Consider the following 115,343-nt stretch of genomic DNA (forward strand, 5'->3'; position numbering starts at 1 on the left):
AAGCGATCGATCAATTCACAGGTGATTTTTACTGATTCCGCAGTGGAAAATTGATTATGTAGCGGCGTATTGTCACCGCGTTCTTCCACGACAATGCCGGACGAAACGATATATTGATAAATAAAGCCCACTTCATCCGCTGGCAGCGCGCAGCACATCCGTTGCTCAATCTGCGTCACCATGTGCTGCGCAATAGTGAGAATGCGCTGATCGAGATCGTGCGCGCTGGTTAGCGTTTCCAGCGCCAGTGCATTACCCTGCGCCATTCGATGCATCATGATCAGAATATGAGTGCACAGGTTGAGATACCACGCATCGCCCAGCGGATAACTCAGCTGCTGCTCCATGTGCTTAAGGAGCCGCTGCACAAACGCCACATCTTCATCACCAAAATAGTGCACCAGCGCCTGCTGACTACCGGGATCGAGCCGCGGCAGCAGCGGTGTACCAGCGACATTTTGCTGCATCACATCATTAATCAGCGACACCATCGCCTGGCGTAGCATCTGCTCATTGCCTTCAATATGGGTGCCGCTGGGGCCGCGCTGTAAAGTTAACCCCAGCGGTTGCAGCCACTCTTCAATCACCTTCAGATCGTTCACGATAGACGCATGGCTAATAAAGTAGCGTTCCGAAAGCTTGCTGATTGAGGTGGCGCGCGGCGCATCACTCAATAACTGCGAGGCAATCTTCACTCTTCGGCTATTGTGGCTGAGCGCTTCGGCGCTGCTCTCATCGCCGGTAAGCTGCTGCTCAAGCTGCAAGCGCAGTTGGATATCATCCACCCGCAGGCGTACGCCGCGTCCCGGCATTTTTTCCAGCTGCAGCGACCAGTTGCTGAGCCAGCTCTCAAGCCACTGTAAATCGCGCTGAATGGTTTTCTCAGACACGCCAAGCTGTAACGCTAACGCTTTACTGGGCTGCGGAGCGGCATGATGCAGCAGCAATTTTACTAATCGGTGTTGTCGTGAAGTCAGTATTTGCATGCGTTCACCCTTATTTTGGCAATACGTTAATGGCGACGTGATGTTTATATTTATTCCATGCCAGAAATCAGAAGCGCAAAAGTGTGGGTCTTGTGGAGTATGAATTTAGGAGAGTCAGGCGTAAGCAACAATACTAAATGTTGTCCGCGTGACAGGACATAATTAATATGCAAAACGAAAAAGGAAATTAATTGCGAGCTTGCTCACATAACATTGGCGATATTAAGTGTGATGTCGCTCGCATCCCCTTTTATTTTTCTAAGCGATATCACGTTATTTAGCGCCGCAGGAATCTTTTCGCTGCACCGGCTTCTTTGTGACTAAATCGCACGAATAAGGTAATATCCTCGCCAAATGAGCGCCGGATGACCCGTCGTTGCGGGCCACGAAGTGAGGATGCGATCTTAATGAGCGAATTGACGCAGGATGGTGCAGAGCGTCTAGCCCTGCACAAGTTTACGGAAAACGCGTACCTGAACTACTCCATGTACGTGATCATGGACCGTGCGTTGCCGTATATCGGCGACGGTCTCAAGCCAGTGCAGCGCCGCATTGTGTATGCCATGTCTGAATTGGGCCTGAATGCCAGTGCCAAATTCAAAAAATCGGCGCGTACCGTGGGTGACGTGCTGGGTAAATACCATCCGCATGGCGATAGCGCCTGCTATGAAGCGATGGTGTTAATGGCGCAGCCGTTCTCCTATCGCTATCCGCTGGTAGATGGCCAGGGAAACTGGGGCGCACCCGACGATCCGAAATCTTTCGCCGCGATGCGTTACACCGAATCGCGCCTGTCAAAATACGCTGAAATCCTGCTGGGTGAACTCGGTCAGGGCACGTCTGATTACATCCCCAACTTTGACGGTACCTTGCAGGAACCGAAAATGTTGCCGGCACGCCTGCCCAACATTCTGCTGAACGGCACCACCGGCATTGCCGTGGGTATGGCAACCGACATTCCGCCGCACAACCTGCGCGAAGTGGCTGAAGCCGCGGTTAAACTGATCGATAGCCCGAATACCACGCTGAATGAGCTGCTGGAGATTGTGCAAGGCCCGGATTATCCGACCGAGGCCGAAATCATCACGCCACGCAGCGAAATCCGTAAGATCTATGAAAGCGGTCGCGGTTCCATTCGCCAGCGTGCGGTGTGGAAAAAGGAAGATGGCGACGTGGTGATCACCGCGCTGCCGCATCAGGTTTCTGGCGCGCGCGTGCTGGAGCAAATCGCTAACCAGATGCGCAACAAGAAGTTGCCGATGGTGGAAGATCTGCGCGATGAATCTAACCACGAGAACCCGACGCGGCTGGTGATTGTGCCGCGCTCCAATCGTGTTGATTTGGAGCAGGTGATGAATCATCTGTTTGCCACCACCGATCTGGAAAAAAGCTATCGCGTTAACCTGAATATGATTGGGCTGGATAACCGTCCGGCAGTGAAAAACCTGCTGGAAATTCTGTCGGAATGGTTGGTGTACCGTCGCGCGACCGTGACGCGCCGCCTCAACTATCGCCTGGATCGCGTGTTGCGCCGCCTGCATATCCTTGAAGGTATGTTGGTGGCTTTCCTCAACATTGATGAAGTGATCCACATCATTCGTAATGAGGATGAGCCGAAGCCGGTGCTGATGTCGCGCTTTGAGATCAGCGAAACCCAGGCCGAAGCCATTCTTGAGTTAAAACTGCGTCATCTCGCCAAACTGGAAGAGATGAAGATTCGCGGTGAGCAAGCGGAACTGGAAAAAGAGCGTGACCAGCTGCAGGCAATTCTGGCGTCCGAGCGCAAGATGAGCAACCTGATGAAGAAAGAGCTGCTGGCCGATAGCCAAACCTACGGCGACGATCGCCGTTCACCGCTGCACGAACGTGAAGAGGCGAAAGCGCTAAGTGAAACCGAGCTGGTGAGCGCCGAGCCAGTCACTATCGTGCTGTCGCAGATGGGCTGGGTGCGCAGCGCCAAAGGCCACGATATCGATCCCGCGGGCTTGAGCTACAAAGCGGGTGACAGCTATCTGGCTGCCGCGCGCGGTAAGAGTAATCAGCCGGTGGCCTTTATCGACTCCACCGGACGCAGCTATACGCTGGATCCCACCTCCTTGCCGTCAGCACGCGGACAAGGCGAGCCGCTTACCGGCAAACTGACGCCACCGCCGGGCGCGGTGATTGAGCAGGTGCTGATGGAACCCGACGATCAGAAACTGCTGATGGCATCAGATGCGGGCTACGGCTTTATCTGTACCTTTGCCGACCTGGTTTCGCGCAATCGCGCCGGTAAAGCGCTGCTGACGCTGCCGGAAAACGCTAAAGTGATGACGCCAATGGCGGTGCATTCCGGCGATGACATGCTGCTGGCGATTACCCAGGCTGGAAGGATGTTGATGTTCCCGGTCGGCGATCTGCCGCAAATGTCGAAAGGCAAGGGCAACAAAATCATCTCGATTCCGTCAGCGGATATCGCTGCCGGCACCGACAAACTCCAGTGGCTGCTGATTCTGCCACCGGGCGCTTCCATCACCGTCTATGTCGGCAAACGTAAGCTGATTATGCGTGATGAAGATCTGCAGAAAGTACGTGCCGATCGCGGTCGTCGCGGCAGCATCGCGCGCGGGCTGCAACGCATCGATAGCGTAGAAGTGAATGCACCAGCGCGTCCAAAAGCCGACGCGAGCGAAGAGTAACGCTTTAGTTCAGGGGATGGAATGCCCAATTTGAGGAATCTATGTTACTAATTTTACGCGCAATTATTGTTATTGTTTATTCGATTGTGGTGAGTATTATCGGCATTATCTGGTGTCTGTTTTCACCGCGTAATCCGCGTCACGTGGCGACGTTCGGCCATATGCTGGGTCGTCTGTCGACGGTGTTTGGCGTCAAAGTGGAATTGCGTAAGCCGCCAGAAGCCGCGCATTACGGAAACGCGATCTACATCGCCAACCATCAGAACAACTACGACATGATCACCGCAGCCAAAATTGTGCAGCCAACAACGGTCACCGTCGGCAAGAAAAGCCTGCTGTGGATTCCGTTTTTTGGCCAGCTGTATTGGCTAACCGGTAACTTGCTGATTGATCGGGATAATCGCTCTAAAGCGCACGGCACCATCAGTGAGTTGGTCAATCAGTTCAACAAAAAGCGCATCTCGTTCTGGATGTTCCCGGAAGGGACGCGCAGCCGTGGTCGTGGTCTGCTGCCGTTCAAAACCGGCGCGTTTCATGCGGCGGTGGCGGCTGGCGTACCGATCATTCCGATCGTGGTCTCCAACACTCATGACAAGATCAAACTGAACCGCTGGAATAACGGCCTGGTGATTGTTGAGATGCTGCCGCCGGTCGATACGTCGCAGTTTGCCACCACCTCGGTGCGCAAGCTCGCCACGCACTGCCGTGAATTAATGTCGGCTAAACTGGAAGAATTGAACGCTGAAGTCGCCGAGCGCGAAAAAAACGGTAAACTCTGACCAGCAAAAATGGGGCAGATGATCATCTGCCCCGTTCTTAAGCAGCACAGCAACTAATAATTAATTAGAACAACATGGACACGGCGTCTTCACGCCACGCTCAAAAGGTCTGAAGTTTTATGTCTTGCAGCAGACGTCAGTTTATTCAGCTATCTGCCGGTATCGCACTGGCTTCCGGTGCTATGCCTTACGCCGCCCGCGCTGCCGCGCCCATCGGCGACACGCCGCTTCCGATTCCTCCGCTGATTGAATCACGTCGCGGACAGCCGCTGTTTTTAACCTTGCAGCGCAGCCACTGGTCATTTAGCGGCAACAGTAACAAAGTTCCGGTGTGGGGCATTAACGGTATGTACCTCGGCCCAACGGTGCGCGTTTACAGCGGCGATGATGTGAAGCTGATTTACAGCAACCGCCTCAACGAGCCGGTATCCATGACCGTTAGCGGTTTGCAGGTGCCTGGCGCCTTGATGGGCGGCGCACCGCGCCTGATGTCCGCCGGCGCGGATTGGGCGCCAGTGCTGCCGATTCGCCAGGGTGCAGGCACGCTGTGGTATCACGCCAACACGCCAAACCGCATGGCGCCGCACGTCTACAATGGCCTGGCAGGCATGTGGCTGGTTGAAGATGATGTCAGCAAGTCGTTGCCTTTGCCGAAGCATTACGGTGTCGATGATTTCCCGCTGATCATTCAGGACAAGCGCCTCGATAATTTCGCCACGCCGGTTTACAACCCACCGTCCAACGGCGGTTTTATTGGCGACGTGCTGCTGGTGAATGGGGTACAAAATCCCTATGTGGAAGTGTCTCGCGGCTGGGTGCGCCTGCGCCTGCTAAATGGCTCGAACGCGCGCCGTTTCGATCTTAGCTTCTCCGATAATCGTCCCTTTACGGTAATCGCCAGCGATCAAGGGTTCTTGCCTGCACCGGTTGCGGTACAGCTGCTGTCACTGGCGCCGGGCGAACGTCGTGAAGTGTTGGTAGACATGTCGCAGGGGGATGAAGTCTCGATTACGGCCGGCACGGCGGCGGGCATTATGGATCGCCTGCGCGGCCTGTTTGAGCCGTCATCGATTCTGACCAACACGCTGGTGCTAAGCTTGCGCCCAACCGGTTTGTTGCCACTGGTGACGGATAATCTGCCAATGCGTTTGCTGGCGGATCAGATTCTCGACGGCGTAGCGGTACGCACGCGTGAATTCCGCATTGGTGACAGCGAGCCGGGTATTAACGGCGTGCTGTGGGATATGAATCGAATTGACACCACCGTGCAGCAAGGTACGTTTGAGCGCTGGATTATTCACGCCGATCGTCCGCAATCACTGCATATTCAGGGCGTGATGTTCCTGATTAAGAATGTGAATGGTGCGCAGCCGATGGGTGAAGATCGCGGCTGGAAAGATACCGTGTGGGTGGATGGCAGCGTTGAGCTGCTGGTGAGCTTCCCGCAGAGTTCGTCGGATCACTTCCCGTTTGTCTATTACAGCCAGGCGCTAGAGATGGCGGATCGCGGTACGGCGGGGCAGTTATTGGTGAATCCTACGTCTTAATTAAAACGGTGCGCATGTATGCGCACCGTAGGGTCGCCATTCATGGCGACCTTTTCAAAACGCTAGCCGTTAAACGCATCCGGATCCGGTCCCAGACGATTCCCGCTATCCAGCTTACTGATCTCACTCACCTCAGTCTTATCTAACCTGAAATCAAACACCTGGAAATTCTCGCGGATACGTTCCGGGGTGATCGACTTAGGAATCACCACTAAACCGCTATCCAGATGCCAGCGGATAACGATCTGTGCGGGCGTCTTACCGTACTTCTTCGCCAGCTCGCGGATGATCTCCTGATCAAACACGCCTTTGCCGCCCTGCGCCAGCGGACTCCAGGATTCGGTTTGAATCTGGTGCAGCGCATTCCACGCATGCAGCGTGCGCTGTTGCAGCATTGGATGCAGCTCCACCTGGTTCACCACCGGTGTTACGCCGGTTTCGTCGATCAAACGCTTGAGATGCGTCTCGTGGAAATTACACACGCCGATGCTTTTGGTTAAGCCCTGCTGCTGCAGCTCAATCATCCCTTTCCAGGCGTCGACGTAGTTATCTTTCTCCGGGCACGGCCAGTGCATCAGATACAAATCGACCTGCTCCAGCTGTAACTTTTGCAGGCTGGTTTCTATCGCCTGCTGCCAGTTGGTTTGGTCGTCATTCCACAGCTTGGTGGTGATAAAAATGTCTTCGCGCGCCACGTCAGTATCCTGCAGCGCCTGTCCTACCGCTTCCTCATTTTTATAGATGGCCGCGGTATCGATGGAGCGATAGCCGACTTTCAACGCTTCCAGTATCGCGTTGCGCGCATCTTCAATGCTTGCTTGCCAAACGCCAAGGCCAAGCTGCGGCATCATGTTGCCGTCGCGCAATTTAATGATGGGTTGCTCTGCCATAATTGCTCCTTATCAGTTGCAGTGACTTACCGTAGAAAAGATGTGCTTAAGTCTAGTCAACAAACCTTGCCTGCGGATCATTGTGGCAAGCGAGCAGCACTTTTGCCTGGGCGATTTCTGCAAAAATCTTGCCTGATTCTCCGGCATGATGGAGTTTTGAGCAGCGTTACGGCACACTGCGTTTTTGGCTGCCAGTGAGAGAACCATGTCCAACGACGTCCTTTGTCGCCAGCTGGCGCAGCGCGTGGTTGCTTTGATGAGCGACCTGAATAAGCCGCTGTGCGCAGTAGAAAACGTGCGGTTAATCTATGCCTGCGAAACCTTGCCGCGCACGCCAATGATGTATCAGCCCGGCATTGTGATTCTTTTTCAGGGGCGCAAAACCGGTTATCTCGGCAGCACCGTCTTTCACTACGACGCCACCAAATATTTGATGCTCACCGTGCCGCTGCCGGTGGAGTGTGAAACCGAAGCCACGCTGGAAGAGCCGCTGGCGGGCATGTGTTTGAGCGTCGATATCGCCAGTCTGCAGGATTTGCTGATGGATATTGGTGATGACGAGCAGTTCCAGCCGCAGGCGCAAACGTCAGGTATTCACTCGGCGTTCATGAGTGATGAGATGCTCTGCGCCGCTGAGCGCTTGCTGGATGTCATGAACAATCCGCGTGATGCCCGCGTGCTCGGCCCGCAGCTGGTCCGCGAAATCATCTATTACGTATTAATCGGTCCCATTGGCGGCGCGCTGCTGTCGCTGGTGAATCGTCAGACGCAGTTCAGCCAAATTGCTCGCGCGTTACGTCGCATCGAAAACAACTTTGCCGAAAGCCTCAGCGTAGACATGCTGGCGGCCGAGGTGAACATGAGCATTTCGGCATTTCATCACAACTTCAAAGCGGTAACGCAAACTTCGCCGCTACAGTATCTCAAACGCTATCGCCTGCATCAGGCGCGTCTGATGATGCTGCAGGATGGCATGAAAGCCAGCGCGGCAGCGGTGCGCGTGGGCTATGAAAGCCCGTCGCAATTTTCGCGGGAATTTAAGCGCTATTTCGGCGTGACGCCGGGAGAGGAGGCGAGCCGCGTGCGTCAAACCGTACCGGTATTACCGTTTGACGCCGCGTCGTAATCACGAGACTTTCTGGCGGCGTTTTTTCCAAATCACCACAATGCTGCCGGCAAGGCCGATAAACAGCAGCGCGATGGGCAGGATCATCAGGATAGCCATCACCTGATCTTCGTGGCGCTTGATAAAAGGCACGTGGCTGATGCCGTAGCCCAACGTCACCACAATCCCCACCCACAGTAGGCCGCTGAGCCAGTTAAACAGCTGAAAGCGGCCGTTTTTCAAACCGGAAATGCCCGCCATGGTCGGCAGCAGCGTGCGCACAAAGGCGAGGAAGCGGCCCACCAGCAGCGCCATCAGGCCATGACGATCAAACATATTCCACGCGCGCTGGTGATATTGCGCCGGTAAATGTAATAACCAGCTTTTCACCAGTTTGGTGTTGCCCAACCAGCGGCCTTGCAGATAGCTCAGCCAGCAGCCAAGGCTGGCCGCGGTGGTTAGAATCACAATGGTCGGCACGAAATCCATCACACCTTTCGCCACCATCGCACCCGCCAGTAACAGCAAGCTGTCACCCGGCAGAAACGAGGCGGGCAATAAACCGTTTTCCAGAAACAGCGTCAAAAACATCACGCCGTAGACAATCCACACGACATCCGGATTACCCAGCGCGGCAAAATCCTGATGCCAAAGCGCCTGGACAATCTCATGTAAAACACCCATCAGCTATTCCATCGAGTCACAAGGATTCTATTTTAACCTTCTGTGGCATGGCATTCGTTGATCTCTCATCGTCACCACAGCGTGGTTTATGTTCTGTTTAATTTTTTAAGCGAGCAAAGCCGGCTTTTAAGTCATTCAGCAGGTCATCCACATGCTCAAGGCCGATGTGCAAACGGACTAAGGTGCCGTCAAAATCGACGCCACCCGCCGGACGAATCGCCGCCAGTTCCTCAGGCTGATTGGCCAGAATCAGTGATTCATAGCCGCCCCATGAATAAGCCATGCTGAAATGGTGGAAGTGATCGAGGTAGTTTGCCAGCTGCTCACGACTTAATTTTTCATGCAGGATGAAAGAGAACAGACCGCTGCTGCCGCTGAAGTCGCGCTGCCAGAATGCGTGGCCTTTACACTGGGCCAGCGCCGGGTGATTAACGCGCGCCACTTCCGGCTGCGCGGCCAGCCACTCGGCTACCTGCAATCCGCTCTCTTCGTGCTGACGCAGGCGCGTCCCTAGCGTACGCAGGCCTCGGCTCGCCATATAGGCGGTATCGGCATCGACCATCTGGCCCATCAGATACGAATTCTCGCGCAGCTGCGCCCAGCAGCGCTCATTCGCCACGGCGGTGCCAATCATCGCATCGCTGTGCCCAATAATGTATTTGGTGCCGGCCTGGATCGAAATATCAATGCCATGCTCCAGCGCGTTAAACAATACGCCCGCCGCCCAGGTATTATCGATCATGATGATCGCGTCTGGCGCTTTCGCGCGCACCGCAGCCACAATCGCCGGGATATCCTGCACTTCCATGGTGATGGAAGCCGGCGATTCGAGGAAGACCACGCGCGTATTAGGCTGAACCAGCTCACCGATTTCGCTGCCGATGCAGTGATCGAAATAGGTGGTAGCGACATTCAGCTTGCTAAGAATTTTTGAGCAGAAATCCTGCGTCGGTTCGTAGACCGCACCGCTTACCAGAATATGGTCACCGGCTTCCACGAAGGACAAGATGGCATTCGATACCGCTGCGGCACCACATGGATAGAGCACACAACCCGCGCCGCCTTCCAGCTCGGTCATGGCATCCTGCAGCGAGAAATGGGTGAGGGTGCCGCGGCGGCCATAAAACAGTTCGCCTTTAGCGCGACCGGCGGTGGCGCGTTTTTTGTCGGCGACCGTATCAAAAACCAGTGAGGAAGCGCGTTGAATCACGCTGTTAACTGAGCCCTGAGTGTAACGTTTGCTGCGTCCCGCGCTGACAAGCGTGGTGTCTATTTTTTTCGTTGCCATCACTGCCTTACCTGACATTTCCCACAAAACATCCACGTTACCACGAATCAGCGTAGTGGGTTGAGCCTGAATGCGGATTATCAGAGTGAGGCCAGTATTGTGCATAACGTCAGCTAAATGGTGGAAATAAATGACATCTTTGCTTTGTAAATAGTAATGAGAACCACTATCACTTCGGGCGCTTTTTTTGCTATGATCCGCGCTTCAATCGTGAACTGTGCAACAGAAGTTGGAGATGCAGCGTGGTAGCCAGTGATTTGATGCAAACGGATCTCTCCGTTTGGGGCATGTATCAGCATGCCGATATCGTGGTAAAGATTGTGATGATTGGCCTGTTAATGGCGTCTGTCGTCACCTGGGCGATTTTCTTCGGTAAGTTTGCTGAGCTGAGCGGGGCGAAACGTCGCCTGAAGCGCGAACAGCAGGCGCTGGGCGAAGCCCGATCGTTAAACGATGCGTACCGTGCTGCTGAAAACTTCAAAGGCAACAGCCACAGCGCTGTGTTGCTCAATGATGCGCAGAATGAGCTGGAGCTGTCAGCCGGCACTGAAGATCTCGACGGCATTAAAGAGCGCACCAGCTTCCGTCTGGACCGTCGCGTTGCGGCCTTCAGCCGTCATGCCGGTCGCGGCAATGGCTTCCTCGCCACCATCGGTTCGGTCGCACCGTTTATCGGCCTGTTCGGTACCGTATGGGGCATCATGAACAGCTTCATCGGTATCGCTAAAACGCAAACCACCAACCTTGCTGTGGTTGCGCCGGGTATCGCGGAAGCGCTGCTGGCAACCGCCATTGGTCTGGTTGCGGCGATTCCTGCGGTGGTTATCTATAACGTCTTCGCACGTATGATTGCCAGCTACAAAGCCTCGCTGGGCGATGTGGCCGCTCAGGTCATGCTGCTGCAGAGCCGCGACCTTGACCTCGGCAACGTTGATACCGCAAAAGAAGCCAACCGTCCGGCAGCGGCACAGAAACTGCGCGTAGGATAAGTATTATGGCGATGCGTTTAAACGATGATTCGGTAGGCGATGGCGAAATGCATGAAATCAACGTGACGCCGTTTATCGACGTCATGTTGGTTTTGCTGATCATCTTTATGGTTGCCGCGCCATTGGCGACGGTGGATGTACGCGTGAATCTGCCCGCTTCCACCAGCGCGCCTCAGCCGCGTCCGGAAAAACCGGTTTATCTCTCCATCAAGGAAGACAAGCAGATTTATATCGGTAACGATGCGGTGACGAAAGAGACGCTGGTAAATGCGCTGACGGCTCAAACAGAAGGCAACAAAGACACCACCATTTTCTTCCAGGCGGATAAATCCGTGGATTACGCCACGCTGATGAGCGTAATGGATCAGCTGCGCGAAGCCGGTTACCTGAAAATTGGGTTGATGGGCATGGAAACGGTGAAGAAGTAAGCTAATCTCACCCAACCTTCTCGTAGGGTCGCCATTCATGGCGGCCTTTTTTTATGTCCCGCACTCAACTTGTTAATTCCTTGTTACTTTTGGTCTCATTTTTGTAAACTGCAATGGTGAAGAAGATCACATCTATTCCTGGCTTAGCACGTTAAAACGGAAGAAAAACCAGGAAGGACAATATGAGCTCAAGTCACTCTTTACAAAAGTCGTCGCAGGGCGGTGCCAAAACCATCTTTAGCGTTACCAGCGGTAACTTCCTTGAGATGTACGATTTCATGGTATTTGGCTATTACGCCACGGCGATCGCCAAAACCTTTTTCCCCGGTGATGATCCCTTTGCCTCTTTGATGCTTACGCTGATGACCTTCGGTGCCGGCTTCCTGATGCGCCCGTTGGGAGCAATCATTCTCGGTGCCTACATCGATCATCACGGGCGTCGCAAAGGCCTGCTATTGACGCTGGGTTTGATGGCGATCGGGACGTTAACCATCGCGCTGGTGCCTGGCTATGCCACGCTGGGTGCCGCCGCGCCGATTTTAATTTTGCTGGGACGCTTGTTGCAGGGCTTCTCCGCCGGCGTTGAGTTGGGCGGCGTATCGGTTTACCTGGCCGAAGTGGCGCCGAAAGGGCGCAAAGGCTTTTATGTTAGCTGGCAATCGGGCAGCCAGCAGGTGGCGGTGATCTTCGCCGCGCTGCTTGGCCTGGGATTAAACCACCTGCTGGCGAAAGACGCCGTCACCGAATGGGGCTGGCGTATTCCGTTCGTAGTGGGCTGTATGATTGTGCCATTCCTGTTCTATATCCGCCGCATGCTGGAAGAGACGGAAGCGTTTAGTCAGCGTAAGCATCATCCCTCAATGAGCCAGATCGTGCGTTCAGTAGGTCAAAACTGGGCGCTGGTGCTGGCGGGCATGTTAATGGTGGTGACCACCACCGTGATGTTCTACATGATCACCGCCTTCACGCCCACTTTTGGCAAAACCGTGCTGATGATGAGCGACAAACAGAGCTTCCTCGTCACGCTGTTTGTCGGCATATCCAACCTGTTTTGGTTACCGGTGATGGGGGCGCTATCGGATCGCGTCGGTCGTCGCCCGCTGCTGATTATTTTCACGATACTGATGATTGTTACCACCTGGCCGGTACTGCACTGGCTCGTTGGATCGCCGACCTTCGCCCATCTGGTTGAAGCAGAGCTGTGGCTATCGTTCCTGTATGCCAGCTATAACGGTGCCATGGTGGTCTATCTGGCTGAGATCATGCCAGCCGAGGTGCGCGCCACCGGTTTTTCAATGGCTTATAGTCTGGCCACTGCGCTGTTTGGCGGTTTTACCCCAGCGGTATCGAGTTATCTGATTCATGCCACGGGCGATAAAGCAATGCCGGGCGTGTGGCTGTCGTTTGCTGCGGTGTGCGGATTGATTGGTACGCTGCTGATTGGCCGCATGGTGAAGCAGTATCAGGCGCGTCACGGCGCAGTCTCTCTAAGCGCGTCGTAAACCTGGTCGCCATGAATGGCGACCCTACGAAAACCGATGCATACATTGTAGGGTCGCCATTCATGGCGACCTGATCCCCATCTCCATACTAAAACGACACATCCACCACCACGCTATCGGTGTAATTCCCCGCCGCCGGCGTATTCTGCGTGGTCAAAATCTGCGCCGTATAAGTAAAGTTGCGCGTCACGGTATCGGCATTCAACGAGGTCGAGGTGCTACTGCTCCAGCGATCGGTGCCGGTTGGCCCCCAGCGAGACGTGGTGGTGGTGCCTTTGTAGATATCGTAAGCCAGCCGATTGGTGCCGCTCGCCATCTGGCGCGTGGTACCGCTGTAGTAGCTGCCGTTGCTCAAACCCACGGTATAAGTGCTGCCTTTCGAACACACCACGTTAATGGTTTGCTGCACCGTAGAAAAACTCCCCACCAGCGGTGCACTGCCAAAGCTGACATTTGGTGCGGTAATGGTGGTGCAGTCGTTGGTAATCACCAGATTAACCGTAATCGGCATTGCCGTGCCGGTGCTGGTCTGCACGGTTCCCACGCACAATCCCGCCACGTTTACTCCCGCGCACACCGTATAACTTACCGTCAACGTTATGGTGGTGGTATAGGTGCCTGCCGCCACCACCTGTCCGGGCACGGTGCGGAAAAAGAGCGGAATATTGAAGTTGAGGCTGTTTCCCAGTGCGAGCAAGGACGCTGAGCTCCAGCGATAGCTGCCACCCTGCTGTAATTCGGTGGCGCAGGCGCTATCAATGCACATCTGAATCGGGATGCTGTCGGTGCCGCTGGCCGCGGTTTTCAGCGCTGCACGGTTTCCGCTCAGATTGGAGGCGGTGGTAAACGCGTAGGTAATGTTATCGCTACCCAACAACGAAAGCGTGCCCGAACCACAGTTAACATTGGTGGTACTTGAGGTGGTATTGGCGGTTGAACCCACGGAGAAAGTGGTGACCGAACCGAATGTGGCGGTCGGCGCCGATAAGGTGCAGAGCGCAAAGCTGGTCATTGGCAGTAAAAACAGCACCAGCAGGAGCAGAAGCCTTTTCATGGTGAAATCCCTGACTGTGAATTATCCGCGGTACTCACCGCAGAACCTTGCGCTGGCGGCGGCAGCGGGCAGGTAAGCGGCCCGTAAGTTTGCAGCGCTTTTGGCTGGCCGTCAGCGATATCCAACTGCGTATTGCAGCTGCGTCCATCCGGCGTAACCACATGTATCGGATTACTGGTGCCGAGATCTTCCATCCACACAATGCCATCCCAGCCGACGTATTCGGTGGCCTGATTAGGACGTAATACCTGGCTGGAAATCGGCAGCGGCTGCCCGCTGCTGTCATGCAGCACGACGCTGGCAGCGCGCAGACGCTCCACCGGGAAATTGAGCAAATAGCCACTTTTGCGCTTCACAGCGAAGCGCTGTTCGACCTTTGGCGCAGTGCGATCGGCTGGCAGATCGAGCGTATCGATGTCGTATTTCGCGCCGTAGTAGCTGCTGATGGATGGAACCAGCAAATAACCCTGTTTATCTGTGCGTCCCATCGATTGGTTTTCGTAACGTACCGTAACGTCCGGATAGTCGGTTTTCACCACGACGAACGCATCGTTGATGTCGTTGGCGGCAAAGACGCGGTTATCCATTAACACCAGCGAACCGGTGAAATCGGCCCATTGCGTGGTGTTATCGTTATCGCCGTAAAAACCGGCGGAGGTATCAATTTTATTATTACGATAGCGTAAGCTGGCCTGGCGATAATCGCCGCTGTCGCTGCCCTGATTGGCCCACGCCGCATCATAGGCAAAGCCGCCATCGGTTGGCATCGCGCGTGAAACATACAGGCGCTGATTATTGTTGCCTTGCTGATCGCGCTCCATGCTCACTGATGCGCTGCTCTGCTCACCAAATGGGATCACAAGGGAAATCGCGCCGCTCCAGTCACCCTGTTGCTGGTCGCGGCTGGCGGAGATATACAAACTGCTGTTGCCCCACAGATTTTTACTCCATGAGAGATTCATCAAGCGCGTGCGATCGCCGCTGCCGCCAGCGATATCAATATATGCCAGCCCCAGGCTGCCATAATCATTCAGCGACACGCTGGCGGTATATTGCGCGCTGCGCCGCGACAGCGAGTAGCTGGTGTTCGCGTTGTCGCCGCGGCTGCCCACCAGTGCGAGGTTGCCGAAATCGGCGGTGCGCAGAATGTGCTGAGTGCCAAGGCTGAACCAGCTATTGTTGTACTGATAACCCCAGCTGTACTGGGTGCCGGGATCACCAGCCATCTGGCTCTGCGCCAGCGCGCCATTAATCACGCCCCAGCTGCCGAGCTTCAGTAGTCCGCCTGCGCCGCCCATGGCAACGCTGCTGCTGCCCTCCGCATGGCTTTCCAGCGTCAACCAATCCGCTAAGCCATAGCGATAGGAGCCGCTCGCCGCTGCAGCGCCATAATCAAAATTTTGCACGCCGTAATTTTCGCGTATCGCACCGGCGGAGAACGAATAATCGGATAACCCTTGTTTCAGCAAGCTGCTGGATACGTAAAACGGCAGCGTGGTGGTGATTTGTCGGCCTACCGCATCGGTGGTGGTGATCACCGCATCACCCGCGCCGTTGACGAAAGGCACGTTAGTGAGCGACCACGGGCCGGGCTGCACGTCGGCCTGCGCGCTGCGGTAGCCGTTAATGAAGAGGTCGACCGAGGAGGGGACTGCCGCCTGGCCGGAAAACGCCGGCAAAGGATAGGTCACCAGATCGGGTCGTACGCTGAAATCACGCCCAATCTGCACGCCGCCGAGGCGCACGCTGTTGCTCCAGCTCAGGGCATCGGTAACCACATCCCCGGCGCGCCAGCTGATAGCCGCGTTCTCGTTTTCATTGCTAAACCAGGTATCGTAACGAATATAGCCTTCCTGCTGACCGGAAACGCCGCCTTCCAGCTGCTGCACGTACACGCCGTTAGTGGAAAACTGGCCAATCGGTCCGAAGAAACGCAGCTCGTTCCAGCTGGAAAGACGCGAACCGGCGTTATCCGTCCGCGTGGCGTAGAAGTCGTAGTTGAGCAGGGCGCCGTTACTGGCGCGCCCAGGAAAGCGCGGTGCGTTCTGTTGCTGACCAATGGTCTGTCCCGGCAGCCACGCGGCGGGTACCGTGAGCAATAGGCGTTGGCGCTGTTCGTCATACTCCACTTTGGCTAATTGATTCACATCGATCTGCTGACCTTGCAGCTTCTCGGCAGGAATACCGGCACGCTCTAGATCCCCGCGTCGTAGCCAGAAATCACCGTTTTTGCGTTCAACCGGTACGATATCGCCACGTTCACCCTGATTCACCACCAGTTCCAGCATATATTGCTGACCGCTGGCGTTATTCTCCAGCGCAGGCGGTGGCGGCAGCTCAGAGAAGGTCTCGGCACTGCTGATCATCGGGCTGATGCAAAGCACGCTGGCAACCGCCAGCGCGCAGGGATGCGGCGTAAACTTCATCAACGCGCGGCAGCGCTGCTCCAGTGGCCTTTATTCATCTCGGCCGAGAGTTCACCGCTCACGCTGCTGGTTAACGGCCAGCGATGACTACTGTTGGCCAACACGTAACCGAATAAACCGTTACCCATGCGGCGTCCGCCGATGGTGACATTACTTAATCGCGCGTGACCGTTGCCGCGATTGGTCAGCTCCAGCCAGCGCTTGCCGCCGCTGTTTACCTCTTGCCAGCTCAACTGCGGTTGTGCCGTATCGCGCGTGACGCCGTTGCCATAGACGAATAACGGTACCGAATAGCGCATCTGGAAGGTAAGACCCGCCTGGTTTTCCCCCGGCGTGCGCGGCGTGGGGATTTCATCCAGTACCACGCGATACGACATTTCACGTCCGGCGGCGGGTGGCGTTTGCTTGATTAAACGCACCAGCTGTTTCTGCCCCGGTTCAAGACGCACCATCGGCGGGCTCGCCACCACTTGCTGTTGCGTTTGATACTGTTCCTGGCCGTTGATTTGCTGCCAGCTGAAGATGCGTACCTGCATCATGGTGGTGGCATTGCCGCGATTCTCCAGCCACAGTTCGCTGGCTTTTTCTTCGGGATCAATGGCCGGATCGATGGGCCAAACCATCAGTGAATTGGCTGCCTTCACCGCAGGTGTTAGTGCCACACATAACAAGAGTATCAGGGCGCGCAGGTTCATCATTTTGTCATCCTTCATGGTACTAACGTCACCAACTCAGGGTGACGGTTAAGGTATCGGTATACGTCCCGGCGCGCGTCGGGCCGGGTAGCGTTAGCAGGCCGTAAATAGGCAGCGTAATGTTATTGGCATTGCTGTAGCTCAGCGCAACGGCGCTGTTCACCGGAATCGCCGTGGTATGAGCGGCATTGCTGTACAAGCTATACGCCACGGTATTGGTGTTGCTGGTGTGTTTGAGATTGCGGGTCGCGGTGTAGTTGTTGCCGCCGTTGATGCTCATGCTGACAGCGGTGCCTGGCGTGCAGGCGAGCGTGATGGTGGTGCTTTGCACATAGCTGGCGCTGACGCTGCTGGAGGACACGCCCGGTTGTGTGCCGAAATTAAGCGTGCCGAATACCCCGGTATTGGTACCGGATACGACACAACCTGCCACTACTGATGCTGAGACCTGAAAGGTTGCCGTCGGCAACCCCCAGGCGGAGACACTCCCTATCAGCAGGGCAAGGCCACCTGCACAGTGCAGCCCACGCTGCACCACGGCCACCCTGAGAACCCTTACGCTTCTCTCAGTAATTCACCGCCACGTTAATCGTGTCCGTATAGGTGCCAGCTGGGATCAGCGGGTTGAAGCCACCTCCCACCACGCGACCATAAATGGCGTAGTTGGTACCCAACGTCGGGTCGGTAGTGCCGCTGGGGGCGATATTGGTGTTATTGGCGATCGCGGTGGTAAATGCGGCATCGCTATACAGCGTATAGGCAATGCCCTGCGTATTGTTGGAGCCGAGGATCAGGTAGCGTGGCTGGCCACTCACCGTGCCGTAAATGGTCGCCGGTGCGGCGTTACTGCTGGTGACCTGTACGTTGAAGGTTTGCCCGGTGGTACAGCGAACAAATATGCCGTTGCCAGATGCGCCTACCAACGTCGCGTTCAACGTATCGAAGGTGGCCGCGCTGCTACCGAAGTTCAGGGTACCGAAGTTAACCCCTGTCGTTGCAGACTGACCGTTCACTAAACAACCGGTGGTAAGCGTCAATGTGGCATTGATGGTTCCCGTTGTGGTGGCGGCAAAAACAGCGGTGGGAGCAAGGGCGGCGCTTAGGCTAGAAGCCACAAGAAAAAGCTTGAGTTTCATAATCATTCCTTACTGATTATCCAAGGTCAGTGCTTTTTCACCTGGTCATTCATTTATGAAAATACATCCGAAATCAAACAAGAGCCGCATTTGGCCCGACAGCGTAAGCGCCTACCACCTAAGAAAATTCCTGGATGGTGCATTAATGATTTATATCAGTTTTCTTTACTATAGATCAGCAAATCTAGCCTTGTGCACCCAGGGTTCATTTTTTCCCTAATCAATTGACGTTTTTCGCCGATAACTCAGTAATAACAAGGGGTGGCGGCCAGTTAAAAAAACTAAACAGCCGACGATTTCCCCCTCTATCACGCGCGTCGGTTCAATGCTATGTTCGTGCATTAATCAGATATTATTAATTTTCCACCCGATGACTGATGATGAAAATAAAAATAAATAGCATGAGAGTTCCAGTTTTTACTGGACCTGGCATTCTCACTGTTTCGCCGCTAATGGTCATTATTCGCCCGTAATCGGCGCTTTATCTTCCTTGTTTTTATTTGATGACACCAAACCTGCTCCGTAGCAGGTTGAGTTTAGGAGCGCACATGCTGTTGGTTACCTGGGATAGCGTTCTGGTTTCCGTTTCACTGATTGTGGCCTTCATCGCCGCCTTTACCGCATTAGATACGGCAGGCCGCGTCGCCGTATCCCGCGGTTGCATGGCAAAACTGTGGTTAGTGGGCGGCGGCACCGCAATGGGCATTGGCATCTGGGCGATGCACTTTATTGGCATGCTGGCGATGATGATGCCGGTGACCATGCGCTATGACATCCCGCTCACGGCACTCTCCTTACTGGTCGCTATTGCGACGTCTATCTTCGCGTTTGCCCAAAGCGTGCAGGGCAGTCACCTCACGCGCCGGTGCTTAATGCGCGGCACGTTAATACTCGGTAGCGGCGTGATTGCCATGCACTACATCGGCATGAACGCTCTAATGATTGAGACGGCGATTAGGTGGAATATGCCGCTGGTGACGTTATCCGTGGTGATTGCCTACGCGGCGTCCGGTGCCGCGCTGTGGCTGGCCTTTCATCTACGCCAGGGGGAAAGCCTGCTGATATTGCGTGTCTGTGCGGCGCTGGTGATGAGTATTGCCATTGCCGGCATGCATTACACCGGTATGGCCGCGGCGGACTACAGCCAGCCGATGATGATGCAGCATCACGGCGTCAGTGAAGAGGGGCTGGCGGTGTGGGTCACCATTATCACGCTGAGTATTCTTGGATTGACGCTGCTGATTTCAATGCTGGACGCTCAGCTGCGCGCGGCGCGTCTTGCAGCCAAATTGAAGCGTGCCAACAGCGAACTGCGCCAGCTTGCGCTGCATGACAACCTCACTGCGCTGCCGAACCGCGTGATGCTAGAGCAGCAGCTCACCACACAGATCAAGCAGGCTACGCTGCAGGATGAAACCTTCGCACTGATGTTTATGGACCTCGACGGGTTTAAAGCGGTCAACGATACCTGGGGCCATCATGTGGGGGATCGCTTGCTGATTGCGGTGGCCGATCGCTTGCAGGCGGAAGTCAGTGAAGATATTTTGCTGGCGCGTTTAGGCGGCGATGAATTTGTGCTGCTGTGCCCGCAGTACGCTGTTCATCAGGCGACAAATCTGGCGCAGCAGCTGGTGCAAGCCATTGATGTCCCCTTTGAGTTAGATCGTTATTCGCTGCGTGTTTCGCTCAGCATCGGCATTGTCATCTTCCCGCTGCACGGGCGCAGCCAGCAGGAGATGATGTTCAACGCCGATTCCGCCATGTATCACACCAAGCACAGCGGGCGTAACGGCTGGTGCCTGTTTGAACCGGCCATGAGTGCTGTTGCTCAGCACCAGCTGGCGCTCGCCAACGATCTGTGGAATGCCCTGGAATATCAGGAAATGCGTCTGTTCTATCAACCTAAATTTCGCGCCGGAGGCACGGTGCTGATGGGGTTTGAGGCGTTGCTGCGCTGGCAGCATCCGCGTCGTGGGCTGCTGATGCCGGACATGTTTCTGGCGCGAGCTGAGAAAACCGGCCAGATTGTGGCGCTGGGTAATTGGGTGATCAACGAAGCCTGCCGCCAGCTAAAACAGTGGCGCGATGAAGGCAACGGCGACTGGAGCGTATCGGTCAATCTCTCGGCGCTGCAATTCCAACAGCGCGATCTGATTGAAAGCCTGCACCAGGCGCTGCAGCGTCATCAGATCCCCGACGGGGCGCTGATGCTGGAAATTACTGAAAATATCGCCATGCGCGATCCGCAGTTTAGCCAGCAGCGCATTGCCGAGTTGCATCGGCTAGGGGTGAAAGTGGCTATCGATAATTTTGGCATCGGCTATGCCAATCTGCTGCATCTGAAACATCTGGAAGCGAGCGAGCTGAAAATCGATCGCGCCTTTATTAATAGTTTGCGCGCGGATAGCGAAGACGCCACGGTGGTGAGTGCGATGCTCACGCTGGCTCGCTCGCTGAACCTGCGCATGGTGGCAGAAGGCGTTGAAACGGAAGAGCAGCAGCGCTTATTAACCGGTTTAGGCTTCGATACCTTACAGGGCTATCTGCTGGGTAAACCGACCCCGGCGGAGCGCATCGGGGAGTTTACCGCTGCGCTGGCATTTACGGATAACGTCGTGTCTTCTGGCGCGTAATAATCATTTTTTGTGTTCTTCCGCATTGGAAGGTTTCATCGTTCATCGGCTCAGATCGGCAGGATAACTGCCGATAATTCCTACAATAAAACCAATAGATTTCACTCTTTTTAACCACACCACAGCTGACTTAAAACGGCTTCAACTTAGGAAATCACTATGTTAGTGACTTCGTATGACTCATTTACCGTCATCGTTTCGATTTTAGTAGCGATGCTGGCCTCGTTTACTGCGCTTGATATGGCAGGACGCGTGGCTTCCTCAACTGGCAAGGTGGCGCTGGTTTGGTTGCTTGGCGGTGGATTCGCCATGGGCGTCGGCGTCTGGGCAATGCACTTCATCGGCATGTTGTCGATGAGCCTCGATATGGTGATGAGCTACGATCCCCTGCTCACCGTCGCCTCAATGGTGGTGGCGGTGCTGGCCTCGATTTTTGCCCTGTGGCTGGCTTGTGCGACGAAGGAACTTCCCTGGACACGATTAATTGGCGGGGCACTGGTGCTGGGTTCCGGAGTCGTTGCCATGCACTACACCGGCATGGCGGCGCTGATGTTTGCACCGGGTATTAGCTGGAACTGGGGCTGGGTAGCCGCGTCGGTGGCCATCGCCATGGTCGCCTCCTGTGCGGCGCTGTGGCTGGCGTTTCACCTGCGCGAAGGACATGGCCGCGTGACGCTGCTGCGGCTCGGGGCATCGGTGGTGATGGGCTGTGCCATTGCAGGTATGCACTATACCGGCATGGCCGCCGCCAACTTCCCGATGCACAGCCACGCCACGCACATGGGCGTAAACAGTAACTGGTTGGCAATTGTGGTCACGGTGGTGACGCTGGCGATCCTTGGCATTACCTTGCTGGTATCGATGCTGGATGCCCGCATGCAGGCGCGCACCTCAATTCTGGCGCAATCACTGGCCGAAGCTAACCGCGAGCTGGCCCAGCTGGCCTTGCACGACAACCTGACGCGCTTGCCCAACCGTATTCTTTTGGAAGATCGCCTTGAACAAGCCATCAATAAAGCGAACCGCGAGAAATCACAGTTTGCGCTGATGTTTATGGATCTGGATGGCTTCAAGGCAGTCAATGACGCCTTTGGCCATCACGTTGGTGATAATCTGCTGATTGGCGTCACCGAGCGTATGACCGACCAGATGAAAGGGCACTACACGCTGGCACGGATGGGCGGCGACGAATTTGTGCTGCTGCTGGAAATTGATGATCCGAACGATGCGGCGGCGGTAGCGGATACGCTGGTGAAGGCCATCGATCGCCCGTTTGACATCTCGCGTTATGAGCTGGTGGTGTCACTGAGTATTGGCATTGCCGTTTATCCGGGGGATGGCAAAGACGACCGCGAGCTGATGTTTAATGCCGATGCCGCCATGTATCACACTAAAAATAATGGCCGCAACGGTTACACCTTCTTCCAGCAGTCGATGAACACCCTGGCGCAGTCGCAGCTGCAGCTGAACAACGATCTGTGGCAAGCGCTGGATAATCAGGAACTGCGGCTGTTTTACCAACCTAAATACTGCGCACCGAGCGGACCGATCCTCGGCTTTGAAGCGCTGCTGCGCTGGCAACATCCTACGCGTGGCCTGCTGGCCCCGGATACCTTCCTGCCAATGGCGGAAAAGACCGGCATGATTGTGAACATTGGCAACTGGGTCATTAACGAAGCCTGTCGCCAGCTGCGCACATGGCATCTGCAGGGGCATCCGCATTGGTCCGTGGCGGTGAACCTGTCGGCGCTCCAGTTTGAGCAGAGCAATCTGGTGGAAACCGTGACCGAAGCGCTGGATAAGCACCAAATCCCGGCGGAGCTTTTAACGCTTGAGGTGACTGAAACCACGGCGATGCGCGATCCTGAAGTGAGCGTACGCATTCTGACCGAGCTCACCAATATGGGCGTCAAAGCCTCGATTGACGATTTCGGTACCGGCTACTCGAGCTTGTTGTATCTCAAGCGTTTACCGGCGAGTGAACTGAAGATCGACCGCGCTTTCGTCAATGAACTTCAGGCGCAGTCTGAAGATGCCACTATTGTTTCCGCCATCGTTGCCTTAGCGCAGTCGCTGCATCTAAAGGTGGTGGCCGAAGGGGTAGAAACCCAGGATCAGCAGGCGTTTCTTACCGGCTTGGGTTGCGATACCTTGCAGGGCTATTTGTTGGGCAAACCGGTCCCGCCAGAGCGCATTGGCGAACTGCCGAATTTTTATGCAGAAGCGTTAGAGCTGGAGCGCGTCACTTAGCCAGCACGTTGTCTCTCCGATTCCTCCCTCTCCCGCTTGCGGGAGAGGCATAGGGTGAGGGAAACTAGCCGCCAAATCCTCTACATGGGAGTTCGGGTGGCGAAATATCAGCAGTTGGTGGAACAGCTTCGCACGCAAATCGAGGCACGTATCTGGCCGCCGGGTGAAAAACTGCCGTCGCTACGCCAGCAGGCTGAGCAGAGCGGGCTGAGCCTGATGACGGTGATGCACGCGTATGAGGTGCTGGAAAGCCAGGGCTGGATTGTGTCGAAGCCGCAATCGGGCTATTACGTGGCGCCGCGCGCCGCAGAAAGTCGTCCCCGTCTGCCCACCCGTGAAGTGGCGAAAACCGACCAGGCGGATACCAACAGCTTTGTGTTTGACGTGCTGCAGGCCACGCGTAATCCCGCCATCATACCGTTTGGCTCTGCTTTTCCCGATCCTGAACTGTTCCCCCAGCGCCAGTTGATGCGCTCGTTGGTGAAAGTCTCCCATAATCTGAAGCCCACGGATGCGCTGAATAACTTGCCGCCGGGCAATGAAGCGCTGCGTAAAATTCTGGCTCAGCGCTATGCACAACAGGGCATTACGCTATCGCCGGATGATATCGTCATCACCAACGGCGCGATGGAAGCGCTCAATCTGAGCCTGCAAGCCGTTACCGAACCCGGTGATTGGGTCATCCTCGAGAATCCCTCCTTTTATGGCGCTTTGCAGGCCATTGAACGCCTCAAGCTGAACGCCATTGCCATCGCCAGTGATGTTGAACACGGCATGGATCTGGCTGAGCTGGAGCAGGCGCTGCAGCGCTGGCCGGTGAAAGCCTGCTGGTTAATGACCAACCGGCAAAACCCACTCGGTTTCACCCTGAGCGCAGAGCGTAAACAGCAGCTGGTGGCTCTGCTGGCGCGCTATAACGTGGCAATGATCGAAGACGATGTGTATAGCGATTTGTATGAGGGACAAGATAAGCCGCTGCCGGCCAAAGCCTTTGATCGTGAGGGCAACGTGCTGCACTGCGGCAGCTTCTCGAAAAATCTGGTGGCGGGATTTCGCGTCGGTTGGGTAGCCGCTGGTCGGCATGCGCAGCGCGTGCAGCGTATTCAGCTGATGAGCACGTTATCGACCAGTGCGCCAATGCAGCTGGCGTTAGCCGATTTTCTCAGCACGCGTAGCTACGATGCGCATTTGAAGAAGCTGCGTCAGACGCTGGCAAAACGTAAACAGCTGGCGCAACAGGCACTACGACGGGTATTGCCGGAAGCGGCAAGGATTAGCGATACGCCGGGCGGCTATTTTCTCTGGGTAACGCTGCCCGCGCAGATTAACACCACGCAGCTGTATCATCTGGCGCTACAGGAGGGGATCAGTATTGCTCCCGGCCAGCTGTTTTCCAGCAGCGAGGGCTTTAGCCACTGTTTTCGCTTTAACACCGCCTGGCCGTGGGATGCACGTGCCGAGGCGGCGGTAGAAACACTGGGCAAATTGATAGCTGGATTACATCGTTAAACCAGGGCTGCCTGCTGGTGGCCCCAGGTTAGATAATAAACGTCGTAGAAATCCACTTCGCCCTTCTGCTTCATCAATCGATCGATGCCGCTTCGCACGCGATCCGGCGTCTGCGGATTCTCAAGAATTTTGTCCAGCGCCTGCTGGGAAACCGGCTGCACGTAATACCATTCGCCGTTATAGCAAACGCGCAAATCCAGCGTATCGATATCTTCGAAACGATATTTTGGATTGATATCCATCAGCATCAATACACTCATCACCAGCACAAACACAGTGGCAAACCAAAAGGCGGGCCAGCCGAGCATGTCGGTTGAGAAGATCAGCGCCACGCACAGCGCGTAGCACAGGTACATAATGGCCCAGAGTCCCGGATGGGTTTTCAGGAAGGAAAAGCTAAAGCGCGGCAAATTATCGCGCCGTCCCTCACGGTTCAGCGTGGCGATTTCGTCGAGCAGGATTTGTTTGATCGCGTCCATTGTTCACCTCTAATTATTACTACCTGCCAGTAAAGCACATAACAGTGAAGCGAATTAGTGACAGATTTACGGTGTTTTTTTATAACAGTTGCTGAAGGGGCGGCTGGTTCTGCACGTTGACCTTATAGCGCAATAGGTGACGACGCGCAGTGATAAAGGTTGATTACAGAGGATATGTTCAGAGCAACGCTGTTTTATCGATGCTTGGTAAATAATGGATCTCCATCACATCAGCGTGCATCACCTCAATTAACCACGCTACCTGCCCGATCCGGCTATTACCTGCTGAGCAGTATGCGCTATTAAGGTGGGGGGTTTAGGTTTCCGATTGCTTCATTCATGAAAATAGAAACAATTCTCAATATTACAAAAAAGGTGAAAATTAATGATTTATTGTTTTTTTAACGGTGTTAATTATTAATTAATTTATTCAACTTATTGATTTTAATTGATTAATATTTTAATTCATTAAACCTTATAGCTAAGAATATTCTGATGCGTATACTCATCGCCATTAAAGGTAACGGTGGCTATTAGTTATCAATAGCGGCTGATGCGTAGTCCGTATTAATAGCGTTAAGTATGGCTGTTATCTTTTTAACTCGCATGCATTGGCATACGTAATAAGACAACGCTTTTATTAATAAAGGCGCGATTTTTAATCGGCGTTCAGGACGTTTTTTATTATGAGTATCGGTGGGGCAATACAGAAAAATAATGATGGGCGCTTTATTTCTCAGGCGGATTTCCCTATGAATCTGCCTGAGAAATATATCCATCAGCATGTATTGATTATATCGACTCCGGATACCGTGAAATCTCCGTCAAATCGCTATCAGTCGTTCAAGTCCGTCGCCAGACGGGTTTTGTCGTGAGGAGATTTCATGAGCGTATTCAATGAAGTCACCGAACTGACGCCTGTTGAAGAGACGCGCTACCTGCAACAGTGGCAGCCGCTGGTGAAGCGCGTAGTACGGCAGCTCTCCGCCCAAACGGATGCGGTGATGGATCGTGGCGATCTGGAACAAATTGCCTTTATGGGGCTGCTTGAATCGCTACGTCGTTATGGCCGTCCTGACGATCATTTTGCCGGTTACGCTTTACAGCGCGTGCGGGGAGCGGTGTTGGATCAGCTGCGTCTGCACGACTGGCGTCCGCGACGTCTGCGGCAGAAAACGCACAAAATCAATGATGCGGTGCGCGCACTCACGCGCCGTCTCGGCCACGAGCCGAACGAAGAAGAGTTGCGTCGACACCTCAAGCTCAGTCCGGAAGAGGTGCAGGAGTATTTGCTGCTGGAATCCGCTAGCGCGATGGAGAGTTTTGACGATCTGCTGGCAGGCGAAGCGCTGAGCAGTGTGTTAAGCGGACGTGCGCTGGAAGAGGAAATTAGCATTCAGCGCACGCTAAAGACCGCGCTGGCTTCGCTGAGCGAGCGCGAACAGTTGATTCTCAGCCTCTATTACCAGCACGAAATGAGCCTGAAAGAGATTGCGCTGGTGCTCGAGCTCACCGAAGCGCGCGTCTGCCAGATTAATAAGAAGATTGGCGTGAAGATTAAACAATTCTTTGAGTAGAGCATCCTGCAATTAACGTTCTGACATCAGAACGCTAAATGCCTGCGATAACCTGTCAGTGCCTTTGAATCCATTTGTGGGTTCGACCGGTGGCGAAATCCACCGGCTTTTTTTTGCCTGTAATTTGGCTGGTGCGCATTAATGCGCACCCTACAACAGCCCCGGGCCCCTCGTAGGGTCGCCATTGATGGCGACCAGGTGCGCATTAATGCGCACCCTACAACAGCGCCGGAACCCTCGTAGGGTCGCCATTGATGGCGACCAGGTGCGCATTAATGCGCACCCTACAACAGCGCCGGAACTCTTGTAGGGTCGCCATTGATGGCGACCAGGTGCGCATAAATGCGCACCCTACAACAGCGCCGGAACCCTCGCAGGGCTGCCATTGATGGCGACCAGGTGCGCATAAATGCGCACCCTACAACAGCGCCGGAACCCTCGTAGGGTCGCCATTGATGGCGGCCAGGTGCGCATTAATGCGCACCCTACAACAGCGCCGGAACTCTCGTAGGGTCGCCATTGATGGCGACCAGGTGCGCATAAATGCGCACCCGACAACAGCGCCGGATATCTTTTAGGATTGTCATTTAGGGTAACCGCAGAATGGCGGCACGAAATGTTAAATATGTTGCAAACTAATTTGGCTTTAGTTAGCTAAATCATTCTTTTGTGTGAATTTTGTCGGCGGGCGCACATTGCAATGGCTGTGAGGTAAGCCACAATTAAGCCATGTGGTTAACCGGAGAAAGAGTATGACTGCCAACAACTCCAGCCTGCTGTTACTGATGTCTTTCGCCGCCGGCACCTTTTCCGCTGGATCGTCCAGCAATCCGCAACATTTGATGCTATCGCTGCCGTCCGGTGGCGTGCCTAACAATCCGCTGCCGCTGATTATCTGGCCCGGTATCGTGCCGGATGAAGATGAAGCGGCAGACAGCGCGGCCTGGTTTGAAAAAACCTTTACCCGCAACGGCTGGCCCGCTGCCTGGCGCTCGCCGATCTTCCCCTATACGCATTATCACCCCAACACGCATGAAGTCTTAGGCGTCGGCGCCGGCTGGGCGGAAGTGCTGTTTGGCGGGGACAGCGGTCGCATGGTGACGCTACGCGAAGGCGATGCGGTGCTGATCCCCGCCGGAGTGGGCCATAAGCAGGTATTTGCCTCTGAGGATTTTTTCACCGTGGGCGCCTATCCTGAAGGGATGTCCCCGGAAACCGTGCGTGATGAGCCGTCGCGTTTACGTGCGTCGAAGGAGAAGATCCAGCATGTTCCCTTGCCGCATCGCGATCCCTTCACCGGTGGCGATGGCGCGATGACGGAGATTTGGCTGCCAATCGCGCAGCAGCTGATGCACCAGTAAGGTGCAAATCAGCCGTAATCGTCCGCACGGCGCGTGTGCCATGCCGGGGCAAGCCTCTGGCACAGTTTGTGCAGGAGAGAGTGAGGTCCTCTGACAAGCGCCGGGTAAATCATGAAAGAAAGCTACCAGATAGCATCGCACTTCTATGATGAGATGTTGCTAAGCGATGGCCAACACCGCGCTCATTATCAGCAATACTGGGAATGGTTACAGCAGGCGGACGTCGATGCAGTGGCGCGCAAGCGTGAAGAGGCGGAACTGCTGTTTCATCGTGTGGGCATTACGTTCAACGTATACGGTGACGATGGTGGAGCGGAGCGTTTAATCCCCTTCGACAGCGTGCCGCGCATCATACCTGCGCGAGAATGGGCAATGCTCGACCGCGGCATCCGCCAGCGCGTCCAGGCCCTTAACGCCTTCCTGCATGATATCTACCATCAGCAACACATCCTTAAAGCCGGAATTGTCCCCGCCGAACAGGTGCTGGTTAACGATCAGTATCAGCCCTGTATGCAGGGAGTCGATCTGCATCGCAACATATATGCGCACATTGTCGGCGTGGATATGGTGCGTAATAACGATGGCGACTATTACGTACTGGAGGACAATCTGCGCACGCCGTCCGGCGTCTCGTACATGCTGGAAAACCGCAAAATGATGATGCGGCTCTATCCGGAGCTGTTCGCCGAACAGCATATCGCGCCGGTAGAGCGTTACCCCTCGCACCTGCTGCAAACCCTGCGCGAAAGCTCGCCGGTTAACGATCCGGTGGTGGTGGTGCTGACGCCAGGCCGCTTCAACAGCGCCTACTTTGAACACAGCTTCCTCGCGCAGCAGATGGGCGTGGAGCTGGTGGAAAGCGCCGACCTGTTCGTGAAGGACGGCGCGGTGATGATGCGCACCACCGCCGGGCCGTGCAAGGTGGATGTGATCTACCGTCGCGTGGATGATGCCTTCCTCGATCCGCTGGCGTTTCGTCCTGATTCAATGCTCGGGGTGCCCGGTCTGCTGTCGGTGTATCGCTCCGGCAACGTGGTGCTGGCTAACGCCATCGGCACCGGCGTTGCCGATGATAAATCGATCTATCCTTATGTGCCGGAGATGATCCGCTTCTATCTCGATGAAGATCCGATCCTCAATAACGTGCCCACCTGGCAGTGTCGTAAACCGCAGGATCTCACCTATGTGCTTGCTAACCTCAGCAAAATGGTGGTGAAAGAGGTACATGGCGCCGGCGGTTACGGCATGTTGATTGGTCCGGTGGCAAGCCAGCAAGAGCTGAGTGATTTCCGCGATCGCCTCAAAGCGCGACCGGAAAACTACATCGCGCAGGACACGCTTTCGCTCTCCACTTGCCCAACCTTTATTGATAACGGCCTGGCGCCGCGCCATATCGATCTGCGACCGTTTGCCTTGTGCGGTGCCGACATTCGGCTGGTGCCCGGGGGGTTAACTCGCGTAGCGTTAAATGAAGGATCGCTGGTGGTGAACTCGTCGCAGGGCGGTGGCACTAAAGATACCTGGGTTTTGGAGGATGACGCATCATGCTAAGCCGCACCGCCAGTGGTCTTTATTGGATGGCGCGCTATCTGGAGCGCGCGGAACAACTCGCTCGTGTGTTAGACGTCACCAATCGCTTATCGTTGATGCCGGTGCGCGGTAGCCAGGGGGATGAGCTGCTGCTGCCGCTCAATCTTACCGGCACACGCGAGCTGTTTGAAACCCTCAACGGCCGTTTCACCATGGCGCAGCTGTTCAACTTCTTTGCCCTCGACGATCGCAATCCGAGCAGTATTTTCAGCTGCTGGCAGGAGGCGTGGAACAACGCGCATGCGGTGCGCGGCAGTTTGTCATCGGAAGTGTGGGAGAGCATTAATTCCACCTGGATTGAAATGCGCAATACGCGACGACGCGGTATTACCAGCGCCAATGCCGATACCTTTTTTGATTGGGTTAAAGAGCGCTCGCACCTGTTTCGCGGCGCGATGTTCGGCACTTTGCTGCGCGGCGATGCCATGTGTTTTATTCGTATCGGCACGCTGATGGAGCGCAGCGATGGCACCGCGCGTTTGCTGAGTGTGAATCAGCAGCTGCTGGAGCAGCAGTCGGATTCGGTACGCGAATATTATTGTCTCGATACCCTGCTGCGTGCGGTCTCAGCGCGCGAAGCCTATAACGCTATCTTTAAGCAGCAGCTGTTTCCCGATCTGGTGAACGAGATGCTGATCCTGCGCAGCGAAAGTCCGCGATCGCTGCACTCCTGCATTGATGAGATCGCGACCCAGCTGGAGCAGATCGGCAGCAGCGGCGAAGATCGTCCACGTTATCTGATCACCGTGCTACTGGCGGAGATGCGTTTCAGCACCTGGGAAAGCCTGACGCACGAAGGGTTGGATGGCTGGCTCAATCACTTCCTCACGCGTCTTAACGCGCTGGCCGAGAGTATTAATCACACCTATCTGGAGGCGAAATGAGACTGAACATTGAGCATAAAACCAGCTACGCCTACGAGCAGCAGGTAAAACTCAGCACCCAGTATCTGCGCCTGACGCCGCAAAACTCGGTGCATCAGCAGATTATCTCGTGGGATTTGGAGCTGCCGTGTGCCGCCACGCGTACAGAAGATGCCTACGGCAATGTGATGCATGTGCTGACGCTGGATACGCCGCATCAGCAATTGGCTATCGCAGCGCGCGGGGTGGTGGAGATCCTCGATGACGGCGAGTGGGCACCCGATCGGGAATGCGCGCTATCGCCGCTGGTGTTTCTGCGCTCAACGCCGTTAACCCAGCCCAACGGCGAGATTCGCGATTTTGCTCAGCGCTACTGGCGGCCAGAGAAGCCGCTGGCCAGCCTGGAAAAGCTCATGGACGAACTGCTGCTGAAAATGCCGTATCGTCCTGGCAGCACTCAGGTAACAGATGCCGCAGCGAAAGTATTTGCTGCCGGCAGCGGTGTTTGCCAGGATCACAGCCACGTTTTTCTCGCCTGCTGTCGCAGCCTTGGCATTCCGGCGCGCTATGTCAGCGGCTATCTCTATACTGAAAACGTTGAGCACGTCGCCACTCATGCCTGGGTTGAAGCCTGGCTGGATGGCAGTTGGCACAGCTTTGATATCACCAATAATACCCGCAGTACGCGTCAGCATTTGCGGCTGGCGGTTGGCGTGGATTATCTCGATGCATGTCCGGTGCGCGGTATGCGGCTGGGCGGCGGCGGTGAAGATATGCTGGCGGTGGCTGCGGTGCTGCAGGTGCATGCGCAGTAGCAATCTGAATAGGCACGACTATGACTTATTGTGTGGCAATGCGTTTATCGTCAGGGATGATTTTTGTCTCCGATTCGCGCACCAATGCGGGCGTTGATCATATCTCCTCGTTCCGTAAACTGCATGTTTTTCAGGTGGATGATGAACGCACGCTGGTGCTGCAAAGCGCAGGCAATCTGGCCACCACGCAGAGCGTACTCAGCCTGCTGCGACGTAACAACGGCGATAGCGAACAGCCCAATTTGCTCAATGGGCGATCGCTGTATGACATTGCGCTGATGGTGGGGGAAACGCTGCGGGAGGTGATCAAACGCGATGGCGAAGAGTTTGGCGGCACGCTGCTGTTGGGCGGCCAGATTCGTGGCGAGGAGCCGCGTCTGTTCCAGATCTATCCGCAGGGTAATTTCATTGAGGCCAGCGTCGACACGCCTTATTTCCAGATTGGCGAGAGCAAATATGGCAAACCGATTATCGATCGCGTGCTGCGTTATGAAACGCCGCTTAGCCAGGCCATGCAGTGTGCGCTGATCTCAATGGATTCGACGCTCGCCAGTAATATTTCCGTGGGCCTGCCGCTGGATGTGATGGTGTATCACACCGACAGTTTCAGCGATAACCAGCAGTATCACATCACCGAGCAGCACCCCTATTTTTCACAGATTCGTCAGCTGTGGAGCAAAGGCTTATTGAGCGTGTTTTCGCAGTTGCCCCCCCTGCAGTTGTAGCCTGAGTGGCAGACGCCTCGCCGCGTTTGCCCCTTCTGACTTTTTCCTCGGTTAGTGCATCCCGGTCATAAATCTGAAAACAAGCCGTTTTAACGTCGAAGCGATTAATCGCTGCGCATAAAAAGGTGAATAATGTTTTCAGTTGATCAGCTTCTCGATACGTACTGGCCCGGTCACCAACCCGCGAACTGGCAAAAAAACGCGCTGAAATGGGCGGTTCGCGAACATGAATTCCAGGCATTTGCTGCCCGCTATCGCCACCTCAAAGGCGTGGATATGGTGGAGCAAGTGCTGGAGCACCTGGATGTGCGTTGTGAACTGAGCGAGCGCGATCTGGAACAAATCCCCACGCGTGGCCCGGTGGTGATTGTCGCTAATCATCCGCTGGGCGCCCTGGATGGATTAGCCCTGCTGGCGGCCGTTTCGCAGGTGCGGCGCGATGTGAAGATCGTGGCCAACCGCATGTTGATGATGCTGGAACCGATCAACAACATGATGCTGCCGGTGGATAACATGGGCAACCGCACCAGCCGCGAACAGTTCACGCGCATGCAGCAGCATCTTGATAATCAGGGTGTACTGATCATCTTCCCGGCGGGTGAAGTCTCGCGGCTTACCAGTCGAGGCGTGCGCGATCGTCACTGGCATCACAGCTTTCTGCGTCTCGCCGCGCGCGCCCGCGCGCCTATTGTACCGGTGCATGTGGTGGGGCGTAACAGCCTGGCATTTTACGCGGCAGCGAAAATTGCCGCACCTCTGGCGTTGCTGATGCTGGTACGTGAGATGTTTCGTCAGCGCGGCGCGCGCATCAAGCTGCATATCGGCGAGCAGATCCCCTTTGCGCATTGGCATGATGGCCATACGCCCGGCAAAGAGCTGGCGAAGCGGCTGCGTAAGCATCTGTATCGCATCGGGCAGGGGCGACGCGGCCTGTTCCAGACCGCAGCGGCGATTGCCCGCCCGGAAGATCGTGCCGAGCTGAAAAAAGCGCTGCTGGAGAGCGAACGACTCGGCACGCTGCCGGATGGCAAACAGATCTACCTGTGGCGACGTAATGGCGCGAGTTGGGTACCGTTGCTGCGCGAGCTGGGCCGTTTACGTGAAGTGGCGTTCCGCGCGGTCGGCGAGGGCAGCGGGCGCCGTCGCGATCTCGACAAATACGATGATGATTATTATCACCTGATTTTGTGGGATGACGATGAACTGGAAATTGTCGGTGCCTATCGCTTTATTCCGGGCGCCGAGCAGCTGGCGCGTCGCGGACTGGAGGGCATTTACAGCGACAGCCTGTTCCACTACGACGAGCGTATGCTGCCGATTATCCATCAAGGTCTCGAGCTGGGCCGCAGTTTTATTCAACCCGCTTACTGGGGGAAACGCGGCCTTGATTATCTGTGGATGGGGATTGGCGCCTATATCGCCAAATATCCCGAAACCCGCTATCTGTTCGGTCCGGTATCGATCTCCGGCGGGATGCCGCTGGCGGCGCGCGATTTGCTGGTGGCGTTCTATCGTCTCTATTTCCCTACCGAACTGCCGCTGGCAACCTCGCGTCGCCCCTATCCAGCATCGCTGCCGGAAGTGCTGGCGCAGTTCACCGGCGATAATTACAGCGAAGATTTGCGACGCCTTAAACACCTGCTGGCCAACCTCGGCACCGCTATTCCCACGCTGTACAAACAGTATTCTGAGGTATGCGAACCGGGCGGCGTGCAGTTTATCGATTTCGGCAGCGACCCCGATTTTAACCACTGTATTGATGGGTTAGTGCTGGTGGATCTCACCCGGGTGAAGCCCGCGCGCTATGAGCGTTATATCGGGATGCATCTGTGATGCGGTCGCCATGAATGGCGCCCCTACGGCGAGGTGGCGGGGATCGTATGTTTATGTAGGGTCGCCATTCATGGCGACCAGGCTCAATGTCATGGAATCGTCATCACAGTGTCGTAGGGTCTTAGCCGGACTGATTAAGAAAGGCCCGAAACATGGCATCAATCATACTGCGCGGGCTGTGCAAATCCTTTGCGGCGCAGCCGGTGTTGCAAGATATCTCGCTGCAGATTGCGCAGGGAGAATTCATCGCCGTATTAGGCCCGTCGGGCTGCGGCAAAACCACGTTACTGCGCCTGCTGGCCGGATTTGAAACCGCCGATGCCGGGGAAATCCACGTTGGCAATCGCTGCTTTGCGGCTCCGGGCGTGCACGTGCCGCCGGAAGATCGTCAGCTTGGCGTGGTGTTCCAAAGCTACGCGCTGTGGCCGCATATGACGGTTGCGGAAAATGTCGCCTACAGCCTGAAGGTCAATGGCGTGGCGCGCGCAGAACGCGAACGCCGCACCGAGCAGGCGCTGGAACTGGTGGGATTGCAGGATTTTGCCACGCGTCGTCCCGCCGATCTCTCCGGTGGCCAGCGTCAGCGTGTGGCGCTGGCGCGTTGTCTGGTCGCGCAGCCAACGCTGGTATTGCTCGACGAACCGCTGGCGAATCTTGATGTGCACCTGCGCGCCACAATGGAAGAGGAGTTCCGCCGCTTCCACCATCACAGCCACGCGACTTTGCTTTATATCACTCACGATCAGCATGAAGCCATGGCGCTGGCCGACCGCATCGTGGTGATGGATGGCGGACGCGTGATGCAGTTTGCCACGCCGCACACGCTGTGGCGTGAACCGGCGAATGAGATGGTTGCCCGCTTTATTGATGACGGCAAAGTGCTGCCCATCCACGACATCGAACCGTTCGGCGCAGGCCGCGCGCAGGCCACGCTGTGCGGTTTGCGCGTGTCATTACGCTGCGCGCCTGAGCAGCGCCCGCAGCCACACGGGCAAGCCAGTTTTCATGCGGTGGATTTCCGCCTGGCGCAGCCTGGCGAACCGCAGTTTGCCGCCCTGGTGCAGCGGGTGATTTATCGCGGCGGCCATTATCAGCTGATTGTCACGCCGCTGGCGGCACCTGAAACCCGCATCACGTTGCTGCTGGATGGGCCACCTTTACCCGTTGTCGACGCTACGCTGGGTGTGGCGCTGCGCGACGGTTGGATTCTGCCTTCTTAATCGTTATCAACTCAGGGAAATGCTATGCGTACGTCATTTAACGTTTTGATGTTAGCCGGATTACTCGTTTCAGCCGTCAGCCATGCCGACGACGCGCCAGCGGGAAAGCTGGTGGTTTACACCTCGCAGGCACCGGAAATTGCTCAGCAGACCATGGATGCATTCAAAGCAGCCTATCCGAATGTGCAGGTGGAGTGGACGCGTAACGGCACCACGCAATTGATGAACGTGCTGCGCACCGAGATGATGAGCGGCCAGGCGAAGCCCGATGTACTGCTGATTGCCGATGCCATTAACCTCGGCGCGCTCAAGAATGAAAACCAGCTCTACCGCTACAGCGACGCGCCACTCAGCCATATCAATCCGGCGTTTTACGATAAAGATAAAACCTTTTTTGGCACCAAAATCATCGCCACGGTGATTGCCTATAACACGCAGCACGCGCAGCCGATTGATAGCTGGAACGCGTTGGCGGTTGAAGCCAACAAGGGGCAGATTGCGGTGCCTAGCCCGCTCTATTCCGGCGCGGCGCTCTACAAGCTGCACACCGACATCAACACGCCGTCCATTGGCTGGAACTTCTATAAGCAGCTTGCTGCGATTGGCGTGGCGCCGCAGGGCGGTAACGGCCCGGCGCTGAAAGCCGTCGCCAGCGGGCTGGATAAATACGGCATCATCACCGATGCCGACGTGATTCTGGCGAAGAAAAAAGGCTCCCCGGTTGACCTGGTCTATCCGAAAGAAGGCGTTTCCTATGTGACCGAGCCGGTAGCCATCATGAAGTCGGTGCATAATCTGCCTGCCGCCAAGGCGTTTGTGAACTTTATGCTGTCGGAGCCGGGCCAGAAACTCGTGGTCGAACAGGGCAACCGTCCGGTGGACGATCGCGTTGCGGCGCCAGCAGGCTTCACGCCGATCGACCAGATCAAGCTGCTGTCGCCTGACGTCGCGAAAGCGATTAAAGAAGACGCCGCGGTGCGCGATCAATTCACCGCCCTGTTCGGCGGCTAAGCATGAGCGTGGTCAGCAACGAATGGCGCAGCGCGGCGCGCGGCGGTAAACGCGTTAACAGCGAACGCCTGGTTCTGGCGCTGATGGTAGTGCTGATTGGTTTACTGTCGGTCGCGCCACTGCTGCGGCTGGTATGGACCGCTATCGCGCCTGCCGGCGTGCCGGACATGGCGCGGTTAGCGCGTCTGCTGACCAGCGATCGCGTGCTTATCGCCAGCGGCAACACGTTGCTTATCGCACTCAGCTCCACCTTGATTTCCGTGGTGCTGGGCACCGCCGCCGCCTGGCTGGTGGCGCTCAGCAACCTGCGCGGCAAAACCGCGTGGGTATTTGCCTTTATTCTGCCGCTGATGATTCCGCCGCAGGTCACGGCGCTGGCCTGGCTACAGGCGCTGGCACCGGGCAGTCCGCTGGCGCTGCTGTGTGCCACGATGGGGCTGCCGTGGTTTGCGCCGGGTGAACAACCGCTCTATTCCCTTACCGGCATTGTGCTACTGCTGGGGACGCACAATGCGCCGCTGGTGTTTCTCACCGTGCGCGCCGGTTTGCGCCGTTTACCGGCAGACTTAGTCGAAGCGGCGCAGGCGAGCGGGGCGACGCGCCTGCGTGTGTTATTCACCGTTATTTTGCCGCTGGCACGGCCGGCGATTTTTGCCGGTGCCGCCCTCACTTTTGTTGCCGCAGCAGGCAATTTTGGTATTCAGGCCCTGCTCGGCATTCCGGCGCGCCTGCCAACGCTTATCACGCTGGTGTATCAGCAGCTCAATGGTATTGGCCCGAGTGCGCTGCCGAATACGGCGGTATACGCCTTGCTGATCGCGGCGATTACGCTGGCGGGCATGGCGGCCAGCGCGTGGCTGGGCGGGCGGCATGATGTGCGCGTTAACGGCGCACCGCGCCTGTGGCAGCAATCGCTGGGGCGCGCCCGTGTGGCTATTGAAGCGCTGGCGTGGTGGTGGATGGCATTGACGCTACTTTTACCGCTCAGTGCCTTGCTTATCACGGCGTTAACCCGCGGCTTTGGCCAGGCGCTGACCTGGCAAACGCTGACGCTGGAAAACTTCCGCGCCGCCTTGTGGGGCTATCCGGCTGTGCGTCAGGCTTTCCTCACCAGTCTGGGATTGACCACGCTAGCGGCGCTGATTCTGACGGTTTGCGCGTTATTCCTCGCTTACTTCCTTAGCTGGCGTCGTACAAAACTGGTGCGCGGCCTGTGGCTGGCGAGTGAACTCACCTACGCGCTGCCGGGAATTGTGACCGGCGTGGCGGCGATGCTGTTCTTCCTGCGTCCGCTGCCGATCGTCAACGTTTCGCTGTACGGCACGGTGTGGATCATCCTCGCCGCCTATCTGGCAAACTTCCTCGCGCTGGTGCTGCGTCCGACGCTGGCCGGATTCGCACAGCTGGAGCCGGCGCTGGATGAAGCGGCACGTTTGTGCGGTGCCGGCTTGATGCGGCGCATGCGCGATATTCTGCTGCCTTTGGCTGCGCCCGCCGCGCTGGCGGGCAGCGTGCTGGTCTTTCTCACCGCCCTGAATGAAATTCAGGTCTCGATATTGCTGGTCACTTCGCAAACCCAAACCATTGGACCTACCATTGTGTTTCTCGACGAAGGCGGATCGGCTTCGCTGGCTGCGGCAGTGGGCTGCCTGATGATTGTTGTGGTTTGCTTATTGATGACGCTCGCCACCTATCTGGCGCGACGCCTACCGCAAGGCGTTCTTCCCTGGCAAGCGTAACGGGCGTTTCCGTCAACGCATGATGAGTGGTTAAGTATCCCGCTGAACATTTTCTCGCCACTGCCGATAATCTACCTACCAACATTTGTCTGTGGGCGAATAGCGCTTGTCAGCGCTGCGTATTTGCGCTTAAGTCTGCATGATAATTAAGAATTTTCTTAAAAATTCTGTATAACACCAGGCCAGCAATAGGCGAATAACAATGAATAATAACTCTGACGTCATGTACCGACTCCTGGTGCAGAGCGTAGTGGATTACGCCATTTACATGCTCAAACCCGATGGCACCGTGGCGAACTGGAACACCGGGGCCGAACGCGCCAAGGGCTACACGCCCGACGAGATTGTTGGGAAGAATTTTGCGCTGTTCTACAGCGAAGACGATCGTAAGAACGGCGCACCGCAGCGTGGGCTTTCCATCGCTACAGCGACGGGACGTTTCGAAACCGAAGGCTGGCGCTATCGTAAAGACGGCAGCGCGTTTTGGGCACACGTGGTGATTGACGCCATTCGTGATGAGTACGGTGAGCTATTGGGCTTCGCCAAAATCACCCGCGACTGCACCGAACAACAGGCATTACAGCGGAAACAGCGGGAACAGGAGCAGCGTTTTCGTATGCTGGTGGAGGGCGTTAGCGATTACGCCATCTACATGCTCGATTTGGACGGCAACGTTGAAAATTGGAACGTAGGCGCACAGCGCGCAAAAGGCTACGTGGCGGAAGAGATCGTTGGGCAGCACTTCTCGCGCTTCTACAGTGCGCAGGATCGCCTCAATCACATCCCCGAGAAGAACCTCAGCACCGCGTTTAAAACCGGTCGATTTGAGGATGAAGGTTACCGTTATCGCAAAGACGGCAGCGCCTTTTGGGCGCACGTCATCATTGACGCAATTCGTGATGATGCCGGCAAGCTGATCGGCTACGCTAAAATCACTCGCGACTGTACCGAGCAGCAGGCGCTACTGCGCAAACAGCACGAGCAAGAGAAAAACTTCCGCCTATTGGTTGAGGGCGTGCGCGATTACGCCATTTATATGCTGGATGTGCAGGGCCGAGTGGTGAACTGGAATAGCGGTGCACAGCGTGCCAAAGGCTATGTTGCCGATGAGATTATTGGCCAACACTTCTCGGTGTTTTACAGTTCAGCCGAGCGCAATGCCAATGCGCCTGAAGCGAATCTCGGGATTGCGTTGAAAACCGGGCGTTTTGAAGATGAAGGCTGGCGCTACCGTAAAGACGGTTCCGCCTTCTGGGCGCACGTGGTTATCGAAGCGATTAGCGATGAAACCGGCAAACTGATTGGCTTCGCCAAAATTACCCGCGACGTGACCGAGCGTCGTGAGAATGAGCAAAAGCTGCTGCGCGCGCGGGATTTGGCGCAGACGCAGAGCGCGAAAATGTCGGAGTTATCCGGCTTTCTCGACACCATCATCAGTAATATTCCCTCTTGTGTGATTGTTGAAGACGCCATCAGCCGTGAAATTTTGATGGTAAATGACAAAGCCGAGCAGCTGTTTGGCATCAACAAAGCGCTGATCATGCATAAACGCCCGCACGAATGTATGTCGCCGGAGCTGGGGGATTACTTCAACAGCCTGGCGGATGTGGCGTTGCGCAGCGAAGGTATTCATTCACGGGAACAGCTGCTGCTAACCGCCGGCGGCGAGCGCATTCTGCATACCCGCGCTACCACCATCAGCGGCAAGGATATGCGTCAAAACTACGTGATGCTGATTGTGGAAGACGTAACGGATCAGCGCGAAGCGGATGCGCGTATCCGCCATATGGCGCACCACGATAACCTCACCAGCCTGCCAAACCGCGTGCTGTTCCGCCAGAAGCTGAGCGAAGCGCTGCGGGTTGATAGCCAGAACAAGCACATCAGCGCGACGCTCTGTCTCGATCTCGACAACTTCAAGAATGTGAATGATGCGCTGGGCCACCAGATTGGTGACGATCTGTTGCGCGTGGTGGCGAAACGCCTGCGCAGCGCCCTGCGCGATCACGATACATTGGCACGCATTGGGGGCGATGAGTTTGCCATTGTGCTACCGAATGTTCGCGGTGCGGATGAAGCGGCGATGGTGGCGCAGCGGCTCATAGAAGCGATTCGTCCACCGGTGAACATTGAAGGGCATAATTTGTCGGTGGGCTTAAGCGTGGGAATTGCGCTGACGTCACAAACCACCAATACCCCCGAACATATGCTGCGCTGCGCCGATATGGCGCTGTACGAAGCCAAGCGCAATGGCCGCAACCGCTTTGAACACTTCACGCTGGCGATGGACGATCTGGCGCGCAGCCGTCGTGTGATCGAGAACGATCTGCGTGAAGCCATTACTGGCCGCCAGCTTAAGCTCTATTACCAGCCGATCACCGATGAGAACGGCATTATTGGCTATGAAGCGCTGATGCGCTGGCATCACCCGATTAAGGGGCTGATCATGCCGAATGATTTTATCCCCATCGCCGAAGAGACCGGCTTGATCCATATGCTCGGCGCGTATGCGCTGTATGAAGCCTGCCGCGAAGCGCAGAGCTGGGGTACGGAGCAATCGGTCTCGGTGAATTTGTCACCGCTGCAGTTCAAGAACAGCTCGCTGGTTTCGGTGGTCGAAGGCGCGCTGCGGGAATCAGGGCTGGCGCCGCATCGGCTGGAGGTGGAGATCACCGAATCGGTGCTGCTGGACGATACGCTCGGTAATATCCGCACGCTGCAAAGCCTGAAAACCCTCGGCGTGCAGATTGCGCTCGATGATTTTGGCACCGGCTATTCATCGCTGAGCTATTTGCGATCGTTCCCGTTCGACAAGATCAAAATCGATAAGTCGTTCATCAACGATATGGGCGATAGCCGCGAAGCGCTGGCGATTATCCGCGCCATTACCGGCATGAGCCGCAGTCTCGATATTCAGATCACCGCCGAAGGTGTAGAGAGCAGCGAGCAGTTTGCCAAGCTGCGCGAAGAGGGCTGTACGTTGTTCCAGGGCTATTTCTTTGGGCGTCCACAGCCATCGGAATTGCGTTTGAAAGCGTTGGATTAATTATCCTGGTCGCCATGAATGGCGACCTTACAATCTTCCCTGCGAAGCTATAAAAAAACGCCCGACATGTCGGGCGTTAGCGGTTTTGCTGTGTGTAATCTTTTTTTTTTATGCGCCGTGGCCGTCAACGGACATGTGGCCGAGATCTTTGTCCACCAGGAACAGGCCTTCGCCTTTATTGCCCACCAGCGCCAGTTTATCCAGCACGGTTTTGAACAGCTTCTCTTCTTCATGCTGCTCTGCCACGTACCACTGCAGGAAGTTGAAGGTTGAGTAATCCTGCGTGGTTAATGCCGAATGCACCAGCTCATTGATTTTTTTGGTGATCAGCTGCTCATGCTTCAGCGCTTCTTCCAGCACATCATTCAACGAGGTCCAGCTAATTGCCGGTGCAGCAATGCTGCCCAGAACCGGAAGGGCACCTGCATCGCTAACGTAATCGAACAGCTTTTGCATGTGCTGCATCTCTTCGCGTGAATGCATTTTCAGGAATGAAGCGGCACCTTCATAGCCTTTATCGCTGCACCAGGCGCTCATCTGCAGATACAGGTTGGCAGAAAAGAATTCCAGGTTCAGTTGGTCGTTTAAACGAGAGGTCATTTCAGCAGTTAACATGGCTGATTCCTTTTTAATTTATCAGGTGAAGTGCGATGAATTATGCATCAATCTATACTTTTTTGTGAAGGGTTTTCCGTAAAAAGGTTGAATTTATCTTATTGATTGTAAATGGAATTATTCCACTTGTTGAATGCGAAGAGTTCTCAGTTTTGACTAATTTTCATTCACGTTGGATTGATTATAGCGGCACATCGGGCGATGCTGGGGCTTGCCTTTACTTGTCAGGAGCTTAGCGGTGTCGAATGTCTTAGAGCATTACCATTTTCTGCATGAAATCCCCGAGTTGGGTTTTCAGGAATTTAAAACCTCAGCTTATATTGCCGACCAGCTGGAAAGCGCTGGCATGAAGGTCACGCGCGGTATCAATAACACGACCGGTATCGTGGCGGAAATTGACAGCGGCGTGCCCGGCCCGGTGCTGGCGCTGCGGGCGGACATGGATGCGCTAGGTCATATTATTGATGGCGTGCCCTGCGCGCGTCATACCTGCGGCCACGATGGGCATTCGTCGGTGGTGCTAACGGCGGCGCAGGAGCTGCTGAAAGAGGGTGCAATCAAGAAAGGGCGGCTGAAGCTGCTGTTCCAGCCCGCGGAAGAGCTGGGGGCCGGTGCGCTGGCGATGATTGAGGGCGGCGCGCTTGATGACGTGGAGATGATCCTCGGCTTTCACGTGCGTCCGCTGGAAGAGTGCCATGTGGGACAGGCGACGCCGGCGGTGATCTATTCTGCCTGCAGCACGCTGGAAGCCACCATTAAAGGGGCTCCCGCGCATGCGGCGCGGCCACATTTGGGCGTCAACGCGTTAGATGCGGCAGTGCAAGCGGTGCAGGCGGTGAACGCCATCCATCTGCCGCCGGGATTAACCTGGAGCGTCAAAGCGACGCGCTTCCTGTGCGATGCCGGTGTCACCAACTCGGTACCGGATGAGGCGCGCGTGGTGTGGGATCTGCGGTCGCAGGAAAACGCGCCGATGGACTTGCTGAAAGATAAGGTGACGCTGGCGATTCAGCACAGCGTGGCGGCGCTGGGCGCCACGGCCGACGTGGTGGTGTTGAAAGAGATGCCTGCCGCGGAGATCCATGAGGAAGCTACCGCGGTGATTCGCGCGGCGATTGTTGATGTGCTGGGCGAAGCGGGGCTGCTGGAGACCAAAACCACGCCGGGCAGCGAAGATTTCTTTTATTATCCGGTGAAAAATCCGCAGCTGAAAGCCGGTTTCTGGGGACTGGGAACCAATCTGGTGCCGGGCCTGCATCATCCTGATATGCGTTTTGAGCTGAGTTCGCTGGAGATTGGCGTGAAGATCTTTAAAGCGGCGGCGGTGCGGGTTCTGGGCTGAAACACGTAGGGTCAGCATTTATGCTGACCTGGACGCTCCCTGGTGCGCATGAATGCGCACCCTACAAGCCCGGCCATCCGACGATTTCCCCCCTCCGCGAAATATTGTATGCTATGCCGCCTCAATACTGATGGGACTTCAGGACTGCCGCCAATGTAGATCGCGCATATCTTGCTGTGAACTGACGCCACTGCGTCACCATTGGCCGCGTTATCCCGCGGAATGACCCCGAAACGATTTATCGCAGCTCGCCACCCGCGCGCTGCCCTTGAAGAAGAATTCACTCATGTCGAATGCCCCCTTTTTAGAAGAAGTGGCGCGCCGCCGTACCTTTGCGATCATCTCGCACCCGGACGCCGGTAAAACCACAATTACCGAAAAAGTGCTGCTGTTCGGACAGGCGATTCAAACCGCCGGTACCGTTAAAGGCCGCGGCTCCAATCAGCACGCAAAATCAGACTGGATGGAGATGGAGAAACAACGTGGTATCTCCATCACCACCTCGGTGATGCAGTTCCCGTATCGCGATAGCCTTGTGAACCTGCTGGATACCCCAGGACACGAAGACTTCTCCGAAGATACTTACCGTACGCTAACGGCGGTCGACTGCTGTCTGATGGTGATTGACGCCGCGAAAGGTGTTGAAGATCGTACCCGCAAGCTGATGGAAGTCACACGCCTGCGCGATACGCCGATCATCACCTTCATGAACAAACTTGACCGTGACATCCGCGATCCGATGGAGCTGCTGGATGAAGTGGAGAGCGAGCTGAAGATTGCCTGCGCGCCAATCACCTGGCCGATTGGCTGCGGCAAGTTGTTCAAAGGGGTGTATCACCTCTATAACGACGAAACCTACCTGTATCAAACCGGTAAAGGTCACACCATTCAGGAAGTGCGCATCGTTAAAGGCCTGGCGAATCCAGAGCTGGACGCGGCGGTAGGCGAAGATCTGGCTCAGCAGCTGCGCGACGAGCTGGAGCTGGTGCAAGGCGCATCGCACGAGTTCGATCAAGAGCTGTTCCTGAGCGGCGAAATCACCCCGGTGTTCTTCGGTACCGCGCTGGGTAACTTCGGCGTTGACCATATGCTGGATGGCCTGGTTTCCTGGGCACCGCGTCCGATGCCACGCAACACTGACGCGCGTCTGGTGGAAGCGAAAGAAGAGAAGTTCAGCGGCTTCGTGTTTAAGATCCAGGCAAACATGGACCCGAAACACCGCGACCGCGTGGCATTTATGCGTGTGGTGTCCGGTAAATATGAAAAAGGCATGAAGCTGCGTCAGGTACGTACCGGTAAAGATGTGGTGATTTCCGATGCGCTGACCTTTATGGCGGGCGACCGTTCGCACGTTGAAGAAGCGTATCCTGGCGACATCATCGGTTTGCACAACCATGGCACTATCCAGATCGGCGACACCTTTACCCAGGGTGAAAACATGAAGTTCACCGGCATTCCGAACTTCGCGCCAGAGCTGTTCCGTCGTATTCGCCTGCGCGATCCGTTGAAGCAGAAACAGCTGCTGAAAGGGCTGGTTCAGCTGTCGGAAGAGGGCGCCGTGCAGGTGTTCCGCCCGGTGCATAACAACGATCTGATCGTCGGCGCGGTTGGTGTGCTGCAGTTTGAAGTGGTGGTGGCACGCCTGAAAAGCGAATACAACGTTGAGGCGATTTACGAAGCGATCAACGTCTCAACGGCACGTTGGGTTGAGTGTAACGACGCGAAAAAATTCGACGATTTCCAGCGTAAAAACGAAGTTAACCTGGCGCTAGACGGCGGTGATAACCTCACTTATATCGCACCTACCATGGTAAACCTCAACATCACGCAGGAACGCTATCCTGACGTGACTTTCCGCAAAACGCGCGAGCACTAATCGGCGTTATCAGCAGGGCCAGTAATTTTCACTGGCCCTGTTTTCTTTGTTACAGACTCCTCCTAATTCCGCTGTTTTTTTCTCTTTTTGGCGATATATCAACCACAAGAGTCAGCAAAAGCTGTAATCCCTACTACTCTTATCCTGTCGGACGAGAAAAGAGACCTTTCAGGTTTCATTACGTCCATCAACTCAGCAACGCCGTTCGTTGCTGGCGCATCCGCGATAACGGATGAGTTAACTGATAGAAGGATGATATCGATGAATAAGACTAAGATTGCCAAAACCCTGATTGCTGCTCTGGCGGGTTCTGCTCTGTTGAGCGGTGCCGCTTTTGCCGATGAATCCATGTCGCAGAAAGCACAGCAAACCTCCGACAGCGCGGGTGCGAAAATCGATAGTTCTATGAAAAAAGTCGATGGTTATATGGATGACAGCGGCATCACCGCCAAAGCTAAAGCAGCGCTGGTGGATGATGAAGCGATTAAAAGCACGGATATCTCCGTCAAAACGCATGATGGCGTAGTGACCTTGAGCGGCTTCGTTGCTTCTCAGGATCAGGCGGAAAAAGCCGTCGCGCTGGTGCAGAAAGTCGAAGGTGTGAAATCCGTCAGTGACAAACTACACGTTAAAGACAGCAAAAATGCTTCGCTGAAGGGTTATGCCGGTGATACCGCCACCACCAGCGAAATTAAAGCTAAGCTTTTAGCAGATGACATCGTACCGTCGCGCAACGTGAAGGTGGAAACCACCGATGGCGTGGTGCAGTTATCTGGAGAGGTGGCGAACCAGGCACAGTCCGATCGTGCAGAGAAAATCGCTAAAGCCATTGAAGGCGTGAAAAGCGTGAAGAATGACCTGAAGGTGAAATCTTAACGCGAGCGTTACGGCATCATCTGATGCCGTTTCGTAATAAAAACAAAGGTGTAAATAAGCAGTTCGATTTTCACAATGGTAAAGGAGAGGCTTATGTTTCGTTGGGGTATTATCTTTCTGGTCATCGCTCTGATTGCTGCAGCATTAGGTTTCGGCGGTCTGGCGGGTACGGCAGCATGGGCAGCTAAAATTGTCTTCATTGTCGGTATTATTCTGTTCCTCGTGAGCCTGTTTACCGGGCGCAAACGACCCTGACTACTTGCGTCTTAGACGTTAACCCGCGAGTCACCTAAAGCGGAGACCAGTCATTTGCGGCATACTACGAAGCCGCGACGATTGCAGAAGCAATTGGTCAGGGAACGACAATGACTGGTTCTCCGGGATGCTGCCTCTGGCAGCTCCCTCAGAGCAAAATACTGAGGGATGTCCATGGGTACGCGTATTCCATTAACGTTGGGTTCTATTGAACCACTTGCATTAACGCCCTTCAAAGCCAATAAAATTGCCCTCGTCTGCGAAGGCGGCGGTCAGCGCGGTATCTTCACTGCAGGCGTACTCGATGAGTTTCAACGCGCAGGATTCAATCCCTTTCAGCTATTACTCGGCACTTCAGCCGGTGCACAAAACTTGTCTGCCTTTGTCTGTGGCCAGCCCGGCTACGCGCGGCGCGTGATTTCTCGTTACACCACCAGCAAACTGTTTTTTGATCCGCTGCGTTTCGTGCGCGGTGGGCATCTTATCGATCTCGATTGGCTAATCGATATTACCAAGCAGGAGTTTCCGCTGGCGCTGACTACCGCCGAAGGGTTGTTTGCCAAAGGCAGCGAATTCTATATGTGCGCCTGCCGCAGCGATGATTATCGCGCAGAGTATTTCAATCCTACCAGCACCAACTGGCATGACATCATTAAGGCCTCCAGCGCCATTCCCGGCTTTTACCGCAGCGGCGTGCAGATGGACGGCGTAAGTTATCTGGATGGCGGTATCAGCGATGCGATTCCGGTGCGTGAAGCGGCACGACGCGGCGCAGATACCATTGTGGTGATCCGCACCGTGCCTTCGCAGATGTCATACACGCCGAAGTGGTTTAAACGCATGGAGCGTTTTTTGTCCGACAGCGCCTTGCAGCCGATGATCAACATCTTGCATCAGCATGAAGAGAGTTATCGCGAGATTCAGCAGTTTATTGAGCAGCCACCGGATAATCTGCGCATCATCGAAATCTGTCCGCCGAAACCGCTGGCGAGCATGGCGCTCGGCAGCAGGATGTCGTCGCTGAATCAGGATTACCATTTAGGTCGGCGCAGCGGGCGTTATTTCCTCGCCACGCTTGGGCAATGGCTGAGCGATGCCGAGCCGTTTGTCCGTCAGATCACGGTAACGCCGCCGGCAGCCGTAGCGAATGCGCCAGATAATCGCGTTGTAATTACGCCTTCGCTGGCGGAAAACGATGCAGATTTTAATAAAGGTTCGCTGGCATGAGATTTATCGACACGCATTGCCACTTTGACTTTCCCCCATTTGTTGAAGATGCGCACGCTAGCATTGAGCGTGCCGCGCAGTCGGGCGTGGAGCGCATTATTGTGCCCAGCGTAGATGCCAGCCGTTTCGCTCGGGTTAGCCAGCTCGCGCAGCAACATGACGCGCTGTATGCTGCGCTGGGCCTGCATCCCATTAATATTGCGCAGCATCAGGAAGATGCGCATCTTGAGGCGCTGGAAAGCTGGCTGAAAAAGCCAGACAGCAAGCGCGTGGCGATCGGTGAGATCGGTCTCGATCTGTACATGGAGGATGCGCAATTCGCTAAGCAGACGCGGCTGCTCGATAAGCAGCTCAGGCTGGCGAAGCAGTACGATCTGCCGGTCATTCTGCACTCACGTCGCACCCACGATCAGTTAGCCATGCATTTACGTCGTCACGATCTGCCGCGTCGTGGCGTGGTACACGGTTTCGCCGGTAGCCAGCAGCAGGCTGAGCGCTTTATTCAGCTCGGCTACGCGATTGGCGTCGGCGGCACTATCACCTATGAACGTGCCAGCAAAACCCGCAATACCATCGCCCATCTGCCGCTGGCGTCGCTGTTACTGGAAACCGATGCGCCGGATATGCCGCTGCAGGGTTTTCAGGGCCAGCCGAATCGCCCCGAGCGGGCGCGTAATGTGTTTGATGTGCTGTGCCAGCTGCGCAGTGAATCCCCTGAAACCATCGCCAATGCGTTATGGCATAACAGCCTGCGTCTTTTTGCGCTGCCAGCCTGATTCCCCACCCGACAAAATCTGCATTTACGCCACCTTACGTCTGATTAGCTACAGTGATAGAGCCGACAGTACACTTTTGCATCCTTTTTTGTGATAATACTAACAATGGCGAGCTGGGCGGTATTCTGGCTTGATTGGCAATTATTTGTGATGTTAATCACTAAATTATTGTATATGAATGACGGGTTTTCTGTTCATGTGTGACATGAAACGCAATTCGTTGTCACGGTAATTGTTAGAATTATCACATTCCCCGGTGGGTTGTGCCCGCCGATCTGAATTTTGGAGAGCATCATGACCGACCTGAAAGCAGCAGCACAGCGCGCATTGCAACTGATGGATTTAACCACCCTGAACGAAGACGACACCGACGAGAAGGTGATCGCGCTGTGCCGTCAGGCGAAATCGCCGGCCGGCAATACCGCTGCAATCTGTATCTATCCGCGCTTCATTCCGGCGGCGCGTAAAGCGCTGCGCGAGCAGGGTACACCAGAAATTCGCATTGCTACCGTCACCAACTTCCCGCACGGCAACGATGACATCGAGATTGCGCTGGCCGAAACCCGCGCGGCGATCGCCTACGGTGCCGACGAAGTCGACGTGGTGTTCCCGTATCGCGCGCTGATTGCCGGTAATCGCGACGTGGGTTTTGAACTGGTGAAAGCCTGTAAAAAAGCCTGCGCAGACGCCAACGTACTGCTGAAAGTGATTATCGAAAGCGGTGAGCTGAAAGATGAAGCACTGATTCGTGCGGCTTCTGAGATTTCAATTGATGCGGGCGCCGATTTCATCAAAACCTCCACCGGTAAAGTGCCGGTCAACGCCACGCCTGAAGTGGCGGCCATCATGATGCAGGTGATCCGCGATAAAGGCGTGCAGCAGCAGGTCGGCTTTAAACCGGCGGGCGGCGTACGTACCGCTGAAGATGCGGCGCTGTATCTGAAGCTGGCTGACGACACGCTGGGTGAAGGCTGGGCGGATGCGCGTCATTTCCGCTTTGGCGCGTCCAGCCTGCTGGCAAGCCTGCTCAATACGCTGGGCCACGAAACCGCGACCAGTAAAGCGGGCTACTAAGTTCAACCCATTCTTTGTAGGGTCGCCATTCATGGCGACCTCCTCATTCCAGGGAGGCAACCGTGTTCCTGCCACAAGAAATTATTCGTAAAAAACGCGACGGCCAGGCGCTGAGTGAAGCAGAGATTCGCTTTTTTATTAACGGCGTGCGCGACAACAGCGTCTCGGAAGGTCAAATCGCCGCGCTGGCGATGACCATCTACTTCCATGACATGACGCTGGAAGAGCGCGTAGCGCTAACCATGGCGATGCGCGATTCCGGCACGGTGCTGAACTGGAAATCGCTCAACCTCAACGGCCCAATTGTGGATAAACACTCCACCGGCGGCGTGGGCGATGTGACCTCGCTGATGCTCGGCCCGATGGTAGCGGCCTGCGGTGGATATGTGCCGATGATCTCCGGTCGTGGCCTGGGTCACACCGGCGGCACGCTGGATAAACTGGAAGCGATTCCCGGCTTCGATATCTTCCCCAGCGACGATCGTTTCCGCGAGATTATTAAAGACGTGGGTATCGCCATTATCGGCCAGACCAACTCGCTGGCACCGGCCGACAAGCGTTTCTACGCCACGCGCGATATCACCGCCACCGTTGATTCGATTCCGCTGATCACCGCCTCGATCCTCGCCAAAAAACTGGCGGAAGGATTGGATGCGCTGGTGATGGACGTCAAAGTGGGCTCCGGTGCCTTTATGCCGACCTTCGAAGCGTCAGAAAATCTGGCGCAGGCGATTGTCGGCGTGGCGAACGGTGCAGGATGTAAAACCACCGCGCTGCTTACCGACATGAACCAGGTGCTGGCGTCTACCGCCGGCAACGCGCTGGAAGTGCGTGAAGCGGTGCAATTCCTGACCGGCGTTGCGCGCAATCCACGTTTGCTGGAAGTGACGATGGCGCTGTGCTCAGAAATGCTGATCTCCGGCAAACTGGCGGAAAACGACGCCGATGCGCGCAAAAAACTGCAGCAGGTGCTGGATAACGGCAAAGCTGCTGAAGTGTTCGCCCGCATGGTAGCGGCGCAAAAGGGCCCGGTAGATTTCATCGAGCGGATGGACAACTATTTACCTGCACCTACCTTAAGCAAAGCGGTGTATGCCGACAGCGCCGGTATTGTCAGCGCCATGGATACGCGTGCGCTCGGCATGGCGGTGGTGTCACTCGGCGGTGGTCGCCAGCGCGCCAGCGACAGCATTGATTACAGCGTGGGCTTAAGCGATATGACCACGCTCGGCACCCCGATAGACGCGCAGCGTCCGCTGGCGATTATTCATGCCAGCTCTGAAGCGCAGTGGCAGCAGGCCGCCGCCGCGGTGAAAGCCGCGATTACGCTGAGCGACGCGGCCCCCGAAATTACACCGGTCGTTTATCGTCGCGTGAGCGAATAACGCACGCTTCCGCGTGCCAGGCAGCGGCCGTTCGGGTATACTGATCTGATCGCTTTTTTTTGACTTGTCATCGCGCATTGCGCAGGAGACTTGCATGAAACGTGCTTTTATTATGGTTCTCGACTCCTTCGGGATCGGTTCTAGCAAAGACGCCGGTAAATTCGGTGATGAAGGATCGGACACCCTCGGCCATATCGCCGAAGCGTGTTTCGAAGGCCGCGCCAATGAAGGTCGCGAAGGCCCGCTGCACTTACCTAACCTGACTAAATTAGGACTCGGCAAAGCCGCTGAGCTTTCCACCGGTCGTTTCCCGCCAGGCCTCGATCCCAACGCGGAAATCATCGGTGCGTACGCGTACGCCAGCGAACTCTCGTCGGGTAAAGATACGCCGTCGGGTCACTGGGAAATCGCCGGCGTGCCGGTGCTGTTTGATTGGGGCTACTTCAGCGACAAAGAGAACAGCTTCCCGCAGGAATTGCTGGATATTCTGGTGAAGCGTGCCGATCTGCCGGGCTACCTTGGCAATTGCCACTCTTCAGGAACGGTCATTCTCGACCAGCTCGGCGAAGAGCATATGAAATCCGGCAAGCCGATTTTCTATACTTCGGCGGATTCAGTGTTCCAGATTGCCTGCCACGAAGAGACCTTTGGCCTCGATCGCCTGTATGAGCTGTGCGAAATCGCCCGTGAAGAGCTGACGAACGGTGGCTACAACATTGGCCGCGTGATTGCGCGTCCGTTTGTTGGCGACAAAGCCGGCCACTTCGAGCGTACCGGCAACCGTCACGATCTGGCCGTTGAACCGCCGTCGGCGACCATGCTGAAAAAACTGGTCGACGAGAAAGGGGGCGAAGTGATTTCGGTGGGTAAAATCGCCGATATCTACGCCGAGCAGGGCATCACGCAGAAGGTGAAAGCCACCGGCTTAGATGCACTGTTCGACGCCACCATTGAGCAGATGAAGAAAGCGCCAGATACCTCAATTGTGTTCACCAACTTCGTTGATTTTGACTCAACGTGGGGACATCGTCGCGATATCGCCGGTTATGCGGGCGGGCTGGAGCTGTTCGATCGTCGCTTGCCCGAGCTGATGGAACTGGTGAAAGAGGGTGACATTTTGATCCTCACCGCCGATCACGGCTGCGATCCAAGCTGGGAAGGTACCGAACACACGCGTGAGCACATTCCAATTCTGATCTACGGCCCGCATGTGAAGCCTGGATCGCTGGGATACCGCGATACCTTTGCCGATATCGGCCAGACCATCGCAAAATATTTCGGCCTGTCCAGCATGGACTACGGCAAGAGCATGCTGTAAAACAGCGCACCAATTTTTATAAGGAAAATAATCATGGCAACGCCTCATATTAATGCAGAAATGGGTGATTTCGCGGACGTCGTACTGATGCCTGGCGATCCGCTGCGCGCTAAGCACATTGCTGAAACCTTCCTCGAAGATGTGGTGGAAGTGAACAACGTGCGCGGCATGCTCGGTTTCACCGGTACCTATAAAGGCCGCAAGATTTCTGTGATGGGTCACGGCATGGGTATCCCATCTTGCTCGATCTACACCAAAGAGCTGATCACTGATTTCGGCGTGAAGAAGATCATCCGCGTGGGTTCATGCGGCGCCGTGCGCGCTGACGTAAAACTGCGTGACGTGGTGATTGGTATGGGTGCCTGCACCGATTCCAAAGTGAACCGTATGCGTTTCAAGGATCACGATTTCGCCGCCATTGCTGATTTCGAGATGGTGCGTAACGCGGTTGACGCAGCGAAAGCGCTGGGCGTTGAGGCGCGCGTGGGTAACATCTTCTCCGCCGATCTGTTCTACACGCCAGATCCGCAGATGTTCGACGTGATGGAGAAGTACGGCATTCTGGGCGTGGAAATGGAAGCGGCGGGTATTTACGGCGTGGCAGCAGAGTTTGGTGCGAAAGCGCTGACTATCTGCACCGTGTCGGATCATATCCGCACCCACGAGCAGACCACCGCGGCTGAACGCCAGACCACCTTCAACGATATGATTAAGATCGCGCTGGAGTCGGTGCTGCTGGGGGATTAATTTCTACCCTTGCTGCGCCTATTAACCAGGGCGGCATAAATGCCGCCCCTACAACGAACGTAGGGTCGCTATTCATGGCGACCTGGCTTCCCACCGTAAACATCTGACACACTTTTACCCAGGCTTGTGCATCTTCGTGCTGGCTCTGAAACGATCTCTGCTTATCATTAGCGTGATAACAAAGAGACTAAGCCCACCTGATGAATTTCCGTAATTTCGAAGCAGAAGAAAAGCTGTTTGCCCGCCGTGCGATTGTCGCTTTTGCCCTGGTTGTCATCTGCTTTACCATTTTAGGCGTTAACCTGTATCGCCTGCAGGTTGATGAGCACAGCTATTACCAGACGCGATCCAACGAAAACGACATCAAAATGATCCCCATTGCACCGACCCGTGGGCTGATCTTCGATCGCAATGGTATTCCGCTGGTGCGTAACGTTAGCTGGTATGACATTCACATCACGCCGTACAAAATCGACAATATGCAGGAGACGCTGAAGGCGTTGACGCCGATTGTTGATCTGACGCCAGAAGAGATCGAAACCTTCGAGCACGATCTCAAACAGAGCAGCCGCTATAAGCCGGTCGAACTGAAAGCTGAGCTAACGGATGAGGAAGTGGCGCGCTTTGCCGTCAATCAGTTCCGCTTTACTGGCGTCACCGTCGATACCTACCAGGATCGCGAATACCCTTACGGCGCGGACCTGGCGCACGTGCTCGGTTACGTCTCTAAAATCAATGACAACGACTACAAACGCCTGAACGCGCAAGGGCTGGGCGAGAATTATGCCGCCGACCACAACATTGGTAAGCAGGGCATTGAAGGCTATTACGAAGCGCTGCTGCACGGCAAAACCGGCTATCAGGAAGTGGAAGTGGATAACCACGGGCGTATTGTGCGCGTGCTGAAGGAGGTGCCGCCGGTTGCGGGCCAGAACATCACGCTGACGCTCGATCTGCACCTGCAGCAGTACGTGGAGAGTCAGTTGGCAGGGCAACGCGCGGCGGCGCTGATTGAAGATCCGCACGACGGCAGCGTGCTGGCGATGGTTTCCGCGCCGAGCTACGATCCTAACCCGTTCGTCAAAGGCATCAGCTATAAAGCGTATAAAACGCTGTTGCAGGATAAAGACCTGCCGCTGATCAACCGCGTCACGCAAGGCTTGTATCCGCCGGCTTCCACGGTCAAACCCTATATGGCGATGTCGGCGCTGCTCAATAAAGTGATCACCCCAAGTACCACCTTCTTCGGCGCACCCACCTGGACGCTGCCGGGCACCGATCGTAAATATCGCGACTGGAAAAAATCGGGCCACGGCATGCTGGATGTGACGCGTGCTATTGAGGAGTCGGCGGATACCTTCTTCTATCAGGTTGCTTTTATGATGGGCATCGATCGCATCCACACCATGCTAAGCCAGTTTGGCTATGGCAAATCGACCGGCATCGATCTCAATGAAGAGTATGCCGGGTTACTGCCAAGCCGCGAATGGAAGCAGAAGGTGCATAAACACGTATGGTATCAAGGCGATACGGTGTCGGTGGGCATTGGGCAAGGTTACTGGGTTGCGACGCCGATTCAGATGGTGAAAGCGATGGTGGCGCTGATCAATAACGGCCGCGTCATCACTCCGCATCTGCTGGAGAAATCGCAGCGCGGCACGGTGGTGCAGCTCTATCAGCCAAAACTGCCGCAGGCGCAGATTGGCGATGCCAAATCGCCGTACTGGTCGCTGGTGCGTCACGCCATGTTCGGCATGGCGAACGCGCCGAACGGCACGGGCTACAAATATTTCCATACCGCGCCTTACGGCATTGCGGCCAAATCGGGTACCTCACAAGTTTTCAGTCTGAAGCAGAATCAGATCTATAACGCCAAAATGACGCCGATGCGTCTGCGCGATCACATCTTCTACACCGCCTTTGCGCCGTTTAACGATCCGAAAGTGGCGGTGGCGTTGATTCTGGAGAACGGCGGTAATGAAGGCGTGACGGCGGCGCCGCTGATGCGCAACATCCTCGACCATATCTTTGTGCCGCCAGCTGCAGCGCCGCCGTTAGCAACAGCGGCGCAGTAGATAAGTGACTTAGCCCTCTTTCAATGCATCCGTAACGTGGCCGATGGCGCGTACCACTTCGCTGGAACTGCCGCGAATATCGGCCATCATGCCGCCGGCTTCTTGCGCTAGCACCACGCCCTGGTCGGCGCGCTTCAGGTTTGATGCGATACCTTTCAGCGCTTTCTCCGCCAATGTGTGGTTCTGCTGCACCCTATTCTCAATTTCGGTGGTGGCGCGGTTGATATTGGCCGCCAGCGTACGCACCTCATTAGCGACCACGGCAAAACTGCGGCCGTGTTGGCCGGCGCGCGCCGCCTCAACGGCGGCATTGAGCGCCAGCAGGTTGGTTTGATCGGCGATGCGGCGAATGCTCTCAACAATGGCACCAATGCGATCGGAGGATTCGCTCAGATTATTGATATCGCCGGAAATACCATGCAGCTCGCCCGCTAAATCGTTCATGGTCTGCACGCTGTTTTCAATTACCGTTGCGCCCAGTCGCGTGCTTTCGCTGGTTTGCAGCGCGGTTTGGTACGCTTGCTGCGCGGCCTCGCGCTCTTGCTGATTCTTCTCCACCTGAGCGGTGACATCGGTGGCGAACTTCACCACTTTGTACAGCTCACCCGCTTCATTGAACACCGGGTTGTAGGTGGCGCGCAGCCACACCGTTTGGCCGCGTTTGTTCACGCGCTGAAACTGACCGGAGATAAATTCGCCCTGATTGAGCTTGTGCCAGAAGCGGCGATATTCGTCGCTGTTACGCATCTCTGGCGGACAGAACTGGCGGTGATGCACGCCAACCACCTCCGCCGCACTGTATCCCATGGTTTTCAGGAAGTTGTCGTTGGTCATCAACACTTCGCCCTGCAAGTTGAAGGCAATCACTGCCATGGAGCGCTCTATGGCAGTGGTCATCGCGCGCTGCTCCTGCGCATCCATAATGCGCGCGGTGATATCGCTTGCCAGCTTGACGATTTTAATCACGCGGCCGCTACGATCCTGCACCGGCACATAGTTGGCTTCCAGCCAGATGGGACGGCTGTGTTTCGCCACGCGCAGGAATTTGTCGCTAAAACCTTCGCCACGGTTCAGGCGCCGCCAGAAGTCGCGATAGTGCGGAGAGGTGATCTGATCGGTGGTGCAGAACAGGCTGTGATGCTGGCCGACGATCTCGTTGAGCGTATACCCCATGCGCTCAAGAAACAGATCGTTGGCGGTGAGAATCTTCCCTTCGGGGGTGAATTCAACCATGGCGATAGCATCCTGCAACGAATTGAGCGTTGCTACGCTATGACCGCGTTTCTGCCACGCAAGGCGTGACAGGATTCCTGATGTAATGGTGCTGAACATGGTGGACCTTATTATTGGTATGAGTTGTCAGCACGGTTATCGGCACAAATGCTCAAAAATCCACCGCTAATATTAGTAGGTGAGGAGGTATTTTTACCGGTTGGTCTGGCGGTTGCTTTAAAAGGCATCAGTCAGCGGATTTTTGCCGAAAAGCGTTTGACGGTGCGGCGCGAGTAGGGTTTAATGCGCCCCGTTGCCCGGATAGCTCAGTCGGTAGAGCAGGGGATTGAAAATCCCCGTGTCCGTGGTTCGATTCCGCGTCCGGGCACCATACATCGAAGCACACTGGTTAGATATTATGACGGGTGGCTTAAGAAGGTGGTGTTTACAGCAACGATTCTAGTTGAACATCAAAGCCTTCAGAAAAAGGGTATCAGTTAACGCTGATACCCTTTTTTCATTGGTGCTCATCCGTAACATTCGCCTTTTCAGACATAAAAAAACGGATGGCGAACCATCCGTTTTTACTTACCTGTTAATGAAGTAAAACATCACATTGCTGTGTAGTTTTGCTCTTCAGGTTCAATCAGCGGCAACGCGCTGTTGTTCACCACACCAGACTGCGTTTCTACGGTCATATCGGCTTGCGCGATAGACAGTGGTTTTGCAGCAGGCTGCTGTGCTTCAACTTCTTCACTAAACAGCGCTTGCTCCGGGGAACTGAGAAGATCGGCAGCTGAGATATCTTCCAGCACTGAAATACGATCCGCTTCGACAGGAACCACGGTGAAGGTAAATGCCTTACCGTGGTAATCGGGATTCGAACCTGCGGTGATGTTGTGTTCACCCAGTGATAATGGTGTTTCTGGTTTGAACGTCCAGAAGCCATTACCCTCAGCGCGCGTTTCGCCAATCAGAATGCCATTATCGAAGATCTTCACTACAGCATATCCATCAGCCTTTCCGGTAAAGCGAGGCGTATTGTCATCACTTTCGCCATTTTCAGGAATGCGGCCGGATTCAAGCACGCTATCGTAGGCAGCGGTTACTTCATAAGTTGTGCCTTTCGGTAATGGGTTTTCTGGATCAGGGGTAACCACGGTGAAGGTAAAGGCTGGGCCTTGACGTTCTGCATCCGGTCCTACAGTGATGTTATGCACACCAATAGATAAATCGGTTTCAGGCTTGAATGTCCAGAAGCCGGAGCCATCAGCACGTGTTTCACCGATCTTAACGCCATTATCGAAGATACAAACCACTGCCAAACGCGATACGTGTCCACTAAAGCGAGGCTTATTGTCATCACTCTCGCCATTGGCGGGAATACGGCCTGCTACCAGAACGCTATCGTGCGCACTTTCAACGGCGTAAATCACTCCCGGCAATATAGGATCGCTGGCATCGGGAGTATTAATGACCAACTGGACTGGATCACTCTGACTGCCTTCACCCGCTTCGAAGGTGAAGTTGTGAGTACCGTTAATTAACTCATGCTCAAAGGACCAGTAACCATCATCGCGAGAGATCGTGGTGCCAATTGCAACGCCATTGTCATAAACGGTGATCGTTACGTTCTCGCCAGCGGTACCACTAAGGCGCGGTTTGCTATCTGCCGTTTCTGATCCCTTCTCAACAAGCTGATCGTAGCCGTTGGTGTCATCCCAAATATGAGTAACCGTAATTTTTTTGGTTTCAGGCGTCACAATGTCAAAAGTAAATGCATCAGATACATTACCTTCCCCTACCTGAGCGGTAATACTGTGCGGGCCCTGCTGAAGTTCAGGCGCAGTAAAGGACCAGCGTCCATCCACCTCAGCTGTCGCATTACCAATCAATTTATCGTTATCATAAATTGCAACCGATGCACCTGGCGCCGCGGTGCCAAAGAACCATGGTGTCGTGTCATAGTTCTGCTCACCCGTCCGGAAAGTGAGGCCACGATCGTCTGCCGCATACTTGATCGTCACCGGTACTTCTGGTTCAACCGGAACTTCTGGCTCAACCGGCACTTCTGGCTCAACTGGCACTTCTGGCTCAACCGGCACTTCTGGCTCAACCGGCACTTCTGGTTCAACCGGTACTTCTGGTTCAACCGGTACTTCTGGCTCAACCGGTACTTCTGGCTCAACTGGCACTTCCGGCTCAACAGGCACTTCCGGCTCAACTGGCACTTCCGGTTCAACTGGCACTTCTGGCTCAACCGGAACTTCTGGCTCCACTGGATCAACCACAATCGGTGCATTGATATACAGCTTAAACGGATCACTTTCGCTGCCGTCAGCGGTTCTCACTGTAATGGTGTGCTCACCACCGCCCAGCTCCTGCTCGAAGTTCCAGCGTCCGCCCCAGCTCGATACGACAGAACCAATCTCAACGCCGTTGTCGTAAATAGTGATCAACGTATTTGGTGCCGCCGTGCCGTTAAAGCGTGGCGATGTGTCATTGACCGAGTCATTGTCGCCGACCTCACGATCATATGATCCGCTATTATCAAATGCGCGATCGATAGTGACGGGGATTGCTGGCACTTCTGGCTCAACCGGTACTTCTGGCTCCACAACCGGTGCGTTGATATACAGAGTAAAGGGATCGCTCATGCTGCCACCTGCGGCTTGCACCGTAATGATGTGCTTACCGCCGCCGAGTTCCTGCTCGAAGTTCCAGCGTCCGCCCCAGCTCGAGACGACAGAGCCGATCTCAACACCGTTATCATAAATAGTGATCAGCGTATTCGGTGCCGCCGTGCCGTTAAAGCGTGGCGATGTGTCTTTGACCGAGTCATTGTCGCCGACTTCACGATCGGACCATCCGCTATCATCAAATGCGCGATCGATAGTGGCTGGCTGGCTTTCTGGTGTTGAAATCGCGAAGCTGAACGGCTTGCTCTCGTTGCCCTGCGCGTCCTTAAAGCTGATGCTGTGCGCACCACCACCCAGTTCCGGCGTGAAGACCCACTCACCGCGGCTGTTCGAAGTGGTGACACCAATAGGCTGACCGTTGTCATACACGGTGATCTGCACGTTCGGGCTGGCTTTGCCGTTAAAGCGCGGCGTGGTGTCACGTGTGGTGCCGTTCTCACCAATCGGTTCCCAGAAGTAATTGATGTCCTGATTTACCGCTTCAATGGTGATGTTTGCATCGACGGTGAAGCTGAACGGTTTGCTCTCGTTACCCTGTGCGTCCTTAAAGCTGATGCTGTGCGCACCACCACCCAGTTCCGGCGTGAAGACCCACTCACCGCGGCTGTTCGAAGTGGTGACACCAATAGGCTGACCGTTGTCATACACGGTGATCTGCACGTTCGGGCTGGCTTTGCCGTTAAAGCGCGGCGTGGTGTCACGTGTGGTGCCGTTCTCACCAATCGGTTCCCAGAAGTAATTGATGTCCTGATTTACCGCTTCAATGGTGATGTTTGCATCGACGGTGAAGCTGAACGGTTTGCTCTCGTTGCCCTGCGCGTCCTTAAAGCTGATGCTGTGCGCACCGCCACCCAGTTCCGGCGTGAAGACCCACTCACCGCGGCTGTTCGAAGTGGTGACACCAATAGGCTGACCGTTGTCATACACGGTGATCTGCACGTTCGGGCTGGCTTTGCCGTTAAAGCGCGGCGTGGTGTCACGTGTGGTGCCGTTCTCACCAATCGGTTCCCAGAAGTAATTGATGTCCTGATTTACCGCTTCAATGGTGATGTTTGCATCGACGGTGAAGCTGAACGGTTTGCTCTCGTTACCCTGTGCGTCCTTAAAGCTGATGCTGTGCGCACCGCCACCCAGTTCCGGTGTGAAGACCCACTCACCGCGGCTGTTCGAAGTGGTGACACCAATAGGCTGACCGTTGTCATACACGGTGATCTGCACGTTCGGGCTGGCTTTGCCGTTAAAGCGCGGCGTGGTGTCACGTGTGGTGCCGTTCTCACCAATCGGTTCCCAGAAGTAATTGGTGTCCTGATTTACCGCTTCAATGGTGATTGGCTGACTTTCCGGTGCTGTCACAGTGAAGCTAAATGCATCGCTCAGGCTGCCTTTTCCTGCTTCAAAAGTGATGCTATGCGCGCCAGCGCCCAGCTTCGCCGTATAGGTCCAGTAACCTGCAGAATCTGCAACAGTTTCACCAACCGGATGCCCATTATCATACACAGTGATTTTTACATTCGGACCTGCACGCCCGGTAAAACGCGGTGTAGTGTCATTAGTGGTGGCGTTGCGATCAAATTCACGTTCATAGCCGCGCGTATCGTCGTAGGCGTGATCGACAGTGATTGGCTGACTTTCTGGTGTGACTACCGTGAAGTTAAACGCATCGCTCAGGCTGCCTTTGCCTGCCTCAAAGGTGATGCTGTGCGCGCCGCTGCTCAGATCTGCTGTATAGGTCCAATAGCCCATGTCGTTGGCATCAACGGTACCGATAGGCTGGCCGTTGTCATATACGGTGATTTTTGCATTCGGACCGGCGCTGCCGGTAAAGCGTGGCGTGGTATCGTTCGTGATGCCGTTGCGCTCAATATCGAGCTCGTAGCCACGCGTATCATCGTAAGCGTTACCGATATTAATTTGCACACCTTGCGGGTCCACTATGGTGAAGCTGAAGGTATCGCTTTCATTACCGGTACTGGCTTTTGCGGTGATGTTGTGAGAGCCGTCAGACAGCTCGGCCGTAAATTCCCACTCGCCACGGCTGTTAGCCATTGCGGTACCAACAGGTTTGCCATTGTCAAAAATGGTGACCTCTACATTCGGTGCAGCATGACCACGCAGAAGTGGTGTGGTGTCATTAGTGGTGTCGCCACGGTTAAGATAATTTTCATAGCCGCGGGAATCATCAATACCGTAATCAATGGTTGTTGCTACGGTTTCAGGACCAACGATTTCAAAATTAAAAGGTTGTGTGGTGTTGCCATTACCCGCATCAAATATCAGGTTATGTTCACCAACGCCCATTTCAGGGAAGAAGTACCAGTTGCCGTTGGCTTCAGCCGTGATTTCAGCAATCGGTTTGCCATTATCATAAACGGTAATGACGGCGCCAGGATCGGCACGTCCAGCAAAGCGTGGTGTAGTGTCGTGGATTTTATCGCCGGGAGCGATATAGCTGTTATGTTCGCCGCTGTCATCGACTGGCGGTGTCAGGGTGATAGGGATTGTGCCTACGGGAAGAACAACAAAATCAAACGAAACGCTCGATCCTGGGGTAGTGACAATCAGGTGGTGAGATCCCGCATCCAGTGCAGGCTTGACCGTGAAGCTCCAGAAGCCCTTATCATCTGACAGGGTGCTGCCGACCATTTTTTCACCATCAAAAATGGTAACTAAGGTATTTGGCGCTGCATCACCAATCAGACGTGGCGTGGAGTCGTAACTTTTGCTGCCCTCGACTATCTGCTTGCTGCGTTCATCATCGACGACAAAGGAAATTCTAACGGGTGCTCCAGGCTCCCGGATGCCAGGAATTTCTGGATCGACAACGATAGGCGTTTCCGGTTCCACAATGACAGGAACTTCAGGTTCCGCTGTACCGACGATTTCAAACGTAAACGGTTTAGTCGTATTACCATTGCCTGCATCGAAGGTCAGCGAGTGTGCCCCAGTTCCCAGCGTCGGGAAGAAGGACCAGTTGCCATTATCTTCAGAGGTGATTACCGCGATCGGTTCACCATTGTCGTAGACGGTGATCGTGGTATTAGGATCGGCCGTTCCGGCAAATCGTGGCGTGGTGTCCTGAATTTTATCGCCTGGCACAATCGTGTTGTTGCGCTCTCCGCTGTCATCGATCTGATAATCCAGCGAAATCACCGTCGTTCCCTCAGCAAGTAAGACAAAATTAAAGGAATCACTGGATTTATCTGAGCTGAAAGTAAGATTGCGTGCCCCGACCTCTAATGGCGATGCTGGCGTGAACGTCCAGTTTCCGTTCTCATCAGATGTCGTTACACCAATTTGATTTTCACCATCGTAAATGATGATGGAGGTGTAGGGTTCAGCCGTACCAACAAAACGTGGGGTGGCGTCGTAGGTTATGCCGTCGGCAATGACCTGTTTAGCGTGCTCGTCATCGGCAACATACGAAACCTGAACCGGCTTTGCTTCTGCGAGCGCGGCGTTGGTGGCTGAGATCTGCCCAACCGCAGAATCTGCTGCATGATTGATGGCAGCTGCAGGCGCATCGGTTAAAACAGAGACGGTGGCGTTCTCGTGGCTGGAACGGTGCACATTACTCTTTTTCGATTCTTCCATGGTATTGACTCTCTATTACTTAGCTACATCCAGTACGTAACTAACGGCGCTATAATAAGGATTCAAAAAAATGCGCTTATGAGACGTGGCTCAATACGCTGTGAGACAGGATGATTTCTCTTGCGTCTGGTTTAAAGTGCAATGAATACAATGGGTTAAATCGATTTTTAGAAGTTAAATTTTTCGTTATTATTTCATGTCACCTCAATCCACACTTTACTCGCATCTGGCGGGGCGAGGGCATTGAGTAGAGGACGACAGCATTAGTGCTATTAAATAATGTTAATTAGCATGTGAAAAATTTTTTAATAGCTGATGAGAAAGTCCCCCGCAATAATACTCGTTTAAAATATTTCTCCGCGCTGTAATGGGGATTATTTTAAATAAAAACCCGCCTTATTTTAAAAAATAAATCACTTCAAAAGCTCTCCTCCTCCTACACCCCATAGAGAAAAAGACTACAAAAGGAAGATAGCGTTCCGAATGACATTTAAAGGAATGTTTATCAATCTTGCATGAAGGATTTTATGTCTTTTTATTTCAGATGTATTCACGGTAGAAACACGTTCAAGGAGTAAGAATATGTTACCTAAATTAAAGTTATCCTTATTATCACACCAATGTCTGCTCGCTATCGCCACGATGAGTATTTCATCGCTATCCTATGCGGATTCTCCCTGGAAAGTGACTGATGGTAAAATATTAATCGCCACATCGAGTTATCAGGGACGTACGCCTGGAGATTATCCATTGTATGTATCCGGGGATAATAGCGTATTACAAACTATTGCTGGGTTAGATTTTCGTACTTCAGGTGATAATTATGCTGCTGCCCAGGTATTAGATCTTGGTACGTTAAATTTAGAAAGTTCGACGCTAGTTACCCGTGGCGCGAATTCGCATGGCATTAATGTTGATAATGGCACGGTGAATATCAACGGTGGGTCAATCACCGTGGGCGGAGATAACAGTGATGGAATCCATGCCGACAATGGCGCCACACTGAATCTTAACGGTGTTGCCATTACGGCTGACGGCGTGGGTGGCAACGGCATCGCATTAAAAAATGGCAGCCTGACGGCGACAGATGTCAATATATTTGGCAATGGGCAAGCGGGAAATGGCCTCAAGCTGTTTGTCGATAATACCGCAAGTGATTCCCAGGCGACGCTTAAAAACGTTGATATCGTCATGCGTGGTAATGCCAATAGCGGTTTACTATTGGGTAATGGCAGCGTCAATGCAGACGAGCTAAATATATCTGCCAATGGCAGAACGCGCGGCATTGAAATTAACAGTGCCAGTAATGGCCGTGGCATAATGACCCTTGATAATAGTAATATTCACACGTCAGAGGGCGAGGCCATTTATGTGCAGTCCGGCGATATTGCTATTAGCAATACCATCATTAATACGGATAGCGGCATTGGCATTAATGTTGGCGATAATGCGACTGCCACCTTCAACGGTGGTAGCATTACTTCTCAGGATGATGACGGCACGGCAATATCTGTGGCGGGCAATAACTCTTCAGTAACCCTCTCAGATACCACACTCACCACTTACGGCAATGCCGCTCATACCCTGTTTGCTGATGCGGGCGGCACTATTAATGCTGATCATATTCAGGCTCTCACGCATGGTCAGGACGCTTATATTCTTGCCGCGCATTCAGGGAATTTTAATATCAGCAATAGCCAGCTGGAAACGCTTGGAGATGCACCAGCGTTATATGTCACCAGCGATACGGGGTTTAACACCAGCAATGTTGTGTTAGATAACACCTCGTTGGTGAGTAAAAGTGGTTCAGCGGTGATGGCCGATGGCGCCGCACTCGATTTAACCGTGAAGAATGGTTCGCAGCTGATTGCGGGTAACGGTATTTTGCTGGACAGTAAGAGCGGTACGCAACCGAGCAGGGTTAGCCTGAAGGCTGAAAATGATGTGCTGCTGAGCGGTGACATCATCGCGGAAAGTAACAATCGTGTAGATGTCGATCTTGCGCAATCGTCGCAATTAACCGGCGCCATACTCAACGGTTCGGCTATGACCATCGACAGCAGCAGCCGTTGGTTGATGACCAAAAACTCCGATCTCAAATCGCTGGCTTCTACGGGCATGATTGAATTTGCCCACAGCGACGATGGCTTCAAAACGCTCGCGCTAGGCGATCTCTCCGGCAATAGCCAGTTTGCGATGACAACCGATCTGCAGAAGCTCACGGGTGACCTGATTACCGTTAGCGGAAACGCCACGGGCGATCACGTTCTCTCGATTAACAATACCGGTCTGGAGCCAGGTGAAACGCACGATGTACTGGCGGTGGTAAAAACGGCTGGCAATGGCGATGAGCAGTTTACTTTGCAAAATGGCGTCGTGGATGCGGGTACCTACCAGTACGAGTTAAAGCATCAGGATAACGATTGGGTGTTAGCCCAGAAATTTAAAGAGGGCGGTGATGATGGCGGAGATCCCGTTGTGACGCCTTCAACAGCCACCGCGCTGGGCATTTTTAACGCGATGCCTTCCGCATGGTATGGCGAAATGACCACCTTGCGTACACGCCTGGGCGATGTGCGCCAGGGCAAACAAACGGGTGGCGCGTGGGTACGTGGCGTGGGCGGCGAATTTAAAATGCATGACGCCAACGGCGAAGGGTATAGCCAAAACCAGTCAGGTATTTCTGTTGGTGTAAACAGCGCAATCGATGTAGGGCAATCGCAAATGCTGCTTGGCCTGTTCAGCGGTTATAGCCGCAGTAACCTGGCGTTTACGCACAACAGTTCCGGCACTATCGACAGTTTCTTTATCGGCGGTTACTCCACTTTCCTGCTGCAGGATGGTTGGTTTATCGATAACGTCATCAAAGCAAACAACTTCAGCAACCATACTAACGCGCGTATGAGTGATGGCCAGCTCGCCAAAGGCGGCTACAGCACGCCGGCATTCGGGTTATCTGTTGAATTGGGTAAACGTATTGATTTTGATGGCGGCTGGTTCGCTGAGCCATCAGTGCAGTTATCAAGCGTATGGATCAAAGGCACGGGCTACCGTTTAGATAATGGCCTTAAAGCCGATAGTGACATGGCAACCTCTAAGCAGGCTGCATTGCATGGCGTTGTTGGAAAGAATATTGAATTAGAAAATGGCATGACAATTCAACCTTGGTTACGTGCCTCACTCATTGAGGAGTTTGCAAAAAACAACAAGGTTCATATCAATGATAATGGTTTTAACAATGATATGTCGGGCGTGCAGGGTAAATTTACATTAGGTACATCCGCGCAGCTCACTCAGGATGTGCAACTCTATAGCGAAGCGAATTACAGCAAAGGTTCCAAAACCGAAACACCATGGAATGCCAGCGTTGGGGTACGCTGGAGTTGGTAATGATTGGCTAATTTTTTGAAAGAGTAGTCAGCAAGTAAAATAGAGGCGATGAGTATTTTCATCGCCTTTTTAGTGCAAAAGAACGTACGTATGTTTTTGGTGGTTAATTAAAAAGTAAGCTGTAGGGAATTTCCTGATGCTCAAAGCCATAATATGGCGAAGTGGCGCAATAAGAAGGACTTTTCTGAATGCGAGCGTAATGCTACAGCCAATTATGCGTGTGTCATGCCGCTAAAGATCGTAGCATAGTTGCCCTGACAATAATAATGAGTTGCCTTTCGAGACGTTTCCTATGTCAAGAGTGTTAATTATTGATGATCACCCAGTAACCCGACTTGCACTGCGTATTTTGTTGGAAAGTAAAGAGTATATTGTTGCCTCAGAGACCGGTGATGGTTTTGAAGGTATTAGCATGGCAAAAACGTTACAGCCCGACCTGGTTATTGTCGATATCGATATCCCCTCAATTAACGGCATTGAAGTGGTCAATAGATTACGTCGGCTTGGTTTTTCCGGTTATATTTTGGTGCTGACAGGGAAAAGAGAGCAGCATTATATTAACCTTAGCATTAAAGCGGGAGCGAATGGTTATATCAGCAAGGAGAATAATCTCTCCGAACTGCACGATGCCATTCGAGCGATCCAGTCCGGGTACAGCTATTTTCCCATGCCAGTATTGAACAATAAACAAACGTCGTCGATCCCTGATTCAGAAGGCGATTTTGTTTCTCTTCTGTCTGCGCGTGAATTGCAAATTTTGAAATACCTGGCAAGCGGTATGAAAAACATCGATATATCAAAAATTATGAAGCTGAGTGATAAAACGATCAGCACTTATAAAACCCGGTTGCTCAAAAAGTTACGTATGAGTAATCAGGTTGAACTTGCTAACTTTGCTCGCCGGCATAATCTGGACTGATTAATGCCCGTTAATGTGTGAAGCCTGATACTCACAACGCCAGGTGTATCGCCTGTTCTTCTCCCTCTTGTTGAGCGGGTAGCGCGCAACAAATCAATACTTCATCGTCCGCCACGCTGGCGCTGGGGGCCGTTTGATAGGTTACCGCGCCTTGCAGCAGTTTGGTTTTGCAACTGCCGCAATGCCCGGCGCGACAGCTATAAGCCGGGCTCAGCCCGCGCGCTTCGGCCAGCTCCAGCAGTGAACCCGCATCCGGCGTCCAGCGCGCCTCTTTTAATGAGTCCATAAATTTCACCGGCACCGATTGGGTTGCAACCGGCAACCGCGGCGTATCCTGCCGGGCAACATCATGGGTGCGTTGCAGCGAGGAAGGGCCAAAGGCTTCCGCATGAATGCGATGATCGGCGATATTGTAAGCGCGCAGTCCGTCATACAGCGCCTGTGTGAATGCTGGCGGACCGCACAGATAGAAATCGTAATCGTTGAACGGTAGCACCTGCGAAAGCAGCGCCATATCAATGCGTCCAGCGGTCTCGTAATCGAAGCCCTGTTCCGCATCCGTGGTGTGGCTTAGCACACGCACCAATTTGACGGCACCCTGCGCCTGTGCCAGCAGCTGATCAAGCTCACGCGCGAAAGGCCGCTCGGCTTTAGAGCGAGCCGATTGCAACAGAACCGTTGGCCGCATCCGCTGCTTACGCTGGCCTTCAAACACCAGGTGCCGCAGCATCGCCAGCATGGGCGTAATGCCCACGCCGGCGGCAAGCAGTACCGCTGGACGCGTTTCGTTAGCATCGATAGTGAAATCGCCCGCCGGAGCACGCGCCTCAAGCGTATCGCCAACCGCAATCCCATCGTGAAGATAACGCGATACCGCACCCTCGCGCTTCACGCTGATACGATAAAACCCATCCGCAGGCGCGACCGAAAGCGTATAGGCGCGCATCAGCGGCTTCTCTGCACCTGGCAGCTGCACACGAATCGGCAGATGTTGGCCGGCCAGATGCGGCAGCACGCCCGCACCGTCATCCGGTTGTAAATGCAGCGAGCGAATAGTGCTGCTCTCTTCGACAATTTTTGTCACCTTAAACGGCCGCCAGCGTGAAGCCAGTTCCGCCGCACGCAGACGTTCGGCGGCGTTTTGCCAATCCCCCGTCATCAGCGAGCTCGCTTCTATGCTCTCTGCCGGTGTCATCCAGCGCAGGGCGAGGGCGGCACGACGACGTACGATGCGGCGCGCGCGAAACGTCCAGAGTCGCTCCGCGCCCTGAAAAGCGGCGATCTCTGGCGAGTCGAGGATCACTTCGGCATCACCGCTCAGCTGCAGCGTGTCGCCGCTGGCATAGTCGACAAACAGCAGCCCCGCTTTGCCGTTCAGGTGGATGTTGCCAAGGGTAGAGAAGAACAGATTGCCGTTGAAATCGGGAATCGTCAGCAGGCCGTCATCACCGATGCGTACAAAGCCAGGTTTGCCGCCGCGATGGGAAACATCAACCTGCCGATGAGGCTGGTCGGCATAGCTGGCAACGTAGAATGCATCCGCTGTGCCGATAGTGGTGCGCGCCGCGTCATCCAGCGCGCTCAGGTTTTCTGCTGCTGCGTCATAGCGCTCGGCCGGATCGCGGGCAAAGCGGAAATCGCGTAGCGAGATATAGCGCGGACAGTTGCCAAAGCTTTGATCAACCTGCACGCGATACCCGCCGCCAATTGCCGTCAGAACGCCATTCATGCGATTGCGGCGACGAGTGTGCAGCTCGATGCCGAGCAGGCCAATCGGCGCAGCATCCTGCATCCCGGCCGCGGCCGGATCGCTACTATCCGCGCGCGCTGCGATGTCTAGCGTGGTGGCATTGGGTGAGAAGATAAAGCCGGGCTGGCCTTCCAGCAGCGTGGCCCAGGCATCGCCCTGCGCATCAACGCTACCTGCCACGATAAACGGCAGCTGCGCATAGAAGTCACGATGCTGATCGGGCATGTGATCGCGCACCACGCGCCGACCCACGTCCGCCATGCGCTCCGCCACGCCCGCCTGCTGTTGAAGGGCTATTTCACCCTGATGCCACACCGGCAGTTTCTTAATCATAATGGTACGCTCAGGCGACGCCGCGCAGGCCGGCAGCGGTTTGCGGGAAGGGCACAAAGCCCGGCAGCGCTTCGATACGGCGCAAGAGTGCCTTCACCGCCGGGTAGCCGGAAAGGTCGACGTTGCCTTCTGGTGCGCCCACGATATAGCTGTACTGTGCGATGTCAGCGATGGTTGGGCCATCGCCCACCAGCCATTCACGGTTCTGGAGGTGGTTTTCTATGCGTGACAGCACCAGGTGCGCGCGGGCGATGACCTCTTCCGCATTAAACGGCCGTCCAAACACGGTAATCAAGCGCGCTGCTGCCGGACCAAACGCGATATCGCCCGCTGCGACGGTCAGCCAGCGCTGTACCGCTGCTGCGCCCTGTGCATCTTCCGGCAGCCACTCGCTGCGGCCGGTTTTCTTTGCCAGATAGACCAGAATGGCGTTGGAATCGGCAATAAACGTACCGTCATCCTCCAGCACCGGCACTTGCCCGAACGGGTTCATGGCGAGAAATTCCGGCGTGTGGTGCTCGCCCGCTTTGAGATCAACATCGATAATTTCATGCGGTAAACCGAGCAGCGACAGAAACAGGCGTGCACGGTGTGCATGGCCGGAAAGGGGGAAATGATAGAGTTTCATCGTGTGCTTCCTTAGGTGATGCTCGGGACGATCCCGAGCCATGCCATAAGGTTCGCACAGACGATTTAGCGGCAGAATAGCCGAATTAGCGAAGTCATTATTGCGAAAAATGGAAGAGTCATGCTGTGCGCTTCGGCGTTATTTTTTCGCCTCAACGCCCGGCGTGGCAGAGCGAACCAAATACTGTTCCGTCACCACCGGCAGATTGTTCAGCGTCCATTCTGCCATCGCAATTTCCTGTTCACGAATACGATTAAAGATATCGACGCTTTCATGATCGTTGAGATGCTGGGCTGCGGCTATCAGCGAGGTGTAACTGGCAATCTCAAGATGCTCAAACACATTTCCGCTGATCGCGCCTTTCACCACTTCATCCTCTACCATCATGCCGCCCATCGCCTGACCAAAAGCGGATATTTTGCCGGCGATATTTTTTAATACCGATTGCGAGGTGGAGTAGCGGTCAATTACGCTTTGTACCAGCACCTGATGCTGGCGAGTTTCATCTATATGCTGTTCAACGCGTAATTTGAGATCGGGATAGTGCTCAAGGCGTGAGGCCATTTTTTCCAGCATACTTTCCGCTTGTTTTTCCATGGCATGGGCATCTCTGACCCAATCGAGAAAGTGTGTTTCGCTGTTATTGCTCATAATATGCTACCTTATTGAAAATAGGGTGCTGCGGCTATTTCACCTATTAATTGCTAGCCGCAGAGACGTTACTCAGGCGATTTATCCACGACGCGACGGCTTTTTTTTCCGCCTTTTCTCCCTGCTTCAATAGCGCGTTCCGGATTATTACGGAAATTACCGCCGCTAAGCTGGCCGCCTTTTTTTCCCGCTTCGCGGGCTCTTTCTGGGTCCATGGCAAAATTGCCAGAACCGCCACGTGGTGTTGTCATGATTATTGCCTCAAAAAGTTAGATAACTATTATTTCAGTTACACCTTAAGGCTAGTCGTTAAAGCCTAACGCACAAGGCGGACTAATTAGGAGTTATCTTATCGGTATTGAAAAGGCTCGATTATTTCTTAGAGTTTGCTTAATTATTTTTCGCGTAAGAATAAATAAATTTTCCTGGCTTGATTGTGTGCCAGGTAATTATCCGTACCGCTTATATTTATTTTTAATTACCAAGCTGATGAAATCAATCATCATTAATATTACTTTTTTGTTATGCTGAGAAATGATTGTGAATCGGATTATTAGCCCTTTTCTTGTAAGGGCTATGAATCATTTATTTACTTATATCGGGCGACTTAATTTCACCAGCACCTGTGCACCGCCATTTTTCTCCAGTCGACACACGTCGAATCACAGTATGCACGAGCCATAGCGGCGCAATTCATTGCGCCGCTATGGAAGGTGGGATGATTCAACCCGCACTGGGTTAAATCAGAGGGCTTCTGCCACGCTGGCTTTGGACGTAATAAACTGCACTACCGCACGCGTCACCTCGGCGGTGTTGGCCGTGCCGCCGACATCCGGGGTCAAAATGCCTTTGGCGCAGACAAACTCGATGCCTTGCATAATCAGCGCCGCCGCGTCGCGCTCGCCGAGATGCTCCAGCATCTGCACTGCGGTCCAGAAGGTGGCGATCGGGTTGGCAATGCCTTTGCCGGTGATATCAAACGCTGAGCCGTGAATCGGTTCGAACATCGACGGGAAGCGACGCTCGGGATCGATATTGGCGGTCGGCGCCACGCCGAGGCTGCCCGCCAGCGCACCCGCCAGATCCGACAGAATATCGGCGTGCAGGTTGGTGGCCACGATGGTGTCGAGGCTTTGTGGATGCAGCGTCATGCGGTGCGTCATGGCATCAACCAGCATTTTGTCCCACTGCACATCCGGAAACTCGATCGCCACTTCGGCGGCAATCTCATCCCACATCACCATGCCGTGACGCTGGGCGTTGGATTTGGTCACCACGGTGAGCAGTTTGCGCGGGCGCGACTGCGCCAGTTTGAAGGCATAACGCATGATGCGCGTTACGCCGACGCGGGTGAAAATCGCCACTTCGGTACCGACTTCCTCCGGCAAACCACGGTGCGCCCGCCCGCCGTTGCCGGAATATTCGCCTTCTGAGTTCTCCCGCACGATGACCCAATCAAGATCGCCAGGACCGCGATTGCGCAGCGGTGACGTCACGCCCGGCAGGATTTTGGTGGGGCGCACGTTGGCGTACTGATCAAAGCCCTGACAGATCGGCAGACGCAAACCCCACAGCGTGATGTGATCCGGCACGTCAGGCGCACCCACCGCACCGAAGTAAATCGCATCGAACTTCTTCAGCGTTTGCAGGCCATCTTCCGGCATCATCACGCCGTGTTGTTTGTAGTAATCCGAACCCCAGTCAAAGGTCTCGACATTGAACTTCAGCTGCGGATCCTGGCGCGTTAGCGCGTGCAAGATTTCCACACCGGCAGAGATCACTTCCGGGCCAATGCCGTCTGCGGGAATAGCGGCAATCGAATAGTTACGCATGTTGTATCTCCAGATTAATGAGTATGAGGATGAGGAAGCTCCGCCGTTTGCGGCTTATTGCCGCGGGTGGAGAGCAGCAGAACCACGATGGCGGAGATCGCCAGCAGTCCCGCCACGAAATAGAGTCCCCAGCTGTAGCTGCCGGTTTGCTGGCGAATCACGCCAATCATCATCGGGCCGACAAAACCGCCGAGGTTGCCAATCGAGTTGATGGTGGCGATGCCCGCTGCCGCCGCTGGACCACTGAGGAACAGCGTCGGCATGCTCCACAGCGGCGGTTTGGCGGCGCTGATGCCAACGGTGACCAGCGTCAGGGCGATAATCACCGTAAACAGCGTGCTGACGTTGCCGGCATAAATCAGTCCGGCCGCCGCCAGTAAACAGGCGCCGATCACGTGCCAGCTGCGCTCTTTGGTGCGATCCGAATGGCGCGCCCAGAGGATCATGCCGATCACGCCAATTACCGCCGGGAAGGCATTGAGGAAACCGATCTCCATTGAGGATGCGCCAAAGCTACGGATGATTTGCGGTGACCAGATGCCCAGCGTGTACAAGCCCGCCGAGGTGCCGAAATAGACCAGCGCCAGCGCTAACACGCGCTTATCGGCCAGTCCGCGCCATGCGCTGCTGTGGCTCTGCCTGGTGGCGCGCGCCTGCTCTTCCGCCCGCAGGGTGTTTTCCAGCCAGGCGCGCTCCTCATCGTTCAGCCACTTGGCTTTTGCTGGCCGATCGGTGAGGTAGAACAGCACCACGATGCCGAACAGCAGCGCCGGGATGGCTTCCAGCACAAACATCCATTGCCAGCCGGCGTAGCCTAGCAGGCCGTGCATCTCAAGCAGCGCAGCAGAAATTGGCGAACCGAGCGCCGTCGAAAGCGGTGCGGCAGCCATAAAGATGGCGGTGACCTGCGCGCGTTTCGCCGCCGGGAACCAGTAGCTGAGATAGAGAATGATGCCGGGGAAGAATCCGGCTTCCGCTACGCCGAGCAGGAAGCGCAGCACATAGAAGCTGGTGGTGCCCTGCACGAAGGCCATGCAGCCGGAGACTAATCCCCAGGTGATCATCACGCGGGCGATCCAGATGCGTGCGCCGACTTTGTGCAGAATTAAATTTGACGGTACTTCAAACAGAAAATAACCGAGAAAGAAAATTCCGGCACCAAAACCAAACACCGTGGGCGAGAAACCTAAATCCTGATTCATGGTTAATGCAGCAAAACCAATATTGACGCGATCGAGAAAGGCGATGAAGTAGAGCAGCATGATGAAGGGCACAATGCGTAACGTCACTTTACGCATCACCCTTTTTTCGAGGTGAGAGTTCATATTAACGTGCTCCAGATTGTGTAGGGGTAGTATTATTTTTTTGTCTTCGCGTTCAGTATGCAGTTTTGCTTTGGTGGATCATCAGGCGTGGATTATATAAAGTATTTGCATAATCAACGGGCGAGGGAAATGTGGATATAAATCAATTGCGTTGTTTTGTCGCCGTGGGTAAAGAACTCCATTTCGGGCGCGCTGCTCAAAGAATGGAAATGATGCCTGCGTCACTTTCTCGCTTCATTCGTTTACTGGAAGAAGACCTTGGCGTGCGCTTGTTAAATCGCTCGACGCGGAATGTTTCATTAACCGCCGAAGGCGCGATATTTTTTGATGAGGCCAGCAAATTAATCGATCAATTTGATGCGCTGGCGCAGCGATTTAAAGTCGGATTAAAAGATGAGCGTCGTACATTACGCATTGGCGCCATCGATAGCGCCGCGCGCGGATTAGTTCCGGCGTTGCTTAACTTATTTGTGCCGCTGCATCCGCACAGTGATATTCATATTATTGAAGACAAAACCATTAATTTAATTCCGAAATTAAAATCGGGCTGGCTGGATATGATTTTTATCCGCGAACCGCAAAGTATTGATGCGTCTTTAGCGGTGCGCTTTATTACCCGTGAAAGCTGCGTGCTGGCGGTGCCAATTCAGCATGCGCTGGCGCAGTGCGAACGGGTGGCGGTGGTGGATTTCCAGCATGAAGCGATGATTATTCCCGATCGCCGCACGCGCCCGCACAGCCACGATTTGACGATGAGTTTGTTCAAACTGGCGGGACTCACGCCGCACATCGCGCAGTTCGCCGAAGAGAAACAAACCATTCTGAGTTTGGTATCGGCCGGTTTGGGATTGGCCGTGGTGCCCGCGTCGTACCGCACGATGAACAGCGACAGCGTGCGCTATATTGCGCTGGATTTACCAGAACAGATTAAAGGTTTGCCGCTGAGCATTGCCTGGCAGAAGGGCAACGAAGACGCGTTTTTACTCGAGATGCTGCGGCTGCTGCATGAGAATGAATGTGAGTTGACGGAGAAGTTGTGATTTCCCTCACCCTAACCCTCTCCCAGAAGGAGAGGGAATGATTAGTTGGGAGAAAATGCTGAATTCCGCAGAGGACTGTTCCCTCTCCCGCCTGCGGGAGAGGGCTAGGGTGAGGGACAAAGCGCACTGTCCACCCAGTGGCTAATTGCCGCGACTCTCTCTATGATGAAAACTTTCCCGCGCCAATGTCGGGAGTGATCAATGAGTTAGGGAAAAATCGCGCGATGACCATTTTAAACGACCTGGATTTGCGGCAGCTGGAGGCCTTCTCGGCGGTGATCTCTGCCGGTAGCGTTACGGCGGCAGCAAAGGCGCTCAATCGCTCGCAGCCGGCGGTGTCGCGCTTGATTCAGGAACTGGAACAGTCACTCGGTTATCCGCTGTTTATCCGCAACGGCCCGCGTATCCATCCTTCGGAAGAGGCGTTGCAGCTGCATCAATACGTGCAGAAAGCGCTGCTCTCGTTGCAGCAAATTCGCCTGCGTGCGCAGGAGATCGCCCATCAGCAGCATCGTCCACTGAGTATTGCCGCCACGCCCGCGCTGGCGGCGGGATTGCTGCCGCAGGCGCTGGCCGCACTCAATTTGCAGAACAAAGTGCAGATCATCAGCGAATCCGCAGTTAATACCGCGCATGCCGTGATCACCGCAGAGGCCGATCTCGGTCTGTGCAGCTTGCCGCTGGAGCATCACGCGGTAGAGCTGCACTGGATTGGGCAGTCGCAGTGCGTCGTGGCGCTGCCGGAGAACGATGAGCTGGCGGCGCACACGCGGCTGTCGCTCAGCAGTCTGGCGGGACGCCGTTTGATTGCGCCGTGGAGCCCGCAGCGTCTGCGCGGGCGCTATGAAAAGGCGCTGAAAAAGGTCAAAACGCCGCTGCAGGAAACCATCGAAACCAATTCGTCTGCCAATATTCTCGGCTGCGTGCGCGCCGGATTGGGCGTAGCGATCCTTGAGCCGGTGACCGGTTGGGGCATGCCGCTGGCCGGTGTGGCGATTCGTCCGCTGGAGGAGGATATTCCGTACTACTTTGGCGTGATCACGCCGCAGGGGCGACAAATCTCCACCGCTGCGCAAGCCTTGGTGGAAGCCTTAGCCGACGCTGCGGCTCATCTGCTGCCAGGCTTTGAGCGTCTGCCTGCCAGCGAGCATCCGCGCATTATGCGCCTGATTAATCAGGATTAAACAACAGTGCGGGTATCAACAAGGTCGTCATAAATGACGACCCTACAATCGCCTCGTGCAGCTCTTTCCCATGATAAATGACGACCAACCCGTAGGGTCGCCATTTATGGCGACCGCCAGCCAGCTCCCACCTCGCTTATAACAATTTCGGCATAAGATATAAGAAATCCATTGGTCAAAAGCTGAGCGAGATTGTTGACTCCGTTTTAGGGCAAGAGGATTATGCGAAACCTTAGCTCTTATTATGTGATTTGGTGATTAAAGCACGCTAACTATGTGTTATCGAGATAATGAAAATACATAGTCACCAACGCACTTTAGTGGTTTCGCCAGTTTGCTGGCCGCCGCTTATTTCAGGGAAAACGCGTATGACGAATGCTGCCGACGGTCTTGCCGCGCTGGAAGCTCAGCTGCAGCAGGATCTGGAATATCTTGAACTGCCTGCAAAATCCTGGGTGCCAGCGCGCACGCAGGATGGCGCCCCGGTGCGTGATGTGGTGGTGATCGGTGCCGGTATGTGCGGCCTGGCGGCGCTGGCTAAATTGCAGCTTACCGGCATCAGCAACGTGGTGGCCTATGATGCCGCGCCCGCCGGGCTGGAAGGTCCGTGGGTGACCTTTGCGCGCATGGAAACGCTGCGATCGCCAAAGACATTACACGGCCCGGCACTCGGCATGGCGCAGTTGACGTTCCGCGCATGGTTCACCGCGCAGTGGGGCAAAGAAGCCTGGCAGGAGCTGGATAAAATTCCCAAAGCGCAGTGGATGGATTATCTGATTTGGTATCGCAAGGTGCTGAATCTGCCGGTGCGCAACAATGTGCGCGTCACCAATATTACTTTCGAAGGTGAGTTAATCGCGCTCGATCTTAGCGGTGCCGAAACCGGCCGGATTTACACCCGCCGTTTGGTGCTGGCCACCGGACGCTCTGGCCTCGGCGGCTTCGCCGTACCGGACTTCCTGCAAGGCATTGACCGCAAATTCTGGGCGCACTCCGCCGACGACATTGATTTCGCGGCCCTGCAGGGCAAACGCATTGCGGTGATTGGAGCGGGTGCATCGTCGATGGATAACGCCGCCACCGCGCTGGAAAACGGTGCCGGTGCAGTAGATCTATTGATCCGTCGCCCACAGATGCCGCGCATTAACAAAATGACCGGCATCGGCAGCCAGGGCGTGGTGCACGGGATGCATCAATTGCCGGACGCGTGGAAATGGAAGTTTGTGGATTACACTGCTACCACGCAAACGCCACCGCCGCGTTCTTCGACGCTGCGCGTTTCACGTCATGCCAATGCACGCTTCTTCCTCAACTGCGGCATCAAAGCGGTAAAACAGCAGGCCGAGGGTTTGCTGATCGAAACCACTCAGGGCGCGCTGCGCTACGACTTTTTGATTGCCGCCACCGGCTTTAGCAACGATTTCCACGGACGCCCAGAGTTTTCCGCCATCGCACCGCACATCCGCAGCTGGCGCGACGGGCGTTATCAGCCAGAAATGGGCGCGCCGCGTGCCAATCTGCTCGAAGCGCCGGATCTCGGTCCCGCCTTTGAGTTCCGCGAGCTAACGCCAGGCGCGTGTCCCGGCCTTGCGCATATCCACTGCTTCAACGATGCGGCGATGCTGACGCACGGCAAAGTCTCCGGCGATATTCCGGCGGTGAGCGCCGGTGCCGATCGTCTGGTGCGCGGCATCAGCGCGTCGCTGTTTGCTGAAGACGTCGAGCAGCATTACGCCAACTTACAGGCTTTTGACACCCCTGAATTGCAGGGTGATGAATGGGTGGATTCCACGCCCTTACTCAACCAGGAGAACGCGCAGTGAGTGACGCAATTGATCGCGCCGTTGGCTTAAACGCTGAAGATGCGCTGTACGCTACACGCCGCCTGCGCCCGGAATTTGTGGATGGCGCTGAGCAGTGCCGGCTATCGGTAATGGCACCTAATGACGATCAGGGCTTAGCGCCGGATGTGCGTTTGGCGCTGGCGCAGCGCATGGCGAAGTTGAATGGCGATGCCGAGCTGCAGCGCGATTATCAGGCGCAGCTGGCGGCGTTGCAGCCATCAGACGCGCTGCTGACGCTGGCGGCCGGTGCCAGCGATCTGGCTGAGCCGCTGGCGACTATCGCGCGGCATACCGATCTCGTTACCCGGCAGCCGATGAATGCCACCGAGCAGCACATTCGCCTGCTGGAACAGGCAGGATTGAGTAATCCACAGATCGTGGCGCTCTCAGAGCTGATCGCTTTTGTTAACTTCCAGACGCGCGTCGCGGCCGGATTACGTTTGTTGAGGTCTGCATGATTCCGTCGGTTAATCTCAAGCCGCTGCACTGGCATCCTTACATCGCGCCGGTTGAGGTGGCAGATGCCACGCCCGCGCAGCTTGATGCGATGAAAGTGACGCCCTCGAACAAGAAGATCTCCGAGTATGTGCGCACGCTGGCGCACGATCCCGACAGCTACGTGGCGCGTACCGTGCTGTTCAACGCCATTATGTATGTCGATGGCGGGCTGGATCGTGCAGATCGCGAGCTCGGTGCGCTGGGCGCTTCAATCGTTAACGGCTGCAAATATTGCGCGGTGGTGCATGCGCGCCGCCATGCGCAGCTGGCAGAAAGTGATGCGGTAGTGAGTGCGATTTACTTCGATCGTGCCGATGTGCTCGGCGAGCGCGATGCGGCGATCTACCGTTTTGCCCGTCGCCTGTCCGTCACGCCATCAGAGGCCAGCGCCGAGGATATGGCGGCACTGCGCGCGGTCGGCATGAACGATCAGGAGATTATCGATCTGATCCACGCCATCGCCATTTTTGGCTGGGCCAACCGTCTGATGCATGTGCTTGGCCATGCTGACCTGAACAAATAGGGGCTGCTGCATGTTAGAACTCAACGATATCAAGCTCGCTTACGGCAGCACGCCGATCCTGAAAGGCGTCGATCTATCGGTAAAACGTGGCGATGTGGTGTCGATCATCGGGCCAAGCGGCACCGGTAAAACCACGCTGCTGCGCTGCATTAACTATCTGGCGAAACCGGCGTCCGGCACTATTCAGCTCGATCAGATCCGCATGGATTATCAGACTCCGGACAAAGCGGCGATCCAGGCGATCCGCCTGCGCACCGCGATGGTGTTCCAGCAGTTCAACGTCTTCAAAAATATGACGGTGCTGGAAAACGTGATGGATCCGCTGATCGTTATTCAACGCAAAAGCAAACAGCAAGCGCGCGATATCGCCGTGCAGGAGCTGGAGCGCGTCGGTCTGGGCGCCAAGCTCGATCACTATCCGTCGCAGCTTTCCGGTGGCCAGCTGCAGCGTACCGGCATCGCCCGTGCGCTGGCGGTGCGTCCCGACGTGATGCTGTTTGATGAGCCAACCTCATCGCTCGATCCGGAGCTGGTGGGCGAGGTGCTGAAAGTGATTAAAGACGTGGCGTCGTCCGGCATCACCTCGCTGCTGGTGACGCACGAGATGCAGTTCGCGAAAAGCATCTCCAATCGCATCGTGTTTATGGATCAGGGCGTGGTGGCCGCGCAGGGCAGCCCGACTGAGATGTTCGATAATCCCACCCTGCCGCGCCTTGCTCAGTTCCTCAACTCAGAACGCGTATTCTAATAATTAAAGGAATCAACGACATGCCTGCAATCAAAACCACATTACGTCGCCTGGCCGTGCCTGGCATCATCGCACTGGCGCTCATTAGCGGTAACAGCTTTGCTGACGCCGTGCGCACCATCAAAATCGCCACCGCGGCGGAATCGAAACCGCTGTCGTGGGGCGCAATTGGTCACGAGCCGCAGGGTTACGAGCCGGACGTGCTGAAAGCCATCAACGCTAAGCTGCCGCAGTACAAATTCGTCATGGAAGGGGCGGCGGATATCGCCCAGGAAACCGGTCTGGCGACCGGTAAATATGACATGGCGACCGGCGGTTATTACAAAGCGCCGACCCGCAGCAAACAGTTCCTGATCCCGGATGCGCCAATCGGCGCCAGCCTGATGAAGATCTACAGCCGCAGCGATAGCAACATCAACGGCATGAAAGATCTGGTCGGTAAGAACATCGTGCCGGTGACTGCTGGCGGCGGCGTATACAAATTTGTGACCCAGTGGCAGCAGGAAAATCCGAACGACAAAGTGGCGATCAAGGCGTCGAGCGCCGGCGTGCCGTATCCGGATCGCCTGAAAGAAGTGCAAAGCGGTAAATATGATGCGCTGATCCTGCCTTCTAACCTCGGCGAGCAGACGGTGATCGACAACCAGAAGCTGGCGATCAAAGCCAGCGAGCCGGTGGCAATCAACAACACTTACGTGCTGATCCACCGCTCCGCTGAAAACCAGGCGCTGAACGATGACATCAACAAAACGCTGCAGCAGCTGAAGGCCGACGGCACGCTGGATAAGCTGGCGCAGAAGTGGTTCGGCGAAGACGTCACTAAATACATGAAGTAAGCGATTCACCTGAAGCCGCTGCGCCCGGTGCTGAGCCGGGCGCTGCTTCATTGTTAGCAGGAGTGTTTCACCGTGAATCTGACTTCGATGATTCCCGAGCTGCTCTCGGCGCTGCCGCTGACGCTCGGCATAATGTTTGTTGCGATGATCGTCGGGTTCTTCCTGGCGCTGATCGCCACCGTGTTCCGCGTGCGCCGCATCCCAGTAATTAGCCAGGTTGTGGATCTGTACGTCTCGTACGCGCGCAGCGTGCCGGTGGTGCTGCAGCTGTTTGTCGCCTTTTATGGCCTGCCGCTGGTGGCCGAGCAGTTTGGTTTCAGCGATTTTGTCACCGCCAATATCGCAGCGATGATTGGCCTGAGTCTTTACCACGGCGGTTATTTGTCGGAAGTGATGCGTCCGGCGTTTCTTGCCGTGGAGCGCGGCCAGCATGACGCCGCCGACAGCATGGGTTACAGCTTTCGCCAGAAAATGCTGCGCATTGTCGGTCCGCAGGCGGTGCACTATGCGCTACCGGGCTACGGCAATGCGATTATCTACCTGATTCATAACGTGGCATTGGTGATGTACATCGGTGCGGCGGATGTCATGGCGACGGCGCATCTGATTATGGAACGTGACTACAACCAATATCAGTTCGGTACCTATCTGGTGCTGGCGGTGCTCTATTCGCTGCTGTGCGGCGTGGCCTGGTTGATTATCCGTTTCTTCGAACAACGTCACGCGAAGTACAGCTCAAAAACCGCTGCGCGCGTTAAATTCACCAGCGTCTGATAAAGGGGAGCAACCATGTTTGATCTTGAGGTTTTGCTGCCGGACTTCTGGAGCATTCTCGATGCGGTGCCGGTTACGCTGCTGATGGCGGTGACGGTGTTTATCTGCTCAACGCTGCTCGGCGGGCTGTTTGCCTTTGTCGAGCATCGCCGCATTCCGGTACTGCGGCAGTTGGTGATCGCATACAAAATTGCCTTTAAAGGCGTGCCGATGGTGGTGGTAATTTTCCTCGCCTATTACGGTTTACCACCGGCGCTGCACTTTGTTGCCACACTGTTTGGCGTGGAAGTGAATGCGCACTCGCTGCCGAACTGGGTGATTATCATTGTCGCGCTCAGCGCCTGCGTGGCGGCGTTCCAGGCGGAAGTGTGGAAGGGCGCGCTGAATTCGTTTGATAGTGGCCAATCGGATGCGGCGCTATCGCTGGGCTACAGCGGCGGCCAGCTGTTCCGCCGCGTGATGTTTCCGCAAATTATTGTGGCGGCGATCCCCGATCTGGCGAATGCCTTTATGGTGATCATGAAAGCGCTGTCGCTGGCGTTTGCTATCGAAGTGGTGGATATCTTCGCTCAGGCGCAGTTGACTGCGGCGCTGAATTTCTACTACCTCGAAGCCTTCCTGATTGCGGTGGTGTTCTACATGGTGATTGCATATGTGGTTACCAAGATTGCCGACAAGATTGAGGCGGCGCTGCGGGTGCGGACGTAAATCCTGGTCGCCATAAATGGCGACCCTACAAAACCCGCATACCCAATCACGTAGGGTGCGCATTTATGCGCACCTTTTTTATCGCTATCATAACTTTCATTATGCAAGTTACTTGCAAAATGAAAGTCACTCTGTAACAGTATCCCGCATCAGAAAGATGCGGATACCCAATCATGAAAAACCAACCCCTCTACAATATGCCGTGCCCCATCGCGCGCAGCCTGGGCCGTATTGGCGATGGCTGGAGCATGCTGATCATGCGTGATGCGCTGGCTGGCTTCACGCGTTTCGATGAGTTCCAGAAAAGCAGCGGCGTGGCACCCAACATTTTGTCGCGTCGGCTGAAAGAGCTGGTTGAAGATGGCCTGCTGCAGAAGGTGTGTTACAGCACCAGCCCCGCGCGCTATGAATATCACCTCACGCCTGCCGGACGTGATTTCCGCAGCGTGATTCTGGCGCTGGCAGAGTGGGGCAGCACCCACTTCTCGCCGGAAGGACGCCAGATACAGCTGGTAGAAACCGCCACGCAGCGTCCGGTGAAGATGCAGCTGGTCGATAGCGAGAATGGTGAGCCGCTTACCCTGGACAAATATCAGATGGTACCCGGCCCGGCGGCGGTGCCGATGATGCACTATCGCCATGACTATCTGCAGAAAAAACGCGCCGGTGATAACGCCCAGAAATTCGCGCCGCCTTCGCTGACAGAGCCGCAATCATGATGCTGACGCGCAAAAAATCTGCGCTGTTGCTGGCGCTGGCGGCGGCAGGTATCGCGCTGGCCGGTTACGGTTATTACTGGTGGCACACCGCGCGCTTTATGCCTTCAACTGATGATGCCTACGTCGGCGCGGATATCAGCGCCATCTCGGCTAAAGTCTCCGGCTACATTCACACCATTGCGGTGCAGGATAACGCGCAGGTAAAGCAGGGCGATCTGCTGGTTCAGCTGGATAACCGTGATTATCTCGCGGCGGTGGAGCAGGCCTCGGGTGAAGTGGCCGCGCAGCAAGCGGCGCTGAGTGATATCGCCGCCACCCGTCAGCTGCAGCTCGCCACCATTGCCGGTGCGCACGCCTCGCTGCTGGCGGCGCAGGCGGTGACACAAAAAACCACCTCCGATCAGCGGCGCTACACCCTGCTGGCCAGCAGTGCGGCGGTGTCGCAGCAGATCCGCGATCATGCGCAGGCCGATTACCATCAGGCGATTGCCGAAGAGAGCAAAACCCGCGCCGATAAAACGGTGGCGGAGCGACAGCTTCAGGTGTTAGACGCGCGTGAACTGCAAGCGAAAGCGGCATTGACCAAAGCACAGGCCGGGCTGGCGATGGCGAAGCTCAATCTTGAGTACACCGAAATTCGTGCGCCTTTTGCGGGTGTGGTGGGCAACCGTCGCGCGTGGTCCGGTTCGTTCGTCAGCAGCGGCACGCAGCTGCTGTCGCTGGTGCCGTCGCACGGCTTATGGATCGACGCCAATTTTAAAGAGAGCCAGCTGGCGAACATGCAGCCGGGACAGGCGGCGCACATCGTTGCCGATGTGTTACCAGGCCGCACCTTTAGCGGCCACGTTGCCAGCTTATCCCCGGCAACCGGTTCACGCTTCAGCATTCTGCCCGCAGAAAATGCTACCGGCAACTTCACCAAAATTGTCCAGCGCGTGCCGGTGCGCATCATGCTGGAGGGCGATGATGCGGCGCTCGGCCTGCTGCGTCCCGGCTTGTCGGTGACGGTCACGGTGGATGAGAGAAGCGCGCGATGAGCAGCGTCGCCGCACCGCTGGTGGCGCCGGCGCAAATGCCGGTGAGCAAGAAAATAGTGGCCTTCGCCACGCTGTGCATCGGCATGTTTATCGCGCTGCTGGATATCCAGATCGTGTCGGCGTCGCTACGTGATATCGGTGGCGGTTTGTCGGCCGGCGATGATGAAACCGTGTGGGTGCAGACCAGTTATCTGATCGCGGAGATCATCATCATTCCGCTCTCCGGCTGGCTGGCGAGCGTGATGTCAACGCGCTGGCTGTTTGCCGCTTCGGCCTGCGGATTCACCATCATGAGTCTGCTGTGCGGTTGGCCATGGAACATTCAAAGCATGATTGCCTTCCGCGCGCTGCAGGGATTAGCCGGCGGCTCGATGATTCCGCTGGTGTTCACTTCCGCGTTTGCCTTTTTTCAGGGCAAGCAGCGGGTGATTGCGGCGGCCACGGTGGGCGCGCTGGCCTCCCTGGCGCCGACGCTAGGGCCGACGGTGGGCGGCTGGATTACCGACAACTACAGCTGGCACTGGCTGTTTTTCATCAACATCATTCCCGGCATTTACATTACTGTTGCCGTGCCGCTGCTGGTGAAAATCGACGCGCCGAATCGTGAACTGCTGCGTGGCGCCGATTACTTCAGCATTGTGCTGCTAGCGGCGTCGCTCGGCTGTCTGGAATACACGCTGGAAGAGGGGCCGCGCTGGGGCTGGTTTGACGATAGCACCATCGCCACCACCGGTTGGATCGCACTGGTGTGCGGCGTGTTTTTTATTGTTCGTACGCTGCATCACGCCAGACCCATCATGGATTTACGCGCGCTGAAAGATCCTGGTTTTAGCCTCGGCTGTTACTTCTCATTTATGGCCGGTGTCGGCATCTTCGCCACCATTTATCTCACGCCGCTGTTTCTCAGCCAAGTGCGAGGGTACAGCGCGCTGGAGATCGGGATGGCGATCTTCTCTACCGGTATTTTTCAGATCCTGTCGATCCCACTGTATGCCTGGCTGGCGAATCGCGTCGATCTGCGCATTCTGCTGGCGTTTGGCCTGATGAGTTTTGGCGTGTCGATGTACTTTTTTGTGCCGATCACCCACGACTGGGGCGCCAAAGAGCTGCTGTTTCCGCAGGCGTTTCGCGGCATGGCGCAGCAGTTTGCCGTGGCGCCTACGGTAACGCTGACTTTGGGTAGCCTGCCCCCGGCGCGACTAAAATTAGCTTCAGGGCTGTTTAATCTGATGCGCAACCTCGGTGGCGCTATCGGTATCGCGCTGTGTGGCACGGTGCTCAACGATCGTACCAATCTGCACTTCAGCCGTCTGGCTGACCATCTCAACTCTGCCAGCCTGACGTTGGGTGACTATCTGCAATCACGCACGCTGGCGCTCATCGGCAGCGGCCTGAGTTCGGATGCGGCGCACACTGCGGCGCTGCAATCGCTGGCGCAGTTGACGCTTCGCGAGGCGCGCACGCAGGCATTTTCAGACGCATTCTGGCTGATTATGGTCGGATTTTGTATCGCCGCGCTGCTGGTTCCTTTTATGAAAAAGCCCGCGGCTTAAGGAGTTATCAATGAAACGTATTGTTATTACTGGCATGGGGCTGGTCTCGCCACTGGGTTGCGGCACGGAGGCGGTGTGGCAGTCGCTGCTGGCGGGAAAATCCGGCATCAGCGCGCTGCCGCCGGAGATGGTGCAGGATATCGCCTGTAAAGTAGCGGGCCAGGTGCCGACGCCAGAGCAGGATGCGCAGCACGGTTTTAACCCCGACGGCATTATCGCCGCCAAAGATCGCAAGAAGATGGATCGCTTTATCGAGTTCGCGCTGGTGGCTGCCCAAGAAGCGCTGGCGCAGGCCAACTGGTCGCCGCAGGATGTGGCACAGCAGCAGCGTACTGCCACGGTGATCGCCACCGGCATCGGCGGCTTTAACGAAATCGCCAACGCGGTAGAAACCACCGCAGCGCGTGGACCTCGCCGTCTGTCGCCGTTCACCATTCCTTCGTTTCTCGCCAACCTGGCGGCGGGACACGTCTCGATTGCGCACGGTTTTCGCGGACCGATTGGTGCCCCGGTGACCGCCTGTGCGGCGGGGGCGCAGGCGATTGGCGATGCGGCGCGACTGATTCGCAGCGGCGAGGCGGATATTGCGCTGTGTGGCGGTACCGAAGCGGCGATTCATCGCGTCAGCCTGGCCGGTTTTGCCGCCGCAAAGGCGATGTCGGGCGGCTTTAACGATCGTCCGCAGCAGGCTTCGCGTCCGTTCGATCGCGACCGCGATGGCTTTGTGATGGGCGAGGGCGCCGGGTTACTGGTGATTGAATCGCTGGAGCATGCGCAGGCGCGCGGCGCTACGCCGCTGGCCGAGCTGGTGGGCTACGGCACCAGCGCCGATGCTTATCATCTCACCGCCGGCCCGGAAAATGGTGAAGGCGCGCGCCGGGCGATGGAAACTGCGCTGGCGCAGGCGGGCATTGCGGCTGCGGAGGTACAGCACATTAATGCGCATGCCACCTCGACGCCGGTGGGCGATAAAGGCGAGCTGGCGGCAATCCGTTCGCTCTTCGCGGGAAGCAAAGTGGCGATCACCTCAACCAAATCCGCTACCGGACATCTGCTGGGAGCGGCGGGTGGCGTGGAGGCGATCTTCTCCATTCTGGCGCTACGCGACCAGATTGCGCCGCCCACGCTGAACCTGCAACATCCGGATGAGGCGGCGGCCGGGCTCAATCTGGTGGCGCTCACCGCGCAGCCAACGGCGATGACCTATGCGCTATCGAATGGGTTTGGCTTCGGTGGGGTTAATGCCAGTTTGTTGTTTAAAGCCTGGCGATAGATTTCCTATAATGGGGCAACGATAGCGTGCAGGAATGGCCCCCTTTGACTCCGAAATCCGAAACTCAGCAGCTGGCGGAAGAGCTCCGTCAGCTTGTCAGCCACTTCGTGCGTAACGTGCGGGTTGGTACTGCGACCGTGCGCACCTCGCAGTATGAAACCTTAGACTTGCTCGAAAGCCATCAGTCGCTCTCCATCGCCGAGCTCGCGCGGCTGCGCGGCGTGAAGCATCAAAGTATGCGGTTGGTGATTAACGAGCTGGAGTCGCAAGGTTTGGTACTGCGGCAAAAAAGCGCGCAGGACGCGCGAGCGCAGGTGATTGTGTTGAGCGATTGCGCACGCGCACACCTGGTCACGGCACGCGAACAGCGCACGGAGTGGATTGCGGCGCGCATTAACGCCAGCCTTGAGCAATCCGATCGTGACGATCTGCAGAAAGGCCTGGCTGCATTGCGCAAGCTGCTTTAAACCGACGGGCTGGCGCTACGCAGGTGATTGATCACCTCCGCCAGCGTGTTCATCCCCCAATGTTCAACGTATTGTCCATTTTCAATGCGTACCATATCGATCACGGCAATCGTCACGGCTAAACCGGTGGGCGCAATGCCCATCAGCGATCCGCTGTGAACGCCGCCAATGCTTTTGCGCGTAGTGACCCAATCGCGCTCGGCGATTTGCTCCTCAATATTCACCTGTAAATCGGAGAGCGCGGGGCGCAGGATCCGATCAAAGGTGTGCCACAAACTTTCGCGATCGTTGGGTGCGCCCGCGGGTGCTGAGCGGTTAACGAAGTGTGCGGCGACGAGCCGATCAAAGGCCTGACGATCCCCCTCGGCGATCACTTGTTGGTTAAAGCGACGCACAACGGCTTTGTTCTGTTCAGACATGGTGATTCTCCGCAATATATACAGTTTAACTGTATATATTTAACGGCAAGCGAGGAGCAGGGATTTGTTAAGTTGTGCTTTATACGGAGTTTGCTGCATTCTGATGCCCTCACCCCAGCCCTCTCCCACAGGGAGAGGGAGCAGAAAGAGCCATTTACCGTGAAAGAGAGGGAGTGAGATAATGTTCGATGGGGCGCGATCGGTTCCCTCTCCCGCGGGCGGGAGAGGGTTAGGGTGAGGGGAAAAAACGCACCAAACTCAACGCTTACCCAGCGCTTCCCACAGCCCTAGCAGGTAGGTAGTACCCAGCGCGCGATCGTACAAACCATAGCCCGGACGACCGGTTTCGCCCCAGATAAAGCGACCATGATCCGAGCGGATGTAGCCATCGAAGCCGTTGTCGTACATCGATTGCAGCACTTTATACATATCCAGCGAGCCGTACTCCGTTGGGTGCGCGCACTCGTAGAAATCTTTGTCCTGAATAATTTTGATGTTACGCACGTGGGCAAAGGGAATGCGCCTGCGGTGGGAGAACTCGGCCAGAATGGCGTACACGTCATTGCTGGGATCTTCCGCAATCGATCCGGTACAAAGCGTGATGCCGTTAGCTTCGGAATCCACCACGTTACAGATCCAGTCAAGATCGTCGCGATTTTTCACCACGCGCGGCAGGCCAAAGATCGAATACGGCGGATCGTCCGGATGGATCGCCATCTTCACGCCCACCTCTTCACACACCGGGATCACCGCCTTGAGGAAGTAGGCGAGGTTTTCACGCAGTTTTGCGTCATCCACATCTTTGTATTGGGCAAACAGATCCTGCACTTTTGCCAGACGTTCGGGTTCCCAGCCGGGCAGGGCGAAACCATTCGCATTGCCGAGCACTTCCTGCACCACTTCATCAAGGCTCTTATCAATGCCTTTCTTCTCGAAAGCCATGGTGAGCGAGCCGTCGGGCAAAACATAGTTCATGTCGGTCTTCATCCAGTCGAACACCGGCATGAAGTTGTAGCAGATCACCTTAACGCCCGCGTTGGCCAGATTGCGGATGCTCTGCTGGTAATTTTCAATGTAGCGATCGCGGCTGGGCAGGCCGATTTTAATGTCGTCATGAATATTGACGCTTTCGATCACTTCCACCGTCAGACCGGCGGCGTGCACCTGCTCAACCAGCGCATTAATCTTTTCGACAGGCCAGGTTTCACCCACCGGCACGTCATAGAGCGCGCCAACCACGCCACGTACGCCCGGCACCTGGCGAATATATTCCAGCGAAACTTTATCTTCTTTCGGACCAAACCAACGCATTGTCAGCTGCATAATGTCATCCACCGTCATCGTGTCTGTGATGACTGATAAACTACCATTCTAGTAAACATGCTGACAACACGGCACCAACAATAAGCCTTGATCCGCGTCACAGAACACAATTTATCCGCCAGGTTCGGCCTTAATGGTGCAGCACGCCGCTGAAATGATCCTTGTATTTGAATAATTCCAGATCGGATCTCAGCCCCAGTTTGCGCAGCGCAGTCTGCTTTTGCCCGCTGATGGTTTTGCGGCTGCGCGCATATTTCACCGCGATCTGCGTGATGCTCAATCCATCAAGATAGCAGCGGATCACTTCGATCTCGCGTGGGCTGAGATCGCGCAGCAGCAGTTTGAGCTCATCACCCAGTTCGCGTGGCATTAAGTAGTCATGCATCTCCCGATCGCTTTCCTGGAACTTATCCATCTCCAGCAACATCTCTGAGGTGAGAAAACGCTTGTTGCGGCACACCTGATGAATAGCAGTCACTAATACTTCCTGCTCTTCGCTCTTACCGATAAAACCGTGTACACCCGCTTTTAACAGCAGCTGGACAATGGCCGGTTTCTCCATCGACGAGGAGACCAGAATTTTCAAATCGGGATAGCGCAGGCGAAGCTGTTTCACCATCTGCAAGCCGTCGAGATCCTCTTCGCCCAGCATGTAATCGAGTACCAGCACATCCACCGAATTCTGCTGCAGGAAACTCATCAGCTGCTGACGCTGGGCAAAAGTACCCACCAGCTCCAGCTCGGGTTCCTGTGCCAGGCGATACTGAATCGCTTTGCCAATCAGCGGATGGTCATCTAATACGGCGACCTGCCAAATCGCAGTTTCTTTCATGGTTTCACCTCATCAATGTGGTTTTTTTCTAGTGTATGTAGGAACAGTTCTTCCAGCTGCGCCACGGCAGCGATAACCGCTGGCAACTGCTGCTGCAGCAGCGCATGATCTTCTTCCTCAGCCGCTTGCTCGGCAGCGAGGCTGCTGTGTTGTAACGCTTCGGCATGCAGTAGCTTGGCGCTGCCGAGCAATTGGTGTGCGGCGTGGCGTGCGCTGGCAAAATTCGCTTCTTCCGTCGCCAGCTTTAGCTGCGCAAGATCGCGCGCGTTCTGCTGCTGGGCGGTGGTCACCAAATCGTGCCAGGCTTGCGGATCGTTGGCCGCAAGGTTTTCCAGTGTGAGTAATGTGTCAGGGCGTGAATGAGTCGGTGGTGCTCCCGTCACCACTTTCAGCAGCTGCGTGCTTTCCAGCGGTTTAAACAGGCAACCATTCATCCCCGCCTGAATGGCGAGCTGGGCAACGCGCTCTTCCGCCATGGCCGTGAGGCCATAAATGGGGACGATGCGGCGATTAAGGCGCTTCTCTTCTATACGGAGCTGACGGGTAAACTCGAAGCCGTCCATGCCGGGCATGTTGCAGTCGGTGATTACGCGATCGATTTCATGCTCACGCCATAATGTCAGCGCCGCTTCACCGCCATCCGCGACTAAAACGTGATGCCCGGCGTAACGCAGCTGCTGTGCCAACAGCAGCTGGTTGGTGGCGTTATCATCAACAATCAGCATGCGCAGTGATACGTGGGCAATGTCATCTACCTGCTCAGGCTCAACCTCTGCTTCAAACAGCGTGCTGGGCTGAGCGCTGAAGCGCAGCATAAATACGCTGCCTACTCCAGGCTCACTCTCAACGTGCAGCTCCGCTTCCAGCATCGCCGCCAGACGGCGGCAAATATTGAGCCCAAGTCCGGTACCGCTGACGCGGTTAGTGCCTTGATCAACCTGAATAAAGGGATCGAAAATGGCCTGCTGCTGTTCGGGCGTTAAACCCGAGCCGCTGTCACACACTTCCAGCACATAGTCGGGTTTACTGGTATCCGCTTGATACAGTACGACTTCAACTGCGCCGCTGGTGGTGAATTTGATGGCATTACTCACCAGATTCGACAAGATTTGCTTTAAAGCGACCGGATCAAACATCACACAATCCTGGTCAATTTCGAGTATCACATTCAGCGCTATGCCTTTATTGAGTGCCACCTGGTGGAATAGCGCTTCGGTGTCGTGAATCACATCGCTGAGCGACATCGTCATCGGGCGAATGCTGAAATGGCCGGATTCGATTTTCGCCAGATCAAGGATGTCGCCTACCAGCGAAAGCAGTGAACGCGAGGATTGCCACGCCAGATCGATATTCTTCTGCCGCTGCTGCTGATCGCTCTGCCCCAAATGCTCGATTTCCAGCAGGCCAATCAGCGCCGCCAGCGGCGTGCGGATTTCGTGGCTCATGTGGGAGAGGAAGGTACTTTTCGCCTCGCTGGAACGTAAAGCTGCCCGCTTGGCTTTGTGCACATCCTCCAGCAGCGTTTCGATGTAGTGCAGCTGCTGGCCCATCTCCTCTTCATGCTTGCGTTGCTTCGCGAGTGAGGATTTCAACAGATGGTTACGCCACAGGAAGAACAGCAAAAACAGGCCGGCGCCTATGCCGAAACGCAGCATATAACTGCGATAGCTCTGCCATGAGGTGCTGGTGGCGGGCGGCGTGTACTTAATCCAGCGTTCCATCAGCGATTGGATGGTGGGCTGCGGAATATCTGACAGCGCTTTATTCAGGATTGAAATGAGATGTTTATCCGCAACATTGGCGGCCATTGCCATGCGAAACATCGGTAATGGGGCGACAAATGCCACTTTGAAACGGTCATTGAAGTGATTATTGAGTAAAAACTGCGCCGATTCATAAGGCACGATAAAACCGTCTACCTGTTTATCCTGCAGCTGCCCGAGAAAATCAATCGAGACGGCATTTTCAACAAAATCTACCTCCGGCCAGCTACGACGAAGGTCGTTACGGTAATAAACGCGTTCATACAGACCCACGCGTTTGCCTGCCATCTCATCCAGGCTGTGCCATTTACTCTCTTTTCGCGTGACGACCACCCAGGGTGAATAGATATATGAGCGCGAATAGCGGATATGTTTATTTTGTTGCGAAGCCGCGTCGCTCACCGCCAATAGCGAATGAGGCTGCTTGACCAGCGCATCACGCATCCTGTTTAAGCCATGCGTCGCCTGGTATTGAAAATGAATTCCCGTGCGTTGAGAGATGAGATTGAGCAGCTCTACGCTCAATCCCACCACGCGCTGTTTGGCATCGACAAAAGTAAAAGGGAGGTGCGAGGGATCGTAAAATACGGTGATATCGCGATGCTGCTCCAGCCATTTAGCCTCTTCATCACTGAGATCGAGGGGATGATTTTTCACTACTGAGCGATAATCCAGGCCCCAGGCCTCGGCGATTTGCACGGCGTTACGCAGTGGGATATTGGCGAGAATCTCATTAATGGCGGTGATAAGCGGATGATTGTCAGCGCGGGTGGCAAAACGGGCATCAACGTCATTGGTGTAGGGCGTGTCGTGTGACTCAATAATATTTTGCAGGCCGCGTTGCGATAAGTAACGCTGCGTGGCGGTATTGCTCCAAAACACCGTGTTGTTGCTCAATGCTGTTTCGGTGTACGCCCATAAATGCGGTGAAGCGGGCACTAAATAGGCCTTTGGATAACGCTGATGTAATAAGTTTTTGAGGGCGGTATCGCCGAAAAACATGAGTCGGTAATTAGCGTCTTTCAATTCCCGATCAAATTTTGCCTGACGACGACTAATTAACACGCTCTGTGCCAGCGAATAGGGGATGCTCAGTTCGAGGTGTGTGTCCTGGTTGGCTGCCTGGGTGTAATAGGGAGTGAGATCAATCTCGCCGGCTCGCAGCGCATCCACCATTTGCTGACGGGTGTCATATAACGTGATCTTCACCGGCAGGTTCATGGTTTTAGCGATGATGGCCAGGTAGTCAGCCGATAAGCCTTCGTAAGTTCCTTTTTCAAATTCAACCATATAGGGCGGAATGGCATTGTTCCATACGCCAACGCGCAGTACGGGATGACGCGACAGCCAGCGTTGGCTCGATGGGCTCAGCGACACTTCAGGAGAGACGAGTCCGTAACGTGGCGTGAAAGTTAATGGGGCAGCGCTCCAGGCTGAGAGACAGAGGCTCCACAGAACGATCATGCTTAGAATACGTATTACCACGACTCATCTCTTCCTTTTCGCTAACGGCGTCATGCACTGCCAGCGTGGCGGTGCAACTTTCTGGCGCAATCTTGACGCGCCCAATGACATCTCACAGCGGCACGCTGTTAAGCAGGAATTAAATGGCAGCTGAGAAAATTCTGGTAAATGACGGCTGAATGGGGCTATCGAATCGCCATTGGCGGGCAGAGAACGTGAGTGAATTTTACTAAAAGCTGGCGCTTAAATTAGTGAAGTTCGCTGTTTTTACCGGTTACACTCGACGTTACTCCTGAGGTTGCTGCAATTTACCGCTACTAATCGGCTTTTCATTTGTTTTATTTACAGAAACTTCCTGGCAGGCAAAATAGCGCTTATTTCCTCGCCTTCAGCCAACCATGTCAGAAGAAGCGCTGCGTCAGCAGATCCAGATCCTGAAAAAGCACAATGCGCGCTTAAAGCGTATAGCGCATGACGCGCGTAATAAGTTAAGTGCTGCGCTGGATGGTACCGGGCTCTGCTTGTGGCAGCTGGATATTCCGAGCGGTAAGTTAGTGATTTTCAACCGCCGCTGGGGCGCCATGCTCGGTTTTCAGCCAAAAGAAACCAAAGCCCAGTTTGATGTGTGGCGTGAATGCCTGCATCCCGACGATGCCGACGACGTGCTGAAAGCCTTTTACGATCATATTGAGGGGCGCGCGCCTTACTACGAAGCGCTGCATCGCATGCTCGGTAAGAACGACAACATCAAGTGGGTGCTGGATCGCGGGCGCGTGACCGAATGGGATGATCAAGGTAATCCTATCAAGGTGACCGGTACGCACATTGATATGACCAAAGAGAAAGAGTACGAAGCGCAGCTCTCCTCGCTGGCGCATCACGATCCGCTTACGGGCCTTACCAATCGCCATGCGCTGCCCAGCCATTTTAATCAGATGAAAGCAAAGGGGCCGCTATGCGTGGCGTTTGTCGATCTGGATAATTTTAAGCACGTCAACGATACGCTGGGTCATCGCAGCGGCGATGAGGTGTTAATTCAGCTCAGCCAGCGCATCAGCGCCGTGGTGCTGCCCAACGTGGTGATTGGACGCCTGGGCGGCGATGAATTTGTGCTACTGATCCCTTTCCTTATCGATTATCCCAAAGTGCGCATTATGCTGCAGGCGGTGCTGGATGCCGCGCTACTGCCGTTTGATGTTGATAACGGGCATGCACAAATTGGCGCATCAATAGGCATCGCCCAGGTGCAGGAGCTCGACCGTTTTGAGGATGCGCTAACCCGCGCCGACGAAGCGATGTATCAGATTAAGAAAAACGGCAAGCAAGGATTTGGCTTAGCGGGTTAACGCTGCCGAAAAAAAACGCCCACCTCTCTCCCATCCGCCGCCACGGCGCCTAAACTTGCTTACAGTAAACCGCCCGTCGTTCGATGTAGTTTGATTGGCAGACACACGACATCACTCACTAACGGAGCAAACGAATGAGTTCATTTAAGACGAAAGATGGCGTTAATCTTTATTTTAAAGATTGGGGTAAGGGCCAGCCGGTGCTGTTTAGTCACGGCTGGCCGCTGGATGCTGATATGTGGGACAGCCAGCTAAATTTTCTCGCCGAACGTGGCTATCGCGTGATTGCTTTTGACCGTCGCGGCTTCGGTCGCTCCGATCAACCGTGGGAAGGGTATAACTACGATACCTTTGCCGATGATATTCACGGCCTGATTGAACATCTGCAGTTAGATGATGTGACGCTGGTGGGCTTTTCAATGGGCGGTGGCGATGTATCACGCTATATCGGCCGCTACGGCACGGCGAAGGTGAAAAGTTTAGTGCTGTTGGGGGCGGTGACACCGATCTTTGGCAAAACGGCCGACCATCCAGAAGGCGTTGAGCAATCGGTATTTGACGGCATTAAAGATGGCTTACGCAAAGATCGTGCGCAATTTATCAAAGAGTTCGCGACGCCGTTCTACGGCATTAACGCGGGGCAAACGGTTTCTGACGGCGTGCTGACGCAAACTCTCAACATTGCGCTACTGGCATCGCTGAAAGGCACCATCGATTGCGTGACGGCGTTTTCTGAGACCGATTTCCGCGCAGATATTGCCAAAGTGGATGTGCCGACGCTGGTGATTCACGGCAGCAATGACCAGGTTGTGCCGTTCGAAGCCACCGGCAAACTGGTCCATGAGATGATTAAAGGATCGGAGCTTAAGGTTTACGAGAATGGTCCACATGGTTTTGCGGTGACGCATCAGGATCGGTTGAATGCGGATCTGCTGGCGTTTTTGCAGAAGTAAGACGTGATTTTTCCCTCACCCTAACCCTCTCCCGCAAGCGGGAGAGGGAACAGATCGTGCTAATCACTCCCTCTCCCCGTGGGAGAGGGAACAGATCGTGCTAATCATTCCCTCTCCCCGTGGAAGAGGGAACAGATCGTGCTAATCATTCCCTCTCCCCGTGGTAGAGGGAACAGATCGTGCTAATCATTCCCTCTCCCCGTGGTAGAGGGAACAGATCGTGCTAATCATTCCCTCTCCCCGTGGGAGAGGGCCAGGGTGAGGGCATCAAAGCGCACGAATTAATCCGCCAGCAAATGCCCGTACATTGTCATCAGCCTGCGGGTGACACCGTTGGTCCAGCCGAAGCCATCCTGCAACGGATACTCACCGCCGCCACCCGGACGGGCGCGATCGCCACTGATGTCGTATTTTTCCACCAGCTTATGATGCAGCGAATAGAAATTATTCACCGTATTCAGCCAGTTGACGGCAATTTCCGTCGCCAGCGTCTCTTCACCGTAGTGATTCAAACCGACAACGGCCATCCACTGCAGCGGAGCCCAGGCATTGGGTTTATCCCACTGCTCGCCGCTTTCCACCATAGATGTTAACAAACCACCTTGCGTGAGCAGCAACTGACGCAGCGCCACCGCCTGCAAATGCGCCTGTTCCGGCGAAGCGAGGCCGAGGAACAGCGGCACAACCGCCGCGGCGGTGAAGGCGCCGAAACGCTCGCGGCGCCAGTCGTAATCACGGTAAACCCCGGCGGTGTTATCCCACAGGTAACGGTGAATCGCCTGCTTGCGGCCATCGGCCTTTTTCTGCCACGCCAGCGCCGTCAGCTCTTCGCCTTTGGCATGCGACAGCGTTGAAATCATCAGTTCCAGTTTGTAGAGGAACGCGTTGAGATCGATCGGAATAAATTGTGTGGTGCGAATACTCGCCAGGCGCTGCGGATCGCGCAGCCAGCGTGAGGAGTAATCCCAACCCGAAGCCGCCCCGGCACGCAGATCGCGATAAACTTCGTTCGCTGGGCGGCTCGATTTTTTCGCGGTCTCGATATCTTCCAGCCACGACTCGTCTCGCGGCGTATCACGATCGTCCCAGTAACGATTTAGCAGCGAGCCGTCGGGCATGCGCACCACATGGCGATAAGCCTGATGCGGCATCAGCTCGCCCGCGCCGTCCATCCAGAACTGGTACTCCTTCATCAGCTGATCGAGATAGCGTTTCGCGCCGCGAATACCATCTTCTTCGAACAGCTCAACCATCAGCGCAAACACCGGCGGCTGCGAGCGGCTGAGATAGTAAGTACGGTTGCCGTTTGGCACGTGGCCGTAATTATCAATCAGCCAGGCAAAGTTATCCGCCATGTGGCGCAGCAAATCGTCGCGCCCCGCATCAGCAAGGCCCAGCATGCTGAAGTAAGAGTCCCAATAATAGGTTTCCCCGAAACGGCCACCGGGCACCACGTAAGGTTTCGGTAATGGCAGTAACGATGAGTGTGCTAAATGCTGCTGTGGCATTTTGGTTAACACGGGCCACAGATCGTCAATATGTTCCGTTAAGGTTTTATCCGGATTAGAAACATAAAAGCTCTCATTCACCTGCGGTGAATAAAAATGTTCGTGCACAAAACTTTCAAGATCAAAATCCGCTGCGCGTTTACGGCGACGGAAGCGAATTAAAATATCCAGCGGATCGAATTTGGGTGCGCAGTCTGGAAACGTTTTGCTGTCGGCAAATATGTGCGAGGTTTGCACCTGCTCAAACAGCTCCATGTAGCGATCGGCAGGCGTCAGCGCATCCGGCGCGGGCAGACCTTCGATCAGCTCGGGTTCTGGCTCCGAATCTTGCACACCTTCACGAACAAATTCATGAGGATTATATTGATACTCCAGTTCAGCATCTGCGCGTCGATCCTCGAAAGCGTTATATTGCTGTTGGTTAGTATTAATAGCAGCCTCCTGGTAAAGTCTTGAATGCGTAAAGGACAAATTATAGAGGTTTGAGAGGGCTAAACAACAATGCGATTTATCTATGAACGTAATAAATCATGTCGATGGATCGCCTGTTTTTATGAATTTTGAGCGATTACAACGGGCTATATTTCAGGAAATGAAAGCAGTGCTTGAGATGGATGTTTAAATAGCTGCACAGAATTATCTGTAATTAAGAAAATCGCTAAAATAAGACTAAAAAAGAGCGAGATGGCTTGATCAATTTATGGCAAACGCAGCGGGAGCTGAGCGTTTTTTCCCTCACCCTAACCCTCTCCCGCCGGCGGGAGAGGGAATGTTTAGCGGCTGAGACGAACTCGATCGGCTCCCTCGCCCGCGTGCGGGAGAGGGCTGGGGTGAGGGACCAAGCGCACCTTACTTCTTCAGCGCTGCCTTAATCACCTCCGCGTACGGCGTGGTTGGACGGCCAATCAGTTTACTCAACGTATGGCTATCATCGAATAATCCACCTTTTTCGGCTCCGGCATCTGAATCTGCCAGCATCTCAGACAATCCATCCGGCAAACCGGCACCTTTCAGCGCCGCGGCGAACTCCGCCTGTGGCAGGTTGATGTATTCAACCTTTTCACCTGACTGTTTAGCGATCTCGGCACTGAATTGCGCCAGCGTATAACTGTCGTCACCGGCCAGCTCATACACTTTGCCAGCCTGATCGTCACGGCTGATCACTTCTGCTGCCGCAGCTGCATAATCGCTACGCGCCGCCGATGAGATGCGACCTACACCTGCTGCGCCAATAAAGGCGTGGTGTGCCAGGGCGGGCGCAATGCTCGCCGCATAGTTCTCGGTATACCAGCCGTTGCGCAGCAGCGCGTAGGGAACGCCAGAGGCTTTCAAATCCGCTTCCGTTGCACGATGCTCAACGCCTAATCCTAATGGGGTGGTGTCGGCGTGCAGCAGGCTGGTGTAAGCAATTAAACTAACGCCCGCGGCTTTCGCGGCGTCGATCACCGCCTTGTGCTGGGCAACGCGCTGGCCGACTTCGCTTGAGGAGATCAGCAGCACTTTCTCTACGCCGGCAAAGGCGCTCTGTAGCGTTTCCGGTTTGCTGTAATCCGCCGCACGCAGCGTGACGCCCAGCGCTTTGAGATCCGCCGCTTTCTCGGGCGAACGCACCGCCGCAATCACGTCGCTGGCCGGCACTTTTTTCAGTAATTCGGTAATGACCAAACGGCCCAGTTGGCCAGTGGCACCTGTAATCGCAATCATGATGTTCTCCTTCAGTTTGAGCTGGTTTACAAACAGCCTACGAGATAAACTAACTTTTAGTAAGTACTTACAGATTTGTTAGTTTGGCGGAGATGGTTTAAGTGTCTGAAAAGATGAGTGATAAATTTACCCGTGGCGAGTTGCTTAATGTCAATTGCCCATCACGCGAGGTGCTCAAGCGTATCACCAGCCGCTGGAGCGTACTGATATTATTAGCGCTGCGCGAAGAAACGCTGCGATTTAGTGAACTGCGCCGCAAGATTGGTGGCGTAAGTGAACGTATGCTGGCGCAGACGCTGCGCTATATGGAAGAGGATGGTTTTGTCGAGCGTATTGCTTATGAAGTGGTGCCGCCGCATGTGGAGTATCGTCTGACCTCGTTAGGGCATGAAGTGGAAGGGCAGGTGGTTGGGCTGGCAGATTGGTTAGAGAGCAACGTGCATCGCATTTTGAAGCCTGTGCATTAATCAGGTCGCCATAAATGGCGTAATGCCGACCAGTTAAGCGTCGTATCAAATCACCGCACCTTCCGTAGCGGCGCGATTTATCGCGCAATAAATTGCGCCGCTACAATGTGTGCTCTCGGTAATGAGGGTTTTTCATGTCTTAACTGACAACCATTCATGGCACTCTTACGGCATCAGGCGTGCAAATACTTCTCAAACCAGCCCAGCGTGCGGCTCCAGGCCAACTCGGCGGCGGCTTTGTCGTAGCGCGGCGTCGAATCATTATGAAAACCGTGATTCACGCCGGGATAAACATAGCCTTCAAAGATTTTGTGGTTCGCCTTCAGCGCTTCTTCATAGGCGGGCCAGCCTTCGTTGATCCCTTTATCCAGCGCCGCATAGTGCAGTAGCAAGGGAGCTTTGATACGCGGCACGTCCTCGGCTTTGGGCTGACGTCCATAAAATGGCACGGCGCAGGCTAAGTCGGGAAACGCCACCGCCGCCGCATTGGCAACGCCGCCGCCGTAGCAGAAACCGGTAATGCCCACTTTGCCGGTGCCTGCTTCGTGGTGCATCAGAAAATCTACCGCAGCGAAGAAATCATTCATCAGTTTGGTGGGGTCGACTTTGGCCTGCATGGTTTTACCTTCGTCATCGTTACCCGGATAACCCCCCAGCGAACTTAAGCCATCTGGCGCCAGCGCAATATAACCCGCTTTCGCCACGCGCCTTGCCACATCTTCGATATAAGGATTCAGGCCACGGTTCTCATGCACGACCACTACGGCGGGCACTTTGCCTGTAGCGTTTGCCGGACGCACCAGATAACCGCGTACCTCGCCGTGACCCTGCGGTGACGGATAGTGAATGTACTCGGGTTTGATCGCCGGATCGGTAAATTCAACCTGCTGCGCCAGCGCATAGTTGGGGCTCATTGCGCTCAACAACGTGGCACCCGTCATCCCGGCAATGGTGAATTTTGCCGCCAGCGAAATAAATTCGCGTTTGCTGATCTTGCCATGAGCGTAGTAATCGTAAAGTTCGAGCAATTCCTGAGGGAAATCCTGTGCAGTAAGACGGGTCATAACCACTCCTTCGCGGATTAACGGGTTGATTGCTGCTTTAAAAAAGCACAGCTCGTCCCCTCAGGCAAATGTTATGACTCAATGGGTTAACCACTACCGATTAACCTCATGTGGAAAATATTCAGCAGGAATATATCCATTTGCTCTAAAAATATTATCTTTTAATTAACATTTTAGATCCGTTGCACCTGTCCGGAAATATTTACAGCTGAAATCCCCTTGGGGAAAAATAATCGATCTATTCTCCGCACTAAAAAATAAATAAATGAAGTATTTACCTGATAAGTGCAGCAGCAATTACCTGAAAATAATAACAATATTGTCACAATGAATGAGGGTGATTAACCTTAACGTAGTGATTTTAAAGTATTAGTTTCCATGGAAAACAATGATCGAAATCAAAAAACACTGTTATAGTTTTACCGACTTCCACTGTTTATTTTCGTTCGCACGGCTTCCTTTTACATTGGTGCGACATTTCTTTAAGCAAGGCGAAATATTGCGTTGCGATCTGCTTGTTAAATATAAGTAAAAATTCGGTGTAATTTGTGGCAATGAGGTAAGCAATGTTTGGATTAGATGCCTTTCATCTGGCAAGGATACAGTTCGCCTTTACTGTTTCCTTCCATATTATCTTCCCAGCCATCACCATCGGTCTCGCCAGTTTCCTGGCGGTGCTCGAAGGAATGTGGCTGAAAACCCGTAACGAGACCTATCGCGATCTCTACCATTTCTGGTCGAAAGCGTTTGCCGTTAACTTCGGTATGGGCGTGGTATCCGGTCTGGTGATGGCGTACCAGTTTGGTACCAACTGGAGTGGTTTCTCGCAGTTCGCAGGCAGTATTACCGGCCCGCTGCTCACCTATGAAGTGTTGACCGCCTTCTTCCTTGAAGCGGGCTTCCTCGGTGTGATGCTGTTTGGCTGGAACCGCGTCGGCCCTGGCTTGCACTTCTTTGCAACCTGCATGGTGGCGCTCGGCACCATCTTCTCCACCTTCTGGATCCTCGCCTCGAACAGCTGGATGCATACGCCGCAGGGCTACATCATTCAGAACGGCATTGTGGTGCCGGAAGATTGGCTGAAAATCATCTTCAACCCCTCATTCCCTTACCGCTTGTTCCATATGTCGGTGGGTGCCTTCCTTGCCAGCGCCTTCTTTGTTGGTGCATCGGGCGCGTGGCATCTGCTGCGCGGCAATGACAATCCAGCGATTCGTAAGATGTTCTCCATGGCGCTGTGGATGGCACTGATTGTCGCGCCGATTCAGGCGATGATTGGTGACGCGCATGGTTTGAATACCCTTGAGCATCAGCCAGCGAAAATCGCTGCGATTGAAGGCCACTGGGAAAATAAACCGGGTGAAGCCTCGCCGCTGATTCTATTTGGCGTGCCGGATATGGATCAGGAGCGCACGAAGTATGCGGTTGAGATTCCGTATCTCGGCAGCCTGATTCTGACGCACAGCCTGGATAAGCAGATTCCTGCGCTGAAGAGCTTCCCGAAAGAGGATCGCCCTAACTCAACCATCATCTTCTGGTCATTCCGCGTGATGGTGGCGCTGGGCTTGCTGATGATTACGTTGGGCGTGGTCAGCCTGTGGCTGCGTTTCAAAGGTCGCTTGTATCATTCGCGTCCATTCTTATGGTTCACGCTGCTGATGGGGCCATCGGGTTTGATCGCCATTCTGGCCGGTTGGTTCACTACCGAAATTGGGCGTCAGCCGTGGGTGGTGTATGGCGTACAGCGCACCATTGATGCGGTTTCCGCGCATGGCGATATGCACATGAGCATCAGCCTGCTGGCATTCATTCTGGTTTACTCGTCGGTATTTGGCGTGGGTTACCTCTACATGATGCGTCTGATCAAAGAGGGTCCGGTGACCGGTGAAGGTAAAGAGGTTGATCACGGTGGTCCGGGTCAGCATCACACGCCAGCGCGTCCGCTGTCGGCGGCGAAAACCCATAGCGAAAAGAGTGGGGAGCACTAAGATGATCGACTTTTCAATTATCTGGTTTGCCATCATCGTCTTTGGCACCTTGATGTACATCGTCATGGATGGCTTCGATCTGGGTATCGGGCTGCTGCTGCCGTTCAATAAAGATCCTGTTGAACGCGACATGATGGTGAACACCGTTGCGCCGGTTTGGGATGGTAACGAAACCTGGCTGGTACTGGGCGGCGCGGCGCTGTATGGCGCGTTCCCGCTGGCGTATTCGGTGCTGCTGGATGCGCTGTCGATTCCGTTAACGGCGATGCTGATTGGCCTGATCTTCCGTGGTGTTGCTTTTGAGTTCCGCTTCAAAGCCACGTTGGAACACCGTGCGTTCTGGGATAAATCATTCATTGCCGGTTCACTGCTAGCGACCTTCAGCCAGGGCGTGGCGGTTGGCGCGATCCTGAATGGTTTCCCGGTGGTTGGCCGCGAATATGCGGGCTCAGCAATGAGCTGGCTGGCGCCGTTCCCGCTGTTCTGTGGCGTTGGTCTGGTCATCGCCTATGCGCTGCTGGGCTGTACCTGGCTCATCATGAAAACCGAACACGACCTGCACCGTAAAATGTCTGCGCTGGCCACGCCGTTGACGTTGACGCTGCTGCTGGTGGTGGGAATTATCAGCATCTGGACGCCGCTGACGCACGCCGATATCGCGCAGCGCTGGTTCACGCGTCCTAACCTGTTCTGGTTCCTGCCGGTTCCGGTGCTGGTGGTGCTGTGTTCGTGGGGGATTGTGCGTGCGATTAAACGCGAAGCGCATTACTCGCCGTTCATTCTAACACTGGCGCTGATTTTCCTTGGCTTCTCGGGCCTTGGCATCAGCATCTGGCCGAACATCATTCCGCCGTCTATCACTATCTGGCAGGCCGCTTCTCCGGCGAGTAGCCAGGCGTTTATGTTGGTGGGTGGCTTGCTGATTATTCCGGTAATTCTGGGTTACACCTTCTGGAGTTACTACGTGTTCCGCGGAAAAATCAAAGCCGACGAAGGATACCATTGATATGCAAACCGAGGTCAGCAACATGAAAACTCACTCAGAAACGAAGATTCCGTGGTGGAAACAGTTGATGTGGCTGGTGATCATTTACGGCGCAAGCGTGCTGGCACTGGGTGTAGTGGCATCACTGTTTCGTATGATGATGACGGCAGCGGGCATGCGCTCGCACTGAGTTATCTGCACTGAGGTGCGCATGAATGCGCACCCTACTAAAACAGGTCTGCTTTGTCGAAAGGTCGCCATTCATGGCGACCTTTTCTATTTCCACGCAGAGAAAAACGTTAGTCACCTAAGCAATTAATGCTTTTCCCGCTTCGGTACGTTTACTCTTCCTTACGTTAGTAATACGTTTTTGTTATATTTATGTGACGAATAACGCAAATTCATTACGTTAACCACTTCATTCGATTATCAAAACCATGCTCAGCCTGAATCTAAAAAAACAGTACATCAATGATCTGGTGGACTGGATCGAGGCGAATCTGACTGACGAACTCAACGTCGATCTGATTACCCTAAAATCCGGTTACTCCAAATGGCACATGCAGCGCATGTTCAAAGAGATGACCGGACAAACGCTGGCGTCTTACACGCGCAAACGTCGTTTAACGATGGCGGCGATGGCGCTGCGTCTGACCAGCATGCCGCTGATCGATATTGCGGTGCGCTTTGGCTTTGATAATCAGCAGAATTTTACCCGAGTGTTTAAAAGTCATTTTTCAATGACGCCAGGTGCCTATCGCCGCATCCCGGATATGCTGATGAAGGATTTCCACAGCCGCATCTCAACTCAGCGTGAGTGGGTTAATGCGCATCTGGTGGAGAAGCCGGAGCTGCAGCTGTGTGGCGAGGTGATTGAGTGGGAGTGCCGTTTTGGCGAATACATCGATCACCACAATCATATTGTGGCGCAACACACGCGCGATTTTATTGCCTTTGCGGGTCAGCACGTGAACCGTGGCTGGCTGGGGTTCCAGTTTAGTCCCGGCGTGAATTCGGCCGACCAGCAGCATATTAGCCTGTTCCAGGCGCTGGAGAGTCAGTATGCCGATGTGCTTCCACGTAATGTGCAGAACTGGACCGGTGAAAAGGGCTTGTATGCGGAAATAAACTGGCACGGCGCGCCGGAAGAGATCAACGCCTTTACCGCCGAGATCTATTACAACCATTTGCCAGCGCTGGGCGTGGCACGACGGGCGGGCAAAGATTTACTCAAACTGGATCTGAAATACAGCACGCCCGATCTGCTGCAAGGAACGTTTTATATTCCTGTGGCGGTTAACTAATGCATAATTCGTGCGGTAAACTGTGACAAACCGCACGATTTTATAAACTCATCGCCCTGATTGGCGTAAAATTCTTCATCGAAACCTGATTGGCCGCGTAAATCACCAGCCGCCACGCATCAGGCTGGATAATCACCTGCATTTCTGGTCCATTCCGGACCGCTATAGTGAACAGATAAAAAAATTATGCGACTTCTACCGTTGTTCCTTATGACAGCGCTTGTAGCGTTTTCTTCGCTGGCAAGTGCACAGATGGCCGAGCCTTTTTCACCGCCGGGTGGCCTGCATCCGCATCAACCGCGTTGTGCACAGCATGAAATTCTGGGCGACAATGTGTTGCCGAACCATACCCAGGATGAGGGTAGCTTCGTCACCTGCGGTAACCATCAGGCTTAATCCCCTTATAATTCCGGTCCAGACCGTCGCAACCTCTGCACGGTCTCGTCATTAATCCTTATCTCTGCATTGCGCAATAAATTGCGCCGCTACCAATCCTTAATGCTCGTTACTTAAGCGTGACTCGGTCACCATGAATGGTGCCCCTACGTGGATATCGCCGGATTTTTGTAGGGTGCGCATTCATGCGCACCTGCATAAACAGGCATTTTTTGCTTAAGTGAGCGGTATTACGCTAACTTCCTGCCTTAAATTTGCTCCGCATCCCCGATCGCACTTCACCGTAGCGGCGCGATTCATCGCGCTATTTTGACCTTTTGATTCTCCCAATAGCATTTTTCGGCATTGCATCGAAGATATATCATAACTATTCTGACGCCATCAGATGAGAATGACTTTCACTATCTTTTAGGGAGACCACGCTTGCAAACTACCCCTTCCGCACGCGTACCGCGTCGCGTACGTAATGAATTGCGTTTCCGTCACATCACCGTGGTGAGCAAAACGCTGATTGCCGGTGCATTCTGGCGCATTGTGTTCAACGGCAACGATCTGGCAGGCTTCAATTCGCCGTCGTTTGACGATCACATCAAAGTATTCTTCCCGGAAAAAAATGGCGCTGAACTGGCGCTACCGCAGATGACGGATGACGGTATTGTCTGGCCGGGCGGGGTACGTCCTGCCGCGCGTGATTACACGCCGCTGGAATTTAACGGCATCGATTCACTGACCATCGATTTCTACATCCACGAGGGCGGCGTGGCCAGCAGTTGGGCTAATGAAGCCAAACCGGGCGATCAAATTGCCATGGGCGGTCCGCGCGGTTCGCTTATCGTGCCCGTCGATTATGCCTGCCAGATTTACGTTTGTGATGAAACCGGCCTGCCCGCGTTTAAGCGTCGCTACGCTGAGATGCAGGCGCAGGCGATCCATCTGCTGGCGTATGTCGATGAAGCGACCGGCCGCGATTATCTTGGCGAGTTGCCGAATGTGCAGGTGAGCTGGCTTGGCAGCGGCACTATGCAGGCGGATAACCTGGCCCCGCTAACTGCACGCTTAGAAAGCATTGCGCTGCCCGCTGACGACTACTTCATCTGGCTAACGGGCGAAGGTGAGGCGGTGAAATTGCTGAGCGATTACTTTACTCAAGGACGCGGTGCGCACACCGATTACGTGCGCGCTGTGGCCTACTGGCATCAGAAATAATTCCCGACTGGCCCGCCCGCTGCCGCCTGTGTTGAATTTTGCCAGGCGGCAGACTACTATCAACCTCCCTTAATTGACGCTCAGGAAGGCAATGAAACAGCAGCGGGATTTTCCATGGCAGTCCGACCACGCACAGCGGACCATCTGTGCAGGCGCACGTAAGAAGCGTCGGGAGCGGATGCTGGATGCCAGCGATATCCGACTGTTAATGCTGCACTTTTTGGCGAACGGCTCTGCGCACGGCTATGAGCTGATCAAATCGGTTGAAGAACTCTCCAAAGGGGAATATTCCCCTAGCCCCGGTATCATTTATCCCAATCTCACCTTGCTTGAAGAGATGGACGCGATTCGCGTGGTCGATGCGCAGGCATCACGTAAAGCCTATGCGCTGAATGAGAGCGGGGCGGCACTGTTGGCGGAGAATCGTGACAGTGTGGAAGCGATTATTGAGCGCTTAACCTCGCTGGCGATTCTGGTGAATAACCGCAATATTCCGCAGGTTGAGCAGGCGATTCACCTGATAAAACACACGCTGAATCACCGCCTGGCGCAGGAAGATATTTCGGCTGAGGCGCTGGAGAGGGTGATTAGCGCGCTGCACGACGCGGCAGAAAAAATCGCCAAAAGTTAGCAGATCGCCCGTAGGGTCGCCATTCATGGCGACCGTTTCAATGACCACACGTCAATCACCTCAGCTCTTCTTCTTGTCCACATGCCCCAACGCGCGATCCGGCCAGCAAACATCGCGCACGCGCTGCTTCAACGCCGCCGCATCCGGGAATCCGCCTTCCTGCTTACGCTCCCAAATTACCTGGCCATCAATGCTTATCTCAAACACGCCGCCGGTGCCCGGTTTAAGCGTAACTGCGCCTACATCTTCAGCAAACGTATGCAGTAATTCCTGCGCCATCCACGCGGAGCGCAGCAGCCAGTTACATTGTGTGCAGTAATGAATAGTGATGGACGGTTTCTGAATCATAGATGTCTCTGCTTAATTATTGATAATAAACAAGTTAACAAATCGTGCGTTCTAAGATACATCTTAATGTAAATGCTATTGATAATGATTACCACTTGCATTACATTTCTGTCGCAATCATTTATTACATAAAATAAGTCCGCAACTTTTTATGGTCTTTGCATCAAAGTCCGTACTTTCTGGCAGCAAGCAAGTGAGCGAATACTAACAATTAACCGGGTATTTCGCGCATGTCTTCACTCTTTCAGGGATTCACTCAGCAACGTCTTTTTAAGGTTGCCATTTTATCTTCGGCTATTCATGCCGCTTGCAGCTACGCCGCCAGCGATGAACCGGTATTGACCGTCACTGCGCCAAAACAGCAGGCCGGCAATAAAACCACGATTACAGCGCAAGAACTGCAAAAACGCGGCGCCAATGACTTCGGTTCGATCATGCGTTATGAACCGCTGATCAGCGCAACCGGCTCCAGCGGCGGTTCATCGGCGGGCAAAAGTGGCTTCGACCGCGCGGGCTACACCGGTTATAACATCCGTGGCCTGGAGAGTAACCGCGTGGGTATGGATATCGACGGCATCCCGATTCCGGATGCTACCGGTCGTCCGTACGTCAGCCGCACCGGTAACAATACCTTTGGGATTGGCCGTGACTACATCGATCCCTACATGTTCGGCAGCGTTGATATCGAGAAGGGCGCCACGGCGGTCGATCAACCCAACACCTCTATCGGCGGTAACGTGTCGTTTCACAACAAAACCGCCGATGACTACCTTAGCAGCGACAAAAATACGTACTTCGGTTACCAGAGTGATTATGACTCCTCGAATCGCAGCTGGCACAACGGCATTACTGCTGCAGCGGGTGATGACGAGCTGCGCGGCCTGTTTGTATATAGCCGCCGCGACGGTCAGGAAACCGAAAATAACAGCGGCGTGAAAGACGCCTATCCAGCTAACTGGCACTCCGATGCCTTTATGACGTCGGGCATCTGGCAGCCGAACGATCAGCATAAGCTGAGTGCCACCTTCGATTACTATCACAAAACCAATCACAGTCACTACGATACCTGGGACACCAGCGGTAACACCGTGTGGGGCAGCGCGCAGCAGCAGAGCGATACGCGCCGCTGGGGCATCAATCTGGCGGATGAGTGGACGCCGTACAATGACTTCATCGATACGCTGACCACGCGTGTTTACTGGCAGCAAACGCAGGCGCACGACAATACCTATCTGCCAACCAGCGCCAGTCAGTACGGCTTCGTCTATTCCGATTTCAATGTCGATACTTACGGCTTTGACACGCGCGGTACCAAAACGCTGGGACGTCATGAGCTCAGCGCCGGTGTCAATGCGCGTCTGGATAACAGCGAGCGTCCGTTCCGTCAGGAACCGGCACCCAGTACCTTCAGCGCCATCACGCAACCGCAGGCCGACAGCCGCACTTTCGCGGTGGCCGGTTATCTGCAGGATAAGATCAACTTCGATCTTGATAGCCACAACTTCGCGATCATTCCCGGCGTACGCGTGATGTATCAAAGCACTAAGCCGAAGGATCTGGGCGATCTTACCACTGGCAGCGCGGTGCTGACCGAAGAGCAGGTTGATGCACTGTACGGCAAAACCAACTCTGATACTCAGGTGCTGCCATCACTGACCTTCCAGTACGATTTGACGCCCGCGCTGACCACCTATCTGCAATACAAACGCGGCGTGCAGTTCCCTACCACCAGCCAGCTGTATGGCTCATGGAACCTCGGTTCCAGCTATGCAGGTAGCGCGCAGTATGCGCTGATTGGTAATACCGATCTGAAAACCGAAACCAGCAACAACTTCGAGTGGGGCCTGAAAGGTCAGGCCACCGAAGGCGTCACGGTTAACACGTCGGTGTTCTACAACCAGTATAAAAACTTCATCGCTTATACCCGCTATCGTCGCGCCACTAATCCGGAGATGTTCGTCAACGTACCGAGCAACATCTACACCAGCTATCAGGCTGAAAACCGCGATAAGGCCTACATTTATGGTGCTGAGATCTCAACCAAAGTGAATTACGGCACTTGGTTCCCGCAGGTGGATGGCTTGAGCAGCACCTTTGCGCTGGGCTATAACGAAGGGAAATCCAAGTCCAGCTATGCCGGTGACAAGTACATCGATCTCGACAGCGTCGCGCCGTTGAAAGCCATTGTTGGACTGGCGTGGGATGACAAAGCGCGTGGCTATGGCGCCGCGTTGACCGCCACCTTTGTGAAAGGTAAGCAGGCTACCGCTACCAACCGCGAAAGCTATACCAACGCTGGCACGCCGATCACCGATGCCACCACCGATTATATGCGCGTGCCGGGATACGGCATGGTTGATGCCACGGCTTACTGGCAGGCGACGAAAAACGTCAAGCTGAGCGGCGGCATCTACAACATTACCGATCGCAAATACTGGGATTACACCAGCAGTCGTACGCTGACCAGCAGCAATGCCCAGGAACGCAACGACATCAATCTGGCAGTGATGCCAGGCCGCACCTTCCAGCTGGGTGTGAACGTCGACTTCTAATCCCTTTTCGCCCTGCGGTGGCGCAGGGCATTTTCATGGAGCAAGGCAATGAACCCACGTTACGAACACTATCTGGCGCTGAAAGGCGAGCATCCGAAAAAGTACGCGCGCGATCTGGCGGCATTGATGGGCATTGGCGAAGCACAGCTGTGCGAAGCCCGCGTTGGTCAGGATGCGCAGGCATTAAAAGCCGATTTTCCCGCCTTGCTGGCGGCGCTGGCCGCTGTCGGCGAGACCAAAAGTATCACCCGCAATGAGTATGCGGTGCACGAGCAGGTGGGCAAGTATGAAAACCTGCATCTTGGCGAGCATGCCGGTCTGATTCTCAATCCGCGCGCCCTCGATCAGCGCCTGTTTCTCAATCAGTGGCACAGCGCATTCTTTCTGCGTGAGCAGACCGCACACGGCGAACGTCAAAGCATTCAGATTTTTGATCGCCACGCCGATGCGGTACTGAAAATCTACGTCACCGACAACACCGATATCACCGCCTGGGATGCGCTGATTGCCGGGTTTGTGGTGGAGCGCGCGGCGACAGTAGATCCGCAGCCCGCCAGCGCGGCGCAATACAGCCGCACGGTGGATGCCAGCAAAGTGGAGGCCGAATGGCGTGCGATGACCGATGTGCATCAGTTCTTTGGGCTGCTGAAGCGTCATAATCTCTCACGCCCGCAGGCATTCCACGCGGTGCCGGACGATCTGGCGCGTCAGGTGAGTAATGATTCCCTGGCGCAGCTGCTGGATGCAGCACAGCAGGATGGCAACGAAATCATGATTTTCATTGGCAATCGTGGCTGCACGCAGATCTTCACCGGCGCGGTGCAGAAGCTGATGCCGATGGAGAACTGGATCAACATCTTCAATCCCACCTTCACGCTGCATCTGATGGCGGATCGCATCAGTGAAAGCTGGGTGACACGCAAACCGAGCGGCGACGGCTTCGTCACCAGTCTTGAACTGTTCGCTGCTGACGGCACGCAGATTGCGCAGCTGTATGGCCAGCGCAGCGAAGGCACGCCGGAACAGGCGCGCTGGCGCGAGCAGGTGACCTCGCTGAACAGCGCAGGGGCCACCGCATGAGACGACTTCTGGCACTGCTTTGCGCGCTGACGCTGCCCACCTTCGCGGCGGATCGAGTCATCTCCATCGGCGGCGATGTCACGCAGATTATCTATGCGCTGGATGCGCAGGCGAATTTGGTGGCACGCGACAGCACCAGCCAGCATCCGGCGCAGGCCAATAAGCTGCCGGATGTCGGTTATATGCGCCAGCTGAACGCCGAAGGGATTCTGGCGCTGAAGCCGACATTGGTGCTGAGCAGCGAGCTGGCCAAGCCGTCGCTGGTATTAGAGCAGGTGGCACAAGCCGGGGTAAAAGTGGTGGATGTCACCGGTAAAAATAGCCTTGATGCTATCGCGGAAAAAATCGCCACCATCGGCAAGGCGCTGCATCGTGAAGATGCAGCTAACGCGCTGATTGAAAAAGTGAACAAGCAGCGCGCACAGATCCCGCAAAAGCCGTTACCGATCAAAGTGCTGTTTATTATGGCGCACGGCGGTATGCGTACCCAGGCGGCCGGTGCGCAAACCGGTGCCGACGGTGCGATTCGCAGCGCGGGACTGATCAACGCCATGGCCGCGGTGCCGCACTATCAGCAACTGTCGCAGGAGGGCGTGGTGGCGGCAGCACCGGATTTAATCGTGGTGGGCGAAGATGGCCTGCGCACGCTGGGCGGCGAAGAGAAAGTGTGGGCGCTGCCGGGGCTGGCAATGACGCCGGCCGGTCAGCATCGCGCGTTGCTGGTGGTGGATGAGATGGCGCTGCTGAGCTTTGGCCTGGATACGCCGGGCGCGATTGTGAAGTTGCGCCGTGCCGCTGAAGCCGCAAAACATGACTAATGCATCCGTGCTGCGCTGGCTGTGTTTGATGGGCATCAGCATGGTGATGTGCATGCTGCTGGCCGCCAACTTCGGCGCGATGCCACTTTCGATGCGTACCTTATGGCGCGCGCCGCTGAGCGATATGGCGTGGCAAATCTGGATCAATATCCGCCTGCCGCGCGTGCTGCTGGCGGTGCTGCTCGGCATGGCGCTGGCGGTTTCGGGCGCGGTGATGCAGGGATTGTTTCGCAACCCGCTGGCCGATCCCGGTTTACTCGGCATTAGCAGCGGTGCCGGTTTGGCGGTAGCGCTCTCGATCGTTATCCCGCTCGGCTTACCGCCGCTGCTGGCATTGTGGCTGCCGAGCATTGCCGCCTTTATCGGCAGCTTGGTCGTCACGCTGCTGATTTTCAGTTTTAGCCGCCTGGCGCTGGGCAATTTGTCGCGTTTGCTGCTGGTCGGCATCGCGATTAATGCCTTGTGCGGTGCGGCGGTTGGCGTGCTTTCCTGGCTGAGTAACGATCAGCAGCTGCGTCAGCTGGCGCTGTGGGGCATGGGCAGCCTGAGCGCGGCGCAATGGCCGAGTCTGGCGGTGTGTGCGGTGCTGATTCTGCCGGCGCTGATTGCTATCCAACTGCGCGCGCGTCGCCTCAACTTGCTGCAGCTCGGTGAGGAAGATGCGCATTATATGGGCATCGATGTGAAGCGTACGCAGCGTCAACTGCTGGTGCTGAGTGCGTTGTTGGTGGGGACAGCGGTCTCGGTGAGCGGCATTATTGGTTTCGTGGGTTTAGTGGTGCCACACCTGATGCGTTTTTGTCTGGGCAGCGATCATCGCTGGATGTTGCCGGGCTCGGCGCTGGCGGGTGCGATTTTACTGCTGCTGGCGGATACGCTGGCGCGCACGGTGGTGATCCCGGCAGAAATGCCGGTTGGCCTGTTAACCAGCCTGCTCGGCGGCCCGTGGTTTCTCTGGCTGATTCTGCGTGAGCCCAAGGGGGATGAATGAGTGATTGCCTGCAGGCGCGCGGTCTGCGCTTTAGCCACGGCGCGCGCGCCTTAATCGATGACGTTTCGCTTAGCTTACAGCCCGGTGAAATGGTCGCGCTGATTGGTCCGAACGGCGCAGGGAAATCCACGCTGCTGCGCCTGCTAACTGGCTTTCTCATGCCAGAAGCAGGGGAATGCTGGCTCGGCGATCGCCCGTTAAATGCGTGGCCGCGTGAACCGCTGGCACAGCGTCGCGCCGTAATGCGTCAGCAAAACAGCCTCACCTTTCCGTTAGTGGCGGCTGAAGTGGTGGCGATGGGCCGTGCGCCCTGGCCGGCCAGCCAATCGAAAGCGGTTATCGAAGAGGTGATGTACATCACCGGCAGCCTCGAGCTGGCAAAGCGCGATTATCGCTCGCTCTCTGGCGGGGAGCAGCAGCGCGTGCAGCTGGCGCGCGTGCTGGCGCAGCTGTGGCATGGCGATGGTCCGCGCGGCTGGCTGTTTCTTGATGAACCGACGTCGGCGCTCGATCTGTACTGGCAGCAGCACAGTTTGCGTTTGCTGCACCGCTTAACGCGCAACGGACGCTTTAGCGTCTGTACCGTGCTGCACGATCTTAATCTCGCATCGCTGTGGTCGGATCGCGTGCTGCTGTTGCATCAGGGCAAACTGGTGGCGCAGGGCGCACCGCAGGAAGTGATGACCGAATCCACGCTGACGCGCTGGTATCAGGCGGAGCTGGATGTGGTGATGCAGGAGGGAAAGAGCAGGCCGCAAATCCAACTGCGAGCCTGATTGTAATGCCTGTGTTTTCGTAGGGTGGGCATTCATGCCCACCAGGTCGCCATGAATGGCGACCCTACGACACATCAGCGGCAATCAACGATTAACCGGCCACGCACTTTCCCCGCCAGCAGCTGCTCGGCACCTTCCCGCGCTTCACTCAGCGGAATCACCTTGGTGAGTTGCTGCAGCAAGTCGCCATCCACCAGTTCCGCCAGACGCTGCCACGCCTGCTGACGCAGTGGTTTTGCGCACATCACGCTATCCACGCCCGCCAGAATCACGCCGCGCAGAATGAACGGCGCCACGCTGGTTGGCAGATCCAAACCTTGCGCCATGCCGCAGGCTGCGACCACGCCATCGCGCTTGATGCCTGCTAACACGTTAGCCAGCGTGTGGCTGCCAACGCTATCAATTGCTGCCGCCCAGCGCTCTTTCGCCAGCGGCTTGCCTGGCTCGCTCAGTTCCGCACGATCGATAACCGAGGCTGCGCCCAGCGTGTTGATCAGATAATCGCTGTCGCTGGCGCGCCCGCTGGAGGCCACTACTTCATAGCCAAGCCGCGCCAGCAGGCTAACGGCAAAGCTGCCGACACCGCCGCTCGCGCCGGTGACTAATACCGGACCATGCTGTGGCGTGATGCCCTGTTTCTCCAGCGCCAGCACGCACAGCATGGCGGTGAAACCGGCGGTGCCAATCGCCATGGTTTGCAGCGGGCTGAGCGCGGACGGCACTTTCACCAGCCAGTCACCCGAAACGCTGGCTTTCTGCGCCAGTCCGCCCCAATGTTTTTCACCCACGCCCCAGCCGGTGAGCAGCGCGACATCGTCCTGCTGCCATTCAGGATGGCGGCTGCTAATCACCCGGCCGACAAAATCGATGCCTGGCACCATCGGGAACTGACGCACAATCGGGCCTTTGTTGCAGATGGCGAGCGCGTCTTTGTAGTTGAGCGTGGAGTAGCTTACTTCGAGGGTGACATCCTGATCGGGAAGTTGTTTTTCTGAAAGGTCTTGCAAGGTGGTGCGATAACCCTGTTCGTCATTTTCAATGACCAATGCCTTAAACATGTAGCCTCCGGCTGGTTGAGGAAAGTTGAATAATAGTACTCCTTTTTTTCCCTCACCCTAACCCTCTCCCGCAAGCGGGCGAGGGAACCGATCCAGCAGCACTTAATTATCGCTCCGACTGCTCCCTCTCCCGTATAACGGGAGAGGGCTGGGGTGAGGGTACGGTTGTTCCTGCAAAAAAAAGATGACATGATTGCGCCCCAGTCAGCCATCTACTCCCTTATGACTTTCGCCGAGGAAATCTCCTCATTGCTGTGCCATCGGCACCCACTCATCCTTGCTCAGGGATTTGTGTTATGAACCCATTGAAAATTGCTGCCAGCGTTGCTGTCGCGCCAAGTCTCAGCCTGAATACCACACGCGACGTGGTGACGCTGGACAATACTGATTTTACCGATGTCGCTGCGGTGGTGATCACCCTGTCAGATACGCGCAGCGGTGTGTTAACGCTGTTGCAGAAGATCGGCTTTAATCTGCCGGTGTTTGTCGCCAATGCGTTCGATGAAGACGTACTAAAGCTGCCGGGCGTCACCGCTGAAATTAACGGCGCGCCGGAAGAGTGGCAGGCGCTGGAAGACGCGGCGCTGGCGTATGAATCAGCATTGCTGCCGCCGTTCTTCGATACGCTCACGCGCTACGTTGATATGCAGAACAGCACCTTTGCCTGCCCGGGACATCAGGGCGGCGCGTTTTTCCGCAAACATCCGGCAGGACGGCAGTTTTATGAGTTCTATGGCGAGAACGTGTTCCGTTCCGATATGTGCAACGCTGACGTCAAGCTGGGCGATTTGCTGATCCACGAAGGCTCCGCCAAAGATGCGCAGAAGTTCGCGGCCAAAGTGTTTAACGCCGACAAAACCTATTTCGTGCTTAACGGCACCTCCAGCGCCAATAAAGTGGTGACCAACGCGCTGCTCACGCGCGGCGATCTGGTGCTGTTTGACCGCAACAACCATAAATCCAATCACCACGGTGCACTGATTCAGGCGGGCGCAACGCCAGTGTATCTGGAGGCGGCGCGTAACCCGTTTGGCTTTATCGGCGGCATTGATGCGCACTGCTTTGACGATGCCTATCTGCGTGAGCAGATTGCGAAAGTGGCGCCGCACCGCGCTCAGGATCAGCGGCCTTTCCGCCTGGCGATTATCCAGCTTGGTACTTATGACGGCACGGTGTACAACGCGCGGCAGGTGGTCGATCGCATCGGGCATCTGTGTGATTACATCCTGTTTGACTCAGCGTGGGTCGGCTATGAGCAGTTCATCCCGTTGATGGCCGGCTGCTCGCCGCTGACGCTGGAGTTGGACGCGAACGATCCCGGTATTTTTGTTACGCAGTCAGTGCACAAGCAGCTGGCCGGTTTCTCGCAGACCTCGCAAATCCACAAGAAAGACAATCACATCCGTGGGCAAAAGCGCTTCTGTCCGCACAAGCGCCTCAATAATGCCTTTATGCTGCACGCCTCCACCAGCCCGTTCTATCCGCTGTTTGCCGCGCTGGATATCAACGCCCGTATGCACCAAGGCGAAGCGGGGCGCAGCATGTGGCACGAGTGCGTCACCATCGGCATTGATGCGCGCAAAGCGATTCTGGAACGCTGTGAGATGATCCAACCGTTCCTGCCAGAAAAAGTGCACGGCAAGCTGTGGCAAACGGCGGAAACCGAAGCCATTGCCGCCGATCCTGCTTACTTTAGTCTTGAACCGGGGGCGAAGTGGCACGGTTTTGAAGGTTACGCGCAGGATCAGTATTTGGTCGACCCGTGTAAGCTGCTGCTCACCACGCCGGGCATTGATGCCGCCAGCGGTGAATACACCCGCTTCGGCATTCCCGCGACGATTCTGGCTAACTACCTGCGTGAGAACGGTATCGTGCCGGAAAAGTGCGACCTGAACTCGATTCTGTTCCTGCTGACGCCCGCTGAAACACCGGAGAAGATGGCGCATCTGGTGGCGATGCTGGTGCAGTTTGAGCAGCACGTGCGTGAGGATGCGCTGCTGGCGGAAGTGCTGCCGAGCGTCTATCGCAAGAATATCGAGCGTTACAAAGGTTACACGCTGCGCCGCCTGTGCCAGGAGATGCACGATCTCTACGTCAGCTTCGACGTGAAGGATTTACAGAAAGCGATGTTCCGCTCGGCCTGTTTCCCGCCGGTGAAAGTGAATCCGCAGGATGCGCATCAGGCGTATATTCGCGGCGAAGTGGAGCTGGTGCCCATTGCCAAAGCCGAAGGACGCATTGCGGCAGAAGGCGCATTGCCCTATCCGCCAGGCGTGCTGTGCGTGGTGCCGGGGGAAGTGTGGCGCGGCGCGGTGCAGCGCTATTTCCTCGCGCTGGAAGAGGGCATCAATCTCCTGCCGGGCTTTTCGCCGGAGCTGCAAGGGGTTTACACCGAGGAAGGGGAGAACGGGCGTAAGCATCTGGTGGCG

The 115,343-nt window shown here is 55.1% G+C and carries 92 protein-coding genes and 1 tRNA gene (2 of these 93 cut by a window edge); 65 read left to right on the forward strand and 28 right to left on the reverse strand.

Going from position 1 to position 115,343, the window contains the following annotated elements; genetic code table 11:
* Window positions 1-986, reverse strand: partial view of a transcription antiterminator gene (locus AAGR08_RS02000; protein ID WP_345828267.1) — the 5' portion only. 577 nt of this gene lie to the left of the window's left edge; the window shows 986 of its 1,563 coding nt (coding positions 1-986); its start codon is at window positions 984-986; the stop codon falls past the left edge of the window.
* 407 nt (window positions 987-1,393) lie between these two features.
* Here AAGR08_RS02000 and parC point away from each other — a divergent pair, with 407 nt between their 5' ends.
* From parC to ftsP, 3 genes are all read left to right on the forward strand, one after another.
* Window positions 1,394-3,664: a DNA topoisomerase IV subunit A gene (gene parC / locus AAGR08_RS02005; protein WP_345828268.1), complete on the forward strand. Its 2,271-nt coding sequence runs from the start codon at window positions 1,394-1,396 to the stop codon at window positions 3,662-3,664.
* Window positions 3,665-3,705: 41 nt separating this feature from the next.
* On the forward strand, window positions 3,706-4,443 hold the full coding sequence (locus tag AAGR08_RS02010; RefSeq protein WP_097095999.1) for a 1-acylglycerol-3-phosphate O-acyltransferase: 738 nt from the start codon (window positions 3,706-3,708) through the stop codon (window positions 4,441-4,443).
* A gap of 119 nt (window positions 4,444-4,562) precedes the next feature.
* A complete protein-coding gene (gene ftsP / locus AAGR08_RS02015) occupies window positions 4,563-5,990 on the forward strand; it encodes a cell division protein FtsP (RefSeq protein WP_097096000.1) in 1,428 nt (475 codons plus the stop codon).
* A 62-nt stretch (window positions 5,991-6,052) separates the two neighbouring features.
* Here ftsP and dkgA read toward each other — a convergent pair whose 3' ends face one another.
* Window positions 6,053-6,880, reverse strand: coding sequence for a 2,5-didehydrogluconate reductase DkgA (dkgA, locus tag AAGR08_RS02020; RefSeq protein ID WP_097096001.1), 828 nt, complete (start codon window positions 6,878-6,880; stop codon window positions 6,053-6,055).
* A 205-nt stretch (window positions 6,881-7,085) separates the two neighbouring features.
* On the opposite strand from dkgA, the gene AAGR08_RS02025 reads away from it, so the two are divergent.
* Complete coding sequence (locus AAGR08_RS02025) at window positions 7,086-8,006, forward strand: AraC family transcriptional regulator (RefSeq protein WP_097096002.1); 921 nt, start codon at window positions 7,086-7,088, stop codon at window positions 8,004-8,006.
* On the opposite strand, the gene AAGR08_RS02030 is transcribed toward AAGR08_RS02025, so the two are convergent.
* Together AAGR08_RS02030 and metC are read right to left on the reverse strand one after the other, a co-directional pair.
* A complete protein-coding gene (locus tag AAGR08_RS02030) occupies window positions 8,007-8,669 on the reverse strand; it encodes a DedA family protein (protein WP_097096003.1) in 663 nt (220 codons plus the stop codon).
* Between the two features lie 97 nt (window positions 8,670-8,766).
* Entirely contained in the window at window positions 8,767-9,957 is a 1,191-nt protein-coding gene (metC, locus tag AAGR08_RS02035; protein ID WP_345828271.1) for a cystathionine beta-lyase, read from the reverse strand.
* A 260-nt stretch (window positions 9,958-10,217) separates the two neighbouring features.
* On the opposite strand from metC, the gene exbB reads away from it, so the two are divergent.
* The 3 genes from exbB to AAGR08_RS02050 all read left to right on the forward strand — a co-directional run bounded on the left by exbB (window position 10,218) and on the right by AAGR08_RS02050 (window position 12,876).
* Complete coding sequence (gene exbB, locus AAGR08_RS02040) at window positions 10,218-10,946, forward strand: tol-pal system-associated acyl-CoA thioesterase (RefSeq protein WP_176519207.1); 729 nt, start codon at window positions 10,218-10,220, stop codon at window positions 10,944-10,946.
* A gap of 5 nt (window positions 10,947-10,951) precedes the next feature.
* Window positions 10,952-11,374, forward strand: coding sequence for a TonB system transport protein ExbD (gene exbD / locus AAGR08_RS02045; protein ID WP_097096006.1), 423 nt, complete (start codon window positions 10,952-10,954; stop codon window positions 11,372-11,374).
* A gap of 182 nt (window positions 11,375-11,556) precedes the next feature.
* Window positions 11,557-12,876, forward strand: a complete 1,320-nt coding sequence (locus AAGR08_RS02050; RefSeq protein ID WP_097096007.1) for an MFS transporter — start codon at window positions 11,557-11,559, stop codon at window positions 12,874-12,876.
* 88 nt (window positions 12,877-12,964) lie between these two features.
* Here AAGR08_RS02050 and AAGR08_RS02055 read toward each other — a convergent pair whose 3' ends face one another.
* Genes AAGR08_RS02055 through AAGR08_RS02075 form a run of 5 tightly spaced genes read right to left on the reverse strand, consistent with a single transcriptional unit; the run spans window position 12,965 to window position 18,187 of the window.
* Window positions 12,965-13,930 carry a spore coat U domain-containing protein gene (locus AAGR08_RS02055; protein WP_097096008.1) on the reverse strand — a complete coding sequence of 322 codons (966 nt, stop codon included), beginning with the start codon at window positions 13,928-13,930 and terminating at the stop codon, window positions 12,965-12,967.
* Window positions 13,927-16,356, reverse strand: coding sequence for a fimbria/pilus outer membrane usher protein (locus AAGR08_RS02060; RefSeq protein ID WP_345828274.1), 2,430 nt, complete (start codon window positions 16,354-16,356; stop codon window positions 13,927-13,929). Before AAGR08_RS02060 ends, AAGR08_RS02055 begins: the two co-directional genes overlap by 4 nt.
* A complete protein-coding gene (locus AAGR08_RS02065; protein WP_097097647.1) occupies window positions 16,356-17,051 on the reverse strand; it encodes a molecular chaperone in 696 nt (231 codons plus the stop codon). The genes AAGR08_RS02060 and AAGR08_RS02065 overlap by 1 nt, the downstream gene beginning before the upstream one ends.
* Before the next feature lie 28 nt (window positions 17,052-17,079).
* On the reverse strand, window positions 17,080-17,595 hold the full coding sequence (locus tag AAGR08_RS02070; protein WP_097096010.1) for a spore coat U domain-containing protein: 516 nt from the start codon (window positions 17,593-17,595) through the stop codon (window positions 17,080-17,082).
* A gap of 22 nt (window positions 17,596-17,617) precedes the next feature.
* On the reverse strand, window positions 17,618-18,187 hold the full coding sequence (locus tag AAGR08_RS02075) for a spore coat protein U domain-containing protein (protein ID WP_097096011.1): 570 nt from the start codon (window positions 18,185-18,187) through the stop codon (window positions 17,618-17,620).
* 548 nt (window positions 18,188-18,735) lie between these two features.
* Here AAGR08_RS02075 and AAGR08_RS02080 point away from each other — a divergent pair.
* The 3 genes from AAGR08_RS02080 (at window position 18,736) to AAGR08_RS02090 (ending at window position 24,579) form a co-directional block, all read left to right on the forward strand.
* Window positions 18,736-20,820: an EAL domain-containing protein gene (locus tag AAGR08_RS02080; RefSeq protein ID WP_345828277.1), complete on the forward strand. Its 2,085-nt coding sequence runs from the start codon at window positions 18,736-18,738 to the stop codon at window positions 20,818-20,820.
* A 159-nt stretch (window positions 20,821-20,979) separates the two neighbouring features.
* Window positions 20,980-23,070: a bifunctional diguanylate cyclase/phosphodiesterase gene (locus AAGR08_RS02085; protein ID WP_097096013.1), complete on the forward strand. Its 2,091-nt coding sequence runs from the start codon at window positions 20,980-20,982 to the stop codon at window positions 23,068-23,070.
* A 96-nt stretch (window positions 23,071-23,166) separates the two neighbouring features.
* A complete protein-coding gene (locus tag AAGR08_RS02090) occupies window positions 23,167-24,579 on the forward strand; it encodes a PLP-dependent aminotransferase family protein (protein ID WP_345829839.1) in 1,413 nt (470 codons plus the stop codon).
* Here the strand turns inward: AAGR08_RS02090 and AAGR08_RS02095 are convergent.
* Complete coding sequence (locus AAGR08_RS02095) at window positions 24,576-25,058, reverse strand: YlaC family protein (RefSeq protein ID WP_097096015.1); 483 nt, start codon at window positions 25,056-25,058, stop codon at window positions 24,576-24,578. The genes AAGR08_RS02090 and AAGR08_RS02095 overlap by 4 nt on opposite strands.
* Before the next feature lie 884 nt (window positions 25,059-25,942).
* Here AAGR08_RS02095 and AAGR08_RS02100 point away from each other — a divergent pair.
* The 11 genes from AAGR08_RS02100 (at window position 25,943) to AAGR08_RS02150 (ending at window position 40,838) form a co-directional block, all read left to right on the forward strand.
* Complete coding sequence (locus tag AAGR08_RS02100; protein ID WP_097096017.1) at window positions 25,943-26,635, forward strand: FliA/WhiG family RNA polymerase sigma factor; 693 nt, start codon at window positions 25,943-25,945, stop codon at window positions 26,633-26,635.
* Between the two features lie 752 nt (window positions 26,636-27,387).
* Complete coding sequence (locus AAGR08_RS02105) at window positions 27,388-27,996, forward strand: hypothetical protein (RefSeq protein WP_097096018.1); 609 nt, start codon at window positions 27,388-27,390, stop codon at window positions 27,994-27,996.
* 111 nt (window positions 27,997-28,107) lie between these two features.
* Complete coding sequence (locus AAGR08_RS02110) at window positions 28,108-29,547, forward strand: circularly permuted type 2 ATP-grasp protein (RefSeq protein ID WP_097096019.1); 1,440 nt, start codon at window positions 28,108-28,110, stop codon at window positions 29,545-29,547.
* Window positions 29,541-30,470 carry an alpha-E domain-containing protein gene (locus AAGR08_RS02115; protein WP_345828280.1) on the forward strand — a complete coding sequence of 310 codons (930 nt, stop codon included), beginning with the start codon at window positions 29,541-29,543 and terminating at the stop codon, window positions 30,468-30,470. Before AAGR08_RS02110 ends, AAGR08_RS02115 begins: the two co-directional genes overlap by 7 nt.
* The gene (locus AAGR08_RS02120) at window positions 30,467-31,264 is read left to right on the forward strand and encodes a transglutaminase family protein (protein WP_345828282.1); all 798 of its coding nucleotides are present in this window, start codon (window positions 30,467-30,469) and stop codon (window positions 31,262-31,264) included. Before AAGR08_RS02115 ends, AAGR08_RS02120 begins: the two co-directional genes overlap by 4 nt.
* A 20-nt stretch (window positions 31,265-31,284) precedes the next feature.
* Window positions 31,285-31,989, forward strand: a complete 705-nt coding sequence (locus AAGR08_RS02125; protein WP_097096022.1) for a proteasome-type protease — start codon at window positions 31,285-31,287, stop codon at window positions 31,987-31,989.
* Between the two features lie 132 nt (window positions 31,990-32,121).
* A complete protein-coding gene (locus tag AAGR08_RS02130; protein WP_345828284.1) occupies window positions 32,122-33,822 on the forward strand; it encodes a GNAT family N-acyltransferase in 1,701 nt (566 codons plus the stop codon).
* 152 nt (window positions 33,823-33,974) lie between these two features.
* Window positions 33,975-35,042 carry an ABC transporter ATP-binding protein gene (locus AAGR08_RS02135; RefSeq protein ID WP_345828286.1) on the forward strand — a complete coding sequence of 356 codons (1,068 nt, stop codon included), beginning with the start codon at window positions 33,975-33,977 and terminating at the stop codon, window positions 35,040-35,042.
* 24 nt (window positions 35,043-35,066) lie between these two features.
* Complete coding sequence (locus AAGR08_RS02140; protein ID WP_345828288.1) at window positions 35,067-36,053, forward strand: ABC transporter substrate-binding protein; 987 nt, start codon at window positions 35,067-35,069, stop codon at window positions 36,051-36,053.
* Window positions 36,054-36,055: 2 nt separating this feature from the next.
* On the forward strand, window positions 36,056-37,792 hold the full coding sequence (locus tag AAGR08_RS02145; protein ID WP_345828290.1) for an iron ABC transporter permease: 1,737 nt from the start codon (window positions 36,056-36,058) through the stop codon (window positions 37,790-37,792).
* A gap of 202 nt (window positions 37,793-37,994) precedes the next feature.
* Entirely contained in the window at window positions 37,995-40,838 is a 2,844-nt protein-coding gene (locus AAGR08_RS02150) for an EAL domain-containing protein (protein WP_345828292.1), read from the forward strand.
* Window positions 40,839-40,946: 108 nt separating this feature from the next.
* On the opposite strand, the gene ftnA is transcribed toward AAGR08_RS02150, so the two are convergent.
* Entirely contained in the window at window positions 40,947-41,453 is a 507-nt protein-coding gene (ftnA, locus tag AAGR08_RS02155; RefSeq protein ID WP_097096028.1) for a non-heme ferritin, read from the reverse strand.
* A 238-nt stretch (window positions 41,454-41,691) separates the two neighbouring features.
* Between ftnA and AAGR08_RS02160 the strand changes: the two genes are divergently transcribed.
* The 11 genes from AAGR08_RS02160 to mrdA all read left to right on the forward strand — a co-directional run bounded on the left by AAGR08_RS02160 (window position 41,692) and on the right by mrdA (window position 54,404).
* Window positions 41,692-42,795, forward strand: a complete 1,104-nt coding sequence (locus tag AAGR08_RS02160; protein WP_345828294.1) for a M20 peptidase aminoacylase family protein — start codon at window positions 41,692-41,694, stop codon at window positions 42,793-42,795.
* A 286-nt stretch (window positions 42,796-43,081) separates the two neighbouring features.
* Window positions 43,082-44,671, forward strand: coding sequence for a peptide chain release factor 3 (gene prfC, locus AAGR08_RS02165; protein ID WP_097096030.1), 1,590 nt, complete (start codon window positions 43,082-43,084; stop codon window positions 44,669-44,671).
* Window positions 44,672-44,932: 261 nt separating this feature from the next.
* Window positions 44,933-45,547 carry a molecular chaperone OsmY gene (gene osmY, locus AAGR08_RS02170; protein WP_097096031.1) on the forward strand — a complete coding sequence of 205 codons (615 nt, stop codon included), beginning with the start codon at window positions 44,933-44,935 and terminating at the stop codon, window positions 45,545-45,547.
* A gap of 93 nt (window positions 45,548-45,640) precedes the next feature.
* Window positions 45,641-45,802 (forward strand): DUF1328 domain-containing protein, encoded by a 162-nt coding sequence (locus tag AAGR08_RS02175; RefSeq protein WP_007893192.1) that lies wholly within the window; start codon window positions 45,641-45,643, stop codon window positions 45,800-45,802.
* A 174-nt stretch (window positions 45,803-45,976) separates the two neighbouring features.
* The gene (locus AAGR08_RS02180) at window positions 45,977-47,029 is read left to right on the forward strand and encodes a DUF6363 domain-containing protein (protein ID WP_345828305.1); all 1,053 of its coding nucleotides are present in this window, start codon (window positions 45,977-45,979) and stop codon (window positions 47,027-47,029) included.
* The gene (locus AAGR08_RS02185; protein ID WP_345828307.1) at window positions 47,026-47,805 is read left to right on the forward strand and encodes a TatD family hydrolase; all 780 of its coding nucleotides are present in this window, start codon (window positions 47,026-47,028) and stop codon (window positions 47,803-47,805) included. The genes AAGR08_RS02180 and AAGR08_RS02185 overlap by 4 nt, the downstream gene beginning before the upstream one ends.
* Window positions 47,806-48,099: 294 nt before the next feature.
* Entirely contained in the window at window positions 48,100-48,879 is a 780-nt protein-coding gene (gene deoC, locus AAGR08_RS02190; protein ID WP_097096034.1) for a deoxyribose-phosphate aldolase, read from the forward strand.
* Between the two features lie 62 nt (window positions 48,880-48,941).
* On the forward strand, window positions 48,942-50,264 hold the full coding sequence (gene deoA, locus AAGR08_RS02195; protein ID WP_097096035.1) for a thymidine phosphorylase: 1,323 nt from the start codon (window positions 48,942-48,944) through the stop codon (window positions 50,262-50,264).
* A gap of 94 nt (window positions 50,265-50,358) precedes the next feature.
* On the forward strand, window positions 50,359-51,582 hold the full coding sequence (deoB, locus tag AAGR08_RS02200) for a phosphopentomutase (RefSeq protein ID WP_345828308.1): 1,224 nt from the start codon (window positions 50,359-50,361) through the stop codon (window positions 51,580-51,582).
* A 33-nt stretch (window positions 51,583-51,615) separates the two neighbouring features.
* Window positions 51,616-52,329, forward strand: coding sequence for a purine-nucleoside phosphorylase (deoD, locus tag AAGR08_RS02205; RefSeq protein WP_097096037.1), 714 nt, complete (start codon window positions 51,616-51,618; stop codon window positions 52,327-52,329).
* A 200-nt stretch (window positions 52,330-52,529) separates the two neighbouring features.
* Window positions 52,530-54,404 (forward strand): penicillin-binding protein 2, encoded by a 1,875-nt coding sequence (mrdA, locus tag AAGR08_RS02210; protein WP_097096038.1) that lies wholly within the window; start codon window positions 52,530-52,532, stop codon window positions 54,402-54,404.
* Window positions 54,405-54,413: 9 nt separating this feature from the next.
* Here mrdA and AAGR08_RS02215 read toward each other — a convergent pair whose 3' ends face one another.
* A complete protein-coding gene (locus AAGR08_RS02215) occupies window positions 54,414-55,736 on the reverse strand; it encodes a PAS domain-containing methyl-accepting chemotaxis protein (RefSeq protein ID WP_345828310.1) in 1,323 nt (440 codons plus the stop codon).
* A gap of 195 nt (window positions 55,737-55,931) precedes the next feature.
* Between AAGR08_RS02215 and AAGR08_RS02220 the strand changes: the two genes are divergently transcribed.
* A tRNA-Phe gene (locus tag AAGR08_RS02220) sits at window positions 55,932-56,007 on the forward strand.
* 220 nt (window positions 56,008-56,227) lie between these two features.
* Here AAGR08_RS02220 and AAGR08_RS02225 read toward each other — a convergent pair.
* Window positions 56,228-61,906 (reverse strand): Ig-like domain-containing protein, encoded by a 5,679-nt coding sequence (locus AAGR08_RS02225; RefSeq protein WP_345828312.1) that lies wholly within the window; start codon window positions 61,904-61,906, stop codon window positions 56,228-56,230.
* Window positions 61,907-62,488: 582 nt separating this feature from the next.
* Between AAGR08_RS02225 and AAGR08_RS02230 the strand changes: the two genes are divergently transcribed.
* Window positions 62,489-65,296, forward strand: coding sequence for an autotransporter outer membrane beta-barrel domain-containing protein (locus tag AAGR08_RS02230; RefSeq protein ID WP_345828313.1), 2,808 nt, complete (start codon window positions 62,489-62,491; stop codon window positions 65,294-65,296).
* A gap of 292 nt (window positions 65,297-65,588) precedes the next feature.
* A complete protein-coding gene (locus AAGR08_RS02235; RefSeq protein ID WP_097096044.1) occupies window positions 65,589-66,215 on the forward strand; it encodes a response regulator transcription factor in 627 nt (208 codons plus the stop codon).
* 31 nt (window positions 66,216-66,246) lie between these two features.
* Here AAGR08_RS02235 and AAGR08_RS02240 read toward each other — a convergent pair whose 3' ends face one another.
* The 6 genes from AAGR08_RS02240 to AAGR08_RS02265 all read right to left on the reverse strand — a co-directional run bounded on the left by AAGR08_RS02240 (window position 66,247) and on the right by AAGR08_RS02265 (window position 72,734).
* Window positions 66,247-68,298: a pyridoxamine 5'-phosphate oxidase family protein gene (locus AAGR08_RS02240; RefSeq protein ID WP_345828314.1), complete on the reverse strand. Its 2,052-nt coding sequence runs from the start codon at window positions 68,296-68,298 to the stop codon at window positions 66,247-66,249.
* Between the two features lie 10 nt (window positions 68,299-68,308).
* Window positions 68,309-68,926: a glutathione S-transferase family protein gene (locus AAGR08_RS02245; protein WP_345828315.1), complete on the reverse strand. Its 618-nt coding sequence runs from the start codon at window positions 68,924-68,926 to the stop codon at window positions 68,309-68,311.
* 138 nt (window positions 68,927-69,064) lie between these two features.
* On the reverse strand, window positions 69,065-69,577 hold the full coding sequence (locus AAGR08_RS02250) for a DUF892 family protein (protein WP_097096047.1): 513 nt from the start codon (window positions 69,575-69,577) through the stop codon (window positions 69,065-69,067).
* A 68-nt stretch (window positions 69,578-69,645) separates the two neighbouring features.
* On the reverse strand, window positions 69,646-69,828 hold the full coding sequence (locus tag AAGR08_RS02255; protein WP_007893075.1) for a general stress protein: 183 nt from the start codon (window positions 69,826-69,828) through the stop codon (window positions 69,646-69,648).
* Between the two features lie 492 nt (window positions 69,829-70,320).
* Window positions 70,321-71,409 carry a tartrate dehydrogenase gene (locus tag AAGR08_RS02260; protein WP_097096048.1) on the reverse strand — a complete coding sequence of 363 codons (1,089 nt, stop codon included), beginning with the start codon at window positions 71,407-71,409 and terminating at the stop codon, window positions 70,321-70,323.
* Window positions 71,410-71,423: 14 nt separating this feature from the next.
* The gene (locus AAGR08_RS02265) at window positions 71,424-72,734 is read right to left on the reverse strand and encodes an MFS transporter (protein WP_097096049.1); all 1,311 of its coding nucleotides are present in this window, start codon (window positions 72,732-72,734) and stop codon (window positions 71,424-71,426) included.
* A gap of 131 nt (window positions 72,735-72,865) precedes the next feature.
* On the opposite strand from AAGR08_RS02265, the gene AAGR08_RS02270 reads away from it, so the two are divergent.
* From AAGR08_RS02270 to AAGR08_RS02335, 14 genes are all read left to right on the forward strand, one after another.
* On the forward strand, window positions 72,866-73,774 hold the full coding sequence (locus tag AAGR08_RS02270; protein ID WP_345828320.1) for a LysR substrate-binding domain-containing protein: 909 nt from the start codon (window positions 72,866-72,868) through the stop codon (window positions 73,772-73,774).
* Window positions 73,775-73,998: 224 nt separating this feature from the next.
* Window positions 73,999-74,958, forward strand: coding sequence for a LysR family transcriptional regulator (locus AAGR08_RS02275; protein WP_345828321.1), 960 nt, complete (start codon window positions 73,999-74,001; stop codon window positions 74,956-74,958).
* A gap of 368 nt (window positions 74,959-75,326) precedes the next feature.
* Window positions 75,327-76,781 carry an NAD(P)/FAD-dependent oxidoreductase gene (locus AAGR08_RS02280; RefSeq protein ID WP_345828322.1) on the forward strand — a complete coding sequence of 485 codons (1,455 nt, stop codon included), beginning with the start codon at window positions 75,327-75,329 and terminating at the stop codon, window positions 76,779-76,781.
* Window positions 76,778-77,260: a hypothetical protein gene (locus AAGR08_RS02285; RefSeq protein WP_345828324.1), complete on the forward strand. Its 483-nt coding sequence runs from the start codon at window positions 76,778-76,780 to the stop codon at window positions 77,258-77,260. Before AAGR08_RS02280 ends, AAGR08_RS02285 begins: the two co-directional genes overlap by 4 nt.
* Window positions 77,257-77,823 carry a peroxidase-related enzyme gene (locus AAGR08_RS02290; protein WP_179452163.1) on the forward strand — a complete coding sequence of 189 codons (567 nt, stop codon included), beginning with the start codon at window positions 77,257-77,259 and terminating at the stop codon, window positions 77,821-77,823. The genes AAGR08_RS02285 and AAGR08_RS02290 overlap by 4 nt, the downstream gene beginning before the upstream one ends.
* 10 nt (window positions 77,824-77,833) lie before the next feature.
* On the forward strand, window positions 77,834-78,571 hold the full coding sequence (locus tag AAGR08_RS02295) for an amino acid ABC transporter ATP-binding protein (protein ID WP_345828328.1): 738 nt from the start codon (window positions 77,834-77,836) through the stop codon (window positions 78,569-78,571).
* 20 nt (window positions 78,572-78,591) lie between these two features.
* Entirely contained in the window at window positions 78,592-79,407 is an 816-nt protein-coding gene (locus AAGR08_RS02300; RefSeq protein ID WP_345828330.1) for a transporter substrate-binding domain-containing protein, read from the forward strand.
* 87 nt (window positions 79,408-79,494) lie between these two features.
* Window positions 79,495-80,181: an amino acid ABC transporter permease gene (locus AAGR08_RS02305; protein ID WP_320204511.1), complete on the forward strand. Its 687-nt coding sequence runs from the start codon at window positions 79,495-79,497 to the stop codon at window positions 80,179-80,181.
* A gap of 15 nt (window positions 80,182-80,196) precedes the next feature.
* Window positions 80,197-80,889 carry an amino acid ABC transporter permease gene (locus AAGR08_RS02310; protein WP_097096058.1) on the forward strand — a complete coding sequence of 231 codons (693 nt, stop codon included), beginning with the start codon at window positions 80,197-80,199 and terminating at the stop codon, window positions 80,887-80,889.
* A 173-nt stretch (window positions 80,890-81,062) separates the two neighbouring features.
* Window positions 81,063-81,608, forward strand: a complete 546-nt coding sequence (locus AAGR08_RS02315) for a helix-turn-helix domain-containing protein (protein ID WP_345828333.1) — start codon at window positions 81,063-81,065, stop codon at window positions 81,606-81,608.
* Window positions 81,605-82,645 carry an HlyD family secretion protein gene (locus tag AAGR08_RS02320; RefSeq protein WP_097096060.1) on the forward strand — a complete coding sequence of 347 codons (1,041 nt, stop codon included), beginning with the start codon at window positions 81,605-81,607 and terminating at the stop codon, window positions 82,643-82,645. Before AAGR08_RS02315 ends, AAGR08_RS02320 begins: the two co-directional genes overlap by 4 nt.
* On the forward strand, window positions 82,642-84,198 hold the full coding sequence (locus tag AAGR08_RS02325; RefSeq protein ID WP_345828336.1) for a DHA2 family efflux MFS transporter permease subunit: 1,557 nt from the start codon (window positions 82,642-82,644) through the stop codon (window positions 84,196-84,198). The genes AAGR08_RS02320 and AAGR08_RS02325 overlap by 4 nt, the downstream gene beginning before the upstream one ends.
* A 10-nt stretch (window positions 84,199-84,208) precedes the next feature.
* Complete coding sequence (fabF, locus tag AAGR08_RS02330) at window positions 84,209-85,471, forward strand: beta-ketoacyl-ACP synthase II (protein ID WP_345828338.1); 1,263 nt, start codon at window positions 84,209-84,211, stop codon at window positions 85,469-85,471.
* A 44-nt stretch (window positions 85,472-85,515) separates the two neighbouring features.
* Entirely contained in the window at window positions 85,516-85,938 is a 423-nt protein-coding gene (locus AAGR08_RS02335; protein ID WP_345828340.1) for a MarR family transcriptional regulator, read from the forward strand.
* Here the strand turns inward: AAGR08_RS02335 and AAGR08_RS02340 are convergent.
* The 4 genes from AAGR08_RS02340 to AAGR08_RS02355 form a co-directional block, all read right to left on the reverse strand.
* Window positions 85,935-86,357, reverse strand: coding sequence for an ester cyclase (locus AAGR08_RS02340; protein ID WP_345828342.1), 423 nt, complete (start codon window positions 86,355-86,357; stop codon window positions 85,935-85,937). The genes AAGR08_RS02335 and AAGR08_RS02340 overlap by 4 nt on opposite strands.
* Window positions 86,358-86,615: 258 nt before the next feature.
* Window positions 86,616-87,680 (reverse strand): mannonate dehydratase, encoded by a 1,065-nt coding sequence (gene uxuA / locus AAGR08_RS02345; RefSeq protein ID WP_345828344.1) that lies wholly within the window; start codon window positions 87,678-87,680, stop codon window positions 86,616-86,618.
* Between the two features lie 130 nt (window positions 87,681-87,810).
* The gene (locus AAGR08_RS02350; RefSeq protein WP_097096065.1) at window positions 87,811-88,512 is read right to left on the reverse strand and encodes a response regulator transcription factor; all 702 of its coding nucleotides are present in this window, start codon (window positions 88,510-88,512) and stop codon (window positions 87,811-87,813) included.
* On the reverse strand, window positions 88,509-91,760 hold the full coding sequence (locus AAGR08_RS02355) for a transporter substrate-binding domain-containing protein (RefSeq protein WP_345828345.1): 3,252 nt from the start codon (window positions 91,758-91,760) through the stop codon (window positions 88,509-88,511). The genes AAGR08_RS02350 and AAGR08_RS02355 overlap by 4 nt, the downstream gene beginning before the upstream one ends.
* 377 nt (window positions 91,761-92,137) lie before the next feature.
* Here AAGR08_RS02355 and AAGR08_RS02360 point away from each other — a divergent pair, with 377 nt between their 5' ends.
* Both AAGR08_RS02360 and AAGR08_RS02365 read left to right on the forward strand, forming a co-directional pair.
* Complete coding sequence (locus AAGR08_RS02360; protein ID WP_097096067.1) at window positions 92,138-93,085, forward strand: sensor domain-containing diguanylate cyclase; 948 nt, start codon at window positions 92,138-92,140, stop codon at window positions 93,083-93,085.
* 134 nt (window positions 93,086-93,219) lie between these two features.
* Window positions 93,220-94,038, forward strand: coding sequence for an alpha/beta hydrolase (locus AAGR08_RS02365; RefSeq protein WP_345828347.1), 819 nt, complete (start codon window positions 93,220-93,222; stop codon window positions 94,036-94,038).
* Window positions 94,039-94,319: 281 nt separating this feature from the next.
* Here AAGR08_RS02365 and treF read toward each other — a convergent pair whose 3' ends face one another.
* The gene (treF, locus tag AAGR08_RS02370; RefSeq protein WP_176519208.1) at window positions 94,320-95,978 is read right to left on the reverse strand and encodes an alpha,alpha-trehalase TreF; all 1,659 of its coding nucleotides are present in this window, start codon (window positions 95,976-95,978) and stop codon (window positions 94,320-94,322) included.
* Window positions 95,979-96,395: 417 nt separating this feature from the next.
* Window positions 96,396-97,250 (reverse strand): SDR family oxidoreductase, encoded by an 855-nt coding sequence (locus tag AAGR08_RS02375; RefSeq protein ID WP_345828348.1) that lies wholly within the window; start codon window positions 97,248-97,250, stop codon window positions 96,396-96,398.
* A gap of 101 nt (window positions 97,251-97,351) precedes the next feature.
* Between AAGR08_RS02375 and AAGR08_RS02380 the strand changes: the two genes are divergently transcribed.
* Window positions 97,352-97,717, forward strand: a complete 366-nt coding sequence (locus tag AAGR08_RS02380; protein ID WP_345828350.1) for a helix-turn-helix domain-containing protein — start codon at window positions 97,352-97,354, stop codon at window positions 97,715-97,717.
* 173 nt (window positions 97,718-97,890) lie between these two features.
* Here AAGR08_RS02380 and yghX read toward each other — a convergent pair whose 3' ends face one another.
* Window positions 97,891-98,781: a YghX family hydrolase gene (gene yghX, locus AAGR08_RS02385; RefSeq protein ID WP_097096071.1), complete on the reverse strand. Its 891-nt coding sequence runs from the start codon at window positions 98,779-98,781 to the stop codon at window positions 97,891-97,893.
* Window positions 98,782-99,347: 566 nt separating this feature from the next.
* On the opposite strand from yghX, the gene AAGR08_RS02390 reads away from it, so the two are divergent.
* The 7 genes from AAGR08_RS02390 to AAGR08_RS02420 all read left to right on the forward strand — a co-directional run bounded on the left by AAGR08_RS02390 (window position 99,348) and on the right by AAGR08_RS02420 (window position 105,291).
* Complete coding sequence (locus AAGR08_RS02390; RefSeq protein WP_097096072.1) at window positions 99,348-100,769, forward strand: cytochrome ubiquinol oxidase subunit I; 1,422 nt, start codon at window positions 99,348-99,350, stop codon at window positions 100,767-100,769.
* A gap of 1 nt (window position 100,770) precedes the next feature.
* Window positions 100,771-101,775 (forward strand): cytochrome d ubiquinol oxidase subunit II, encoded by a 1,005-nt coding sequence (cydB, locus tag AAGR08_RS02395; protein WP_097096073.1) that lies wholly within the window; start codon window positions 100,771-100,773, stop codon window positions 101,773-101,775.
* Between the two features lies 1 nt (window position 101,776).
* Window positions 101,777-101,944: a DUF2474 domain-containing protein gene (locus AAGR08_RS02400; RefSeq protein WP_097096074.1), complete on the forward strand. Its 168-nt coding sequence runs from the start codon at window positions 101,777-101,779 to the stop codon at window positions 101,942-101,944.
* Between the two features lie 247 nt (window positions 101,945-102,191).
* The gene (locus AAGR08_RS02405; protein ID WP_097096075.1) at window positions 102,192-103,058 is read left to right on the forward strand and encodes a helix-turn-helix domain-containing protein; all 867 of its coding nucleotides are present in this window, start codon (window positions 102,192-102,194) and stop codon (window positions 103,056-103,058) included.
* Window positions 103,059-103,310: 252 nt separating this feature from the next.
* Window positions 103,311-103,454, forward strand: a complete 144-nt coding sequence (locus AAGR08_RS02410) for a hypothetical protein (RefSeq protein ID WP_345828352.1) — start codon at window positions 103,311-103,313, stop codon at window positions 103,452-103,454.
* Window positions 103,455-103,877: 423 nt separating this feature from the next.
* Entirely contained in the window at window positions 103,878-104,660 is a 783-nt protein-coding gene (locus AAGR08_RS02415; protein ID WP_345828353.1) for a siderophore-interacting protein, read from the forward strand.
* A gap of 91 nt (window positions 104,661-104,751) precedes the next feature.
* Window positions 104,752-105,291, forward strand: coding sequence for a PadR family transcriptional regulator (locus AAGR08_RS02420; RefSeq protein WP_097096078.1), 540 nt, complete (start codon window positions 104,752-104,754; stop codon window positions 105,289-105,291).
* A 60-nt stretch (window positions 105,292-105,351) separates the two neighbouring features.
* On the opposite strand, the gene AAGR08_RS02425 is transcribed toward AAGR08_RS02420, so the two are convergent.
* On the reverse strand, window positions 105,352-105,639 hold the full coding sequence (locus AAGR08_RS02425; RefSeq protein ID WP_097096079.1) for a SelT/SelW/SelH family protein: 288 nt from the start codon (window positions 105,637-105,639) through the stop codon (window positions 105,352-105,354).
* Window positions 105,640-105,869: 230 nt separating this feature from the next.
* On the opposite strand from AAGR08_RS02425, the gene AAGR08_RS02430 reads away from it, so the two are divergent.
* The 5 genes from AAGR08_RS02430 to AAGR08_RS02450 are packed head-to-tail and all read left to right on the forward strand — an operon-like array spanning window position 105,870 to window position 111,856.
* Window positions 105,870-108,191, forward strand: coding sequence for a TonB-dependent receptor (locus AAGR08_RS02430; RefSeq protein WP_345828354.1), 2,322 nt, complete (start codon window positions 105,870-105,872; stop codon window positions 108,189-108,191).
* A 48-nt stretch (window positions 108,192-108,239) separates the two neighbouring features.
* Window positions 108,240-109,271, forward strand: coding sequence for a ChuX/HutX family heme-like substrate-binding protein (locus AAGR08_RS02435; RefSeq protein WP_345828355.1), 1,032 nt, complete (start codon window positions 108,240-108,242; stop codon window positions 109,269-109,271).
* Entirely contained in the window at window positions 109,268-110,089 is an 822-nt protein-coding gene (locus tag AAGR08_RS02440; protein ID WP_097096082.1) for a hemin ABC transporter substrate-binding protein, read from the forward strand. The genes AAGR08_RS02435 and AAGR08_RS02440 overlap by 4 nt, the downstream gene beginning before the upstream one ends.
* On the forward strand, window positions 110,082-111,080 hold the full coding sequence (locus tag AAGR08_RS02445) for an iron ABC transporter permease (RefSeq protein ID WP_097096083.1): 999 nt from the start codon (window positions 110,082-110,084) through the stop codon (window positions 111,078-111,080). Before AAGR08_RS02440 ends, AAGR08_RS02445 begins: the two co-directional genes overlap by 8 nt.
* The gene (locus tag AAGR08_RS02450) at window positions 111,077-111,856 is read left to right on the forward strand and encodes a heme ABC transporter ATP-binding protein (protein ID WP_097096084.1); all 780 of its coding nucleotides are present in this window, start codon (window positions 111,077-111,079) and stop codon (window positions 111,854-111,856) included. Before AAGR08_RS02445 ends, AAGR08_RS02450 begins: the two co-directional genes overlap by 4 nt.
* A 74-nt stretch (window positions 111,857-111,930) precedes the next feature.
* Here the strand turns inward: AAGR08_RS02450 and AAGR08_RS02455 are convergent, their stop codons facing one another.
* Window positions 111,931-112,914: an MDR family oxidoreductase gene (locus AAGR08_RS02455; protein WP_097096085.1), complete on the reverse strand. Its 984-nt coding sequence runs from the start codon at window positions 112,912-112,914 to the stop codon at window positions 111,931-111,933.
* A 296-nt stretch (window positions 112,915-113,210) separates the two neighbouring features.
* Here AAGR08_RS02455 and AAGR08_RS02460 point away from each other — a divergent pair, with 296 nt between their 5' ends.
* On the forward strand, window positions 113,211-115,343 hold the 5' portion of the coding sequence (locus AAGR08_RS02460; protein WP_345828358.1) for an ornithine decarboxylase. The gene runs 18 nt beyond the window's last position; the window shows 2,133 of its 2,151 coding nt (coding positions 1-2,133); the start codon lies at window positions 113,211-113,213; its stop codon lies beyond the right edge, outside the window.

The sequence above is a fragment of the Pantoea sp. BRR-3P genome (genome assembly GCF_039621635.1).
In the GTDB taxonomy this organism is placed as follows: Bacteria; Pseudomonadota; Gammaproteobacteria; order Enterobacterales; family Enterobacteriaceae; genus Pantoea; species Pantoea floridensis.

Excerpts from the sequence above, each read along its gene's own strand:
- parC (WP_345828268.1), top strand. The coding sequence starts at position 1,394 with ATGAGCGAATTGACGCAGGATGGTGCAGAGCGTCTAGCCCTGCACAAG.
- AAGR08_RS02010 (WP_097095999.1), top strand. The coding sequence starts at position 3,706 with ATGTTACTAATTTTACGCGCAATTATTGTTATTGTTTATTCGATTGTG.
- ftsP (WP_097096000.1), top strand. The coding sequence starts at position 4,563 with ATGTCTTGCAGCAGACGTCAGTTTATTCAGCTATCTGCCGGTATCGCA.
- dkgA (WP_097096001.1), bottom strand. The coding sequence starts at position 6,880 with ATGGCAGAGCAACCCATCATTAAATTGCGCGACGGCAACATGATGCCG.
- AAGR08_RS02025 (WP_097096002.1), top strand. The coding sequence starts at position 7,086 with ATGTCCAACGACGTCCTTTGTCGCCAGCTGGCGCAGCGCGTGGTTGCT.
- AAGR08_RS02030 (WP_097096003.1), bottom strand. The coding sequence starts at position 8,669 with ATGGGTGTTTTACATGAGATTGTCCAGGCGCTTTGGCATCAGGATTTT.
- metC (WP_345828271.1), bottom strand. The coding sequence starts at position 9,957 with ATGGCAACGAAAAAAATAGACACCACGCTTGTCAGCGCGGGACGCAGC.
- exbB (WP_176519207.1), top strand. The coding sequence starts at position 10,218 with ATGCAAACGGATCTCTCCGTTTGGGGCATGTATCAGCATGCCGATATC.
- exbD (WP_097096006.1), top strand. The coding sequence starts at position 10,952 with ATGGCGATGCGTTTAAACGATGATTCGGTAGGCGATGGCGAAATGCAT.
- AAGR08_RS02050 (WP_097096007.1), top strand. The coding sequence starts at position 11,557 with ATGAGCTCAAGTCACTCTTTACAAAAGTCGTCGCAGGGCGGTGCCAAA.
- AAGR08_RS02055 (WP_097096008.1), bottom strand. The coding sequence starts at position 13,930 with ATGAAAAGGCTTCTGCTCCTGCTGGTGCTGTTTTTACTGCCAATGACC.
- AAGR08_RS02060 (WP_345828274.1), bottom strand. The coding sequence starts at position 16,356 with ATGAAGTTTACGCCGCATCCCTGCGCGCTGGCGGTTGCCAGCGTGCTT.
- AAGR08_RS02065 (WP_097097647.1), bottom strand. The coding sequence starts at position 17,051 with ATGAACCTGCGCGCCCTGATACTCTTGTTATGTGTGGCACTAACACCT.
- AAGR08_RS02075 (WP_097096011.1), bottom strand. The coding sequence starts at position 18,187 with ATGAAACTCAAGCTTTTTCTTGTGGCTTCTAGCCTAAGCGCCGCCCTT.
- AAGR08_RS02080 (WP_345828277.1), top strand. The coding sequence starts at position 18,736 with ATGCTGTTGGTTACCTGGGATAGCGTTCTGGTTTCCGTTTCACTGATT.
- AAGR08_RS02085 (WP_097096013.1), top strand. The coding sequence starts at position 20,980 with ATGTTAGTGACTTCGTATGACTCATTTACCGTCATCGTTTCGATTTTA.
- AAGR08_RS02095 (WP_097096015.1), bottom strand. The coding sequence starts at position 25,058 with ATGGACGCGATCAAACAAATCCTGCTCGACGAAATCGCCACGCTGAAC.
- AAGR08_RS02100 (WP_097096017.1), top strand. The coding sequence starts at position 25,943 with ATGAGCGTATTCAATGAAGTCACCGAACTGACGCCTGTTGAAGAGACG.
- AAGR08_RS02105 (WP_097096018.1), top strand. The coding sequence starts at position 27,388 with ATGACTGCCAACAACTCCAGCCTGCTGTTACTGATGTCTTTCGCCGCC.
- AAGR08_RS02110 (WP_097096019.1), top strand. The coding sequence starts at position 28,108 with ATGAAAGAAAGCTACCAGATAGCATCGCACTTCTATGATGAGATGTTG.
- AAGR08_RS02115 (WP_345828280.1), top strand. The coding sequence starts at position 29,541 with ATGCTAAGCCGCACCGCCAGTGGTCTTTATTGGATGGCGCGCTATCTG.
- AAGR08_RS02120 (WP_345828282.1), top strand. The coding sequence starts at position 30,467 with ATGAGACTGAACATTGAGCATAAAACCAGCTACGCCTACGAGCAGCAG.
- AAGR08_RS02125 (WP_097096022.1), top strand. The coding sequence starts at position 31,285 with ATGACTTATTGTGTGGCAATGCGTTTATCGTCAGGGATGATTTTTGTC.
- AAGR08_RS02130 (WP_345828284.1), top strand. The coding sequence starts at position 32,122 with ATGTTTTCAGTTGATCAGCTTCTCGATACGTACTGGCCCGGTCACCAA.
- AAGR08_RS02135 (WP_345828286.1), top strand. The coding sequence starts at position 33,975 with ATGGCATCAATCATACTGCGCGGGCTGTGCAAATCCTTTGCGGCGCAG.
- AAGR08_RS02140 (WP_345828288.1), top strand. The coding sequence starts at position 35,067 with ATGCGTACGTCATTTAACGTTTTGATGTTAGCCGGATTACTCGTTTCA.
- AAGR08_RS02145 (WP_345828290.1), top strand. The coding sequence starts at position 36,056 with ATGAGCGTGGTCAGCAACGAATGGCGCAGCGCGGCGCGCGGCGGTAAA.
- AAGR08_RS02150 (WP_345828292.1), top strand. The coding sequence starts at position 37,995 with ATGAATAATAACTCTGACGTCATGTACCGACTCCTGGTGCAGAGCGTA.
- ftnA (WP_097096028.1), bottom strand. The coding sequence starts at position 41,453 with ATGTTAACTGCTGAAATGACCTCTCGTTTAAACGACCAACTGAACCTG.
- prfC (WP_097096030.1), top strand. The coding sequence starts at position 43,082 with ATGTCGAATGCCCCCTTTTTAGAAGAAGTGGCGCGCCGCCGTACCTTT.
- osmY (WP_097096031.1), top strand. The coding sequence starts at position 44,933 with ATGAATAAGACTAAGATTGCCAAAACCCTGATTGCTGCTCTGGCGGGT.
- AAGR08_RS02175 (WP_007893192.1), top strand. The coding sequence starts at position 45,641 with ATGTTTCGTTGGGGTATTATCTTTCTGGTCATCGCTCTGATTGCTGCA.
- AAGR08_RS02180 (WP_345828305.1), top strand. The coding sequence starts at position 45,977 with ATGGGTACGCGTATTCCATTAACGTTGGGTTCTATTGAACCACTTGCA.
- AAGR08_RS02185 (WP_345828307.1), top strand. The coding sequence starts at position 47,026 with ATGAGATTTATCGACACGCATTGCCACTTTGACTTTCCCCCATTTGTT.
- deoC (WP_097096034.1), top strand. The coding sequence starts at position 48,100 with ATGACCGACCTGAAAGCAGCAGCACAGCGCGCATTGCAACTGATGGAT.
- deoB (WP_345828308.1), top strand. The coding sequence starts at position 50,359 with ATGAAACGTGCTTTTATTATGGTTCTCGACTCCTTCGGGATCGGTTCT.
- deoD (WP_097096037.1), top strand. The coding sequence starts at position 51,616 with ATGGCAACGCCTCATATTAATGCAGAAATGGGTGATTTCGCGGACGTC.
- mrdA (WP_097096038.1), top strand. The coding sequence starts at position 52,530 with ATGAATTTCCGTAATTTCGAAGCAGAAGAAAAGCTGTTTGCCCGCCGT.
- AAGR08_RS02215 (WP_345828310.1), bottom strand. The coding sequence starts at position 55,736 with ATGTTCAGCACCATTACATCAGGAATCCTGTCACGCCTTGCGTGGCAG.
- AAGR08_RS02225 (WP_345828312.1), bottom strand. The coding sequence starts at position 61,906 with ATGGAAGAATCGAAAAAGAGTAATGTGCACCGTTCCAGCCACGAGAAC.
- AAGR08_RS02230 (WP_345828313.1), top strand. The coding sequence starts at position 62,489 with ATGTTACCTAAATTAAAGTTATCCTTATTATCACACCAATGTCTGCTC.
- AAGR08_RS02235 (WP_097096044.1), top strand. The coding sequence starts at position 65,589 with ATGTCAAGAGTGTTAATTATTGATGATCACCCAGTAACCCGACTTGCA.
- AAGR08_RS02240 (WP_345828314.1), bottom strand. The coding sequence starts at position 68,298 with ATGATTAAGAAACTGCCGGTGTGGCATCAGGGTGAAATAGCCCTTCAA.
- AAGR08_RS02245 (WP_345828315.1), bottom strand. The coding sequence starts at position 68,926 with ATGAAACTCTATCATTTCCCCCTTTCCGGCCATGCACACCGTGCACGC.
- AAGR08_RS02250 (WP_097096047.1), bottom strand. The coding sequence starts at position 69,577 with ATGAGCAATAACAGCGAAACACACTTTCTCGATTGGGTCAGAGATGCC.
- AAGR08_RS02255 (WP_007893075.1), bottom strand. The coding sequence starts at position 69,828 with ATGACAACACCACGTGGCGGTTCTGGCAATTTTGCCATGGACCCAGAA.
- AAGR08_RS02260 (WP_097096048.1), bottom strand. The coding sequence starts at position 71,409 with ATGCGTAACTATTCGATTGCCGCTATTCCCGCAGACGGCATTGGCCCG.
- AAGR08_RS02265 (WP_097096049.1), bottom strand. The coding sequence starts at position 72,734 with ATGAACTCTCACCTCGAAAAAAGGGTGATGCGTAAAGTGACGTTACGC.
- AAGR08_RS02275 (WP_345828321.1), top strand. The coding sequence starts at position 73,999 with ATGACCATTTTAAACGACCTGGATTTGCGGCAGCTGGAGGCCTTCTCG.
- AAGR08_RS02280 (WP_345828322.1), top strand. The coding sequence starts at position 75,327 with ATGACGAATGCTGCCGACGGTCTTGCCGCGCTGGAAGCTCAGCTGCAG.
- AAGR08_RS02290 (WP_179452163.1), top strand. The coding sequence starts at position 77,257 with ATGATTCCGTCGGTTAATCTCAAGCCGCTGCACTGGCATCCTTACATC.
- AAGR08_RS02295 (WP_345828328.1), top strand. The coding sequence starts at position 77,834 with ATGTTAGAACTCAACGATATCAAGCTCGCTTACGGCAGCACGCCGATC.
- AAGR08_RS02300 (WP_345828330.1), top strand. The coding sequence starts at position 78,592 with ATGCCTGCAATCAAAACCACATTACGTCGCCTGGCCGTGCCTGGCATC.
- AAGR08_RS02305 (WP_320204511.1), top strand. The coding sequence starts at position 79,495 with ATGATTCCCGAGCTGCTCTCGGCGCTGCCGCTGACGCTCGGCATAATG.
- AAGR08_RS02310 (WP_097096058.1), top strand. The coding sequence starts at position 80,197 with ATGTTTGATCTTGAGGTTTTGCTGCCGGACTTCTGGAGCATTCTCGAT.
- AAGR08_RS02315 (WP_345828333.1), top strand. The coding sequence starts at position 81,063 with ATGAAAAACCAACCCCTCTACAATATGCCGTGCCCCATCGCGCGCAGC.
- AAGR08_RS02320 (WP_097096060.1), top strand. The coding sequence starts at position 81,605 with ATGATGCTGACGCGCAAAAAATCTGCGCTGTTGCTGGCGCTGGCGGCG.
- AAGR08_RS02325 (WP_345828336.1), top strand. The coding sequence starts at position 82,642 with ATGAGCAGCGTCGCCGCACCGCTGGTGGCGCCGGCGCAAATGCCGGTG.
- fabF (WP_345828338.1), top strand. The coding sequence starts at position 84,209 with ATGAAACGTATTGTTATTACTGGCATGGGGCTGGTCTCGCCACTGGGT.
- AAGR08_RS02340 (WP_345828342.1), bottom strand. The coding sequence starts at position 86,357 with ATGTCTGAACAGAACAAAGCCGTTGTGCGTCGCTTTAACCAACAAGTG.
- uxuA (WP_345828344.1), bottom strand. The coding sequence starts at position 87,680 with ATGCAGCTGACAATGCGTTGGTTTGGTCCGAAAGAAGATAAAGTTTCG.
- AAGR08_RS02350 (WP_097096065.1), bottom strand. The coding sequence starts at position 88,512 with ATGAAAGAAACTGCGATTTGGCAGGTCGCCGTATTAGATGACCATCCG.
- AAGR08_RS02360 (WP_097096067.1), top strand. The coding sequence starts at position 92,138 with ATGTCAGAAGAAGCGCTGCGTCAGCAGATCCAGATCCTGAAAAAGCAC.
- AAGR08_RS02365 (WP_345828347.1), top strand. The coding sequence starts at position 93,220 with ATGAGTTCATTTAAGACGAAAGATGGCGTTAATCTTTATTTTAAAGAT.
- AAGR08_RS02375 (WP_345828348.1), bottom strand. The coding sequence starts at position 97,250 with ATGATTGCGATTACAGGTGCCACTGGCCAACTGGGCCGTTTGGTCATT.
- yghX (WP_097096071.1), bottom strand. The coding sequence starts at position 98,781 with ATGACCCGTCTTACTGCACAGGATTTCCCTCAGGAATTGCTCGAACTT.
- AAGR08_RS02390 (WP_097096072.1), top strand. The coding sequence starts at position 99,348 with ATGTTTGGATTAGATGCCTTTCATCTGGCAAGGATACAGTTCGCCTTT.
- cydB (WP_097096073.1), top strand. The coding sequence starts at position 100,771 with ATGATCGACTTTTCAATTATCTGGTTTGCCATCATCGTCTTTGGCACC.
- AAGR08_RS02400 (WP_097096074.1), top strand. The coding sequence starts at position 101,777 with ATGCAAACCGAGGTCAGCAACATGAAAACTCACTCAGAAACGAAGATT.
- AAGR08_RS02405 (WP_097096075.1), top strand. The coding sequence starts at position 102,192 with ATGCTCAGCCTGAATCTAAAAAAACAGTACATCAATGATCTGGTGGAC.
- AAGR08_RS02410 (WP_345828352.1), top strand. The coding sequence starts at position 103,311 with ATGGCCGAGCCTTTTTCACCGCCGGGTGGCCTGCATCCGCATCAACCG.
- AAGR08_RS02420 (WP_097096078.1), top strand. The coding sequence starts at position 104,752 with ATGAAACAGCAGCGGGATTTTCCATGGCAGTCCGACCACGCACAGCGG.
- AAGR08_RS02425 (WP_097096079.1), bottom strand. The coding sequence starts at position 105,639 with ATGATTCAGAAACCGTCCATCACTATTCATTACTGCACACAATGTAAC.
- AAGR08_RS02430 (WP_345828354.1), top strand. The coding sequence starts at position 105,870 with ATGTCTTCACTCTTTCAGGGATTCACTCAGCAACGTCTTTTTAAGGTT.
- AAGR08_RS02435 (WP_345828355.1), top strand. The coding sequence starts at position 108,240 with ATGAACCCACGTTACGAACACTATCTGGCGCTGAAAGGCGAGCATCCG.
- AAGR08_RS02440 (WP_097096082.1), top strand. The coding sequence starts at position 109,268 with ATGAGACGACTTCTGGCACTGCTTTGCGCGCTGACGCTGCCCACCTTC.
- AAGR08_RS02445 (WP_097096083.1), top strand. The coding sequence starts at position 110,082 with ATGACTAATGCATCCGTGCTGCGCTGGCTGTGTTTGATGGGCATCAGC.
- AAGR08_RS02450 (WP_097096084.1), top strand. The coding sequence starts at position 111,077 with ATGAGTGATTGCCTGCAGGCGCGCGGTCTGCGCTTTAGCCACGGCGCG.
- AAGR08_RS02455 (WP_097096085.1), bottom strand. The coding sequence starts at position 112,914 with ATGTTTAAGGCATTGGTCATTGAAAATGACGAACAGGGTTATCGCACC.